This window comes from Actinoplanes hulinensis (assembly GCF_019429605.1).
GTDB classification, from domain to species: Bacteria; Actinomycetota; Actinomycetes; order Mycobacteriales; family Micromonosporaceae; genus Actinoplanes; species Actinoplanes campanulatus.
Map to the genome: position 1 here is coordinate 230,342 of NZ_JAHXZI010000011.1, position 101,108 is coordinate 331,449.

Annotated in this window: 92 protein-coding genes and 4 pseudogenes (1 of these 96 cut by a window edge); 51 read left to right on the plus strand and 45 right to left on the minus strand. The window is 72.4% G+C overall.

The features are described 5' to 3' along the window. Together pglX and KZ829_RS22130 are read right to left on the minus strand one after the other, a co-directional pair. Positions 1-2,042, minus strand: the 5' portion of a protein-coding gene (gene pglX, locus KZ829_RS22125) for a BREX-1 system adenine-specific DNA-methyltransferase PglX (RefSeq protein WP_220145833.1). Its footprint begins 850 nt before the window's first position; 2,042 of the gene's 2,892 nt are visible here — the first part of the coding sequence; it begins with the start codon at positions 2,040-2,042; the stop codon falls past the left edge of the window. Continuing rightward, the gene (locus tag KZ829_RS22130; RefSeq protein WP_220145834.1) at positions 2,039-2,392 is read right to left on the minus strand and encodes a winged helix-turn-helix transcriptional regulator; all 354 of its coding nucleotides are present in this window, start codon (positions 2,390-2,392) and stop codon (positions 2,039-2,041) included. Before KZ829_RS22130 ends, pglX begins: the two co-directional genes overlap by 4 nt. Before the next feature lie 56 nt (positions 2,393-2,448). On the opposite strand from KZ829_RS22130, the gene KZ829_RS22135 reads away from it, so the two are divergent. Both KZ829_RS22135 and KZ829_RS22140 read left to right on the plus strand, forming a co-directional pair. Next, positions 2,449-2,721, plus strand: a complete 273-nt coding sequence (locus KZ829_RS22135) for a hypothetical protein (protein WP_220145835.1) — start codon at positions 2,449-2,451, stop codon at positions 2,719-2,721. A gap of 23 nt (positions 2,722-2,744) precedes the next feature. Then, complete coding sequence (locus KZ829_RS22140) at positions 2,745-3,260, plus strand: vWA domain-containing protein (RefSeq protein WP_220145836.1); 516 nt, start codon at positions 2,745-2,747, stop codon at positions 3,258-3,260. Positions 3,261-3,495: 235 nt separating this feature from the next. Here KZ829_RS22140 and KZ829_RS22145 read toward each other — a convergent pair whose 3' ends face one another. Next, positions 3,496-4,638, minus strand: coding sequence for a hypothetical protein (locus KZ829_RS22145; protein WP_220145837.1), 1,143 nt, complete (start codon positions 4,636-4,638; stop codon positions 3,496-3,498). Positions 4,639-4,720: 82 nt separating this feature from the next. Between KZ829_RS22145 and KZ829_RS22150 the strand changes: the two genes are divergently transcribed. Genes KZ829_RS22150 through KZ829_RS22180 form a run of 7 tightly spaced genes read left to right on the plus strand, consistent with a single transcriptional unit; the run spans position 4,721 to position 12,716 of the window. Then, positions 4,721-5,458, plus strand: coding sequence for a vWA domain-containing protein (locus tag KZ829_RS22150; protein WP_183221877.1), 738 nt, complete (start codon positions 4,721-4,723; stop codon positions 5,456-5,458). After that, on the plus strand, positions 5,445-6,365 hold the full coding sequence (locus KZ829_RS22155) for a protein phosphatase 2C domain-containing protein (protein ID WP_220145838.1): 921 nt from the start codon (positions 5,445-5,447) through the stop codon (positions 6,363-6,365). Before KZ829_RS22150 ends, KZ829_RS22155 begins: the two co-directional genes overlap by 14 nt. Beyond that, complete coding sequence (locus tag KZ829_RS22160; RefSeq protein WP_220145839.1) at positions 6,362-7,498, plus strand: hypothetical protein; 1,137 nt, start codon at positions 6,362-6,364, stop codon at positions 7,496-7,498. The genes KZ829_RS22155 and KZ829_RS22160 overlap by 4 nt, the downstream gene beginning before the upstream one ends. Further along, positions 7,488-10,124, plus strand: a complete 2,637-nt coding sequence (locus KZ829_RS22165) for a hypothetical protein (RefSeq protein ID WP_220145840.1) — start codon at positions 7,488-7,490, stop codon at positions 10,122-10,124. The genes KZ829_RS22160 and KZ829_RS22165 overlap by 11 nt, the downstream gene beginning before the upstream one ends. Next, entirely contained in the window at positions 10,124-10,516 is a 393-nt protein-coding gene (locus tag KZ829_RS22170) for a hypothetical protein (protein ID WP_188126491.1), read from the plus strand. Before KZ829_RS22165 ends, KZ829_RS22170 begins: the two co-directional genes overlap by 1 nt. Beyond that, a complete protein-coding gene (locus KZ829_RS22175; protein WP_220145841.1) occupies positions 10,513-11,022 on the plus strand; it encodes a hypothetical protein in 510 nt (169 codons plus the stop codon). Before KZ829_RS22170 ends, KZ829_RS22175 begins: the two co-directional genes overlap by 4 nt. After that, positions 11,019-12,716, plus strand: coding sequence for an Hsp70 family protein (locus tag KZ829_RS22180; protein WP_220145842.1), 1,698 nt, complete (start codon positions 11,019-11,021; stop codon positions 12,714-12,716). The genes KZ829_RS22175 and KZ829_RS22180 overlap by 4 nt, the downstream gene beginning before the upstream one ends. Here the strand turns inward: KZ829_RS22180 and KZ829_RS22185 are convergent. Then, positions 12,701-14,137 (minus strand): vWA domain-containing protein, encoded by a 1,437-nt coding sequence (locus KZ829_RS22185; RefSeq protein WP_220145843.1) that lies wholly within the window; start codon positions 14,135-14,137, stop codon positions 12,701-12,703. The genes KZ829_RS22180 and KZ829_RS22185 overlap by 16 nt on opposite strands. A 43-nt stretch (positions 14,138-14,180) precedes the next feature. Between KZ829_RS22185 and KZ829_RS22190 the strand changes: the two genes are divergently transcribed. Genes KZ829_RS22190 through KZ829_RS22215 form a run of 6 tightly spaced genes read left to right on the plus strand, consistent with a single transcriptional unit; the run spans position 14,181 to position 22,290 of the window. Next, on the plus strand, positions 14,181-15,455 hold the full coding sequence (locus KZ829_RS22190; RefSeq protein ID WP_220145844.1) for a hypothetical protein: 1,275 nt from the start codon (positions 14,181-14,183) through the stop codon (positions 15,453-15,455). Between the two features lies 1 nt (position 15,456). Next, positions 15,457-16,632: a hypothetical protein gene (locus KZ829_RS22195; protein WP_220145845.1), complete on the plus strand. Its 1,176-nt coding sequence runs from the start codon at positions 15,457-15,459 to the stop codon at positions 16,630-16,632. Positions 16,633-16,634: 2 nt separating this feature from the next. Then, positions 16,635-19,028 carry a GTPase-associated protein 1-related protein gene (locus tag KZ829_RS22200; protein WP_220145846.1) on the plus strand — a complete coding sequence of 798 codons (2,394 nt, stop codon included), beginning with the start codon at positions 16,635-16,637 and terminating at the stop codon, positions 19,026-19,028. Continuing rightward, positions 19,028-20,587 carry a TRAFAC clade GTPase domain-containing protein gene (locus tag KZ829_RS22205; protein ID WP_220145847.1) on the plus strand — a complete coding sequence of 520 codons (1,560 nt, stop codon included), beginning with the start codon at positions 19,028-19,030 and terminating at the stop codon, positions 20,585-20,587. The genes KZ829_RS22200 and KZ829_RS22205 overlap by 1 nt, the downstream gene beginning before the upstream one ends. Next, a complete protein-coding gene (locus tag KZ829_RS22210; RefSeq protein WP_220145848.1) occupies positions 20,580-20,768 on the plus strand; it encodes a hypothetical protein in 189 nt (62 codons plus the stop codon). The genes KZ829_RS22205 and KZ829_RS22210 overlap by 8 nt, the downstream gene beginning before the upstream one ends. Positions 20,769-20,820: 52 nt before the next feature. Next, positions 20,821-22,290, plus strand: a complete 1,470-nt coding sequence (locus tag KZ829_RS22215; protein WP_220145849.1) for an AAA family ATPase — start codon at positions 20,821-20,823, stop codon at positions 22,288-22,290. Between the two features lie 70 nt (positions 22,291-22,360). On the opposite strand, the gene KZ829_RS22220 is transcribed toward KZ829_RS22215, so the two are convergent. The 5 genes from KZ829_RS22220 to KZ829_RS22240 form a co-directional block, all read right to left on the minus strand. Further along, a complete protein-coding gene (locus KZ829_RS22220; RefSeq protein ID WP_220145850.1) occupies positions 22,361-24,163 on the minus strand; it encodes a serine/threonine protein kinase in 1,803 nt (600 codons plus the stop codon). Between the two features lie 4 nt (positions 24,164-24,167). Next, the gene (locus KZ829_RS22225) at positions 24,168-24,473 is read right to left on the minus strand and encodes a hypothetical protein (RefSeq protein WP_220145851.1); all 306 of its coding nucleotides are present in this window, start codon (positions 24,471-24,473) and stop codon (positions 24,168-24,170) included. Beyond that, entirely contained in the window at positions 24,440-25,228 is a 789-nt protein-coding gene (locus KZ829_RS22230; protein ID WP_220145852.1) for a hypothetical protein, read from the minus strand. The genes KZ829_RS22225 and KZ829_RS22230 overlap by 34 nt, the downstream gene beginning before the upstream one ends. 1 nt (position 25,229) lies before the next feature. After that, positions 25,230-26,177 (minus strand): FHA domain-containing protein, encoded by a 948-nt coding sequence (locus tag KZ829_RS22235; RefSeq protein WP_220145853.1) that lies wholly within the window; start codon positions 26,175-26,177, stop codon positions 25,230-25,232. A gap of 257 nt (positions 26,178-26,434) precedes the next feature. Continuing rightward, positions 26,435-27,100, minus strand: coding sequence for a vWA domain-containing protein (locus KZ829_RS22240; RefSeq protein WP_220145854.1), 666 nt, complete (start codon positions 27,098-27,100; stop codon positions 26,435-26,437). Positions 27,101-27,189: 89 nt separating this feature from the next. On the opposite strand from KZ829_RS22240, the gene KZ829_RS22245 reads away from it, so the two are divergent. The 4 genes from KZ829_RS22245 to KZ829_RS22260 all read left to right on the plus strand — a co-directional run bounded on the left by KZ829_RS22245 (position 27,190) and on the right by KZ829_RS22260 (position 33,130). Then, positions 27,190-29,811, plus strand: coding sequence for a CHAT domain-containing protein (locus KZ829_RS22245; protein WP_220145855.1), 2,622 nt, complete (start codon positions 27,190-27,192; stop codon positions 29,809-29,811). A 14-nt stretch (positions 29,812-29,825) separates the two neighbouring features. Continuing rightward, the gene (locus KZ829_RS22250; protein ID WP_220145856.1) at positions 29,826-31,115 is read left to right on the plus strand and encodes a hypothetical protein; all 1,290 of its coding nucleotides are present in this window, start codon (positions 29,826-29,828) and stop codon (positions 31,113-31,115) included. A 160-nt stretch (positions 31,116-31,275) separates the two neighbouring features. After that, positions 31,276-32,319 (plus strand): hypothetical protein, encoded by a 1,044-nt coding sequence (locus KZ829_RS22255; protein ID WP_220145857.1) that lies wholly within the window; start codon positions 31,276-31,278, stop codon positions 32,317-32,319. Between the two features lie 112 nt (positions 32,320-32,431). Continuing rightward, complete coding sequence (locus KZ829_RS22260) at positions 32,432-33,130, plus strand: Crp/Fnr family transcriptional regulator (protein WP_220145858.1); 699 nt, start codon at positions 32,432-32,434, stop codon at positions 33,128-33,130. Here KZ829_RS22260 and KZ829_RS22265 read toward each other — a convergent pair. Genes KZ829_RS22265 through KZ829_RS22275 form a run of 3 tightly spaced genes read right to left on the minus strand, consistent with a single transcriptional unit; the run spans position 33,127 to position 37,212 of the window. After that, positions 33,127-35,001 carry a caspase family protein gene (locus KZ829_RS22265; RefSeq protein WP_220145859.1) on the minus strand — a complete coding sequence of 625 codons (1,875 nt, stop codon included), beginning with the start codon at positions 34,999-35,001 and terminating at the stop codon, positions 33,127-33,129. The genes KZ829_RS22260 and KZ829_RS22265 overlap by 4 nt on opposite strands. Beyond that, entirely contained in the window at positions 34,998-36,263 is a 1,266-nt protein-coding gene (locus tag KZ829_RS22270; RefSeq protein WP_220145860.1) for a hypothetical protein, read from the minus strand. The genes KZ829_RS22265 and KZ829_RS22270 overlap by 4 nt, the downstream gene beginning before the upstream one ends. A 4-nt stretch (positions 36,264-36,267) precedes the next feature. After that, entirely contained in the window at positions 36,268-37,212 is a 945-nt protein-coding gene (locus KZ829_RS22275) for a hypothetical protein (protein WP_220145861.1), read from the minus strand. Between the two features lie 229 nt (positions 37,213-37,441). On the opposite strand from KZ829_RS22275, the gene KZ829_RS22280 reads away from it, so the two are divergent. Further along, entirely contained in the window at positions 37,442-38,464 is a 1,023-nt protein-coding gene (locus tag KZ829_RS22280; protein ID WP_220145862.1) for a hypothetical protein, read from the plus strand. Here KZ829_RS22280 and KZ829_RS22285 read toward each other — a convergent pair. The 5 genes from KZ829_RS22285 to KZ829_RS22305 all read right to left on the minus strand — a co-directional run bounded on the left by KZ829_RS22285 (position 38,387) and on the right by KZ829_RS22305 (position 41,786). Further along, positions 38,387-38,611 (minus strand): hypothetical protein, encoded by a 225-nt coding sequence (locus tag KZ829_RS22285; protein WP_220145863.1) that lies wholly within the window; start codon positions 38,609-38,611, stop codon positions 38,387-38,389. The genes KZ829_RS22280 and KZ829_RS22285 overlap by 78 nt on opposite strands. Positions 38,612-38,732: 121 nt before the next feature. Next, positions 38,733-39,338 (minus strand): hypothetical protein, encoded by a 606-nt coding sequence (locus tag KZ829_RS22290; RefSeq protein ID WP_246636046.1) that lies wholly within the window; start codon positions 39,336-39,338, stop codon positions 38,733-38,735. Positions 39,339-39,617: 279 nt separating this feature from the next. Continuing rightward, a complete protein-coding gene (locus KZ829_RS22295; RefSeq protein WP_220145864.1) occupies positions 39,618-40,274 on the minus strand; it encodes a hypothetical protein in 657 nt (218 codons plus the stop codon). A 166-nt stretch (positions 40,275-40,440) separates the two neighbouring features. Then, positions 40,441-41,430: a permease prefix domain 1-containing protein gene (locus tag KZ829_RS22300; protein WP_220145865.1), complete on the minus strand. Its 990-nt coding sequence runs from the start codon at positions 41,428-41,430 to the stop codon at positions 40,441-40,443. Then, the gene (locus KZ829_RS22305; RefSeq protein WP_188126467.1) at positions 41,427-41,786 is read right to left on the minus strand and encodes a PadR family transcriptional regulator; all 360 of its coding nucleotides are present in this window, start codon (positions 41,784-41,786) and stop codon (positions 41,427-41,429) included. The genes KZ829_RS22300 and KZ829_RS22305 overlap by 4 nt, the downstream gene beginning before the upstream one ends. Positions 41,787-41,974: 188 nt before the next feature. On the opposite strand from KZ829_RS22305, the gene KZ829_RS22310 reads away from it, so the two are divergent. Then, positions 41,975-42,439: an Asp23/Gls24 family envelope stress response protein gene (locus KZ829_RS22310; RefSeq protein WP_220145866.1), complete on the plus strand. Its 465-nt coding sequence runs from the start codon at positions 41,975-41,977 to the stop codon at positions 42,437-42,439. A gap of 76 nt (positions 42,440-42,515) precedes the next feature. Next, complete coding sequence (locus tag KZ829_RS22315) at positions 42,516-43,106, plus strand: hypothetical protein (protein ID WP_220145867.1); 591 nt, start codon at positions 42,516-42,518, stop codon at positions 43,104-43,106. Position 43,107: 1 nt separating this feature from the next. Here the strand turns inward: KZ829_RS22315 and KZ829_RS22320 are convergent, their stop codons facing one another. The 6 genes from KZ829_RS22320 to KZ829_RS22345 form a co-directional block, all read right to left on the minus strand. Next, entirely contained in the window at positions 43,108-43,977 is an 870-nt protein-coding gene (locus KZ829_RS22320) for a hypothetical protein (protein ID WP_220145868.1), read from the minus strand. Further along, positions 43,974-44,444, minus strand: a complete 471-nt coding sequence (locus tag KZ829_RS22325) for a hypothetical protein (RefSeq protein WP_220145869.1) — start codon at positions 44,442-44,444, stop codon at positions 43,974-43,976. The genes KZ829_RS22320 and KZ829_RS22325 overlap by 4 nt, the downstream gene beginning before the upstream one ends. 10 nt (positions 44,445-44,454) lie before the next feature. After that, positions 44,455-45,414 carry a hypothetical protein gene (locus tag KZ829_RS22330; protein ID WP_220145870.1) on the minus strand — a complete coding sequence of 320 codons (960 nt, stop codon included), beginning with the start codon at positions 45,412-45,414 and terminating at the stop codon, positions 44,455-44,457. Between the two features lies 1 nt (position 45,415). Further along, positions 45,416-45,787, minus strand: coding sequence for a hypothetical protein (locus KZ829_RS22335; RefSeq protein ID WP_220145871.1), 372 nt, complete (start codon positions 45,785-45,787; stop codon positions 45,416-45,418). 227 nt (positions 45,788-46,014) lie between these two features. Continuing rightward, positions 46,015-46,536: an RDD family protein gene (locus KZ829_RS22340; RefSeq protein WP_220145872.1), complete on the minus strand. Its 522-nt coding sequence runs from the start codon at positions 46,534-46,536 to the stop codon at positions 46,015-46,017. A 26-nt stretch (positions 46,537-46,562) separates the two neighbouring features. Continuing rightward, positions 46,563-46,955 (minus strand): DUF2752 domain-containing protein, encoded by a 393-nt coding sequence (locus KZ829_RS22345; RefSeq protein WP_220145873.1) that lies wholly within the window; start codon positions 46,953-46,955, stop codon positions 46,563-46,565. A 243-nt stretch (positions 46,956-47,198) separates the two neighbouring features. On the opposite strand from KZ829_RS22345, the gene KZ829_RS22350 reads away from it, so the two are divergent. Beyond that, positions 47,199-48,551: a protein adenylyltransferase SelO gene (locus KZ829_RS22350; protein ID WP_308285614.1), complete on the plus strand. Its 1,353-nt coding sequence runs from the start codon at positions 47,199-47,201 to the stop codon at positions 48,549-48,551. 105 nt (positions 48,552-48,656) lie between these two features. On the opposite strand, the gene KZ829_RS22355 is transcribed toward KZ829_RS22350, so the two are convergent. Then, positions 48,657-50,045 carry an aminotransferase-like domain-containing protein gene (locus KZ829_RS22355; RefSeq protein WP_220145874.1) on the minus strand — a complete coding sequence of 463 codons (1,389 nt, stop codon included), beginning with the start codon at positions 50,043-50,045 and terminating at the stop codon, positions 48,657-48,659. Between KZ829_RS22355 and KZ829_RS22360 the strand changes: the two genes are divergently transcribed. The 3 genes from KZ829_RS22360 (at position 50,044) to KZ829_RS22370 (ending at position 53,046) form a co-directional block, all read left to right on the plus strand. After that, complete coding sequence (locus KZ829_RS22360; RefSeq protein WP_220145875.1) at positions 50,044-51,027, plus strand: DMT family transporter; 984 nt, start codon at positions 50,044-50,046, stop codon at positions 51,025-51,027. The two genes, KZ829_RS22355 and KZ829_RS22360, sit on opposite strands and share 2 nt — an antisense overlap. A 146-nt stretch (positions 51,028-51,173) precedes the next feature. Next, the gene (locus tag KZ829_RS22365; protein ID WP_220145876.1) at positions 51,174-51,431 is read left to right on the plus strand and encodes a restriction endonuclease subunit S domain-containing protein; all 258 of its coding nucleotides are present in this window, start codon (positions 51,174-51,176) and stop codon (positions 51,429-51,431) included. Position 51,432: 1 nt separating this feature from the next. Beyond that, a complete protein-coding gene (locus KZ829_RS22370) occupies positions 51,433-53,046 on the plus strand; it encodes a TM0106 family RecB-like putative nuclease (protein ID WP_220145877.1) in 1,614 nt (537 codons plus the stop codon). A gap of 69 nt (positions 53,047-53,115) precedes the next feature. On the opposite strand, the gene KZ829_RS22375 is transcribed toward KZ829_RS22370, so the two are convergent. Continuing rightward, a complete protein-coding gene (locus tag KZ829_RS22375; RefSeq protein WP_220145878.1) occupies positions 53,116-54,033 on the minus strand; it encodes a replication initiation protein in 918 nt (305 codons plus the stop codon). 94 nt (positions 54,034-54,127) lie between these two features. After that, complete coding sequence (locus tag KZ829_RS22380; RefSeq protein WP_220145879.1) at positions 54,128-55,504, minus strand: cellulase family glycosylhydrolase; 1,377 nt, start codon at positions 55,502-55,504, stop codon at positions 54,128-54,130. A 993-nt stretch (positions 55,505-56,497) separates the two neighbouring features. Between KZ829_RS22380 and KZ829_RS22385 the strand changes: the two genes are divergently transcribed. Then, the gene (locus KZ829_RS22385; RefSeq protein WP_183221910.1) at positions 56,498-56,791 is read left to right on the plus strand and encodes a hypothetical protein; all 294 of its coding nucleotides are present in this window, start codon (positions 56,498-56,500) and stop codon (positions 56,789-56,791) included. Positions 56,792-56,923: 132 nt separating this feature from the next. Here KZ829_RS22385 and KZ829_RS22390 read toward each other — a convergent pair whose 3' ends face one another. Then, positions 56,924-58,474 carry a serine hydrolase domain-containing protein gene (locus KZ829_RS22390; RefSeq protein ID WP_220145880.1) on the minus strand — a complete coding sequence of 517 codons (1,551 nt, stop codon included), beginning with the start codon at positions 58,472-58,474 and terminating at the stop codon, positions 56,924-56,926. A gap of 123 nt (positions 58,475-58,597) precedes the next feature. On the opposite strand from KZ829_RS22390, the gene KZ829_RS22395 reads away from it, so the two are divergent. Together KZ829_RS22395 and KZ829_RS22400 are read left to right on the plus strand one after the other, a co-directional pair. Further along, positions 58,598-59,650, plus strand: a complete 1,053-nt coding sequence (locus tag KZ829_RS22395; protein WP_220145881.1) for a pectinesterase family protein — start codon at positions 58,598-58,600, stop codon at positions 59,648-59,650. A 59-nt stretch (positions 59,651-59,709) separates the two neighbouring features. Continuing rightward, positions 59,710-60,927: a hypothetical protein gene (locus KZ829_RS22400; protein ID WP_220145882.1), complete on the plus strand. Its 1,218-nt coding sequence runs from the start codon at positions 59,710-59,712 to the stop codon at positions 60,925-60,927. A 76-nt stretch (positions 60,928-61,003) separates the two neighbouring features. On the opposite strand, the gene KZ829_RS22405 is transcribed toward KZ829_RS22400, so the two are convergent. Then, positions 61,004-61,696 carry a PaaI family thioesterase gene (locus KZ829_RS22405; protein ID WP_308285615.1) on the minus strand — a complete coding sequence of 231 codons (693 nt, stop codon included), beginning with the start codon at positions 61,694-61,696 and terminating at the stop codon, positions 61,004-61,006. Between the two features lie 111 nt (positions 61,697-61,807). On the opposite strand from KZ829_RS22405, the gene kstD reads away from it, so the two are divergent. Then, positions 61,808-63,451 carry a 3-oxosteroid 1-dehydrogenase gene (gene kstD, locus KZ829_RS22410; protein ID WP_220145884.1) on the plus strand — a complete coding sequence of 548 codons (1,644 nt, stop codon included), beginning with the start codon at positions 61,808-61,810 and terminating at the stop codon, positions 63,449-63,451. A gap of 37 nt (positions 63,452-63,488) precedes the next feature. Then, positions 63,489-63,920 carry a type II toxin-antitoxin system Rv0910 family toxin gene (locus KZ829_RS22415; protein WP_183221916.1) on the plus strand — a complete coding sequence of 144 codons (432 nt, stop codon included), beginning with the start codon at positions 63,489-63,491 and terminating at the stop codon, positions 63,918-63,920. Positions 63,921-63,923: 3 nt separating this feature from the next. Here KZ829_RS22415 and kstR read toward each other — a convergent pair whose 3' ends face one another. Continuing rightward, entirely contained in the window at positions 63,924-64,559 is a 636-nt protein-coding gene (gene kstR / locus KZ829_RS22420; protein ID WP_204298715.1) for a cholesterol catabolism transcriptional regulator KstR, read from the minus strand. A gap of 102 nt (positions 64,560-64,661) precedes the next feature. On the opposite strand from kstR, the gene KZ829_RS22425 reads away from it, so the two are divergent. From KZ829_RS22425 to KZ829_RS22445, 6 genes and pseudogenes are all read left to right on the plus strand, one after another. Then, entirely contained in the window at positions 64,662-65,618 is a 957-nt protein-coding gene (locus KZ829_RS22425; protein WP_220145885.1) for an acyl-CoA dehydrogenase family protein, read from the plus strand. Continuing rightward, positions 65,599-66,741, plus strand: a complete 1,143-nt coding sequence (locus tag KZ829_RS22430) for an acyl-CoA dehydrogenase family protein (RefSeq protein ID WP_220145886.1) — start codon at positions 65,599-65,601, stop codon at positions 66,739-66,741. The genes KZ829_RS22425 and KZ829_RS22430 overlap by 20 nt, the downstream gene beginning before the upstream one ends. 6 nt (positions 66,742-66,747) lie before the next feature. Next, positions 66,748-67,584 (plus strand): annotated as a pseudogene (locus KZ829_RS43210) (bifunctional MaoC family dehydratase N-terminal/OB-fold nucleic acid binding domain-containing protein); the annotation flags it as partial. Continuing rightward, complete coding sequence (locus tag KZ829_RS43215) at positions 67,576-67,944, plus strand: hotdog family protein (protein ID WP_308285621.1); 369 nt, start codon at positions 67,576-67,578, stop codon at positions 67,942-67,944. The pseudogene KZ829_RS43210 and the gene KZ829_RS43215, both read left to right, overlap by 9 nt. After that, positions 67,941-69,089 (plus strand): lipid-transfer protein, encoded by a 1,149-nt coding sequence (locus tag KZ829_RS22440; RefSeq protein ID WP_220145888.1) that lies wholly within the window; start codon positions 67,941-67,943, stop codon positions 69,087-69,089. Before KZ829_RS43215 ends, KZ829_RS22440 begins: the two co-directional genes overlap by 4 nt. A 42-nt stretch (positions 69,090-69,131) precedes the next feature. Continuing rightward, the gene (locus KZ829_RS22445) at positions 69,132-69,746 is read left to right on the plus strand and encodes a hypothetical protein (protein ID WP_220145889.1); all 615 of its coding nucleotides are present in this window, start codon (positions 69,132-69,134) and stop codon (positions 69,744-69,746) included. A gap of 16 nt (positions 69,747-69,762) precedes the next feature. Here KZ829_RS22445 and KZ829_RS22450 read toward each other — a convergent pair whose 3' ends face one another. From KZ829_RS22450 to KZ829_RS22470, 5 genes are all read right to left on the minus strand, one after another. Beyond that, on the minus strand, positions 69,763-71,265 hold the full coding sequence (locus KZ829_RS22450) for a flotillin family protein (protein ID WP_220145890.1): 1,503 nt from the start codon (positions 71,263-71,265) through the stop codon (positions 69,763-69,765). Beyond that, positions 71,266-71,739 carry an NfeD family protein gene (locus KZ829_RS22455; protein WP_246636107.1) on the minus strand — a complete coding sequence of 158 codons (474 nt, stop codon included), beginning with the start codon at positions 71,737-71,739 and terminating at the stop codon, positions 71,266-71,268. It lies immediately after the preceding gene. Positions 71,740-71,887: 148 nt separating this feature from the next. Next, positions 71,888-72,862, minus strand: coding sequence for a glutamate ABC transporter substrate-binding protein (locus KZ829_RS22460; protein WP_220145892.1), 975 nt, complete (start codon positions 72,860-72,862; stop codon positions 71,888-71,890). Positions 72,863-72,912: 50 nt separating this feature from the next. Next, positions 72,913-74,154: a GlnX family signal transduction membrane protein gene (locus KZ829_RS22465; RefSeq protein WP_220145893.1), complete on the minus strand. Its 1,242-nt coding sequence runs from the start codon at positions 74,152-74,154 to the stop codon at positions 72,913-72,915. Positions 74,155-74,306: 152 nt separating this feature from the next. Beyond that, positions 74,307-75,884: an FAD-dependent oxidoreductase gene (locus tag KZ829_RS22470; RefSeq protein ID WP_308285616.1), complete on the minus strand. Its 1,578-nt coding sequence runs from the start codon at positions 75,882-75,884 to the stop codon at positions 74,307-74,309. A gap of 37 nt (positions 75,885-75,921) precedes the next feature. On the opposite strand from KZ829_RS22470, the pseudogene KZ829_RS44610 reads away from it, so the two are divergent. From KZ829_RS44610 to dmpG, 5 genes and pseudogenes are all read left to right on the plus strand, one after another. Next, a pseudogene (locus KZ829_RS44610) lies at positions 75,922-76,485 on the plus strand (FAD-dependent oxidoreductase); the annotation flags it as partial. Positions 76,486-76,656: 171 nt separating this feature from the next. After that, positions 76,657-77,835: pseudogene (locus KZ829_RS44615) on the plus strand (FAD-binding protein); the annotation flags it as partial. A gap of 181 nt (positions 77,836-78,016) precedes the next feature. Next, positions 78,017-78,949, plus strand: a complete 933-nt coding sequence (locus KZ829_RS43220) for a 2-keto-4-pentenoate hydratase (protein WP_220145895.1) — start codon at positions 78,017-78,019, stop codon at positions 78,947-78,949. Next, positions 78,946-79,824 carry an acetaldehyde dehydrogenase (acetylating) gene (locus KZ829_RS22485; RefSeq protein ID WP_220145896.1) on the plus strand — a complete coding sequence of 293 codons (879 nt, stop codon included), beginning with the start codon at positions 78,946-78,948 and terminating at the stop codon, positions 79,822-79,824. Before KZ829_RS43220 ends, KZ829_RS22485 begins: the two co-directional genes overlap by 4 nt. Then, positions 79,793-80,806 (plus strand): 4-hydroxy-2-oxovalerate aldolase, encoded by a 1,014-nt coding sequence (dmpG, locus tag KZ829_RS22490; protein WP_308285617.1) that lies wholly within the window; start codon positions 79,793-79,795, stop codon positions 80,804-80,806. The genes KZ829_RS22485 and dmpG overlap by 32 nt, the downstream gene beginning before the upstream one ends. 195 nt (positions 80,807-81,001) lie before the next feature. Here dmpG and KZ829_RS22495 read toward each other — a convergent pair whose 3' ends face one another. The 3 genes from KZ829_RS22495 to KZ829_RS22505 are packed head-to-tail and all read right to left on the minus strand — an operon-like array spanning position 81,002 to position 83,362. Then, positions 81,002-81,955 (minus strand): ferredoxin--NADP reductase, encoded by a 954-nt coding sequence (locus KZ829_RS22495; RefSeq protein ID WP_220145897.1) that lies wholly within the window; start codon positions 81,953-81,955, stop codon positions 81,002-81,004. Beyond that, on the minus strand, positions 81,955-82,197 hold the full coding sequence (locus KZ829_RS22500; RefSeq protein ID WP_220145898.1) for a hypothetical protein: 243 nt from the start codon (positions 82,195-82,197) through the stop codon (positions 81,955-81,957). Before KZ829_RS22500 ends, KZ829_RS22495 begins: the two co-directional genes overlap by 1 nt. Positions 82,198-82,237: 40 nt before the next feature. Beyond that, positions 82,238-83,362, minus strand: a complete 1,125-nt coding sequence (locus KZ829_RS22505; protein WP_220145899.1) for a 3-ketosteroid-9-alpha-monooxygenase, oxygenase component — start codon at positions 83,360-83,362, stop codon at positions 82,238-82,240. A gap of 82 nt (positions 83,363-83,444) precedes the next feature. Here KZ829_RS22505 and hsaA point away from each other — a divergent pair, with 82 nt between their 5' ends. The 5 genes from hsaA to KZ829_RS22530 all read left to right on the plus strand — a co-directional run bounded on the left by hsaA (position 83,445) and on the right by KZ829_RS22530 (position 87,756). Next, on the plus strand, positions 83,445-84,611 hold the full coding sequence (hsaA, locus tag KZ829_RS22510; protein WP_220145900.1) for a 3-hydroxy-9,10-secoandrosta-1,3,5(10)-triene-9,17-dione monooxygenase oxygenase subunit: 1,167 nt from the start codon (positions 83,445-83,447) through the stop codon (positions 84,609-84,611). A 4-nt stretch (positions 84,612-84,615) separates the two neighbouring features. Then, the gene (hsaD, locus tag KZ829_RS22515; RefSeq protein ID WP_220145901.1) at positions 84,616-85,413 is read left to right on the plus strand and encodes a 4,5:9,10-diseco-3-hydroxy-5,9,17-trioxoandrosta-1(10),2-diene-4-oate hydrolase; all 798 of its coding nucleotides are present in this window, start codon (positions 84,616-84,618) and stop codon (positions 85,411-85,413) included. Positions 85,414-85,562: 149 nt separating this feature from the next. Next, the gene (gene hsaC, locus KZ829_RS22520) at positions 85,563-86,468 is read left to right on the plus strand and encodes an iron-dependent extradiol dioxygenase HsaC (RefSeq protein ID WP_220145902.1); all 906 of its coding nucleotides are present in this window, start codon (positions 85,563-85,565) and stop codon (positions 86,466-86,468) included. Between the two features lie 5 nt (positions 86,469-86,473). Next, positions 86,474-87,028 (plus strand): 3-hydroxy-9,10-secoandrosta-1,3,5(10)-triene-9,17-dione monooxygenase reductase subunit, encoded by a 555-nt coding sequence (gene hsaB / locus KZ829_RS22525; protein WP_220145934.1) that lies wholly within the window; start codon positions 86,474-86,476, stop codon positions 87,026-87,028. Positions 87,029-87,174: 146 nt separating this feature from the next. Then, positions 87,175-87,756 carry a Uma2 family endonuclease gene (locus KZ829_RS22530; RefSeq protein WP_220145903.1) on the plus strand — a complete coding sequence of 194 codons (582 nt, stop codon included), beginning with the start codon at positions 87,175-87,177 and terminating at the stop codon, positions 87,754-87,756. 3 nt (positions 87,757-87,759) lie between these two features. On the opposite strand, the gene KZ829_RS44620 is transcribed toward KZ829_RS22530, so the two are convergent. The 6 genes and pseudogenes from KZ829_RS44620 to KZ829_RS22560 form a co-directional block, all read right to left on the minus strand. Continuing rightward, on the minus strand, positions 87,760-89,592 hold the full coding sequence (locus KZ829_RS44620; RefSeq protein WP_308285618.1) for a serine/threonine-protein kinase: 1,833 nt from the start codon (positions 89,590-89,592) through the stop codon (positions 87,760-87,762). Positions 89,593-89,667: 75 nt separating this feature from the next. Further along, positions 89,668-90,630 (minus strand): acyl-CoA dehydrogenase family protein, encoded by a 963-nt coding sequence (locus KZ829_RS22540; RefSeq protein ID WP_220145904.1) that lies wholly within the window; start codon positions 90,628-90,630, stop codon positions 89,668-89,670. Continuing rightward, complete coding sequence (locus tag KZ829_RS22545; RefSeq protein ID WP_220145905.1) at positions 90,627-91,637, minus strand: acyl-CoA dehydrogenase family protein; 1,011 nt, start codon at positions 91,635-91,637, stop codon at positions 90,627-90,629. Before KZ829_RS22545 ends, KZ829_RS22540 begins: the two co-directional genes overlap by 4 nt. Next, positions 91,634-92,752, minus strand: coding sequence for an acyl-CoA dehydrogenase family protein (locus KZ829_RS22550; RefSeq protein WP_220145906.1), 1,119 nt, complete (start codon positions 92,750-92,752; stop codon positions 91,634-91,636). The genes KZ829_RS22545 and KZ829_RS22550 overlap by 4 nt, the downstream gene beginning before the upstream one ends. Positions 92,753-92,859: 107 nt before the next feature. Beyond that, positions 92,860-93,690, minus strand: a pseudogene (locus tag KZ829_RS22555) (enoyl-CoA hydratase); the annotation flags it as partial. Next, entirely contained in the window at positions 93,687-95,186 is a 1,500-nt protein-coding gene (locus tag KZ829_RS22560) for a FadD3 family acyl-CoA ligase (protein ID WP_220145908.1), read from the minus strand. The gene KZ829_RS22560 and the pseudogene KZ829_RS22555, both read right to left, overlap by 4 nt. 63 nt (positions 95,187-95,249) lie before the next feature. Between KZ829_RS22560 and KZ829_RS22565 the strand changes: the two genes are divergently transcribed. From KZ829_RS22565 to pgfA, 3 genes are all read left to right on the plus strand, one after another. After that, positions 95,250-96,425 (plus strand): acyl-CoA dehydrogenase family protein, encoded by a 1,176-nt coding sequence (locus KZ829_RS22565; RefSeq protein ID WP_220145909.1) that lies wholly within the window; start codon positions 95,250-95,252, stop codon positions 96,423-96,425. Next, positions 96,422-97,192 carry an SDR family oxidoreductase gene (locus tag KZ829_RS22570; RefSeq protein ID WP_220145910.1) on the plus strand — a complete coding sequence of 257 codons (771 nt, stop codon included), beginning with the start codon at positions 96,422-96,424 and terminating at the stop codon, positions 97,190-97,192. Before KZ829_RS22565 ends, KZ829_RS22570 begins: the two co-directional genes overlap by 4 nt. A gap of 75 nt (positions 97,193-97,267) precedes the next feature. After that, positions 97,268-98,320: a cell envelope lipid trafficking protein PgfA gene (gene pgfA / locus KZ829_RS22575; RefSeq protein WP_220145911.1), complete on the plus strand. Its 1,053-nt coding sequence runs from the start codon at positions 97,268-97,270 to the stop codon at positions 98,318-98,320. 49 nt (positions 98,321-98,369) lie between these two features. Here the strand turns inward: pgfA and KZ829_RS22580 are convergent, their stop codons facing one another. Then, entirely contained in the window at positions 98,370-98,537 is a 168-nt protein-coding gene (locus KZ829_RS22580; RefSeq protein WP_220145912.1) for a hypothetical protein, read from the minus strand. A gap of 12 nt (positions 98,538-98,549) precedes the next feature. Further along, positions 98,550-99,647, minus strand: coding sequence for a steroid 3-ketoacyl-CoA thiolase (locus KZ829_RS22585; protein ID WP_220145913.1), 1,098 nt, complete (start codon positions 99,645-99,647; stop codon positions 98,550-98,552). 95 nt (positions 99,648-99,742) lie between these two features. Here KZ829_RS22585 and KZ829_RS22590 point away from each other — a divergent pair, with 95 nt between their 5' ends. Further along, positions 99,743-100,969 carry a cytochrome P450 gene (locus KZ829_RS22590; RefSeq protein WP_308285619.1) on the plus strand — a complete coding sequence of 409 codons (1,227 nt, stop codon included), beginning with the start codon at positions 99,743-99,745 and terminating at the stop codon, positions 100,967-100,969. Positions 100,970-101,108: the final 139 nt, after the last annotated feature.

The window sequence follows — 101,108 nt, forward strand, 5'->3', positions numbered from 1 at the left end:
AGTTCCACCAGCTCCCGGACATCCGCCAGCACGCGGTCCGGCACGTCGGCGACCGGCAGCCGGGCCAGCGTGCCGACCTCGAAGTTCAGCGTCGGTGAGGTGGCTGCCAGCATGTCCCGGGCGACCGTGGAGTTGCAGACCGCCGCCAGCCGCAGCAGCTCCCGCTCGGCCGCGAAGATCGACGTGCCGGCCACGTCGAACACGAACCCGGGCGGATACCAGCGGAACGCCGGCGGCCCGGTGCCGACCTTCGACCAGGACAGCGACGGCCGGAAGTAGTAGGCCGTGTTCTGCGCCCGCGACCGGGGCCGCCCGTGCTCGGCGCCGAACGACCGGATCTCCGCGCCGTCGTCGCGCCAGTTGACCACGAACTCCTGGTTGCCGTACCAGCGCCGGAAGTCACCACCCTTGTTGTACGGAAACCAGGTGCGCCCCGACGCGGCCGCTTCCACACGCGACATCCCGAAACCGGTCCGGTCCGCGCTCACCTCGTGCCACAGCCGTACGAAACGGCCGTTGTCGGCGGTCGCCAACCCCTGCCGCGGTTCGCCCGTCGCGGACAGCGGCCGGCCCACCGCGAAGGCGCGCAGCATCGGCTCCGGAAGCCAGTACGCGATCGGTGCCCCCGGCACCCGCCCCAACCGCCCGGCCGTCGCCGCGAACACCGTCCGCCGACCGGCCACCGCCTCCCGGAACGCGGTACTCATCGCCGCCTCGCCGCGCTCCTCGACAAGCCGGACGAACCCACCCACGAGATCCGGCTGTGCCACATTGGCCAGCACGAACGCCGTCGTGGCGACCACCTCTCCGGGAATCGCGTCGAATGCCCGGGCACCCAGGTGCGCCATCGTCACGATCGCCCGGTCCCGCAGCAGATTCGTCCGCAGCGCCGCGTACGACCGCAGGAACATCCACGACTGCATGGTGATCATCGCGATGAACGCCCGGGGCACCGCCAGATCCACGCACCGTTCCACGAACATCGCGCACAGGCCGGTCTTCGAGTCCGGGTACTCCCGGCGGGCGAACGCCGACAGCACCCCGTCCATGTTGCCGTGACCCATGTACGGCGGGTTCGCCACCACCACGTGATAGCGCGACGACAGCACCTCCGCCTGCTCCCGCACCCGCTCCACCCGCCACCGTACGTCCGGATCCGGCACGGAACCCGGATCCGGCACGGAACCCGGCCGCACCAGCGATCCCAGCGTCCCGGCGTCCCGGAACGCGTTCCAGAACGCCGCGTTCCCGCCCAGCGACGCCACCTCGGCCGGCGTGAACGACACCGGCTCCAGCACGTGGATTCGCGGTGTGACCGGCCCGGCGAAGCCCCGCGCCCGCGCCTTCATGGTCAGCGCGAACACGGCCAGCGCACCGGCCGCCGGATCGATCTCCACGCCGACCAGGTTGTGCGCCAGGATCAGCCCGGGGATCTCCGCCGACGCATACCCCTCCTCCTCGTAGATCGCGTGCAGGAGATCGAACGCGTACGTCAGAAGGTGCCCCGAACCGCAGGCCGGATCGATCAGCCGGATCTCCTCCGGGCCGGTGACCTTGGCGTACGACGACGGCTCCCCGGCCGGGAGCGGCAGCAGGAACGGCATCCGCGCGGCCAGAGCCGACGACGGCCGATTCAGCAGCCACAACCGGCCCAACGAGTTCTCCACCAGGTACCGCGCGATCCAGTCCGGTGTGAACAGTTGGGTCGCCGCCGGGATCTCCGCGGCACCCGCCTTCCGGTTCCGGGTGAACCCCGCGAACACCTCGTCCTTCTGCCCGGCCGTGAAGAACTGGTAAAGCCAGCCGACCACCTCCACGTCCCGGCACACCTCGGCCGTGAGTACCTCAGCGACCCGCACCCGAACCAGGTCCGGCGCCTCGGCTCCGTCATCCGACGGGATGTCCACTCCGTTGACGTCGGCGAACCGCCGCGCCACGGCCCACATGAAACAGGCACGGGCCGCGGGCTCGGCCACACCCCCGTCCAGCAGGACACCACGCGCCCAGACCGCGAGACCCCGCAGCCGAACGACGTCGGTCACCGGGCCCCGTTCACTTCGCCCCAGGCCGGCATGGCGTGCAGGACACCGCTCAGACTGTGGCCGCGAGCGGTCAGCTCGTACACCACCCGGGGTGGCACCTCGGCGAACACCGTACGGGTGAGGACGCCCTGATGCTCCAGCGCCCGCAGGCGGTCGGTCAGCGTCTTGGCGCTCGGGGCGCCCAGGGCCGCCCGCAGCTCGGTGAACCGCTTCGGCCCGGCCAGCAGCTCCCGCACCACCAGGGTGGCCCACTTGCCGTCCAGCACCCGCAACGTCCGCTCCACCCCGCACCCCGGGCAGGCCGGCTCCTCCGTCAGCTGTTTCAGCTGCTCAGCGCCGATGGTTCCCATTCGGAAACGATATAACTTTCTGGGTACCGCTTCCGATCGGGACCTGGCGTCGTGGCATGACCGCGACCACCGTCGGCCTGCACGGCGCCACCGGAACCCAGGGCCGCGCCATCCACCGCCGGCTGCTCGCCGCCGGGGATCACCGCCGCCTGCGCCCACCCGGCCCCGCCGCCGGACCCGGCCCTGATCGTGTCCGGCGCCACCACGGCCCGCGCCTGGGCGGCCCGACAGTCCTGGGACGACTGACCGCCGCGCGCTGGGCGACCCAACGGTCCACAGAGCGACTGACCGCCGCGCGCCTGGGCGGCCCAAAGGCCTGGAGCGATTGACCGCCGGTCCGTCAGATTCTGATGTGGCTGTCGTATACCTGCTGCTGGACGTGTCCGGATCCACCGTGCGGCACGGCTTCCATCAACGGGCCGCCCAGGCGCTGCCGGCCGTCGTCGACCGCATCGAACGGGTCCGCGGCGACCAGGCCTGGCTCGGCATGGTGACCTACGCCGACCAGGCCGCCCTGCTGATCCCGCTGACCCGGGTCACCGGGCTGCACCACCTGCCGGTACCGCGCCCCGGCGGCTTCAGCTCGCTGGCCGCCGGGCTGCGGATGCTCGTCGGCTGTACCGCCCACGACACCGACCAGCTCGCCGCCGACGGCTTCGCCACGCCACGCCCGATCGTCGTGATCATCGCCGACGGGCTGCCCACCGACCGGGACACCGACGTCCTGGCCGCCCGCGCCGCTCTCGACGCCGACGTGCACGCCCTGCTCCCCGGCCACGTTCCGGCCCTCGCCGCCGCGGGTCTCCGCGCGACCGTCCACCACCACGGCCCCGAACACCTGCCCGACCTGGTCGAAACCCTTCTCTGACCCCCTTTCCGGTACGCCCACGCGCCCCGCCTCGCGCAGAAGCGAATCGACCACCGCGATCTTGGACGATTGACCACCGCGTCCGGTGGCAAGACGTCCAAGATCGCCAAGGTGCACAAGCGGGCGCGGAGCCGCGCGTCCGGCGTGCCTCTTCTGCCCGCGATCTTGGACGGTGGGCCACCGATTGCGGTAGTGAGACGTCCAAGATCGCCAAGGCGTACGAGGGGGCGAGGGGTCAAAGGTTCAGAAGGGTCGCGGGGCCCAGGCTGGGTACTTCGGTGAGGGAATCGAGGGGCGCCGTCCAGGTGCCGGACGGGCCGGCGACCAGGAGCAGGTCGCGGGTCGCGGCGATCGCGTGCGGAGCGCGGGCGAAGCGGGCCACCCCGGCCGGATGGTCGACGCTGCGCCACTGCCGGGCGCCGTCCAGGTCGTTGGCGAGAAGATGGCCCGTCACCGTGTACGCCAGCAGCCACCGGCCGGCCAGGGTGAGCGTCGCCAGGCGGGCCGGGGGATCGACCGGCGTCCAGTCGCCGATGCCGGCGGCCAGATCCCAGCGGGCGTACGCCGTCGTGCCGGCCTCGGTGAGCGCCGCGAGCCACACCGTCCGCGCCGAGCCGGTGGCCGCCGCCAGCGCGGTCAGCCGTTCACCCGATGGGGCGGGCGGCACTACGAGCGATGACGTGCCGCCCCAGTCACGCAGGGCCGCGTGCTCGATCCGCACCCGGTCCGGCGTCCAGAAGACGTCGACCGTGCTGCCGTCCGGGCAGACCGCGGCCAGCGGATAGCGCACCTGGTCGGCCGTCGCCACGATGCGCGGCTCGTCGCCGGTGTGGCCGTGGAGGCGCGGCTCGTTGCCGGGGTGGCGGTGAGGGTTCGGGCCGTCGGCGGTCAGGCGGCGGGCGAACACGCCGCCCGGGGCGGTCCACAGGACGTGGCCGCCGGCGACCGCCACGTCCCGCGAGGTCGCGCCGGGCGGGGACGCCGCCCGACGCCATGACCCGGCGGTCCCGGTGAAGACTCCGGAGCCGGTGACCAGTGCGAGCACCGGGCCGTCGCCGAGCGCCACGGCGGCCGGCGGGCCGGGTGACTCCGCGGGCGTGCCCGTCTCGTCGCCGGACCAGGCGGCCAGCAGCTGGGCGGCGATCTCCGGGCGCAACCCGGCGTACCCGGTCAGCCGTTCGCGGGCCTGCTCGGCGTGCCCACCGGTGAGCAGCTCCGGCACCCCGGCCCGGGCCGCGGCGACCAGCAGGGCGACGGTCCGCTCGTCGCCGGGCAGCAGGTCCTCCAGGGCACGGGCCAGCCGGTCCGGCTCGCCGGCCAGCGACGGGTCGTAGCGCAGAGCGGCTCCCAGGGCCGTGGTCGCGGCCGAGACATCCACCGATGTTCCTCCTGTCCGTCAGTTAACGGCGAGCGGAGATTACCGCCGCTTGATGGTTTTCCGGGAACGAGAGGAAAGTCCGATGACCACATCCGCGACGGACACCCACGGCGACGACCGGCTCCTGGTCCTGCCCTTCTACATCGTCGTGGACGTCTCGCTGTCGATGAGTGTTCCGCAGGGCGGCGACAAGTCGGCGATCCAGGCGGCCAACGAGATCCTGCCGACCGTGATCGACGGCATCGAGGCGTCGCCGACGCTGGGCGACGTGGTTCGCCTGGGCGCCGTCGACTTCTCCGACGACGCCCGGGTCGTGCTGCGGCTCGACGACGTGCGCAACGTCAACCCGATCCCGCAGTTCACGGTGCGTGGCGCCACGTCGTACGCGGCCGCGTTCCGCCTGCTGCGCCAGGAGATCGAGAAGGACTACGCGCAGCTGCGCGGCGACAACTACAAGGCGTACCGGCCGGCGGTCTTCTTCATCACCGACGGCGAGCCGACCGACGACCAGTCCGACATCGTCGCCGCCTACAACGACCTCACCGACCCGTCGTTCAAGCTGCGGCCCAACCTCATCCCGTTCGGCGTGGGCACCGCCACCAAGGACCAGCTCGACCAGTGGGTCTACCCGAAGGAGGGATCCAAGAAGCCGATGCGCAGCTACGTGATGCGCGACGGCGCCGACCCGGCCAAGGCGATCACCAAGGTCGCCGAGATCCTGCTGTCCAGCGTCATCGCCTCCGCCCAGTCGGTCAGCGAGCAGGGCAGCGCCGGCGGCTTCGTGCTGGACGACGAGGACCTCGACAGTGACTGGAACTGAGGTCGCCTGGGCACGGCACCCCAACGGGCGGTGGATCGTCGGCGACGCCGGCAACCAGCCGTCCGTGGTGGCCGTGCCCCCGGTCCTGGTCCGCCGCCGCCCGGACGTGACACTCGACGGCGGCCGCGTCGGCATGCTCGACTACCGGGCCGCGAGCCTGCGCGGCATCGGCCATCTGGAGACCGGCAAACCCCGGCAGGATTCGTACGTCGTGACCGTCACCCGCGACGACCACTGGCTGGTCGGCTGCGTCGCCGACGGGGTGTCCGACGGCCGGATGTCGCACCGGGCCGCCGATCTGGCCTGCGAGAAGATCGCCGCCGAACTGATCGACGGGCTGGCCGCCGGCCCGGACGCCGACCTCGAAGCGCTGGACTGGGCCGCCGGCGTGGCCGGGGTCAACGCGGCCATCCACCGGGAGTTCCTGCACACCGCCAAGGTCGAGGAGGCGGCCCTCGCCGACGTCCGTGCGCTCATGTCCACCACGGCGGTCGCCTTCGCGGTGGCCACCCAGGCGGACGCCGACGGCACCCACCGGGCGGTGATCGCGTCGCTGGCCGGCGACTCGGCCGCGCTGATCCTCGACGGCGACGGCTGGCGCCCGGTCACCGCCGTCAAGGGCGACGGCGAGGAGGTGGCCTCCAACGCGGTCCGGCCGCTGCCCCGCGAGGTGGAACCGGAGCCGGTGACGCTGACCCTGCGGCCCGGCGACGTGCTCGCGGTCATCACGGACGGCATCGGCGACCCGATGGGCAGCGGCGGCGGGGTGGTCGGCCGGTTCCTGGCCGAGCAGTGGGCGGAGCCGCCGGACACCATCGAGTTCGCCAACCAGGTCGGCTTCTACCGCAAGACCTTCATGGACGACCGCACCGTGATCGCCGTCTGGGTCGCCCCGGAGCCGACATGACCGAACCGGAGACTGTGGCCAAGGGGGTGCTCGGGCGGCTCGACCACCTGGGCAAGGGCGGCACCGCGGTGATCTACCGGCTGCCCGGCTTCCAGCTGCCCGGCCACCCACCGCTGGTCTACAAGGAGTACAAGGACCGGACCAGGACGATCGCCGGCCCCGCGCTCAAGCGGGGCCTGCTCGACCTGGTCCGGCGGCGGCTCGCCATGACCGACCAGCAGCGCGCCGCCTGGGACAGGCTGGTCACCTGGCCGTTGCGGGTCGTCGTCGACGGGGACGAGGCGTGCGGCATCCTCCTGCCGCTCATCCCGGCCGCCTACTTCCAGGATCTGCACACCCGCTCCGGGCAGCGGCGGCGGGTGCCCCGCGAGGTCGACATGCTGTTCGGCGACACCAAGGACATGGCCCGCATCGGCCTGCCCGCCACCAGTCCCGAGCAGCGCCGCGCGGTCGCCGTGCAGATCGCCCGGGTGTGCGCCCTCACCCACCACCGCAACGTGGTGCTCGGCGACATCTCCGGCCGCAACATGGTCTACGACGTGAGCGGCCCCCGGCCCCAGGTGATGATCATCGACGCGGACGCGGCCCGGGTCGAGGGCAGCCGCGGCGCCTTCGGGGGACAGCCGCAGACCCCGCACTGGGAGCCGCCCGAGGCGCTGCTCGCCGCCTCGCAGCTGCGCGCCGCCCGCAAACGCGGTGACCAGAAGTCGATCAACACGTTGCTGCCGCGGACCACCGTGCAGAACCGGGCCACCGACGTCTACAAGCTCTCCCTGATGCTGGTCCGGGTGGTCGACCACGGGCGCGGCAAGGCGGTCAACCGTCGGCCGGACGGCGCGCTGCGGATCTTCCGCCGCGCCTGGGGCAAGCCCGCCGCCGAACTGCTGGAGCGCGCGATGGGCGCCGTCCCGGACGACCGGCCCACCGCCCGCGAGCTGTACGAGTCGATGCGGCCCGGCGGACCGCCCGCGCCCAAACCACAGCCGAAGTCACAGCCGCAGCAACAGCCGTCGGTCCCGAAGCCACGTCCGCCGGACCCGCCGAAGACCGGCACCGGTCCGATCGAGAACGGCAAACGGGCCGGATCGTTCGTCTTCGTCGAGGGCCGGGGGTGGGTACGCGATGGCAGATGACCCGGGCAGGTGGTGCCGTGCCTGCGGGACGACCGCCGGCGACGGCGCCGGGAGCTGCGCCGAATGCGGCGCCGACCTGGCCGCCCCGGCAGCCGGGGACACCCGCATCGGACAGGTGGTGGTGCTCCCCGGACTCTTCCTCACCCGTACCGGGATCGTCGTGGCCGCGACCGGCGACACGCTGTCGTTGCTCGGCAAGGGCGACCAGCCGAACAGCGTCGGCGCCGCCGAGTTCGCCCGGATGCGCCAGGTCGACGTGCCCGGACCGCAGGTCATCGGCGAGGCCGGCCGGCTCTGGGCGGCGTCCCACGCGGCCGGGACCGGCGCCGTCAAGGCGTCCTGGAACGACGCCCGCCTCAAGACGTACGCCGACGACCTGGCCGGCCGCGACCTGGGCCGCCGCCGGGCCGCCGCGGCCGACACCATCGCTCTCGGCCGGCAGTTCTGGCTGCCGCAGGCAAAGCTCACCGAGACGGAGCTCTGCTGGTACCAGGCCCGCCAGGCGGCGCTCCGCGGCGACCTCGGCCAGATGATGGCCTGGCTCGCCAAACTGCCCACCGGCCGGTACGCCGTCCGGATCCCGCTGCTGCTGTCGCACACCGCCGGGCTGCTCGCCGACACCGGCCTCGCCGCGCAGGCCGCCGCCCAGCTCGCCCCGTTCGAGGACACCCACCCGGACGCCCGCGCCCTGCGCCACCTGCTCGACCCGGACGCCGGCGCCGACCTGATCCACCTCACCGTCGCCTACGCCGCCACCAGTGGAGTCCCGAAGGCGGTGGCCGCCGCCGAGCGGATCAGGGACCGCCGCCGCATCCCGATCGAGCCCTACGCCGGCCCGAACACCCGGGCACTCGACGCCTACTTCGCCGGCCTCAACGGAACCAACCTCGACCAGTACGCCGGACTGCTCACCGAACTACCCGAGGCGCTGCTCGACGACCTGGTCGACGCCCACGCCCTCACCAAGGTCGACGCCGACGGCACCGCCCGCGGCGCCTACCTGCGATGCCGGCTGCACCCGGGCCGGGTCACCCCGGACGAACTGGCCGCCGCCGGGTTCACCGCCGAACAGGCCCGCCGCCACTACCTCGCCCGCGACACCGACGCCCTCGACGCCCTCGACGGCACCGACCCCGCCGTCGGCCATTACCGGGCGCTGCTCGCCTTCGTCCGGGACCGCGACCGCGGCCGCGCCGGCGACCTGTGGCCGCAGACCCGCGCCCTGGTCGACCTGATCGACGGCGGCGGCGAGGTGCCGGAGCAGCTCGCCGCCGACCGGTCCGCCTGGCCCCTGCTGCGCGACGCCGCCCTCCAGGGCCGGATCACCGTCCCCGAGCACGTCAGCACCGCCCACCCCGACTTCGCCGCCTGGTACGGGCTGTGCCGCCTCACCCGGCTGGTCTACGACGGCGACTGGGAGGGAACCGTCCGGCTGGCCCGGGCGATCGGCCGGGCCACCCGCGGCGGGCCGCTCGCCGACGAGGTCGCGAGCCTCGTGGCGTACGCCAAATGGCAGCTCGGTGACCACGACGGCGCGCTCGCCGCTCTCGACACCGGACCGGCCGCCGGGTTCCGTGCCGGTCTCACCCTGAACGCCTCGGTGATCGCCGCCGAGAAGGGCTCCGCGGCCGCGGAGGCACCGCTCGTCCGGCTGGCCCGCGAGGCCCCCGACCAGCGGCTGCGCAACGGCGCACTGATCAAGGCGCTGGGGTTGTGGATCGCCGACGACGCGGTCACCGAGTACCCGCCGGAGCTGGCCGCCCTCGTGCACGGCCGGCTCGCCGGCCAGATCGACGACGACGACTTCTTTCTCGACCTGGTCAAGTTCAGCGCCAACAACGACGCGTCCTGGGTGGCCGCCACCCCCGCGATCCGCGCCACCGGCGGGAACCAGGCCGACATGGTGCGCTACTTCCAGACCCGCTGCCGGATCCTCGAGGAGCACCGGCCGGAGACGTTCTCCGACCTGGCCGAGGTGCTGTCGCAGATCTGGCGGCGCGACCCCCGCCCGGAGTGGCAGGCCCGCGAGCGGGACTGGTTCGCCGACCTGCTGCTCGACCTGGTGCACCGCGACTTCGGCGAGGCGGCCGGCCTGGCCGGGGTGATCGAGATCCTGCTCGACGGCGGCGTCCTGGAGCAACGCGAACGGCTGATCCTGTCCATGCAGGCCGGCGGCCATCTGGCCATGGGCCTCGGCGACGACCAGGATCTGCGGCCGGAGTCGGAGAAACGGTTCCTGTTCGACCCGGCGTACGAGTTCCTGCGCGTGCGCGACGAGTTCCCCGAACCGGTTCGCGAGGCCCTCGCCGAGGAACTCGGCCGCTGCCTGGGCGTCGCCGCGTTCGCCGTCGGCAACGCCATGTCCCGCGCCGTCGACAACCTCGGCGACCAGTACAACGAGATCGTCGAACGGCGCAGCTGGGACCGCAGCAACGACTATTCGCTGTCCCGGATCCAGTTGGAGCTGCTCGACCACATGCAGACGGTCGTCGACCGGATGCGCGCCTACCAGGTACTTCTCGTCCAGTTCCCGCTGGACGGCCCGATGAACGAGATCCCGGACATGCTGCGCGGCCAGGCGGACGCGCTCGCCGGACAGATCGACATGCTGCGGAGGGACTTCTGATGGCCGACCGCAACCCGTACGTCATCCTCGGCATCCCGTTCGGCGCCGGCCGGGAGGAGGCCAACCTCGCCTTCGCCCGCCGGGCCCGCCCCCTGCGCCGCCTCGGCGCCGAGGGCCGCGACCGGATGACCGAGCTGACCTGGGCGCTCAACCAGATCGACGAGGCCATCAAGGAACCGGACACGGTGCTGTGGCTCTACCGGATCCCGCACGATCCGGCGGTGCTCGCCCCGAGCGGACCGGGCGAGTTCGCGCCCAGGCCCCGGCCGATGGCCCGCCGCAGCGGCGACAGCGGCCCCGGCCTCGACGCAGTGCAGCGGGCCGCCGCCCGCGAGCACCTGCGCCACCTCGTCCTCGACCGGGCCGGCCGGACCGCGATCCCGGCACCGTGACCACCGCATCCGAAGGGAAGACCGTGTTCGGCAACAGACAGCAGTTCGAGGCCATCGAGAAGATAGCCAAGCTCATCGACCAGATCGACCGCCGGGTCGAGCGGATCGAGACCGTCACCCTGGTCCGGGAGCCGGGCACGGCCGCGGCCGCCGAGGCGTACGAGGGACTGCGCAAACAGGTCGTCGCCGCGGTACAGAACCGGACCAGCCACCTGGCGCAGCTCGCCCAGATCGACGCCGCCGTGGCACACGGCGCCGCCGCCGAGGACCTCGCCGAGCTGCTCGGCCGCTGTTTCGAACAGGCCGGCCTGGAGAAGGTTGACGACGCCGACGACCCTGAACACACCCGCTACTTCAAGTTCGTCGGCGACCGCGACAGCGGCCGTCCCGAGGTGATCGAGGCCGCCTACGTGGACCGGGCGACCGGCCGCGCGGTGCGGCTCGGCGTCGCCAAGTACGTGGGGCACCGGTCTCCACAGGACGAGGGGGAGGAAAAGACAGAATGAGCGACGCTTTCGGTATCGACTTCGGCACCACCAACAGCGTTCTCGCCCGTACGACGGCGAACGGGGTCGAGGCCGTGCCGCTCGACCCCGGCCTGCCGCTGGAGTGGGCGAACCTCGAATTCGACCGGGTGCTGCCATCGGTCATCGGCTTCGACGGCGGTGACCCGGTGTTCGGCTGGGCCGCCAAACGCCAGCGCACCGGCAAGCTGGAGGCGGTCAAGCGGCTGTTCGCCACCGAGGACTCGGTCACCATCGGCGACCAGGACCTCAAGGTCGAGGTGGCGGCCGCCATGTTCTTCCGGCACATCCAGCAGCAGGCCGCCGCGGCCGGCATCATCGCGAAACTCAACCGGGCCGTCGTCACCATCCCGGCGAACAGCCGCGGCCTGGCGCGCTTCCGCACCAAACTGTCCGCCGGGCTGGCCGGCATGGAGGTGCTCGCCCTCATCAACGAGCCCACCGCGGCCGCCATGGCGTACGCCCACGCGATCGGCCAGAACCAGCGGATCCTGGTCTTCGACTGGGGCGGCGGCACCCTCGACGTCACCGTCCTGCAGGCCTTCGACGGCGTCTTCATCGAGCAGGCGTCCAAGGGCGTGCAGCGGCTCGGCGGCCTCGACATCGACGACGCCTTCCGGGCCGCGGTCCTGCCGCAGATCCCCGGCTCGGCCGACTGGGACGACGAGAAGCAGGCCCTCTTCCGGCTCGATCTGGAACGCGCCAAGATCGAACTGTCGCAGCAGGACACCACCCGGATCCCGCTGCCCTCCGGCGGCTACCACCAGGTCAGCCGCGCCCTGCTGGAGGAGTCGGTCGCCGCCCTCGTCCAGCGCACCCGCGAACCCGTCGACATCTGCCTGCGCGACAGCCCCGGCCGCATCGACCACCTGGTCATGGTCGGCGGCAGCTCCAACATGCCGGTGATCCGCCGGTTCGTCTCCGACATCGTCGGCGTCGAACCGTCCACCGGCGTCAACCCGATGCTCGCCGTCGCCCAGGGCGCCGCCATCGCCTCCGGCATCCTCCAGGGCACCGTCACCGACCTCGACTTCCACGTCGGCACCGAACACGCCCTCGGCATCGTGGTGCACAACGACTCGTCACCGCCGGAGGGCTCCTTCTCGGTGCTGATCCGCCGCAACACGAAGTACCCGGCCCGGGCCACCGACTCGTACGTGCCGGCCATGGACTTCCAGGAGCAGGTCAACGTCCAGGTGATCGAGGGCGACCCGGACAAGCCGATCGGCCACGAGGACAACGTGGTCCTCAAGGACTGGGACATCGACCTGCCCGAGCAGCGGCTGCGCACCGACGCCTCGTTCACCGTCACCTACGAGTACGACCTGGACGGCATCCTGCACGTCCTGGTCCGCGACCAGCGCACCGGCAACGTGCTCTCCGAACAGGAGGTCGCGGTCGGCGCCGCCGAGGACCGCACCCAGCTGCCCCTGATGCGCCGCAACGTGGACAACCTGATGACGGTCGGCGCGACACCGAAACCGCGGATCTCCGCCGAGGCGCAGGCGGTCATCCGCAAGGCCCGCGACAAGGTGCTGCCGTTCGTCGCCGACGACGACCGCGACACCCTGGCGAAACTGGTCACCGACCTGGAGTCGGCCACCCCGGAGACCGAGAAGGACCGCACCGAGGCCCTCGAGGCGGAACTGCGCAATCACGCCTACCTGTTGTGGTGATCCCAGCTGAACGACGTGCCGGCCACCGAGACGGTGCCACCCGGCGGGCAGGCCGCCGAACCGCGACTGCCCGCCGACCCGTCCGGTGAATAGCTGATCATCAACTGCACGTCGGACGAACCCACGCCGGACCGGGCCGCGGTGATCTCACCGCTGCCCGGCAGGCCGGTCGCGTCCGCGCTGAGCACCACCCGGCGCCCGGACAGCGGCAGGACGCGCTGCTCGCCGCCGCCCCGCCGGATCGTCACGGCCCCGGTCAGCGGCGGGCTCAACCGGCTCCGCCGCCAGCGGACGAGAACCACCGTGAGCGCGGCCAGCAGCACCGCCGTGGTCACCCACCACCACAGGCTGCCGCGCTGGGCGGAGAACTCCCGGGTGCCGGGCGCGGCCGCCGGCGCCCCGGCCAGGGTCAGCCCCAGTTCCCCGGTCAGCACCGCCGACCAGGGCGAGTCCACCCGGGCGGTGAGCTGGAGATCCCGCTGAGCGGTCACCGTCCTCAACGGGGCCAGCGACCGCGGGCCGGGATCCCAGTCGACGGTCACCGGCACCGTCACGCCTCCGCCGGGCGGCAGCTCGACCGGACCGGGAGCGACCTCGGCACCCGCCACCGCGAGGTCGTTCAGCACCAGTGGCACGTGCGGCATCGGATTCTCCACCCGTACCTCGACGGTGGTCCGGCCCGCGCCGATCGGCTCGGCCGGCCACGTCACCCGCACCGGCTCGGTCACCTCGGCGGCCAGCAGGCTGCGCGCCTTCGCGGCGCGGGCCTCGGCCTTCGGCCGGGCCAGCCGCGCGGTCAGCCGGTCCACCGACGTCGGCGCCAGCACGCTGGCGCCCGGGAACACCTTCCGCAGCAGGGTCGCGCCGGTCGCGCCGGAGAGCGGGATCGCGTACGCCTGAAGCGACACCTTGTTCAACTTCGCGGCCCGGTCGGCGAGCTGGTTCCAGTTGTGCCCCTGGGTGAGCGGGTAGGCGCTGCGTGGCCCCGGGTCGTGCCGCCCGTCGGTCAGCAGCACCACCGTGGCCAGCGGCGGAGCGTCCGGCCGGGCCAGCGCCGTCACCCCCGCCTCCAGGGCCGCGCCGATGTCGGTGTACGCCCCCACCGCGTCCCGTGGCAGCCCGGCCGCCAGCTGACCCGGCTCCCGCCCCACCTGCCGGGTGACCGCCTTCGCCCGCTCGTCGAACGGCACCAGCGTCACCCGGTCCTCCGGGGCCAGCGCCGCGAAGAAGCCGATCAGACTCCGCCGCAACTGCTGGTACCGGGCGCCGCGCATCGACCCGGACACGTCCACCATCACCACGTAGTCGGACGCCACACGGTCCACACCGAGAGCCGCGTACACCTCGTCGGGCCCGGCCGGTGGCGCCTGCACAGGCGTCGCGGCCAGCAGCATCGCCGCCACAGCCGATCGGATCCACATCACATTCCTCTCTGACGGACAGCGCTGTCCGTCAGATACCGGCGTGACCTTCGATTCCAGGGCCTACCTGCGGGACGTCGTCAACCCGCTGCGCGACCAGGTCGGCGCCCTCCCCGGTGACCTGGCCCGCCACTACGGCGTGGAACCCGGGATGACCAGCGCCGAGATCGCCGACCGGCTGGGCAGGGTGCGCGAGTTCTGGGAGCAGCGGCAGGGCGGTTCCGGCGCGGCGGCCCGGGTCTGCGCCCGGATGCTGGACCGCGACGAGATCCTGCGCCGCGACCACGGCGACCGGATGCACTCCCCGGACTGGTGGACCTCTCTGCCCTTCGACCAGCCCGCCGAGATCGAATTCGAAGAAGAAGAGGAGGAAGAACCGCCCGCGCCTCCCGTCGTCCGGACCACGGCCCACGTCGAACGGCTCAGGGTCACCGTCACCGCCGAGGACCAGGACACCGCCATCGCGCACATCGCCTGGCGCACCCCGCCCTCCGGCCGGGTGTCGATCCGCCGCTCCCCGGTCCCGCCCGTCTGGCCGCCCGGCACCCCGGTCCGGGCCGCCGACCTGCGCGGATTCGGGGAACCACTGGCCGGCGACCGCCTCACCGTCGGGCCGGAGTCGCAGATCGCGGTCCGGGTCCCCGGCGGCCCGCACGTCTACACCCCGTTCACCCTCGACGACCAGGGCGGCGGGGTGGTCGGCGAACCGGTCAGCGCCGGCGTCGCCGACTCGGTGCAGCAACTGCGCGCCCGGCGTACCGGATCCGAAGTGGTCCTGTCGTGGATCTGGCCGCCCTCGATCAACCTGGTCGACATCACCTTCACCCCCGCCGACGGGCCGGTCCAGCGACGGCGGATGACCCGCGGGGAGGTCGCCGAACAGGGCTGCCGGATCCCGGCCGGGACCGGTGGGGGCCGGATCACGGTCTGCGCGGTGACCCGCACCCGCGACGGCGACCTGCTGTCCGCGCCACGGTCGGTGACCGTCGAGGGGGTGGGCGGCACGCTGACGTACCGGCTGCCCAAGGTGGGCGGGCCGCTCAGCCGCGGCCGCCGGATGCTGCGCGTCACCGTCGACCGCACCTGCGAGGGCGTCGAGCTGCGGCTGGTCGTCGTACCGGGCAACGCCCTGCCGGCCCGGCCGGACGCCGGCGAGACGCTGCTGCACTTCACCGGCCTCAGGTTCGAGGCCGGCACACCGTGGGAGGTCCCGTTCACCGTGCCTCGGCGCTCCCACCCCGGCCGGCTGCGCTGCTTCGTGGTGTCACCGCGCGGCATCCGGGTCGTGGACCCGATCGACGAGATGAAGGTTTCCTGACATGAACGTCGCCTGCCCCTACTGCTACGAGCGGATCAACACCCGCCGGCTCTGGTTCCGCTGCACCGGGCGCAAAGCCCCCGGCCGGCCGGCGTGCGTCCCGCAGAAGGACCCGGCCCGCAAGGAACTGACCGGCATCGACGAGCTGGTCCTGCCGTCCTTCCCGGCGCCCGGCCGCGGCCTGCTGCCGGTCAACTCGGCGGTGCACGACGTCTGCAACGCCGTCTCCGGGGTCAAGGTGTGCCCGCACTGCCACAGCCGGATGCCGCCGTCGTTCGGCGAGGGCCGCAGCCCGCTCATCGCCATGGCCGGCGCCCCGCACACCGGCAAGAGCGTCTATCTGCGCATCCTCGCCGACCAACTGCGTCACGGCATGGGCCTGCGCTTCGGCGCCGACGTCAAGCTGATCGGCGACGAGCAGTTCAGCAACACCACCGGCCGCGCCGACTACCTCGACCCGGCCGGCGAGCTGTTCCCCGGCGGGCAGCTCTACGCCAAGACCCAGCAGGCGTCCGAGGGCCGCCGCGACCCGATCGTCTTCGGCTGGCGGCAGCGGCGCATGGGCCGGTACGACACCACGCTGCTGTCCTTCTTCGACACCGCGGGCGAGGACCTGTCGTCCATGTCGACCGTCGACAACCTGCGCTACCTGGGCGCCGCCGACGCGCTCATCCTGCTGCTCGACCCGTTCCTCATCCCGCGCGCCCGCGACCAGATCAACCTGCCCAAGTCGGCGTACACCACCAACCAGTCCACCGTGGACGTGCTCAACCGGGTCACCGACAACCTGCGCGAGAGCCGTCACCTGGGCGGCCGGAAGAACATCCCGATCCCGGTCGCCGTGGTCTTCGCCAAGATCGACGCGTTCTTCGACGTCTGGGGCGAGGACCACCCACTGGTCCAGCGGCCGGAACCGGGCCCCTACTACGACGAGACCGCCGGCCGGGCCACCCACGAGTACGTGCGGGGCCAGCTCGCCGACTGGGGCGCCCACGACGTCGACAACCACCTGACCCACAACTACAAGAACTACCGCTACTTCGCCGTCTCCGCGCTGGGCGCCGAACCCGACTACGACAACGACATCATCGACCCGAACGGCGTACACCCGTTCCGGGTCGACGAACCGCTGCTGTGGCTGCTCAGCCAGTTCGGCGTGGTGCCGGACAGGGGCTGAGCATGGACCGACGATTCGAGACGCTCGTCTACACCGACTGCCGCCCCGGCGAAGGCCTCGGCGGCGGCGCCGGCCTCCAGTTCCAGGCTCGCTCCAGCGACGCCGCCGTGGCCGCGCAGACCCTGGTCAAGGACCGCCTGCTGTACGAGCCGCCGGCCCGCTGGATGGCCGACCGCCGCCCGGCGGGGGAGTACCCGCCCTCCTTCGGGCACCTCAGCGCCTCCGGCTACCTGGCCACCGCGGCCGGCGTCTACCTGGGGCGGGAGGCCAACGGGGTGCGCGAGGGCAACCAGCTCACCCACGCCATCGTCACCACCGGGCCGGAGGCGTACCGCGGCCTGCGCCCGGCCCAGCTGTACGGCGCCGGGTTCTGGACCACCACCCCGGCGCCCGGCTGCCGGTCCGTGCCGGTCACCGTGAGCCCGGAGGACGTGCCGTACACCCCGGCCCGCGCCCGCAAGTTCGTGCTCGCCCGTCCGAACGGCGCCGCCATGCTGTTCGCGCTGGTCTCCGCCCTGGAACGGGCCGGCCGCGACGGCCGCGTGCTGTTCCTCGGCGACGACGTCGGCGACATCGTGGAATGGCTGGTCGCCGGCACCCTGCTGGTGCCCCGCCGGCGTGCCCTGGAACTCGGCTTCAAAATCTACTCCAACGACCCGGCCCGGTCACCGGCCCCCGTCGTCGCCGTGCACCCCGACTTCGCCGGGCCCGCCACCCGCGTCGACAACCAGCTCGGCTACCTCGTCTTCGACCTCACCACCCACCGGCACAGCCCGGTCGCCGTCACCGACAGCGCCGACCGCTGGGTGCGGCTGTTCCTCGACGGCGACCCGCGCGACGCCGTCGACGCCCTCGACGTGGCCGGCGAGTCCGGCATCGACGACGGCGCGGCCGCCGCGGCCCTCGGGCTCGCCGCCATCCTGCACGCCGAACCACCCCCCGAACACGCCGAGGCGGTCGTCGGCTGGCTGCGGCGCGGGCCACCGCGACTGCGTGACGCGTACGGCGCCGACCTCACCGACCTCTTCGCCGAGATGCCCGAACGCTGGTCCCGCGAGGTGCTGCGACTGCTCGACGAGGTCGGCAGCGACGGCCTGCTGCCCGGCAAGGCCGCCGAGGTGCGCATCGCCCTGCTCATCAAGGACATCGAGGAGGCGGTCACCGGCGGCCCGGTCACCTCCGAGCCACCCGCCCCGCTGCCCGCCGGCGAATGGGGACCGGACCGCGACGACCAGGCGCTCGCCCTGCTCCTGGAGGCGCTGCGGGCCCCCGGCCGGTCCGGGCACGCCATCGAGGCGCTGCTGCGGGTCGCCCACCGCTACCGCGCCGACGTGCACCCGGCCGGTCTCGGCGACGCCTCCGCCGAACTCGCCCGGCACCTGTCCCGCGACCCCCGGCTGCTGCGCCCCGCCGAATGGCCGCACGCCGCCGAGACCGAGGACCTGGTCATCGCCGCGCTGCGGGGCCGGGCCGCACGCGGCGGCGCCGAACCGGCCCTCATCGGCGACGTGTGGGGGGACTGGCTGCTGCGCCGCCGCCCCCGGCTGCCACGCGAGCTGCGCGCCGCCGCGCTGGGCGCCGCGATCCGCGACGGCGCCGACCGGTCCGGGCTGCTGCGCGACGAGCTCTCCGCGGTTCTCCAAGACCCCGACCGGTACGCGCGACGCGTCACCGACCTGTTCAGTCAGACCCCCGCCCGCCCCGACGAGATGCAGCTGATCGCCGAGAACGCCCCACCCGGCACGCCCCCGCTCGACCGGGTGTTCCGCCCCGTCACCGAGCCGGTCGCCGGCCAGGGCCCGGTCACCACCCGCCAGCTCAAGCTCTGCCACGACCTGCGGCACCGTGGCCTGATCCGGCCGGACCGGGCCCTCGAGGTCACCCTGGCCGCCGACGAGATCCTCGCCGGCGCCGTCGCCCGGCTGCTCGGCGACCCACCCGACGACCGGGTCACCGGGCTGCTCACCGACATCGCCGACGCCCCGCCCCGCCTGGTCCGCGCCCGTACGCCCCGGATCCTCGCCGCCCTGCTCGACCTGCCCGTCTTCCGGACCGGCGACAAGGTGTTCGACCGCCATCCGGACCTGCTCGACCCGTACCTCAACGAACTCGCCGCCACGCTGCGGACCAGCACCCGGGCCGCGCTCGCGGTGATGGCCTTCCAGCTGGAGGGCAACCGGCTGCGCGACGACAGGACCCGCAAGACGGCGCTCGGCAAAGCCCTCGACCACTGGCTGACCTGGGTCCCCGACCGGCATCTGGCACAGGCCGCCCACCAGGTCGCCGACGTGCTCGGCCGCAAATGGGCGGAGGCCTGGGACGACCGGGTGGACCGGCTCGCCGGCCGCCGCAAGCGGTACCGCATCACCCACCCGTTCGGCGGGGGACGCTCCTGATGCGCGTGATCGGATTCGCCGTCTACTACGCCGGCGCCCTGGCCTGCCTGCTCTTCGTCACCGTGCCGGTCAGCCTGGTGCTGGCCGGGGTGAGCCTGGTGACCGGCGCCGTGGCCGTCATCGTGGCCGCCGGCCTGGTCCTCGCCGGCCCCGGAGCGGGCCTGCTCACCCCGGACGGCGCCCGGACCGGCCTGCCCGGCCGGGTCGCCCGTGAGTTCGTCCGCCGCGACCCGGCCTGGCCGCAGTACTTCGCGGCGCAGGCGATCCTCGACGCCGGCGCCACCACCGGCCGGGCCTGGGCCTGGACCGCCGGCGCGTGGCGCACCGGCGTCGGCTGGCTGGCCGACAACAACTGCGGCGGATTCTGGTGGCCGATCGTGGTGCTGCCGGTGCTCACCGTCCTGGCCGCCGGTTCCCTCGGCGCGGCCGTCGTGCTGCCCGCCTGCCTGCTCGTGATCGCCGCGCTGACCCTGGCCGCCTGGATCACCGGGCCGCCGCTGGTCTACCTGCTGCGCGGCGTGGACGCCGGCTGGCGGCGGATGCTGCGGTCCCGGGCCAGCTGCACCGCCTGCTTCGCCACCGCCGCGGTGCCCGCCTACCGCTGCCGGGGCGCGCACGGCCCGGCCCAGCGGTCCTCCGGCGACGACCTGCACCGCGACCTGCGGCCCGGACGGCTCGGCGTGCTGTGGCGGCGCTGCTCGTGCGGACTGCGGCTGCCCACCATGGTGCTGCGGGCCGCGCACAGCCGGCACCTGGAGGCCTGCTGCCCGAGCTGCGGTGAGGCGCTCTTCGCCGGCGCCGGCCGGGTCCGTGACGTCCGTGCGCCGGTCTTCGGCGCGGCGTCGGCCGGCAAGACCCAGTTCATCATGGCCGCGCTGGTCGGGCTGCACCGCGCCGCCGACAAGGCCGGCATCGCCGTCACCATGCCGGACAACCGCGGCCGGATCGCCTACGAGGTCTACGCCGACCTGATCTCCCGCGCCGCCCCGGCCCCGAAGACCGACACCACCGCGCCGGTCGCCGTCACCGTACGCCTCGAACAGGGCCTGAACACCACCCTGCTGCACCTGTTCGACGCGGCCGGCGAGACGCTGACCGACCGCGAGCAGAACGCCTCGCTGTCCTACCTGGACACCGCCGAGACGCTCACCTTCGTCCTCGACCCGTTCTCGATCCGGCGGATCCGCGACGAACACGGCGCCGCGTCGGCGACCGTCTTCACCGACGCCAACGCGGCCCTGCACGACCCGGAGGACGCCTACAGCGCCACCGCCCAGCGGCTCCAGGAATACGGGGTACGCACCGACCGCAACCGGCTGGCCTTCGTGGTCACCAAGGCCGACCTGCTACGCCGCCTGCCCTTGAGCATGCCCGGGGACGACAGCGCCGCGGTCCGTGACTGGCTCCGCTCGTACGGCCTGGAGAACCTGGTGGTGACCGCCGAGCGCGACTTCCGGCAGGTCCGCTTCTTCCTCGTCTCCGGCCGCGACACCGACCCGGACGGCCCCGTCTCGGTGCTGCGCTGGGTCCTCATGAAGGGATGGGGAGGCATTGGCTGACCCGCGCACCCGGCCACCGGTCGTCCACCGGCTGTCCCGGCTCACGATCCTGCTCGTCATCGTGGCGCTGGCCGTCTGGTTCGGCACCTCGGCCCTCGCCCTGACCGCCGTCGACTGGGCCACCACCGTCGTCTCCGACATCACCGCCACGATCTGGCGCCCCCTCACCGAGACGTCCTGACCGGCAAGTCATGTAAGTATAGTTACAGTAACTACGCTTACATGGGGGTGTCGTGGAGAAGCCGGAAGAGATCTTCGACCGAGAGAGCGAATGGGCCGAGCTTGTCCGTTTCGCTCGCCTACCGCAGCGTGGTGCGACCCTCGGCGTGGTCTCCGGCCGCCGCCGCCAGGGCAAGACGTTCCTGCTCGACGCGCTGGTGCGGGCGGCCGGTGGTTTCATGTTCACCGCCACCGAGTCCTCCGAGGCCGACGCGCTCCGGCAGTACGGCGAGGCACTCGGCGATCACCTGGGTGAGGCGACGCCACTGCGGTTCGTCAACTGGGACGAGGCGATCACGCGGACGATGACTCTGGCGCGGCAAGGCCCGCTGCCGGTGGTGATCGACGAGTTCCCGTTCCTGGCCCGGGCGAGCCCGGCGCTGCCCTCGATCATCCAGCGCGCGCTCGATCCGGCGGGGCAGCGGTCGAACACCCAGGTGCGGCTGCTGTTGTGCGGTTCGGCGCTGTCGTTCATGGGGGGCCTGCTGTCCGGAACAGCGCCACTGCGGGGCCGGGCGGGCCTGGAGCTGGTGGTCCGGACGCTGGACTACCGGGCGGCCGCCAGGTTCTGGGACATCGGCGACCCGCGCACCGCCCTGCTCGTCAACGCGATCGTCGGTGGTACACCCGCCTACCGGCACGAGTTCACCCAGGACGACACGCCGGACGGTCCGGACGACTTCGACGACTGGGTCGTCCGCGCGGTACTGAACCCGGCCCGCCCCCTGTTCCGGGAGGCGCGCTACCTGCTCGCCGAGGAACCCGACATCCGCGATCCCGCCCTGTACCACTCGGTTCTGGCCGCCATCGCCGACGGGCGCACCCGCCGCGGTGAGATCGCCAACTTCCTGGGCCGGCAACCGTCCGACCTGGCTCATCCACTGGGCGTCCTGGAAGACGTCGGCCTGGTCGTGCGGGAGGAAGACGCGTTCAAGAGCAACCGCGGCGTCTACCGCACCGCCGAGCCCCTGCTGAACTTCTATCACGCCGTCATGCGGCCGGCGTGGGGTGACCTGGAACGTTCCGGTCGTGCCCGCCAGGTCTGGCCCCGGCTCCAGCGCACCTTCCTCAGCAAGGTCGTCGGCCCGCACTTCGAGACGATCTGCCGCAACTGGACCCGCTGGGAGGCCGATTTGGCCGTTCTCGGTGGCTACCCGAGCAGGGTCGCGGCCGGTGTCGTCAACGACCCCGCCGCCCGCACTCGGCACGAGGTGGACGTGGCCGCCTTCAACCGCGACGAGCAGGACCGGGAGGAACTTCTCGCCATCGGTGAGGCCAAGTGGAACGAGACGGTCGGAACCGCCCACCTCCAGCGCTTGGTGCACATCCGTACCCTGCTCGACAGCCGGGACGGCGTCCGCACGGATCGATGCCGGCTCCTGCTGTTCAGCGGCAACGGCTTCACCGAAGACCTTCGGGCGATGGCCGCAGCCGACCCCGGCATTCAGCTCATCGACCCCCGCCGGTTGTACGCGCTCGACTGACCCCGGTGTCAGGGCCGGGCGGCCGGCCAGGAACAACGTGCTGGTCCACACAGGGGGTCGAGTGCGCCGGTCAGCCCTTGACCAGGGTCGCGGTGGCGGGCCATCCGCCGCCCGCGTTCTCCTCGCACATGACGATCTGCTGGTCCGCCACCGCCGCCAGCACCGTGCGCCAGCCGCCGTGTGTCATGACGACCCGCGTGACGCGCCCGTTCCACAGCGGACGCCAGTCGGCCTCGGTCCAGGTGTCCCGCAACCACAGGCCGCCCGCCGTCGCGATCGCCACGCTGACGCCCTGCCGGTGCCCGGCGCAGGCGACGTCGAGGGGCTCGTCGGGCGCGTCGAGCCACAGCGGCTCCTCCCAGTCGCCGAGGAGCGTCTCGGCGATCGCGACCCGCCGTTGCGCGGTACGGATCGCCGCGCAGACGAGCTCGCCCCACGTGTTCGGGGTCAGCGCGGCGGCGTCCGCGCCGGCCAGCCCGACGGCGTCCAGGCGCGCCGGCGGCCCGCACAGCACACCGCCGTCCGACGCCTCGACGACGACCTGCGGCCGGCCGTCCACCCCGGTCGCGGCGGCGAGCACCCGGCGCGCGACCCCGGACCTGGCGACCTCGGCACGGCCGTCCAGCGAGACCGTCACCGTCGCGAGGACACCCTGCCGGTCGATCGCGAACCCGGCCACCGAGCCGTCGCCGCCGGCCGCCACCCGTACCGGCCCGGACACCTGAAGGTCCTCGACGTGGTGCCAGCGCGCACCGCTGCGGTGCCAGACGCCTCCGTCGGCGGCCGTCGCCATGAGGATCACCTCGCCGCTGCCGTGCCGTGCCGCCGCGACCGACAGCGGGTTCCCCGGCCCGGCGTCGTCGCCGAGCAGCGCCGGATGGCGGACCGGCGAGACGGTCACCGCGCCGATCCGGTCGATACCGGCGGCGGCGAGACGGCTCGCTCCGGCGCCGGTCGCCGCGATCGCGACATCCCGGTACGCCCCGGCGGGAACACCCTCGGCGAACAGCGCCCGGAACTCCTCCGCCCAGTCCGTCAGCCGGGCGGGACGCTGCCGCGGGTCGTACGCGAGCAGCGACCCGACGTGCTCGGCGAGCCGGGCCGGATACCCGAAGCCGGCCAGGTCCCGCGCCGCCTGCTCCCGGGCGTGCGCCATCGGCGGGTGGACGCCGGTCAGCAGGTGGTAGACGATCGCGCCGAACGAGTACCTGTCACACGCCGGGGTGATCTCGTGCTCCGGCGCGGCATAGCCCGCCGTGACGTACCGCCGCGTGGTCGCCGATCCCGTCGCACGCATGAACGCGAAGTCGATGAGCAGGACCTGACCGTCACTTTTGACCATGACGTTGCCCGGCGAGATGTCGCGGTGCACCTGCCCGTGGTCGGCGAGCGCGTCGAGCTGGCGGGCGAACCGGGCCACCACGTCGGCGACGGCGCCCGGCGCCGGGCGTTCCTCCTGCTGCCAGGTCCCCAGATTCCGCCCGTCGACCCAGGGGGTGACCAGGAACAGCGAGCGTACGGCGGACTCCGGCGGCTGCGGGTCGGGGTGGGGCGCCGGTCCGGTGAACGCCCGAGCCGTCGGCACCACCCCCGGAATGTCCCGCAACTCGATGGTGCGGTCGATCGTGTCCTGCCACATCCGCCGCCACCGGTCCAGGGCCTGGTTCGGGGTCTCGTCGTTGTCCTGATCGACGTGCCGCGGGAGCAGGATCTTGATCGCCCAGGTGCCGCCCAGCCGGCCGAGAACACGCTCGGCCTGCCAGAGCTCGCCCTCGCCGCCGGTATGGACTCGCCGGACCAGCCGGTACATCGCCGCGTCCTCGTCGCTGCTGACGTACCAGCCTTCCTGCTCGACGGCGTCCGTTCCTCGCATCCGGTCAGTCCTTCATCATCACGAAACGGGCTTCGACGGAACTCGTGGCGCTCGTCGCCGGCTCCGTCTCCGGCGCCCGCTGGGCGGGCCGCATCGGGGTCTGAACCGGCGCCGGTGTGTGGTCGGGCAGCGTGGCCGCCTCCGCCTCGACGTCACGCAGCGCTTCGGTGAGCCGCTGGATGACCGCGACCACCAGCGCATCCGGGCCGGTGCCGTCGGGGCGGCAGACGGCGGCGAGCCCGCTCAGGTCGGGCGGCCGCGCCTCGACCCGTGCCTTCAACCGGTCCAGCAGCGCGACGTATCCGGCCACGGCGGGCGGCCGCACCGCAGCCGCCGCCCGTCCCGTACGAGCCGGCGGGCCCGCAATCCGAACGCGGCGACCAGCAGCGCCCACGTCGCCGTCGTCGAGACGCTGGCGGCGGCGTCGATGCAGCGCAGCACCACGGCCGGCGTCCCGTCGGGCAGCGTCGCCGGGTGGACGTCCATCCGCTCCAGTTGCGCCACGCCGTCGGTACGCCGCAGCTCCGCCTCGACACGCGCCAGGTGTGTTGTCGAGGCCGAGGCGAGGTAGCGGGTCGCCACGTGCTGCCGTGACGTGCCGAGCCGGTGCGAGCCCCCGGTGCCGGAACCCTCCGGATCGGCCCGCCCGGTCAGCGCGATCAGCAGCGGCACATGCTCCCGCAGCAGGTTGCACAGCACCTCCTGCTCCACCGCCGAGGCGACCTCGAGGACGTGCCGATCGTCGCCGGGCGGTCCGACGGCGCGCCGTCCGTCGAACTCGGCGGCGACCGAGGCCGGCAGCAGCGACACGTGGGCCGCCGCCACGGTTTCGGCCAGATCGGCCGCGACGGCGCCGGCCCACTCGGCACGGGCGGCCGGGCTCCCGAGCCAGCACGGCGCCGGCTCGGCGTACCACAGCGCGGGCTTGCCGGCGACGCGTTCGCCGCCACCCCGGTTGAACACGGTCCCGCGCCGGCCGGTGGTGGGCAGGTGACCGTCGACGACGACGAAGCCCTTGGCCACATGCTGGCGCAACGCGCCGATCCGGGTCACACCTACGAGCACGTCAGGTCGTTCCTTCGCTCTCGATCTCGGTCCTGGGCGGCTCGGATCGGCCGGACCAGGTTCGGCCGTCGCCGACGGGAAACCTCTGGCCGGACACGTAGACACTGACGGACCGCGCCAGCGAGAGCAGGTCGTGCCCGCCGAGCGTGACGGCCGTGTGCGGTTCGAGCCGGACGCCGTCGCCCGCCGGGGCGCCGGCACGGTGGATCCGCGTGCCGTTGGCCGAGCCGAGGTCGACAGCCATGACGGAGCCGTCCGGCCGCAACCGCAGGAGCAGGTGCTGGCGGCTGATCCGGCCATGGCGCTCCGGAGGCGCGGGCAGCGAGTCGACGCCGACACCGTAGATGGCGCGTCCCCGGCCGATGACCACGTCCACGCCCGCCTCGATGGGGAATCGCAGCAGCTCGGCGCCGGCCATGTCGCACAACACGAGCTGTTTCGTCTGCCGCCGCGGCCCGATCGCGGCCAGCGGGCCCTCGCAGAACGGGCAGCGAACCCGTCCTTCGGCGTCGGCGACCGGCCACAGCAGCAGCTCGCCCTCCCGGGTCATGGCCGCCGTGCAGTACGGGTCGCCGCAGGACCATCTGGTCCGCAGCACCGCCGTGGCCAGCCCGGCCGCGTGGACGAGCTTGGCCTCCTTCTCCCGGGAGACCAGCGGGCGCGGCTCGGGCTTGACGCCGGACGGCACGAATGCGATCGAGTCGCCGTTCATCCGCCACGCGAGAAAGCGTTCCGGGTGATCTTCGATCCACGGGTGCTCGCGCCGATGATCGATGAATTTGTCGCGGCTGAGAACCATCATTTCCGCATTGTCGCGAGCCATCGGAAGAATGACCTCGTCGGCCACCGCGGCCTCGACGACACCCCACTCCTCCACCAGGGCGGGCCAGCGTTCCCGGTCGGCATCCGGAAGGCGATCGCGTAACGAGGTGTCGGCCACGAAAGTCATTTCCGCGTCCGCACCATAGCGCTCACGCCATGCGCTCGCCAGGCGTATCACCCGATCGAGATCCGGGTGGCCGTTTTTCGACGGCAATTCCTCTGACCAGCAGACATTGGACACGTCGACCGCCACGGCATTGGAGGGCATCGCCGTAACGTACTCGGTGACGGCGAATTCCGGATGACACGTTCGGCCGGGAACCTGAGCCCGCATCGGCTACCCCGTTTCGGTTTCCGCGAATTTCGACACCAACGCTCCGATGATCAGAACCGGGCGGAGAGGAAGCGGCGCACCTCGCTGAAATCGGTCTCCTCGGCGCTCGCCGCGAGCACCGCGCCGAGCAGGCCGGGCAGGTCCAGGCCGGGCAGCTCGAAACAGCCGTCGTCGGTGGCCAGCGCCCGCATCACCGTGTCGTCCGCGCCGGGCAGGCCGAACGCGAAGATCTGGGTACGCCGGTGCTCGCGGGCCCGCGCGAGCCGCCGCGCCAGCGGCTGCCACCCGTCGCTCGGGTTGCCCTCGAAATCGGTGGGCGCGCCGTCACCGACCAGGATGATCCGGGACGCGGCCGGGCCCGGCTCCAGCGCCCGCCGCTCCTCCAGCAGGTGCAGCGCCAGGTCGATGGCGGCCACCATGGGGCTGGCGCCGCCCGCCGTCAGCTCCGGGATCTCCAGCCGGGCCGCCGGCACGAACGCGCCACCGTCGGCGGCCGACGGCGTGCCGTCGCCGGAGACCACCAGGACACCGCCCAGCCCGTACGTCAGGACCGCGAACTCGACGCCCCGCAGCGCACCGGCGCCCGCCGCCCGCACGGCCGGCAGCCAGGCGGCGAGCTGCCGGTTCAGCGCCACGATGGCCGGCACCCCACCGGTCTCGGTGGTGCGCATCGAATCCGACGTGTCCAGCAGCAACGTGACGAACCGGGGCTCCATTGTCACCTTTCCGGGTGGGTGATCTCACCCGGTATCTGACGGACAGGCGGGCGCTGTCCGTCAGATACCGATGCGAGGGGAGACAAGGGATGGACGAGGACGCCGAACGGTACGCCGTGATCGCCGCCGCGCTGGCCGGGCACGCCCCGATCGCCGACGCGGTGGGCGCCCTGCGATCGGTGCCGGCCGGCGGACCGTACCGCGGTGCTCTCGCCGCCGGGCTGATCGACCGGTTCGTGGCCGACGAACAGAGCCAGCTCTTCGGCGACCGGGAGCCGCTGGAGGCCCTGATCGCGATCGGCGACGGCGACCCGCCGGCCGGGCCGTCCTGGCCGCGGACCCGGGCGCTGGGCCGGTCCGCGGCCCTCGCCATGGCCGCCCTGCGCTACGACCTGCCGAACACCGCGGACGCACTGGAGGAACTCGACGAACTGGCCGCCACGATCACCGACGGCGACCGGGCCGGCCGGATCCACCTGGAACGCGCCCGCCTCGCCGTCTCCATGTACCACGCCGTGATCGACGGCGACGACCCGTTCCAGAGCGAGGCGTGGCAACGGTTCCGCAAGCTCGCCGACGACGGCCCGCCCGAGGCCGTCGCGCTCGGCGAGGCCATCGACATCTCCCAGGCGCTGATGAACGACCCGCACACCGACCTCGACGCCCGGCTCGAACGGCTGCGCGAGGTCGCCGCCCGGCTGCCGGACACGGCGGCCCGCTCGTTGATCGAATCGACCGCCGACCAGATCCGGCAGGTCATCGGCGGCGACCTGGACGCGATCCCCTCGACCAGCGGCCGCGGTGCGGAGGCGCTCCACATGGCCGCTTCGGTCATCGGCCCGCTCTCCGCGGAGGACGCCACCGAGGAGGACCTGGACCGGGCGGTGGACCGGATGCGGGCCGCCCTCGCCGCCAGCCCGGACGACCCGCACCAGCGGATCGTGCACCTGACCGGGCTGGCCGTGGTCCTCGCCCGGCGGGCCGAGGCCATCAACGACATCGGTGACCTGCCGGAGGCGGAGCGGCTGCTGGTGGAGGCGCAGGGGCTGCTCAGCGGCCCGCAGGACCGGGGCTGGGAGATCGTCCACGAGGGCCTGTCCCAGGTACGCCAGCGGATGGGCGTCGAGCAGGACTCCTACCTGGACGCGGTGGTCTCCCTGCGTACCCATGTCTGGCGGGTCCTGATGCAGCCGGACGCGGCCGGAGCCGCCGCCGTCGCGCGGGAGGCCGGGGACGCGGCCGTCTCCGCCGCCCGCGGCTGCCTGCGCGTCCACGACGTCGCCGGAGCGGTCCGCGCCCTGGACGCGGGCCGTGGCCTGGCCCTGTACGCGGCCACCGAGATGCGCTCGGTGCCGGACCTGCTGCGGGACGCCGGCCGGGACGACCTGGCCGCCGGCTGGCAGCGGGCGATCGACGCGGACGGGCCGGCGCCGGGCCTGCGCCGCCGGGTGTTCGGCGTGCTGGCCGACATCGCCCCGGGCGGCGCCCTGTTCGACCCGCCGGAGATCGACGAGATCCGCGACGCGCTGTCCGAGCTGGACCTGGACGGCCTGGTCTACCTGGTCCCGTCGTCCGACGTGTGGCCGGGCCTGGCCGTCGCGGTGCCCGCCGAGGGTGAGCTGTCCTATCTCGGCCTGCCCGCACTGAAGCCGGCCGACAGCCCCGAGGTGGACGACTACCTGGCCACCATGAGCAGCCGGGACAGCGCCGCCGTGGGCCGCGGCGGCAACCGCGACCTGGTGCCGGACGACGATCTGACCGACCGGCTCGACATCGTCCGCGACTGGGCCTGGCGGGCCGCCATGGGCCCGATCATCGACAGCGTGCTCCCGACCTGGACGCACGTACCCGGCCACCGGGTGCCCCGGATGGCGCTCGTGCCGATGGGGGAACTGGCCCTCATCCCGTGGCAGGCGGCCTGCCGCGCGGGTGGTGAACCGGCCATCCGTACGGTGGCGTTCTCCCAGGCCGCGTCCGCGCGGATGCTGCTGCGCAGCGCCGCCCTGCCGCCGGTCGCGCCGTCCCGGCTCGGCCTGATCGTCGCCGACCCGGCCACCGGAGCCCCCGCCGTGGACCTGCACGGCGCCCGTGACGAGGCGTCCGCGATCCACGACGTCCTCTACCGCGGCGCCCGCTACCTGGGCCGGATGCCCGGAGACGGTGCCGTCAGCCCCTCCGGCGAGGGCACCCCGGAGCAGGTACGCGCCTGGCTGACCAGCACCGGCCGCGCCGCCGGGACCATGCTGCACCTGGCCTGCCACGGCGTCGCCGACCCGGACGGCGGGTCCTACCTGATGCTGGCCGGTCAGCGGCTGGCCGCCGAGGAACTGGTGAAGCTGATGACCGCGGTGCCGGAACGCGCGGTCGGCCTGGTCGTGCTGGCCGCGTGCAGCTCCGGGATGGCCGCCCGCGACTACGACGAGGCGTACAGCCTGGGCACCGCCTTCCTGGCCGGCGGCGCCCGCTCGGTGCTGTCCACCCAGTGGACGATTCCGGACAGCAGCACCTCGCTGCTGATGTTCATGTTCCACCACCACCTGATGACCGAACGGCTGCCGGTCTGGGAGGCGCTGCACCGCGCCCAGCTGTGGATGCTCGACCCGGACCGCGAGGTGCCCGGGTCCATGCCCGCCCGGCTGAGCGCGCAGCTCGACGACGGCGATCCGGCCGACGTCACCGGCTGGGCCGGCTTCCTGCACGGCGGTCGTTGAGAGGAGACCGGAGTTTGTCCAAGATCGACGCCCTGCGGGCCCGGCTGAGCAAGCTCAGGGGCACCACCCGCGCCCGGCCGCTGCTGGACCTGACACAGCTGCTCAGTGACGCGTACTGGCAGGCCGGGCCGGGCAAACCCGAGTCACGGCCGCTGCTCGACCAGGCCATCGCGGCGGTCGACGAGGCGTACGGCTACTTCGGCGACGCCGACCCGATGCGCCGCAACGTGGCCGGGATGCGCGGCTGGCTGCACGGCTCCCGCCACCTGGCGCACGCCAGCCCCGCCGAGGACCGCGACATCGGGCTCCAGCAGATCGAGGAGGGCCTGCGGGCGTCCGGCCTGTCGCCGGTGCTCAGCAGCTCGATGCGGCTCACCCAGGGGCAGCTGTACATGAGCCGGGTGACCGAGATCCTGCAACAGCCGGGCGCCGTCAACATGATCACCGAAGGCCGTCTGCCGGCGAGCGCGACCACCGACGTGGACCGGGCGGTCGCCTGTTTCGAGCGGGTACGCGACGAGACCGGCGCGCCCCAGCAGGCTCGCGACATCACCGGGCCCCTGCTCCGGATGGCCGGCGCGCTGCGGATCTTCGTCACCACGCCGAAGGTCACCTCCAGTGTGGAGATCATGAACCGGTGGATGGAGGCCATGAAGGTCATCCAGCAGATCCACCAGGAACAGTCGGCCATGCACATGGTCGTGCCGATCGGCACCAACGGCGCGTTCTACGGCGCGGACCGGATCGCCGACCAGGATCCGCTGGACCGTCCGGTGCCGCTCGTGCAGTCGGCCGCCCCGGCCGTGCCCCGGCCGCGCCGCCCCCCGCGCCCGGCCCGGACCACTCCCCGGGCCCCGGCCCGGACCCCGGCCCCCGTGCCGGCGCCGGACGACGCCACGGCCCTGCGCCGCGAGCTGCGGGAGCTGATCACCGGCGGCGGTGACCTGTTCCCGGCGCTGGACCGGCTGCTGCGGGCTCCCGCCCCGGCGCCCGGCCTGGTCGACGACATGGTCGCGCTGGCCACCGCGGTCGTCGACGCGGGCGCCGCGAACCGCACCGACCAGTTGCTGCTCGCCGCCGGGCTGAGCCTGCGGGCCCGCGCGGCCGGTGGCCGCCGGGCCCGCCGCGACCTCACCGAGGCCGCGGACGCGCTGGTCGAGGCCGCCGGCTCGGCACGCACCCCACCCCCCGAGGCGGTCCGCGTGATGCGCCGGGTGGCCGACCTGGTGGACCGGGCCGACCCGGCGGTACGCGCCGGCCACCGCCTGACCGCGATCCTCCGCGAACGTGAAGGAGGCCGCTGAGGTAGCCGGAATGAATCGACTGTCCACCCGATGGCGGCCTCTGAACGTGCGGAATCGGGGCAGCGGACGGTCCGACCGCCCCGATGGGACTCCCCGTAGGACGGTGATTAGAGCAAGCTTCAACCACCGATCCCGGCCCCACCGTCGGAAGGAGTCCTCGGTGGTCATCTCGCACGGCTCGATCACCCGATCAGAACCGGACACCCTGTGCCGGCTCCGGGAGCTGGCCGCGGCCGGCTCCCTGGCCGCGGCGGCATCCGGGGACGGCGCTGAGCGGACCGTGCTGGCGGGCGCCGCGTACGAACTGGTGTGGCCGATCGTGTTCGCCCGGGTGACCCGCCGGTTCGAGCGGCAGCGCGGCCACGCCGTCTGTGCCTCGGGGCTGACCAAACTGGCCGACGAGTGTCTCGACCGGTTCCACGACGACGTCGAGGCGGTGGTCGACGATCTGCTGACCCACGCCCGTCAGCCGATCCGGCACCTGGAGGCGTGGGTGACCGCCCGGCTCGGCGCGGCCACCGTGAACGCGCACCGCCGCCGCCGGGGCGAACGCGGCGCGCTGCAACGGCCACGGCTGCCCGGCTGGCTGGCCGACGGCCTGGGCCGGGACCGGTGGCTGATGGCGCTGGCCGTCGACATGCTGGTCTGGGTGGGAGTGAGCGGCACGGCCGGTGACCAGCTGTGGCCGGTCGAGTCGTGGGCACAGTCCCGGGGCGCGTGCACCGGCGACTGGCAGGGCAGCGACCCGGCCACGGTACGGCGGGAGATCGAATCGGTGCTGGTCGCGATGCGGGCCCGCCCCACGTGGTACCGGTCCTTCGTGGAACGACCGATCGGAGCCAAACGGCCACCAGTGGTCACGATGGCCGTCGACCCGTACGGTGAACCAGTGCTACCGCTGGTCCCCGGTGACCCCGACGCGCGGGTCGAGTCCGAGCTCCGCCACCTCGCCGGTGACGCCGTCCGGGTCATAGTCGCCCGTCTCGGCCGTGGCGAACCGGCCGAGACGGTGGTCGTCGAGGTGCTTCACACGATCTTCGGTGGCGCCTTCACCGGCACGCTCGACCAGATGCCGCACAGCATGGCCGACCCGCTCGGCGGGATCGTCGGCGGGCTGACCGACCGGTCCCGGGTGGACCGGATCGTCACGGAGATCCTGGCGATCGTCGATGAGGGCGATGACGGTGACGCGTTATCGGTGTGATTCCATGCCGTGATCCGACCCCATTCGATGGGCCGAGATTCCGGAAATTGCCGGACTTCGTGCTGTCATTCCAGCGATTGCGAGGTCACCGTCCGTAAGGTCCAATGAGGACATGACGCGTGAGGGTGAACCGGCCTGGGCACCGGGATCCTTTCTGACCCTGCTCACCGTCGCCGAACGCGACGAGCTGCTGTCGCTCGGCACCACCCGCCGGCTGCCAGGGGGCCGGCACCTGCTCGTCGAGGGCCGCCAGGACACCCAGGTCGAGGTGATCCGGCAGGGCCACGTGAAGATCACCACCACGGTCGGCGGGATACCCCGGCTGCTCGCCATCCGGCTGCCCGGCGACCTGGTCGGCGAACTCGCCGCGATCACCGGCAGCGGCCGCATCGCCACCGTCACCACCTGCGGCGACGTCGTCTCCACGGTGATCCGGCAGGCCGAGTTCCTGCACTTCGTCAACCGCCATCCACACGTCGCCGCACAGGTCACCGCGGCGGTCGGCCGCAAGCTGCGGTGGGCCAACGACCGGCGGTCCGAGTTCTCCGCCTTCCCGGTGCACGTCCGCCTCGGCCGGGTGCTGCTGGAGATCGCCACCAGCTGCGGCGAGGCCGTCGGGGACACGTGGCTGATCCGGGTCGAGCTGAGCCAGACCGAACTGGCGTCGCTGGTCGGCGCCCGCGAGGACACCGTCCAGCGGGCGCTGCGCGACCTGCGCCGCGAGGGCCTGGTCCGGACCGGCTACCGCCGGATCACCGTGCTCGACGCGGCCGCCCTGCGCGCCCTCACCGAGAAGGCCGAGTGGCTCTAGGGAACGACGGTCTTGATCACCGCCTCGGTGGTGGTCCAGTCGTAGGCCACGCCCAGTTCGGCGTCGACCAGGTCACGGTGGTGCAGGCCCCCGCCGAGCCGGTCGAGCAGGTTCAGGGCGGTGAGGACCTTGCGGTTGTGGACGGGAAGGCGTCTGCCCAGCACCGGCAGTTCGTACGGCCGGCTCGAGAACCACTGCTCGGCGGCGAACAGCTTCAGCCGATCCCGGGCGTATGCTCCGGGCTGAACCGGCACGTCCTTGGGCAGTTCCACCGAGATGCGCCGTCGATCCCGGCAGTAGACGGTGACGCCCGGCTCGATGATGTCGCCCCGGAACAGCCACGAGCTCGACGCGAACCGCGGGGTCAGGTCGAGCAGCACGCAGAAGAGCGGGACGGGCCCGGTGTTGTGCAGCCGGATCCGGATCCACGGCGGCTCCCAGTCCCGGTCGCCCGGGGTGTAGGAGAGCACATGCTCACCGAGCCCGCCCGGGGCCAGCGGCTCGTCGGTCTCCGCGTCGACGAGCTCGATACGGACCGGCGAGGTGATCCTGGGCGCCGGGTTCTCCAGGCCCCAGATCAGCAGCCACCGGGCGATGTGATCCAGCGCCTTGACCACCCGGGCGACCCGGTCGCTGCCCTCGTACGCCCATTCGGCGTACCGCTCCGCGCGCCGATCGGTGATCACCAGGTTGCCGTCGGCGGCCAGCGTGACCAGCACGTCCACGATCTCGCCCGGCGCGGCCACCCGCAGCTGCGGCGACCGGCCGATCGCCGCGGTCAGTTCGGTGACCTCGGCCGGGTCCACCCCGGCGACCGCCACCGCCGTACGCGGCAGCGGCACCGACGTCGTGACGACCAGGAACTGCCGCTCCCGGTCCGGTTCCCAGCCATCGGCCGGTTTGACGAGACTGTCCGTCGAGCGCACCTCGACGATCTCGGCCTCCTGCCCGGTCTCGTCGTGCACGCCGATCCGCAGCCCGTCGCCGACCGGCAGGCCGTGCACCGTCCCGGCGTCGATCGCCCACTCGTCGTGGGTGTACCGCATCCAGATGCCGCTCTCCGGCACCACCACGATCCCGCCCAGGAACGGCTGGTCGAGCTGCTCGGGGATGGCGCACCGGGCCGACGATTCCTGGTACGCCTGCCGGATCGCCAGCCGAGCCCGCACGGCCTGCATCAGCTCGTAGTAGGTCGCCCCGGAGCCGAGCTGTTTACGGGCCCTCAGCAGCGCCCAGCTGAAGACGCCCTGCATCGCACCGTCCAGGGGCCTCTCCTCCGCGGCCTCGCCGGACTCACAGGCGGCCAGTTCGATGTGCCGCATCGGCGGGACGGCGGCGGCCCGTTCGATGGTGCCGGGCAGGAACGACTCGACCGGACGAGATCCTGCCGAGCGCGGGACCGCCCGGATCGGGAAGAACGGGTCCCGGGAAGCCCCGGCCGAGTGGCAGCTGTCCAGCACCACGGTGATGTGCCCGGCGGTCAGCTCGTCGATGAGCAGCGCCAGCTCCTTGTCCCACAGGTCCGGCACGCCGTCGCTGCGGCTGTCCGCGCAGACCAGCGTCTGCACCCGGCCCGAGGCCTCCAGCCCCTCCGCCCAGTCCGGGGCCTCGGCGTCCGAGCCGTGCCCGCTGAACCAGAACAGCGCCACGTCGTCCGGCCCGGCCTGACCCAGATGGGACCGGAACGCGGCGATCACCGCCTCCCGGGTGGCCTCGCCGTTACGCAGGATCAGCGACTCCATCCGGGTGCCGGGCGCGAGGGTGGCCCGCAGGTGCGCCTCGGCCGTCTCCACGTCGCGGACACAGCCGGACAGGTCACCGACGGCCCGGTACTCGTTGATGCCGACGAGCAGCGCGTACAGCACCTTCACGCGGTCACCTCCGGTCCGACGTGGATCCAGCCACGTTCGAGGAAGCCCTTCTCCGGCAGCTCGACGGTCATCGCCCGGAAGTCGGCGGCCACCGGCGGCTGTACGGCGTGCACGATCACGTCCCGGTAGAGCACGTCCGGTACGCCCAGCGCGTACACGGCCGAGGGGTTGGTCTTGATCGCCTCGCGCAGCGGCGCGCTGTCCAGCAGCCGGTGCACGGCGATCGCCGACGTGCCGACCCACCCGTTCTCACCCTGTTTGACCAGCCCTCGGTGCAGGGCGACGCGCAGCCGCATCGTCTGGTCGGCGGCCCGGCCCCGATCCCGTTCGGCGAGCCGTTCGCCGAGCTCGCGCAGCAGCGCCGGGATCACCCGCGACTCGTCGATGCCGTACGGCAGGACGGTGAACTGCCCGTCCCCCTGCGGCTGCGGATCCACCTGCCGCTCCGCGATGCCGGCCGCCTGCCGGGCCCGCCCCAGCACCTCGACCAGGTCGTGTTGCAGCAGCTCGGTCTCGGCGTTGCCGCGGCGGCTGTACCCGACCACGTCGGCGGCCATGCACAGCCGCACCGAGGCGCCGTCCGGCCCGGCGGCCGGGGTCAGCGGCTCGGTGAACGGGACGGCGTCGGACAGCACCGCGGTCTCCCGGCCGCCCGGCCCGGTCGTCTCCACCTGCACCGACAGCAGCCCGGCGACCTCGGGCGCGCCGGCCGGGATCTCCAGCAGGGCGTGCATGCCGTACGTGCGGGGCAGCACGAACCGCCCCCGGGGATCCTCCCAGGACCACCCGAACGAGCCCGTCTGCACCCCGTTCGCCCAGGCGCGCGGCACCCCGCGACGGCCGAGCAGCCGGCGCAGCAGCCCGCCGCGCTCCCCGGCGGCGGCCGTGGCCAGGGCCGCCACGCCCGACGCGGGACTGCCGGTGACCAGCCCGAACTCGTCGCCGTCGAGATCCAGCCGGAGGGCCCGGGAACCGCCGCCGGCGAGCGTCACGTCGAAGCGGGCGGCGGTGTAGCGGCGGCCCGGCTCGAGGGCGTCCAGGTCGAAGGCGAACAGTGCTCCGGCGTACCGATGATGTCCGAGAGCGGCGCGACCGCGCAGGGTGACCGGTAGATCCTCGGCCGGCACCGGATAGATCAGCGGGTGTCCGCACCGCACCCCGCCTCGCCATCCGTCCGGCCCGGACAGGCCCTTGCCGCCGGCCGGGCCGAGCGTGTGGTGGCCCAGGATCTCGGCGCCGGTCAGCTCTTCGTCATCCCACATGCCCCTAGCTGACGGACAGCGGCGTCCAGGCCAGGCCGTACCCGTGGCCCTCGCGCAGATTGTGGAAGTCGCGGACCACCTCGCCCAGCGGGGACGGCTCGATCACGGTCCGCCCGGGCGGCCGGTTGCGCAGATCGGTGTACGGCACCTCGTCGAGCAGCCACACCTCGGCCGGCCGCCGCGCCCCGAACCGGACCCGCACCGTCCCGGACTCGCAAGGGTCGAGCGGCACGATCGCGTAGTAGGGCCAGATCGGCTGCCCGGGCGCCAGCGTGACCCGCAGCCAGAACTCGTGTATGTCGCCCGGCTGCATCTTGTCCGGCAGTTCGAGGACGGCCCGCTGGCCGCTGCCGTTCGGCTCCATGGTCCGCACCCGGGCGCCGAACAGCGCGTCCACCCCCGGCGGGCCGACCTCGGCGGGGGACTCCGGCAGGCCGATCCGGATCACGATCTCGTCTATCTCGCGGGTGGCCACGATGGTGCGCATCTCATACAGCTCAGGTGTCGCGGTGTCCAGCCGGAACAGGGCCCGCAGCGACGACACCCGCCAGCCGGAGCCGTTCGCCGGGTCGGCGGGCGGCTCCGGGGTCTTCTCGCCGGCCTGGGCCATCAGCGCGACCGCGTCGTCGATCCGCCGCCGGGCCGTGCGCACCGACACGTTCTGGAGGTCGGCCAGGCGCTGCTCGCGGTCGAGGAGGGTGGGGAAGCGGGAGTCGCGGTCCAGCGCGAACGCGAGCATGGCGGCCTGCCGCATGTCCGGCGCCAGGTCGGCGGCCAGCTCCCGCAGCAGCGTCCCGACCGCCGCGTGCACCCGGTTCTCGCGTTCGTGCGTGCCGAGCCGGCAGCGGCGGCGGATCTCCGGCCCGAGGAATCCGCCCAGCCCGAGGCGTTCCACGCCCCGGCCCCGGCGGAGTCTCTTCAGCTCGTGGTACAGATCGGAGTCGGCCATGGTCGTCCTTCGGCTATACAACAGACTGACCGTAGTGCATATTTGTGTCGGCTAGCACACCGCCGGTGACCGAGATCCCGGAAAACTACGGATTGTCATCGAGTTGAGAACGTCCTCGATGGCCAGTGCGACGGCCAGAAATATGGCCACTGAGTTGCCGCGATCCGGATTTCACACGGTCCAGTATGGGCCGATGATCTGGGGGGATAGGGTCACAGAGAGTTACAGTATGAATGCTGGGCCGGGCCGGACACGGATCCCGCGCCAGCGGCGCAGCACGGCCGCCGACCGGGCCCGCCTGCGCCGCCTCGCCGAGACGGGCCTGCTGGGCGCCCTGTCCCAGGAGGAACGACGGCGCCTGCTTCCGGCCGCCTACGAGGTGGCCTATCCGATCGTCTATGACGTGATCACCCGTCGCATCGCCCGCAACCGGGGGCACAACGCCTGTAGTCACGGGCTGCGGCACATGGAGGAGTCCTGTCTGGACGGCTTCCACGATGATCTTGAAGCGGTGGCCGAGCACCTGCTCGCCGTCACCCAGCCGATCGCCGACCTGGAGGGCTGGCTGGCCCGCCGCGCACAGAACGCCGCCATCGACGGCCACCGGCGACGGCGTGGCGAGCAGGGCGCCCTCCAGCGCCCGCGGATGACCAAGGCGCTGTCCGATGGGCTCGGCGATTCGTGGCTGTGCGAGCTGGCCCTCAAGATCCTTACCTGGGTGGGCCTGCCGGGGGGCGTCGGCGTCACCGTGTGGCCACTGGACAGCTGGGCCCGTGACCGCGCCGACCACACCGGCGATCACCGGGGCAGCACCCCGGCCCGGGTGCAGGCCGACATCGACCGGGTCCTCGAGGTGATGCGCCGCCGCCCCGACTGGTACGAGCGCAACGTCGAACGCCCCCTCGGCCGCAAGACCACCCCGGTCGGCGGCTCGCCGGGGGAGCGGATCGGCGAACCCCGCCCGCTGCTGGTGCTCGACGCGGCCGAGGCCGGCGAGGCCCGGTTCGCGGACCTGGCCGCCCTCGCCGTCGAGGCGATCCGGGCCGGGCTGAGCCGCGACGAGGACCCGACCGTCACCGTGGTCACCGTCCTCACCACCCTGTTCCTCAACGGCAGCGGCGCCGACGAGATCGACCGCGCCCCGGGCGACGGCTCACTCGCCGAGGACCGGCTGTCATCCGTGCTCGGCGATCCCGCCGCCGTCTCCGCCCTGGTCCAGCGGGTCCTGCGGATCGTGCGCGGGCCCGGATAGCAACCGTTCGAGAGCGCGGCGGCGGTCGGCGGCGAACTCCCCGACCTCCGCCGCGTCGTGCTGTTCGAGGGCGACATGGGCGGCCTCCGCCAGCGCCTCCTCGAGAAGACGCCGGATCCGCTCCTCCTGCCCCGGGGTGAGTTCCATGAGAGGGCTACCGGTCGCGATCTTCGATCATGAACAAATGATGACTGATCATCCCGGCCTCTTCTCATACCGTCTGCGGCGCACACCTAGAACTGGCGGACGGGACGGCGGGCGAGCCGGATCAGGCCGCGCGGACCACCTCGGTGAGCCGCGCGAGCGCCTCCGTGCCGGACAGATGCCCCCGGTGCAGCACGGTCAGATCCTCCACGGCACACGCGGGCGGCGTGCACCCGCCCGCCCGCGCCAGCGCCGGCCGCAGCCTGGCCCACCCGGCCACCGCGGCGGTCAGCGCCCGCTCCATCTCACCCACCGGCATCCGGTCGCTGAGCTGCCGCATCGCCTCCTGGCGGCTGTCCCAGAACGACCACACCTTGGTCTCGTCGAGCAGCTGCGCCACCGGATCGGTCCGCAGGTACCGCAGCGCGATCTCGATCACCCCGGGCCGCCCGTCCCCGATCAGGTCGTCGACCATCCGGTGCCGCGCGTGCCCGCCCGCCACCTCGTAGAACGTGCTCCGCGACCCACGCGGCCCGGCCTGCTCCACGATGCTCTTCCAGGTCAGCTCGGCCGGCGCGTCCAGCAGCGCCTCCGCCGCCCGGTAGTAGATCTGCCGGGTGTGCCAATGATTTCGCCGCGGGGCGGTGTTGCCGGCCAACCGCCGGACCCAGCCGCCGACGGCCGTCCCGTCCAGCTCCGCGACCGTCTCGGTCCGGGCACCCATCGTCATCGGTCGCTCCGATCGGCTCGGCGAGGCGTTCCTGAGGCCGATTCTGTCCGCCCGGGAAGATCAACTTAAGCCCCTGATGGACCGTTTCCGCCCCGCTGTCCGGTTGCGCCCGGCGCGCGTCACCCTTCAGAGCATTTCCGGTACGCCTACCCGTACCCGATCGTGCAGACCCGCGAGGCGCTGCCGGGTCCGGCCCGCGGCGCGCCCGCCGGGCGTTGCTGCCGGGAGACCTCAGGGAACGACAGGGCGCCCCCGGCGATGCCGGAGGCGCCCTGTCGTTCACAACAATCTCTTCTTCTTCTTGGCCTTCTTGCCGCTGGCCAGCGCCGAAACCCGCCGAACGTGCTCCTCGACGTCCTGGGCGGCGACCGCCAGGATCTCCGCCTCCCGGCCCGCCTCGGTGAAGTCATGGCCGGGTTTGTTCTCGGCGACGAACCACTCGGCCCGCTCGACCATTCTCAGCAGGTCGACGACCGCGCCCGGATGCGTGCGGCACAGCTCGACCGCGATCCGCATCCGCCGCTCCGGTACCCGGGCCACCTCGGCCAGGTACTCCGGCATCCCGGCCCGCCAGGCCAGCGGGTGCACCAGGTACCCGGCCGGCAGGTTGCCCGGACCACCCAGCGGCCTCAGGATCCGTAACTGATCCACCTCCAGCGGCGGCGATCTCAGCCCGGTGTAGGCCATCCCGCCCAGCGCCAGCACCACCGCGAGAGCGATCGCCAGCACCGGATTGCCGGTGCCGATGGCCAGAACCAGCCCGAGCCCCACCAGGACCAGCGCACCGCCGGTGAGCGTCGCGGAGTTGCCGGTGGTGTCGGACACGGTGCGCCGCGCCTCGTCGATGTACTTGCGGATGACACTGTCCAGCAGCGGGTTCACCGGTTTCCAGTGGTCGTGGCGGACCGGCACGCCACCTTCGGCAATCTTCGTCATAGGGGGGTCGCTTCCTTCCCGAACATCCGTGTCTGGGACCGGCGGAGCGATTGCCCTGGCCACGATGCGGACCGTTTCTCTCTCCGGCAGTGCCGCGAAGATCGGCACGGCGCCGGCCGACCTGAGGGCAATCTCCCCACCTTCTTGCCACGACCCCCGCCAACCGTCAGGACAGCGGGGCGCTGAACTCCCGCCCGGTGCCGGGCACCGGCGTCGGCAGCCCCCGGCGGGCCCGCTCGGCGCGCACCGCCACCTCGACGACGTCGTAGAGCGCGCCGCCCACCGCGATGCAGATCGTGGCGCCGGTCAGCCAGGACAGCGGATCCGTGGCGCCCCAGTCCAGGGTGGCGATCCACTCCGGGTTGAAGAACCGCTCGTTCACGGCCAGCCACGTCACCGGGATCGCGAACATCGCCGCGAGCACCGCGTTCACCACCGCCACCGTGCGGGACCAGGCGCCGCGACGGAACAGCCAGACGGCGTAGACACCCTCCAGGATCAACACCCCGATCAGGTACGGCCACCAGAACGACCAGTTCGCCGGGTCCAGCACGGGCACCTCGGTGAACGCGAACTGTTGCAGGACGATGACGGCGATCAGCAGCACCGCCCACCCGAGAGTGGCGACCAGCTGCACCGGTGTCGGAGCGCCCGGCTCGTAGCGCGGCAGATCGGCCGGCGACCAGGCCCGGCCGCGCACCTCGCTCCGGGCCACCCCGGTGCGCTCCAGGATCGCGAAGGTCAGCGTCACCCAGAACACCATGTGCGCGCCGGCCGTCAGCGCCGTGCCGACCGCGGTCCCGATCACCTCGCCGATCGAGGCGTCCTCCAGGATCCGGATGACCACCATGACGGCGACCACGATCGGCAGGACGACGGAGAGCAGCATGACCAGGATCCGTTGCCAGACCGGGTAGAAGACCGGGCCGATCAGGTAGCGGGGGCGGTCCGCGTAACCGTCGGCCAGCCGGTCCGGGTCGCCCAGCTCCAGCAGGGTCTGCTCGACCGCGGCCGCCCGGTCCTGGCCGCCGTCGGTCCGGGCGTCCACCGCGTCCTCGATGGACGTGCGCAACTCACGCTCGATGTCGGAGCGCTGCCCCTCCGGAACCCGGCGCAGCACGGTGAAGACGTAACGGTCGATGAGGCTGGTGGTCACTTCTCACTCCTCGAGTCGGTGCCGGCGGGGTGGTCCAGGTCTCCGATCGCCTTGTCCAGCCGCACCCACTCGTCGCGCAGCGCGGCCGCGATGGCGTCGCCCTGCTCGGTGGTGCGGTAGAACTTGCGCGGCCGTGCCTCGTCGGTGTTCCACGAACTGGTCAGCAGGCCCTGCGCCTCCAGTCGCCGCAGCAGCGGGTAGAGCGTGTTCGCCTCCACCTCGAACCCGGCCGTGCTCAGCGTTTCGAGCAGCGAGTACCCATACCCCGGCTCGCGGAGAACGGTGAGGCTCGCGACGACGACCGTGCCGCGGCGCAGCTCCTGCAGATGACCGGAGAGCGTCGCATCCATTGTCATGCCAGCCACGATACTGTGTCTCACACACTATCGCAACAGACGCTCTATCGTGTCGGCGGCGACACGCGCTGGCGGCCTGCTGAAGTCGGCGGTCCGACACACGTCTGGCACGACTCCGTGAGAGGCGTGAGCCAGACTCACTAGTAGGCTCTCGCCTGGTTTCCGAAAGGCACAGCAGAGGGACGGATATGAGTGACGAGGCCGAATTCCACGCGGACCGGACGCAGGAGTTCTACCTGCCGGCCGTGGTAGCGGCCGTGCCACCGCAGCACGGCGGGGCCGAGGTCATCGAGGTGGCGGCCTACCGCGGCGACACCAAGTTCGAGCGCGAGGTGATCGAGAAGATCGCCGCCTCCGCGGCCAAATCCGTTCCCGGCGTCGCCGAACTCGGCGGCGACGTGGCCCGCTTCCTCAACTCGGTGCTCGACAAGATCGGCCTGGACAAGGTCGGCGACGCCACCCGCGGCGTCTGGGCCAAGGTGGACGGCAGCGACGTGGAGATCACCGTCATCCTGGTGATCAACGCGGGCGAGGTGGTCTCCGACGTGACCGCCAACGTCCGCCACGAGGTCATCGAGGCCGTCGAACGGTACGGTCTGCACGTCAGCGACTGCACCGTCAAGGTCGACGACATCCGCCTGCCGGAGGCCTGACCCGCCGAATCGCCCGGTGAGGGCCCCCGGCGGCCGGTACTGTCGGTTCGTCGGCGGCCTTTCACCGGGAGGGGCGATGATCACCGTTCCGGCGGGCAGCAGCCTCACCATGCGCTGCCCCGACACCCAGCCCATCGTCCTCGTCTCGCTGGCCGAGGTGAGCGCCCCGTTCCTCGCCGAACTCCCGCCCATCCCGGTGCTCAGCCTGGACGGCCCCGGCGTCCGCCGCATCGGCGTCCTCGAACTCGTCACCGCCTCCGGCGTCACCTGGGTCGAGGCCGAACTGCGCAACGACCAGCTCACCGTCATCGGCGACGCCCCCACCGACGTGGTCCAGCGCCGGGCCGCCACCCGCCGCCCCGGCAACTACCCGGCCATCGGCACCGCCGAGATCGAGACCATCGACGGCCGCCAGCGGATACCGATCACCGGCCGGGTCGAGGACATCTCCACCGACGGCCTCCTGCTGAGAGCCACGACCGACGACAACCTGCCGGCCCTGCCGTACGGCATCGAGCGCATCCTCCTGCACGTCACCATGCCGTGGGGTGAGATGACCGCCACCATCACCACCGTCGACCAGCGAGCCGACCTGCTACGGGGCACCTTCGAGTGGATAGACCCCAGCGGAGCCACCGAACTGGCCCGCTTCTGCCTGGGCCGCTGACTCAGTTGGCCGGCGGACTCGGATCGGTCACCTTCGGCCCCGCCCCCGGCACATCACACAGCACGGCCGCCTCACTTTTGCCCATATCGGCCTTGGCGGGTTCGTCATAGAACGGCCCGATGCTGGTCTTCTCGTTGCCGGCGGCGCACCGTTCAGACGGTTGTTGTCCGTCGAACACGCCGCCCACGATTCTGTTTGCCGCGTCCCGGTAGATCAGAGTGGCACCGCGCCGGGTGAGATTCCCGCAGGCGTTCGATTCCGTCCGCAGCCGGTAGATCACCGCGTTCCGTGTGGGCGGGTAGATCGGATCGAGCGCCGTGGTGACGACCGGATAGGAAGCGGTGGTCTCCACCGGAACCCATCTGGTCTGCACGAGATCGATGGCGGCCTCGGCAACAACGGGGTTGGATCCTCCGGGCCGTAGTCTCGGCCTGGGACCGAGGCCGAGCACGTTGCCGATCACCATGCGCTGCCCTGGATGAATGATGGGGATCTCGACGGTATAGGCCTGATTCACAGCGAGGGCCGACTTGCCCTTGTCCGTGCGCGCCCGGAAACCCACCCGGGTGTGAAAGGCGACCCGGTCGCTGCTGTTCTCGACGACAGCACCCACGCTGACGTAGTTGCCGTCCTGGATCTGACTGAATCCGGTCTCGACGATCTTCAGTTCGCCGCCGCCCGGCGCCTGGATGAGTGTTCGGCCGGCGTCCGCGGAGGTCACCGGTGCCTGCTGCTCAGTCGGTGCGACCGGATTCGCGCACGACGACGCCACTACCGGAGGCTCCGCTTTCGAGCGCTGCGCGAACCAGATTCCCGCGCCGGCCAGGAGCACGGCGACGATGCCCGCTGCCAGCAGGTACCAGCGTCTCATCGGTAAATCCGTCCCCTCAGTTGGATGGCCTGGGCCAAGCGGTCGTTGATCAGCCGTGCGGCGGCAGTCTGAATCCCTGCGCAGAATTCCGGCTCGCGCAACGCGCGCACGGTGCCGTCGGTTATGTGGACCCTCCACGGCTGCAAACCCTGCGCGGTGATGGTGATTCGCGCGTCATCGGACCCGCCTTCCGCGACCAGCGCGTCCCGCTCCTTGAAGAAGCGGCGGTCGGCGTCGGTGACCTCGCTGTTGTCGGCATACACCTGCTGGCCCCGTTGCCGTGCCTTTTCAAATTCAACCCACAGCAACCGAAAGAGGGCCTCCAGCCGTTGCTCCAGCTCAGCTTCGGATGCCTCGCCGTAGAAGCCGGACGAGAAATAGATCTCGACGTCGTCGCGGCCACGGATCTCGCCGTGCACGCCACCTCCCGGAGCCGAGGCATGGGCATGAATCTCCGGTTCAACCATCATGCGCTCCTCATCCGTTGATGCCCAGGTAGCGCTGATCGGCGACGGACATGCCGGCCGTGGTCGCCAGCAGTGGACGCTTCGGTACGTAGATCTCCCGGTTCTCGATGATGTATCCGGCTGCCTTGTAGAGGACCTGGGCGATCGTCTGCTCCGCCTCGTAGATCTGAGTGATCAGGGCGGTGACCGCCCGATTCAACTCCACGATCACCTCCGATGCCGACGCGGCATGAAGTGTCATCTGCAGCTTCTCCTCCTCCGGCACCGTCTCCCCGCCGATCCCGGCGGCGGCGTCCGCGCCGGCCAGAACCAGCCGCAGAGCGATGCTGGCGCCCGGGCCCGTCGCCGCCGCGGCGATGGTGGCGATCCCGGCGACCACGGTGAGAGTGATCGGGAGAACCGCCTTGTGCATCTCGGACATCAGGAAGTCAACCGCGTCAATTCCCCGGTTGACGATCTCGGCGACGCTGTTGGCGGTCTCCTCCCAAATGGCTCTCTCCCGTGCGACCAGCTCAGCGCAGAGAAGCACCATCTCCTGTTGGGCGGTCAACCGGATCGGCATCGGGTTGAGATAGTCGCGCTTGAACTCCCGGGCAGCGTCACCGGTCCAAGCGAGAAGGCTGTCGCCGGCGGATTCGATAGCCGAGAGCGCCAGGTTCGCTGGCTCGGACAGTTTGCCGGGATTCCCTGACCGCTGCACCGTTCGAATGAGATTGGCGGAGTCAACCAGTGCCTTCTGGCTGGGTTCGAGGTCCGAGGCACTCGGGATGTCCAGGAATGGGGCGAAGAGGCGCGGGATGATCGCGATCTGATCATGGACGATCGCGACGTACTCCTCCTCGTTCGCGGACAGTTTCACGTTCTCCAGGCTGTCTGGCAGGGCCAGCTCCCGGTAGCTCAGCACGAGCGCCTTCCGCTCCAGCGTCGCCACACCGTCGGTCAGGGTCTCGTAGGTGAAGGTCGCGCCCATGTCAGGCTCGATTGACGCGGAAAGTGGCGGGATCGGGCTTGTTGCCACGCCGGATCAGTTCGGCGTTGAGCACGTCGATGTCGCCGTAGACCTCCGCGGCCCGCACCAGCGCCCGCCCGGTCTCCTCCACGTTCGCCTCACTGTCGAGGAAGACCGACGCCATGGCGTCCCGTACGTGCACGAGCGCCTCCCGGACCGGACCGTATCCGCCGCCCATGAAGTCCGCCGGCCGCCAGAAGTAGCCGTCCTGCGCCTCGTTGACCGCCAGCCGCTCCCGCGCGGCCGCGTACTGCTGCGCGATCGCCGGAAGATGGAGCGCTCCGGCCTCCCACAGGTTGGCCAGGTCGACGGTCAGAGTCTGCTCGTTGGCCACGGTGATCCCTCCCCGCTCGTGGCGCCTCCTGTCTTTCGTGTACGCCGAGTGAAGAGGGTTCGTTCGAAGATAGCTGTCGTCGATGCGTCATCTGCGCGCAGGCGACGTAACAGCCAAGATCATGGCAGGGGTACGCGCAGGCCGTACCCCGGGAAAATGACGCGAACAGCGAGACGGCCCGCCCAGCGCAACCGGGCGCCGGGCGGGCCGTCAGGCCATCAGCTGAATCAGCGGGTGACGACCGTGCTGACGATCTTGTCAGCGAGGGTCTGGCGCTTCGCGTCCCACAGCGGGAACAGGAAGCCGATGTAGCAGATGATGGCGTCGATGAAGTGCGCGAGGTCACGCAGGAACGCCTTGCCGGCGCCGATCGGCTGACCCGTGTTGGCGTCCACCAGCGTGATGCCCAGCGCCTTCTTGCCCCAGCTCTGCCCGGTCTTGCCGGCCTGGAACCAGCGGTTGTAACCCTGCACGACGAACGCCAGCAGCAGGAAGATCCAGTAGAAGGCGTTGACCGTGGGCAGGCCGTTCTCGTCGGTGCCCTGGCCCAGCACGGAGGCGAGGATGCTGAACGGCGCCACGATGATGCCGTCGATCAGGTAGGCGCCGACGCGCTGGCCCCAGTTGGCGTAGTTGACGGCCGGGGCGCCGTAGGCACCGGCGCCACCGTAGGGCGCGCCACCGTAGGGCGGGGGCGGCGGAGTCTGGTTGCCGTACGGGTCGTTGGGGGGCGGAGGCGGGTAGCTCATATTCGTTTCCTTCGTAGGGGGTCGGCTCATCCGAGCCGGTGCAGTTGAAATATCCAGCTCACCAGGGCGGTCAGCCCGGCGAGCCAGCCCACCTGTCGCCGTCGCGCGGACGACCACGAGCGTGGCGGCTTGAGCACGCCCGCGGCACGCAGCGCCACGAGCGGCCCGGCGACGGCGGTGAACGCCGCCAGACCGAAGATCAGAGGGTTGGCCTGGAAAGCCGTCTCGACCTGGCCGCGCACCAGCGCCACGGCGGCGGTCGTCAGACCACACGCCGGGCACGGCACATCGGTCAGCGTCCGCAACGGACACGGCAGACCCGCTCCGGTACGGGCGGTGACCGTCGGCCAGACCGCCGCCCCCACCGCGACGAGCACGCCGAGGCCGCCCAGTCGCTCGGGAACGGAGAACTCACGCATGCACACACCTCTAGATCTCAAAGCTGGAGGATCATACGGGTGTTCGGGCCGGTTCGGCGACCCCGTATCCGCAGCGTGGAACCACTAAACGCCCGTTCGAGTGACCGATTTGGCGGTCATTCCGCCACGGTAGGGCTCAATGCGTACCCCGGCGGTGTCCGGCTCACGACAGTCCGGCGCTTCCGGCTCGGTGGCTGAGCCGCGGCCGGGCGACCCGCGGTTCGGCGACGTAACCTCGATCGGGTGAGCGCCGCCCCCGCCATTCCGCTGACCTCCGTCTTCGCCGACACCTTCCCGGAGATGGCGACCCCCTGGCGGGCCGCCGACCCGCCCGATCCGCGCCTGCTGATCCTCAACCGCCCCCTCGCCGAGGAGCTCGGCCTCGACCCGGACTGGCTGGAGACCCCGGACGGCATCCGCTTCCTGACCGGCACCAACCTCCCGGAGCAGGCGAAACCGGTGGCCCAGGGCTACGCCGGCCACCAGTTCGGCGGCTACTCTCCACGCCTCGGCGACGGCCGCGCCCTGCTGCTCGGCGAGTTGCACGGGCGCGACATCCATCTCAAGGGTTCCGGCCGCACCCCGTGGGCGCGTGGCGGCGACGGCCTGGCCGCGGTCGGCCCGATGCTCCGCGAGTACGTGATCAGCGAAGCCATGCACGCCCTCGGCATCCCGACCACCCGCTCCCTGGCGGTCGTCGCCACCGGGAAGAGCATCGTCCGGGAGAATCTGGCCCCGGGCGCCGTCCTCACCCGGGTCGCGGCGAGCCACCTGCGGGTCGGCAGCTTCCAGTACGCCCGCGCCACCGGTGACGAGGCTCTGCTGCGCCGCCTCGCCGAGCATGCGATCGCCCGTCACCACCCCGCCGCCGGGAACGCGCTGGAGCTGTTCCAGGCGGTGGTGGGCGCGCAGGCCGAACTGATCGCGAAGTGGATGCTCACCGGGTTCGTCCACGGGGTGATGAACACCGACAACATGACCATTTCCGGCGAGACCATCGACTACGGGCCGTGCGCCTTCATGGACGCCTTCGACCCGGCCACCGTGTTCAGCTCGATCGACGAGACGGGCCGTTACGCCTACGGCAACCAGCCGGCGATCGCCCAGTGGAATCTGGCCCGCCTCGCCGAGTCGCTGCTGCCGCTCTTCGACGACGACCAGGAGAAGGCGATCGTCCTGGCCACCGAGGCGCTGGGGACGTTCCGCACCCGCTACGCGCGGGCCACCGTCGCCGGCATGAGCGCCAAGCTGGGCCTCAAGGCCGACAATGCGCCCCTGGCCGAGGACCTTCTCGCCCACCTGGCCGCCGAGAAGGCCGACTTCACCTCGTTCTTCCGCAGGCTGGCCACGGGCGACGAGACCGGCGACTGGGTCGACCGCTGGCGGGCCGAGAACCCCGACACCGCGGCGATGAACCGGGTCAATCCCGTCTACGTCCCCCGGAATCACCTGGTCGAGGAGGCGCTGGCCGACGCCGAGGTCCACCATCTCCTCGAGGCGGTCACGTCACCCTTCGACGAGCGCCCCGAACTGGCCCGCTACGCGGCCCCGGCTCCGCCGGACTTCGGCACCTACCGCACCTTCTGCGGAACCTGACAAAACCCATTTATCGTACGCGTTAGGCACAGTACCGCCCTGCCCCGCGAGCCGCTGCGACGAGAGCGTCTGCCGCGCCCGCCGGGCTTACCTGCCCACTCCGGCTCAGAGCAACACCCGGCGGAGGCGCTGGACGGCCTCGTCCATCGTCTCCGCCCCGGTGGCCGCATAGGTGAGCCGCAGGAACGGCCCGGGCGGCTCGGCCGCGTGCCAGGCCCGCCCGGGGAAGACGATCACCCCGGCGGCAGCGGCGGCCGAGGCCACCGCCACGTCGTCGGCGCCGTCCGGCAGCCGCACCCACAGATGCAGGCCCCCACGCGGGATCACCGGCGGCACCAGGCCGGGCAGATGCCGCCGCAGCGCGCCGAGCAGCGCCGCCCGCCGGTTCCCCAGCTCGGCCCGCAGCCCACGGCGATGCCGTCCCCACGCCGGGCTGGTCACGAACTCCACGGTGGCCTGTTGCAGCGGCCCGGACACGAAGAAGTCGTCGAGCAGCCGGGCGGCCCGCAGCCGGGCGCCCGCCGGACCACGTGCGCCGAGCCCGGCGACCCGCAGCCCGGGCGCCGCCGACTTGGTCAGCGACCGCAGGTGGATGACGTGACCGTGCGGGTCGGCCGACGCCAGCGGAGCGGGCGGATCGCCGTCGATGGCCAGATCACGGGCGTAGTCGTCCTCGATCAGGAACGCCCCGGCGTCCTGGACGGCGGCGAGCACCTCCGGCCGCCGGGCGGGGGAGAGGGTCGCGCCGGTCGGGTTCGCGAACAGCGGCTGGCAGTAGAACAACCGCGCCCCGGTGCGGGCGAACGCGGCCGCCAGCTGGTCGGGCCGCACCCCGTCGTGGTCGGCCGGCACCGGCACCGCGCGCAGCCCGGCGGCGTGGGCGGCGGCCAGCGCCCCGAGATAGGTGGGCGACTCGACGAGCAGGGTGTCGCCCGGCCCGGTCAGCGCCCGCAACGTCGACGACAGCGCCGCCTGACCGCCCGGGCAGATCACCATGTCGTCGGCGCGCAGCCCGCCACCGGCCTCCCGCGCGAACCAGGCCCGCAGATCCTCCCGGCCCTCGGCCGGCCCCCGCTGCCACGCGGCCGGCTGACGGGCGGCCCGGGCCAGCGCCGCCCCGAGCGCGGCGGCCGGTTGCAGATCGGCGTCCAGGTAACCACCGGACAGCGGGATCGCACCGGAGGGCGGTAACGCCAGTAACGCCTGCATCTCCTCCTCACCGAACCGCCGGGGGCCCAGCGCCACCGTCTGCCAGGACAGGTCGGGCGCCGCGGCCGGGCCGGGGCGGGCCGCCACGAAGGTGCCCCGCCCGGACCGGGTCTCCACCAGTCCTTCCACCACGAGCTGCCGAATCGCCGCGGCGACGGTGACCGGGGACGCCTGATGCCGGACGGTCAGCTCACGCACCGACGGCAGTCGCGTCCCGGGTGCGGCGGTGCCCGCCAGCACTCGTAGATCTTGGACGACCCGGTCGGCTGCGTTACTGTTACCCATGACGGACAAGAGTAACGCTACTGTCGCCGGGGCGATAACGGCCGGAGCCCTGGGAGTGCTCGGTTTCAGCCTGTCCCTGCCGGCCACCCGGGTGGCGGTGCAGGAGCTGGACCCGTGGTTCGTGGCGTTCGGCCGGGCGGTCGGCGCGGCCGTTCTCGCCGCGGCCTACCTGTGGCTCACCCGGGCGCCCCGGCCCACCGCGGCCCAGTGGCGGCGGCTCACCGTCGTGGCGGCCGGGGTCGTGGCCGGGTTCCCGCTGTTCACCTCGCTGGCGCTGACGAGCGAGACCGCCTCGCACGGCGCCGTGGTCGTCACCCTGCTTCCTGCCACCACCGCGGTGCTGGCCGTCCTGCGGGCCGGCGAGCGCCCACCACCCGCGTTCTGGCTGGCCGGCGGCGCCGGGCTGCTGGCCGTCCTGACCTTCCTGGCCGTCAGCGGAACCGTCCACGGCACACTGTCCACCCCCGACCTGTACCTGCTGGCGGCCATCGCCCTGTGCGGTCTCGGTTACGCCGAGGGCGGCGCCCTCTCCCGGGAGCTGGGCGGCGCCCGCACCATCTGCTGGGCCCTGCTCGTGGCCCTGCCGGTGACCGTCCCGCTCACCCTGGCCGCCGTGTGGCGTCATCCACCGCAGGCCGGTCCCACGGCGTGGACGGCTTTCACGTACCTCACGGTGATCTCGATGTTCCTGGCGTTCTTCGCCTGGTACGCGGGCCTGGCCCGGGGCGGCATCGCCCGGGTCGGCCAGATCCAGCTGGCCCAGCCGATCCTGACCCTGCTCTGGTCCGCCCTGCTGCTCGGCGAGCACCTGGCGCCGTCGGCCGTGGTCGCGGCCCTGGCCGTACTGGTCTGTGTGGTCCTGACCCAGCGGACCCGCGGCCAGGACCGGCCGGGATGTGTTGACACCGTTATGCGCCGTCGCCATGAGAACACTGGTCAACGTGTAGGGTCGGCCCGTGACGGGTCCCACCTCAGGCGCTGACGGCCGGCTCATCTCCGCCGCGGAGGTGGCACGCCTGGCCGGCGTGACCCGCGCCGCGGTCTCCAACTGACGGCGACGGCATGCCGACTTCCCCGAACCGGTCGGCGGCGGCCGCAACGCCCTCTTCGCCCTCTCCGAGATCACCGTTGGACACCGACTATCTGCGCGGCTTCGCCAATTCCGCGCGCAACACCAGCGGCAGCGGAACGTTCCGGACGGACATCCGCGGTTCCCGCGTTCCGCAGATGGACCTCGAGGAACAGCGCCGTTACGGCGCCGCCTTCCGTGCCCTGGACGACGCGGAGAAGGCCCCGCGTGAACTGAGCACGCTCGGCCTCGACGCCGTCGCCCGCGCCCGCGACGGCCTCACCGGCGGCACCCTGCGCCCCGAAGAGCGGCCCTGACTTGCGGCCGGTCCTGCTCGGCGGCTACGCGGCCAAGTCCTGCCCGCGCGCCGTACACAACGACTACGACCCGACCGTCCCCCGCCCCGCGCTGCCGGTCGCACCCGAGTTGCAGGCCCTCTACGACACCGGCGTCGACTTCGAGACCGAGGTCCTCACCGCCTGGCCGGCACTGAACCTGCCCGGCTACGTCGACCTGCGCGACCTCGACGGCGACAAACGCGTCCACATCGGCGCCACCATCGGCGCCATGCGGGCCGGCGCGGCCGTCATCGTCGGTGGCCGGCTCCCCGACGACGTCGCCGGCGGCCGCACCGGCAAGCCCGACATCCTGCTCCGCGACACCGGCGGCGGCTACCACCCGGCCGACATCAAGGCCCACCACGTCCTCGACCGCAAGTACGACAACGCCCTGGCCAGCACCCTCAAGGCGCCGTCCTTCGAGGACGCCGTGGCGCTGCCGGACGGCGGCGCGCGACAGCGCGAGGAGGACCTGCTCCAGCTGGCCCACTACTGGCGGATGCTGGAGGCGTGCGGCCACCAGGCCACCCACCCGCGCGGCGCGATCTGCGGCGACGACCGCCCCGGCGACCCGCTTCTCGTCTGGTACGACCTGACGGCCCCCGCCTTCCGTACCTTCTCCCGGACCACCGGCGTCGCCACCCGCAGCGCCCTGGAACGCTACGACCACGAACACGGGTTCCGCCGCCGGGTCGCCGACGTGGCACGTCACCGCACCGGCGCCGCCGGCGACCCGCTTCCGCTGGTCGATCCGATCGGTCAGGCCGAGTGCGCCACCTGCCGCTGGTCGCCGGTCTGTGTCGACACCCTTCCCGGTACGGACGTGAGCGCCGTCCTCCGCGGCGCCCTCAGCGCCCGCGAATACCTGGCCCTGCGCGCGGCCGGCGTGCACACCGTGGCAGACCTGGCCGCCGGCGACCCGGAGACCCTGCTCACCGGCATGTACGGCACCGAGGTCCCGCACCTGCGCACCCGCGCCTTCCGCCTCCGCAAGGCGGTGACCGCCGCCCGCCTGGCCGCCGACGGCCTGATCGTGCGCCGCCGCGAACGGGCCGACGTCCCCCGGGCCGCCGTCGAGGTCGACATCGACATCGAATGGGGCGCCGACGACCGCGTCTACCTGTGGGGCCTGTTGATCACGTCGAACGGCGCGAGCCGCTACGAGGCGTTCTTCGACCCGCGGGTGACCACCGACCGGGACGAGGAACTCCTCGCCCGCCGCTGTCTCGACCGTCTCACCGCCCTGGCCGCCGGCACACCCGACCTGCTGGTCTTCCACTACGGCACCCCCGAGCCCCGCCAGGCCCGCCGCTTCCCGCCCCTGCCGTCCGGCCCCGCCGGCCCGGACCGCTGGATCGACCTGCTGCCACTGGTCCGCGCCACCGTGGACTCCCGCGCCGGCCACGGCCTCAAGGCGATGGCCACCCACGGCCCCGGCCACACCTGGCGCGACCCCGACCCGGGCGGCCTCCAGTCCCAGTCCTGGCACGCCGCCGCCCGCCGGGGCGACCCGTCGGCCGCCGCCCGCCTCCTGACCTACAACGAGGACGACGTCCGGGCCACCCTCGCCGTCCGCACCTGGTTGCGCTCTTGACCCCTTCGGCTGGCTGTGGGCGCTGTTCGAACGCGTTTCAAACAGCCCCCACGGCCGGCCGGACGCGGATCATGCCTGGACCGGGCGGGGGAGGGGCCACGCGCGGTGGAAGGAGCCGACGCACGACGACGCCGGGCGGATCTCGATGCCCGGGGTGTCGGCGGTGACCGGCGGCAGGGGAGTGACCCTGCGGATGTCGTTGAGGCAGTCCTCGAAGCGGGAGCGGAAGGCGGCCTGGTCCTCACCCGCCGCGCCGAACCGGGCGAGCAGCGACGGCCAGGGGAACTGGCGGGCGTCGTCGAGGTACGTGCCGACCAGGGTGAGCCAGATGTAGACGTCCAGGGCGAGGCACGAGTGGCGGCCCAGCGTGCGTACGGTGTCGGCGTCGAGCGGGATCCAGCGCAGCGCCGACTTGGCGAACTCGGCCTCCAGGGTGATCACCGGCGGGCATTCCGACGCCGAGTCGAGGAAGCCGTGGGTCTGCCGGCTGCGGCCGCTGACCAGGAACCCCGAGCCGCCGGTCCCCTCGTTGACCCAGCCGTGCCGCAGCGTGCGGTGCAGCTGATCCTCCAGTTCGGTGAACCAGCCGCCGCGGACGGTCGACTCGGAGAGCGAGCCGAGGCCGGCCAGGAACGCGTAGAGCCGGTGCGGCTGGAACGTGATGGTGCGGCTGCGGCAGCGGAACGCCTCGGTGCACAGGAACATCACCAGGTGGCGGCCGAGCAGCCCGTACGGGACGCCGGCGTAACGCGCGAACTCGCCCTCGCTGAGGCCGGACCGCCAGCTGCCGAGGCCGGGCCGGTAGTGCAGCTCGCTGTCGCCGGGGTCGGTGTCGGGCAGCACCAGGTCGGCGTGCAGCGGTGGGTAGAGGATCGTCTCGCCGGACGATCCGGCGGAGCCGGGCAGGCGGCATCCGCTGTGCGCGCCGGTCTCCGGCTCGACGGTGATGTGGACGGCGACGTCGCCGTGCCGGAACGAGAAACTCACATCGTCCTCCCGAGGGGAAGTTCCTCTGCGGTGAACGAGTGATCTTCGAGAATGGGTGCCGCCCACCGTTCAGGTCGATGAGCGGCACCCGGGTTCAGGAGGCGGTGCAGGTCACCGTCGCCGGGGCGGTGTTGGCGCCGGTGAAGGTGCCGGTGAATCCCCAGTTCGTGGTGGCCGCGGCGGCCAGGCGGCCGTTCCAGGCGGCGTTCTTCGCGGTGACCGTCTCACCGGAGGTGGTCACCGTCGCGCTCCACGTGTTGGTGAACCGCTGCCCGTTCGGCCAGGTCCAGCTCACCGTCCACGCGGTGATCGCGGCGCTGCCCGCCTTGACCGTGACGTCGCCCTGGAACCCGCCCGGCCACGCATTGGTCACCCGGTAGGTGGCGGTGCAGGCGCCGGTGGGCGCGGACGACGACGGGGAGGACGGCGGCGGGTCCGACGGCGGCCAGTTCGACGGCGAGGTCGACGGCTGCGCACCGAAGATCGTCGCCTGCTTGGCAGTGGCCTTGATCCCGTTCGCCCCGTTGAACAGCCGCTGGCCCCACGAGGTGAGCTGATTGGGGTCGAAGCCGGTGACCATGTCGAGGTACTCGACGCCGCCCCCGTTGCCGCTCCACGACCAGCCCAGATAGCCGACGCCGAGCTGCTGCGCGGTGGCCAGGATGGTGTCCTCGTCCGGGTCGCCGTCCGAGTGGTTGTGCCCGAACTCGCCGATCACCAGCGGCAGCCCGGCGGTCCGGAACCGGTTGAGGTAGTCGGTGATCTCGGCGGCCGTGTCGAACACGCCGTACATGTGCACCGAGAAGACGGTGTTGCGGTTCGGGTCGGCGGCGAACACCGACGCCGCGTTGTCCCGCATGGTGAACGACCAGTCCTGGCCCCAGTTCGGTGCGTCGACCATGATCTGGTGCGCGAACCCGGCCGCCCGCAGCCGCGTGATCGCGTTCTTGGTGTCGGCCACCCAGCCCGCGGGGTTGGTGTTGCCGTAGGGCTCGTTGCCGATGTTCAGGATGACGTAGTTCTCCTGGCCGTCCAGCGCGCTCTTGATCGAGACCCAGTAGTCGGCGGCCTGCGCCAGCGTCGCGGCGGCGCCCTCGTCGCCGTACCCGGTCGTGTCGTGCACCTCCAGCACACAGATCAACCTGTTGGCCTTGCACTGGGCGATGACGTTGCCGACGTCCGCCGCGTCATTCCTGGTCCACCGGTTGCCGCTGCTCAGCACCACCCGGACGGTGTTCGCGCCGAGCGCCTTGATGTTCGCCAGCGAGCCGAGCTGACTCGTGTACCAGGTGTGCGCGTGGTTGACGCCACGCATCACGAACGGCGTGCCGTTGCCCTCCAGGATCTGCGTGCCGGACACGGTGAACCCGGTGGCCGCCTGCGCCGGCTGGGCCACGGCCACCGCCGCGAAGCCGGCACAGAGCGCCGCCACGACGCTGGCCCACCAGGTGACTCGGGGGATGCGTTTCATGCTTGGTCTCCAGGGGACGGAGGATTGGGAGCGCTCCCAATCTGTCTCCCGGAATTCACACTTGTCAACGCCTGGCCGTTCCCGCTCACCCTTTCCTTTCCGGTACGGGCATTCCCGCCCCCGCCGAATCCCGGCCGTCCCGCCGGCTCACGCGATCCGCTGCCCACTCGCGCCCGTGCCGCCCGCGCCGGGCGTGGCTGCCCGCTCACTCTCGCGATCCCGCGGCCACTCGCGCCTGTGCCGCGGCCGCCGGGTATGGCTGCCCGCTCACTCTCGCGATCCCGCTACCCACTCGCGCCTGTGTCGCGGTCGCCGGGTGTGGCTGCCCGCTCACTTTCGCGATCCCGTGGCCACGCGCGCTTGTGCCGCGGCCGCCGGGTCGAGTCGTGGTCTCGGCTGGTTGTAGGGGCTGTTTTAAACGCGTTCAAACAGCCCCCACGGCCGGCCGGGCCACCTCCTCGCCTGCGCTGAGCGGGTCCGGTTGGCTCCCGAGTACGCACACCGCCGGCCCGCGGCCGTAACGCCCGTCGTGGTTAGCGGGCGGGTTACGGTCCTCCGCTCCGGGTGGGCGCACATGATCGATCGCCAAGTGCGGGCAGGCGCACACGGCGGGAGCGGCGGGAACGGGCAGGCGCACACGGCGGGAGCGGCGGGAACGGGCGGGCGCACACGGAAGGCACTGCGTGAGCACCCGCCGAGGTCATAGGCCATGTAGGTGCCCGCAGGTCCAGGATGGTGTGCGCCTGCCTCGCCGGAATCCATGACCGCCCACCCGGCGTGACGGGCCGCGCGGCCGTGAGCAGGCTATGCGGGGCTGGGAAGCCGGCCGCGACCCAACGGCCCGGCGTGGCTTTCGGCGGAGTGACCGATATGCCCCAGTATTGGCGTGATCTTCGTCCGAGCGGCCTTGACAGGATCGTCGGCAGCGCACCAGAGTGACGCATTCACCCCCGCTGACCTGCGAAGACGCAGCTATGAAGGACGAACGCGCACATGGATCTCCATCCGGACGACCACGACGAGCTGACGCACGGCAGCTCCAGCCTCGAGATGTGGCGTCGCAGTGATCACGCGGTTCAGGTGGCGGAGGAGCTGATGCGGATGAACGGCGGCACGGTTCCGATGAGCGACCTGCTGTGGCTGGGCGCCGAGTCGTTCCTGCCGCGGCAGTGGGAGGCCGGTTGCGCGCCGGAGCCGGTCGAGGCCGCGGTCCTGGTCTACAACCGCTGGCGCAAGCTGGAGGAACGCCGCCTCCAGCGCCGGCAGCAGACCGGCGAGAACTACTGACCGCAGGCCGTGCGGGATGAGCCGACCGTGGCGCCGCCGCTGAGCAGTCCCCATCTTTGGACCGCGCCAGCCCACCGGCCGCACCGCTTCGGCCGTGCCGGGCCGCGCCGGGGCGGGGCGGGTAGGGGCGTGTCAGCGGTGGGACGGGTGGGGCAGGGTGACGGGTAGCAGCGCCGGCGTGTGGCCGGTGGCGTGGAAGCCGGCCGTGCCGGGCGGGGTGCGCCGGAAGAGGCGGCCGCTGAAGCGGAGCCAGCCGACCGAGCCGTCCGGGTCGCGGACGAAGTCGGCCCGGGTGTGCGCGTCGGTGCCGTCGGGGGCCCACACCAGCACGTGGTCGCGGCGGTAGAACGGCAGCACCATCGCCTCGGCGCCGTCGGCGCGGCCGCTCAGTCGGCCGTCCGCGGCGACCAGGTCGAGTGCGATGGACGCGTGCTCGCCGGCGAAGCCGATCTGCTCGGCCACGTAACGGCCCTCGTACTCGGCCAGTTGGGCGGGGGTCAGCGAGCGCGGGGTGGCCGGCAGGTTGTGCAGGCCGGCCAGGCGGGTCAGCGCCCAGTCGTCGGCGAACAGTTCGGCGAGCAGGGCCGGGCCGCTCTCCGAGTTGGTGAGGACGGTGAGGGCGAGGCCGCGTTCCGGTACGAGCAGGAAGCCGGAGTGCTGGCCGGGCAGGTCGCCGCCGTGCTGGACGACGCGCGGGCCCTCGGCGGTGGGGCGCAGCATCCAGGTGACGCCGAAGCCGTCGACCTCGACGAACAGGGTGCCGCCGGGGCCGGGCCGCCACCGCATGGCCCGCAGTGAGCGCCGGGTGAGCAGCGGGTCGCCGTCGCCGAGGTGGAGGCGTGCCCAGCGCAGCTGGTCGCGGGCCGTGGAGTAGAGGCCGCCGGCCGCGTGCAGGCTGCGCGGGATGGCCAGCGCCTCCGGCACCGGCACCGGGTCGCCGGACGCGTCGGCGCCGTGTGGCACGGCCACCGCGGCGCCTGCCAGTTCGTCCGGTGTGAACGCGGTGCCCCGCAGCCGGAGCGGGTCGAGGACCAGGGACCGCAGGGCGCGTTCGTAGACGGCGCCGGTGGTCACTTCGATGAGCCGGCCGGCGAGGCCGATGGCGGCGTTGTTGTACGCCATCACGGCACCGGGCGGGGTGAGCTGCGGCACCGTCTCCAGGGCCGCCACGTACTTCTCGAGGGTGTCGTCGCCGCTGCCGGTGTCGGTGAAGACGTCGCCGAGCCAGCCGGCGCTGTGGTTGAGGACCTGCCGCACGGTGACCCCGGGGGAGGTGGTGGTCCGGAAGCCGGGCAGGTAGGCGCGGACGGCGCGATCGAGGTCGAGCCGCCCGCGTTCGGCCAGCCGCATCACGGCCGTACCGGTGAAGGTCTTGGTGGTGGACGCGATCCGGAAGACGGTGTCGCCGTCGACCGGCGCGGGCGCGGCCACGTCGGTCACGCCGAAGCCGCCGACGTATTCGCGGCCCTGGTGGTAGAGGCCGTAGGCGACGCCGGGAATCCGGTACGCCGCCATGCCGGCCCGGATCTTCTCCAGGAGTTCACGGACCGCGGCGGGAACCCGGGTCCCGGGGGCGGCCGGCGCGGCGGCGATCGCGGGCGAGGCGGCGGCTCCGGTGGTGACCGCCGCGGCGCCGGCCGCCGCGGTGCGCAGCAGGGACCGGCGGGAGATCGGTTCGACCATCACGCCACTGTATCCACGCCTGTCACTCACAGGAAGATTTCGTTGACGTCACCCGGCGACCCGTCTACGGTGTCCAGGAAAGCGCTTTCCCCCAGCGCAATCCCCTCATCAAGGAGTTGTGGTATGCGTCGGCGTACCTTCCTCGGCATGTCCTCCGGCCTCGGCATCGTGGCGACCGGCCTGACCACCACCCCGGCCCTCGCGGGCGGCCGTCGACCGGACCTGACAGTCGCCGTCGACGGCAGCGGCGACCACACCGGCATCCAGGCCGCGATCGACGCGGCCCCGGCCGGGGCGACCGAGCCGTTCGTCATCGGCGTGCGCCCCGGCACCTACCTCGGCCAGGTCGTCGTCCCCGCCACGAAGCCGTTCCTGGAGCTGCGCGGCCTCGGCCGCCGCCCGGACGACGTCGTGATCGCCGACGACCGCGCCAACGGCACCCTCAAGCCGGACGGCACGCCCTGGGGCACCTCCGGCAGCGCCTCGGTCACCGTCAGCGGCGCCGACTTCCGGGCCGTGAACCTGACCTTCGCGAACCTCTTCGACGAGGCCGCCCACCCGGAGATCACCAACCGGCAGGCGGTGGCGGTGCTGACCCGCGCCGACCGGCTGATCTTCGACCGGGTGCGGTTCCTGGCCAACCAGGACACCCTGTACGTGAACAGCAGCGCGGCCGGTGTGGTCGCCCGGGCCTACCTGCGCGACTGCTATGTGGAGGGCGATGTCGACTTCATCTTCGGCCGGGCCACCGCCGTCTTCGACCGCTGCCGGATCCACTCGCTGAACCGCGGCAGCACCCCGAACGGATACGTCACCGCGCCGAGCACCGACATCACCAACCCGTACGGGCTGCTCTTCCAGCGCAGCCGGTTCACCTCGGACGCCCCGGCCGGGACCGTCCTGCTGGGCCGTCCGTGGCATCCCGGCAACGACCCGAACGCGATCGGCCAGACGATCATCCGGGAGTCCTGGATCGGCGCGCACATCCCCGACGTCGCCTGGAGCGACTTCGGCGCCTGGCCGTGGGAAGAGGCGCGGTTCTTCGAGCACCGCAACGCCGGGCCGGGCGCGATCGTCTCGGCGAACCGGCCGCAGCTGACCGCCGAGCAGGCCGGGGAGTACACCGCCGCGGCGTTCCTGCGGGGCGGTGACGACTGGGCCCCGGAGCGGTGCTGAACCGCCCGTGCGGGTGACGACGGCGGGCCGGGACAGAGACGGCCACATATTCTCGGCCCGTGCCGGTCTCTCGTAAGCGCAAGAAGTCCCAGAAATCGGCGGCGGCAGCCAGGGCGAGCCGTCGGCGCGACCACACCCGGAGGGTGTCCCTGTCCAACATGGTCTCCGGTTGGACGGAGGCGTTCACCCGCCGGGTGGAGGCGGCCCGGCCACACGCCCGGGCCCTGGCCGAGTCGTTGCGGGAGTCACCGGCCACCGGCACCGCCCTGGAGGACGAGCTGTGTCTCCGGCTCGGCCCGCTGCTCACGGAGCTCGCGGACCGCACCCCGGCCGATACCGCCGAGCTGCTCGCGGCCGCCGGGAGCGGGCACCTGGACGAGCTGCTCGCCAAGAGCGACGACCACATCGGGCCGGAGCACTTCGCCGAGGCGCTGGCCGACGCGGTCGCCGACACGGGCGCCGACCGGGTGCGCGCCGCCGTCACCGCGATCCTGCCGTCGCCGCTGCGTGAGCGGACCGGCCTTGCGGCACCCGGCCCGGCGCTAGGCGGCCCGGTGCTGTGGACCCCCGACCGGTACGGCACCCGCTTCGCCGTGGTGGCGCCGTTCGCCGTGCCGGACGCACCGGTGCGCTGGTACCTCTGGGACGTCGACACGTGCACGATCACCCCGCTCCCGGTGCACGCCGGCTTCTACGCCTCACCCGAGGAGGCCCTGGCCGCGTGGCAGGTCGGCGTCGGCCCGGTCGCGGCGGGCGGCACGTCGTGGCGCGCGGCCGGCGACCCCGAACTGCTCAAGGACGTGCTGCCCGCACTGTCCGGGCTGACCGCGCCGGGCGGCGAGTCGGTCGAGCAGCACGCCGAGTACCTGCGCTGCCGCCGCCTGGCCGAGACGGTCGTCGCGTCGCTGCCGCGGCACCCGGTCCCGCGCGACCGGGCGGATCTGCCGGAGCTGGCCGCCGAGTGGATGCGCCGGTGGCCGGACGCCCAGGACGAGGCCGGCGCGGTGCTCGACGCCTGGCCGCTGGACGTTCCCGCGCTGGCGCTCGGCTGCTCACCGCACCGGGTCGCCTACGTGGCCCAGCAGATCGGCGAGGAGTACGGCGACGAGGCCGGCCCGATTCTCGCGCTGCTGCCGGGCTGGGTGGACCTGCTCGCGACCCGTAACGGGCTCGCCCCGGAGCTGGTGGCGCGCGCCCGCCCGTACGCCGAGGGTCTGATCCATCCGGATGTCGCCCCCGGCGACCGTGACGCCCACCAGGCCCGCGTCATCGAGTAGGAGGTTCTGTCTCGCGGTTCCCGCGGGGCTGCCACCTGGACCTCGCCTCGCTCCCACGCGAACCGCGAGACAGAACCTATCCGGCCCGTGACTCCTCGCCGCGCCCGGCGACCGCGCCGAACAGCCTCCGCGCCTGCTCGGCACGCAGACCGACGAACACGCCGGTCGCCGCGACCAGGATCTCGCCGGGCTCGGCCGCCGTGGCGATCGACCCGGCCACGGTGACCCGGCGCCCGTCCACGTCGACCACCTCGGCGGTGAGCCGCAGCGGGGTGAGCAGCGGGACCGGTCTGCGGTAGCCGGTGTCGAGCCGGACCGTCATGCCCGGATTGCCGGAGGCGCCGGCCGCGTAGCCCAGCATCTGGTCGAGCAGCATGGCGCTGACCCCGCCGTGCGCATAGCTGGGCGGCCCCTCGAAGGCCAGCCCGAGCGTGCAGGCGCCGACCGTGATCTCACCCTCCTGGTGGATCTCCAGTGGCGGGGCGAAGGCGCTGCCCGCGCCGGTCACCGGGTTGTAGAGGCGCACTCCGGCGCGCATGTCGTCGGCGGACGGCGGTTCGTGCCGGCCGCGGGCCCGCTCGCCCAGCGGCGCGGCCGCCTGCCGGATCCGCTCGGCGGCCCGGCGCAGCTCCTCGGTGGGCGCCTCGGTGGCGGTGGCGTGCTCGATGAGCAGTCGCAGCGCGTCGCCCAGGTCGCTGATCGCCTCGCGGCGGCGCAGCAGCGCGTCGTCGACGGCGTGCAGCCGGCGGCCGTTCTCACTGTCGGTCACCCTGTCAGGCTCCCTCACGCCAGCCCCATCGGACCTAGTGAATCTCATCACACTGCTATAACCTGTTCTAGTTGTTGCGGAGCGGTAAACGGCTCGGCGGATGGGGAGGCCATGACGGTCACCGTGGAATACGACGTGGTCGTGGTGGGTGCCGGCGCAGCCGGGATGACAGCCGCCCTCACGACGGCCCGCAACGGACTGAACACGGTTCTCATCGAGAAGGCGCCCGTCTACGGTGGATCGGCGGCCCGGTCCGGCGCCGGGATCTGGGTGCCGAACAACGACGTCCTGCTCGCCGCCGGGGTGCCGGACACGTTCAGCAAGGCCGACACCTACCTGGCGGCCGTGGCCGGGCCCGAGGTGCCGGCCGCCCGCCGGCAGGCCTTCCTCACCAACGGGCCGCGCACCATCGCCTTCCTGCAACGCTGGACACCGCTGCGGTTCGCCTGGATGAAGGACTACCCGGACTACTATCCCGAGCTGCCCGGTGGCATGCCGAACGGCCGCTCGATCGAGCCGCGGGCCCTCGACGCCAACGTCCTCGGCGACGAACTGGCCCACCTCAACGGGCCGTACCAGGCCAGTCCCGCCGGAACCGTGGTCTACACGATCGACTACAGGTGGCTGTCGCTGGTCGCCCGCCACCCGCGCGGCGTCGCCACGGCCAGCGAGATCCTCTGGCGCTATCTCCAGCTCGCGGCCCAGGGACAGAAGCCGGTCACCATGGGCCAGGCGCTGGCCGGTGGGCTGCGGGCCGGGCTGATCGCCGCCGGTGTGCCGGTCTGGCTGAACACCCCGCTGCTCGACCTGCACGTCGAGAACGGCCGGGTGGCCGGGGTGCTGGCCCGGCGTGACGGCGCCGAGACGCTGATCCGGGCCCGGCGCGGCGTGGTGATGGCCAGCGGCGGGTTCGAGCACAACGAGCGGATGCGCAAGCAGTACCAGGCCGCGCCGATCGGCACCGACTGGACGATCGGGGCGGACTCCAACACCGGCGACGGCATCGAGGCCGGCGAGCGGGCCGGGGCCGCCCTCGCGCTGATGGACGACGCCTGGTGGGGGCCGATGATCCCGCTGCCGGGCGAGCCGTGGTTCTGCCTCTCCGAGCGGACCCTGCCCGGCACCATCTTCGTCAACCGGGCCGGGCGGCGGTTCGTCAACGAGGCCGCACCGTACAGCGACGTCGTGCACGTGATGTACGAGAAGGGCCACATCCCCTGCTGGATGATCACCGACCAGGACTACCGGAACCGCTACCTGTTCAAGGACCTCGCCCCGCTGCTGCCCTACCCGGACGAGTGGTACGAGAGCGGCGCCCTGGTCAAGGACTGGACCCTGGCCGGGCTGGCCGCGAAGATCGGCGTGCCGGCCGGTGCGCTGCGGGCCACCGTCGACCGGTTCAACGCGCAGGCCCGCGCCGGCCGGGACACCGACTGGCACCGGGGCGACAGCGCGTACGACGCCTACTTCGCCGACCCCACCAACACGCCCAGCCCCTGCCTCGCGCCGATCTGGCTGCCGCCGTTCTACGCCTTCACGATCGTGCCCGGCGACCTCGGCACCAAGGGCGGCCTGCTCACCGACGCCCGGGCCCGGGTGGTGCGCCCGGACGGCTCGGCGATCCCCGGCCTGTACGCCGCCGGAAACGCCAGCGCCGCCGTGATGGGCCACAGCTACGCCGGCGCCGGCTCGACCCTCGGACCCGCGATGACCTTCGGACACGTGGCCGGTCTGGACCTGGTCACCACACCGTGACGAGGACCGGGCGGCCACCCCGTGATGAGGAGGAAACATGCCCAAGGTGAGCGTCTCGGCCACCACCACCGCCGAGCCGGACAAGGTGTGGCAGGTCATCACCGATCTGCCCCGCACGCCCGAGTGGAACGCCATGCACCAGGGCTTCACCGGTGAGGTGCCGGCGACCGTGGCGGAGGGGACCACGTACAAGCAGAAGGTGAAGTTGATGGGCATGCCCGCCGAGATGGCCTGGAAGGTCGTCGCCGCGGACGCCCCGAACCGCCTGGAGATGGCCGGCGACGGCCCGATGGGCGTCAAGGCGAAGAACCGCTTCGTCATCGAACCCGAGGGCGCCGGTTCCCGGGTCACCTACGAGATGGAGTTCGCCGGGCCGGCGCTCAACGGGCCGATGGCCGCCATGCTGGAGAAGCAGGCCGGGCCCGCCGCGCAGCAGGCCCTGGAGAAGCTGACCGCCCTGGCCGGGTGACGCTCAGCGGACCAGCAGCCGGGTGGCCAGCTCGAGGTGGTTGACGACATCGTTCGCCGACGCCCGGCGGGTCACCCAGGCCACCAGGTTGGACAGCCACACGTCACCGATCACCCGCGCCTTGGCCCGGTCGTCGGCGGTCGGCTCACCGTCGTCGCCGGCGTGCATGGCCCGGGTCAGCATGTCCTCCATGAGGCCGGCCACCGCGTTGACCTCGGCGCTCGCCGACGGGTCGGCGAACATGAAGGCCCGGGTCATCGCCTCGGCGAGCAGCGGCTCGCGCTGCATGGTCCGGGTCATCCGGCCGAGGACGTAGAGCGTCCGGTCATACGGCGTATCACCCGGAACGGGCTTCTTGCCGATCTTGTCCTGGATCGTCTCGAACTCGCCGGCCAGAGCCGACACCAGCAGGTGGATCTTCGAGGGGAAGTAGCGGTAGAGCGTGCCCAGGGCGACCCCGGCCCGCTCGGCGACCGTGCGCATCTGCACCGCGTCGTAGCCGCCCTTGGACGCCAGCGCCAGCGTGGCCTCCAGAATCCGGCGGCGCCGGTCGCGCTGTGCGGCCGAACCCGCGATGTCGGCGCCGGTGAGCGCGCCGCGCGCGGTGCCCGTGGTGGTACTCGTTCTCGTGACTGCCATGGTCGCCCTTTCGCCTCTGAATCAAGCCTAGCAACGGCGCGTTGCGTCCCTGTGTCACCCGACCGTGGTGCGCCCAAACTGAAACGTGTTCTAATCAGTGTCATGGATTTTCGGCCGGACGGGTCACACCAGGCGATCAGCCGGCTCGCCGGTGAGGTGCTCGACGGGAGCGCCGGCGATCCGGACAAGGCATGGGCCGCCCTCGGCCAGGCCGGACTGCTCACCCTCGCGGTCCCGGAACGCCTCAACGGCGCCGGCCTCGGCGTCCTGGAAACCACCCTCGTGCTCACCGAGATCGGGCGGCGCGCCCTCGACCTGCCCGCCCTCGGGCACCTCGTCGCGATCCTCACCGGCGCCCACGAGCCCGGGCGGACCTTCGGCATCGCCGTCGCCGAACCGGGTGACCCGCTGCCGGCCGCGCCGCGGACGACCTTCGCGGACGGGACGGTCACCGGGGTCAAGACCGGGGTCACCGCCGCCGACCGGCTGCTCGTCACGGTCGCCGGCCCGGCCGTCGTGACGATCGACCCGGCCGGGCCCGGCGCCACCCTCGACCGCGGCATCCTGCGCCTCGACCGGGCTGCCGCGCATCCGCTGGGCGACGACAAGACCCATCAAGACCTTCACCGGTACGCCGTGAGCTGCGCCTGCGCACTCGGTGACGGCGCGCTGGCCGGGGCACTGGCGCTCACCGCCGAGCACGTGCGGACCAGGCGGCAGTTCGGGCGGCCGCTCGCCACCTTCCAGGCGGTCGCACAGCAGATCGCCGACGTCTACATCGCGAGCCACACCCTGCACCTGGCGACCCTCGCCGCGGCCTGGCGGCTCGGCACCGGCCGGGACGCCGACGACGACCTGCACGTCGCCGCCCAGTGGCTCACCGCCGAGGCGCCGCCCGCCGCCCGGACCTGCCATCACCTGCACGGCGGGCTCGGGCTGGCGATCGACTACCCGCTGCACCGGCACACCACGCTGATCCGGGACCTGGTCCGCTTCCTGGGCGGCGCCGAACACCGGCTGACCACACTGGGGGAGCGGCTTGTTCATCGACCTGACTGACGAGCAGCGTGCGTTCCGGGACGAGCTCCGGTCGTACCTCGCCGGGGTCCTGACGCCCGCGCAGCGTGGCGAGCTGGCGCGGGAACGGCTCGGACCCGCCTACCGCGACGTGGTGGCCCGCCTCGGCCGCGACGGCCGGCTCGGGCTGGGCTTCCCGGTCGAGTACGGCGGGAGCGGCCCCGGCCCCGTCGAGCAGCAGATCCTCGTCAACGAGGCGGCCCGCGCGGACGTGCCGCTGCCCGCCGTCACGCTCCAGACGGTCGCGCCCACCCTGCTGGCGCACGGCACCGAGGAGCAGAAACAATTCTTCCTGCCGCGGATCCTGGCGGGGGAGCTGCACTTCGCGATCGGCTACACCGAACCGGAGGCCGGCACCGATCTGGCCGCGCTGCGGACCCGGGCGGTGCGCGACGGCGACGAGTACGTGGTGGACGGCCAGAAGACCTTCACCACCGGGGCACACGACGCCGACTACCTGTGGCTGGCCTGCCGCACCGACCCGTCCGCCGAACGTCACCGCGGGCTGTCGATCCTGATCGTCGACACCGGCGACCCCGGCTACGCGTGGACGCCGATCATCACGAGCGACGGATCGCACCACGTCAACGCCACCTACCTCACCGGTGTCCGTGTGCCGGTCAGCCGCCGGGTCGGGCCGGAGAACGGCGGCTGGCGGCTGCTCACCGCACAGCTCAACCACGAGCGCGTCATGCTCGGCCCGGCCGGGCGGATCGGTGCCCTGCACGATCGGGTGCGCGATTGGGCGTACGCCCATGGGGTCATGGGAATCGCGGAGGTCCGCCGCGCGCTGGCCCGGACCCACGCGGCGCTGCGTGTCAACGAACTGCTCAACTGGCAGATCGCCGGCGGCGAACCGGCCCCGGCCGACGCCTCCGCCACCAAGGTCTTCTCCTCCGAACGCCTGCTGCGGCTCGGCCAGGAGCTGGAGGAACTGGTGGCCCGCCACGGTGACCCGGCCGATCCGGGCACCGCGGACCTGCTCGACTGGCTCGGCCTGCACGCCCGGCGCGACCTGGTGCTGACCTTCGGCGGCGGCGTCAACGAGATCCAGCGCGAGATCATCGCCAGCGCGGGCCTCGGCCTGCCCCGAGTGCCCAGGTAGGTCGTGATGATCGAAGAGGTGGTGGAGCGGTTGACCGCGGCGGGGGAGACGCCGGCGCGGGCCGGGCGGGATCCGGTGAACCTGCCGATGATCCGCACGTGGCTGGAAGCGATGGGGGACGGGAATCCGGCCTATGAGCGGTCGGGCATCGCGCCGCCCGCGATGATCCAGGTGTGGACGATGCGGGGTCTCGCGCCGTCTCCGGTCGACGACCCCTTGCAGGTGATGTCCGAACTGCTCGACGAATCCGGATACAGCGCCGTCGTCGCCACCGACTCCGAGCAGGTCTACCATCGGCCCCTGCGCCTTGGCGAGACGGTCTCGGTCCGCAGTCAGCTGGAGGCTGTCGTCGGGCCCAAGAGGACCTCGCTCGGCGAAGGGTGGTTCGTCACCACGCTCAGTACCTGGCTTGTGGGGGACGAGCCGGTCGGGGAGATGCGTTTCCGGATTTTGCGGTACAAGCCAGGGCCTAAACCGGACAGATCAATTGCTTTACGGCCGATGATCACCGCTGACAACGCCGCCTTCTGGGAGGGCGCCGCGGCGGGTGAACTGCGCATCCAGCGGTGCGGCGAGTGCGGAACGATGCGCCACCCACCCGGCCCGTCCTGCCCGCACTGCGGCTCGCTGAAACCGGAGTACACGACAGCCGAGGGAACCGGGCGGATCCACAGCTACGTGGTGCACCACCACCCACCCGTCCCCGGCAGGCGCGCCCCCTACACGGTCGCCCTCGTCGACCTCACCGAAGGCGTCCGGGTGGTCGCCGAATACCGCGGGCCCCGCCCCGAGATCGGCGACCCGGTCCGGGTCCACTTCGACGACGGGCTGCCGGTGTGGCGGCCCGACGTCCCGGTGCTCGGCCCGTGGGCGCTGGAGGTCACCCCCACCCTGATCGTCAGCACGGCACTGGCCACCCGCGACTTCCAGAACGTGCACCACGACCGGGACGCCGCGGTCCGGCTCGGCGGCCGGGACATCTTCCTCAACATCCTCACCACGACCGGCCTGGTGCAGCGGTTCGTCACCGACGCGCTCGGCCCGGACACCCGGGTACGGGGCATCCGGATCCGTCTCGGGACACCGTGCCACGCGTACGACACGCTCACCTTCACCGGGCAGGTCCTCCCGCACGGCATCGAGGTCGTCGGGCGTACCGCCGCCGGGGTGCACGTCAGCGGAACCGTCGAGGTGGCGTCATGATCAGCCGAACCGCCGCGATCGCCGGCATCGGGGCCACCGAGTTCAGCAAGGACTCCGGCCGCAGCGAGCTGCGCCTCGCCGTCGAGGCGATCCGGGCCGCCCTCGACGACGCCGGTCTCCGGCCCGCCGACGTCTCCGGCCTGGTCACCTTCACCATGGACAACAACAGCGAGATCGCCGTCGCCCGGGAACTCGGCATCGGCGAGCTGACCTTCCTGACCCGGATCGGGTACGGCGGGGGCGCCGCCTGCGCGATCGTGCAGCAGGCCGTCCTCGCGGTCACCGCCGGGCTCGCCGACGTCGTCGTCTGCTACCGCGCGCTCAACGAGCGGTCCGGCCGCCGGTTCGGCCAGGCCTACGCGTCCCCGGACACCGACGCCGGCTGGCACGTGCCGACCGGACTCGCCACCCCGGCCGCGCAGGTCGCCATGGTGGCCCGCCGCTACCTGCACGACCACGGCGCGAGCACCGACGACTTCGGGAGGGTCACGGTCGCGGCCCGCCGGCACGCCGCCACCAACCCGCACGCGTGGTTCCACGGCCGCCCGATCACCCTCGACGACCATCGGGCCTCCCGGTGGATCGCCGAACCGTTGCGGCTGCTCGACTGCTGCCAGGAGAGCGACGGGGCGGTGGCCGTGGTGGTGACGACCGTGGACCGGGCCCGTGACCTGCCCCGGCCGCCGGCGGTGATCGCGGCCGCCGCCCAGGGCAGCGGACCCGGGCAGTTCGTGATGACCAGCTACTACCGGCCGACCGTGGCGGGGCTGCCGGAGATCGCGGTGACCGGGCGGCAGATCTGGGAGCAGTCCGGATACCGGCCCGCCGACGTACGGACCGCCATGCTCTACGACCACTTCACCCCGTACGTCCTGATGCAGTTGGAGGAATTGGGTTTCTGCGCATCCGGCGAGGCCCGGCACCTGATCGCCGACGGCGGCATCGAGCTGGACGGGCGGCTGCCGGTGAACCCGCACGGTGGACAACTGGGGGAGGCGTACATCCACGGCATGAACGGCATCGCCGAGGCGGTCCGGCAGGTCCGCGGCACCGCCGTCAACCAGGTCCCCGGCGGCGGACCGGTCCTCGTGACGGCCGGCACCGGCGTTCCGACCAGCGCACTTCTGCTGGAGGCGACCCCCTAGGCTGTGGCGCGACAGATCACGTCACGCACGGGGGAGACCGAGTTGTCCAAGAGAGCCGCGGCCGTTTCACTGGTGGCGCTGGCCCTGCTCGCCGGCTGCACACCGGACGAGAAGGGCGCCACGGAAACGCCGATCGGTCCCGCGCCGAACGCCACGGCCAGCCCGGTCGCGCCGGAGAACCTGCCGGAGGCCGAGGACCCCACCGGCACCCTGGCCGCGGTCGGCGACGGCGGTGACTGGGACAACTACGTCGCCGCGTGCGCCGATGCCGAACAGGAGCCGATCGTCCAGCACGTGACGATCGGCGACGTGAACGGCGACGGCACCGCCGACGCGCTGGTCGCCCGCACCTGCGACGCCTCCACCTCCTACTTCCCGTCGACGGTCGAGGTCTTCGACGGCAAGTCGCCGGTGGAGGAGCCGACCCGGATCGGCAAACCGATCCTCACCGACGTCGGCCCCACCGACCAGCCGTGGGTGATCGGCCTGTCGGTCAAGGGCGGCGCCGTGACGATCCAGGCCTACGGGACCGGTGGCACCGACAGCAACGCCTGCCCGAAGCTCAAGCTCACCTACCGCTACGAACTCAAGGGCGCCGACTTCACCCAGACCGACCGGGCCGCCACCCGATCCCCCTCGTGCTTGAAGATCGAGTGAGCGGCCCGGTGACGGTTCAGTCCTGAGGCTTCGCCTCGACGGCCCGGTCGCCGTTGGCGTTCGGGCCCAGCCGCGACAGCAGCCCGGCCAGGTCGATCCCGGTCAGGTCGGTGCCCAGTTGCAGGCCCTGCGCCACGTTGCTGGCCACCGACTTGGTCAGCGACGACGCGCCGTCGGTGGAGATGACGGTCAGCTTCTCGATACCCGCGATCGGGGCGCTGGCCGCCTCGACCACCTGCGGCAGCACCTTGACCAGCAGGTCCATCACCGCGGCGTCGCCGTACTGGGCGTACGCCTCGGCCTTGCGGGCCATCGCCTCGGCCTCCGCCTGACCCTTGGCCAGGATGGCCGCGGCCTCGGCCGCACCCTCCCGCTCGATCGCCTCGGCGATCGCGGAACGCCGCCGCTGCTCCGCCTCACCCTCCTTGGCGCCCTCGATCGCGTTCGCCTCGGCCAGCGCCGCACGACGGGCCCGCTCACCCTCACCGACCAGGCGGGCCTGCTCGGCCTGCGCCTGCGCGGCCGCGATGGTGGCCTGCCGCTGCGCGTCCGCATGGAGCACCGCGGCACTGCGGGACGCCTCGGCCTCCTGCTCCACCCGGTAGCGCTCGGCGTCCGCCGGCTTGCGCACCTCGGTGTCCAGCTGACGCTGCTTGAGCTCGGCGTTCTGCTCGGCCACCTTCTGCTGCTCGGCCAGGATCTTCTGGTCCCGCTCGGCCTGCGCCAGCGGACCGGCCGCCGCCGACTGCGCCTTCGCGGCGTCGATCTCGGCCTGGATGGCGGCCTGCTTCAGCGACAGGTTCCGGTTCGCCTCGGCGATCGCCTCCTCGGCGAGCAGCCGCTCCTGCTCGGCCGCCTGCCGGGCCCGGGCCTCGGCGATGGCCGCGTCCTTGAGCACGCGCGCCGCCTCCGGACGACCCAGATCCTGCAGGTACGACCCCTCGGCCAGGATGTCCTGCAACTGGAACGTGTCGAGCACCAGACCCTGGTTGGTCATCGAGTGCTCGGCCTCCTCGGCGACCGCGCTGGCGAACGCCGCCCGGTCCCGGATGATCTCCTCGACGGTGAGCCGGCCCACGATCGACCGCAGCGCACCGGCCAGCACCTCACGGGTGAAGTCCTCGATCTCGGACTGCTGGTGCAGGAACCGCTGCGCGGCCGCGCGGATCGCGCCCTCGGTGCCGCCGACCTTGACGATCGCCACACCGTGCAGCTCGGCCCGGATGCCCTGCTTGGACACCGCGCCCTTGATGCTCACGTCGATGCGGCGGCTGGACAGGTCCAGCGACTGCAACTTCTGCACGATCGGCAGCACGAACACCGACGCGCCCATCACGACCTTCTGCCCGGACATGTCGGTGCTGCTGGTGCCGTCCAGGCCCTGGGTCGTCTTGCCCTTGCGGCCGGTGATGATGAACGCCTCGTTCGGCCCGGCCACCTTGATCCGGGAGAGCACGAACACCACGAGAAGCACGACAAGCAGCACGGCGCCGCCGATCGCGTACAACAATCCAGACATCTATGCCTTCCCACTGTGAGGGGTTTCCTCGACAACGACACTCGTCTCGCTCGGCGCCTCGATCACGAAGATCTGGGCGCCCGCCGGAATCGCCCGCTCGGCGCGGGCGTAGAGCTTCACCGGCTGACCGCCGAGCCGGACCCGGACCTCGCCGTACCCCGTCCCGGCCGGCACCGGGGTGACCACCACCCCGAGCGAGCCGACCAGGTGGGCCCGCTGCGGGGTGGCGTCGGTGCGCATGTTCCGCGCGGCCCGCGACAGGCGCCACGCGAGCCAGGCGGCGGGCACGGCCGCGAGCGCGCCGACCAGCATCGACACGGCGATCACCGCGGGGGTACGGGCGCCGAGCAGCTCGGAGGCGGCGGCGCCGGCGAACCCGAACGCCCCCACGAAACCGGCCACCACCTCGAGTGACACCGGCCCGGCCGCCTCCGGATGACCGAAGTGAAGCACCTCGCCGCCGAGCAGCGCCATCGCCAGGACCGCCACGGCGACGCCGCCGATCACCAGAAACACCACGGTCGCCGTCAGCACCGGCCATCCTCCCAGTTCAGCCCGGTCATCGACCGGCTGCGCCAGGGTAGTCCAGCCGGGCCACCCGCGCCGTCGGCCGAACGCCCGGTCAGCGGTAGACCGCCGACGGAGGACTGGCCGGACCGAGCCGCGGGGCCAGCCACTTGCCATAGATGCGCGTCCACGTGCCGTCGGCGCGCATCTTCTCCAGCACCCCGTTGACGAACCGGACCATGTCCTCGTTCTCCTTCGGGATGCCGATGCCGGCCGGCTCGTCGGACACGGGCGCCCCGATCACCTCGGTGGTGGGATCCTGCGCGGCCAGGCCGGCCAGGAGGATGTCGATGGTCGAGACGGCGTCCACCTGATGCTGCTGGAGCAGCACCAGACAGTCCAGGGTGCTGTCGGTGCTCACCGCGATCGGCCTGGACGGCTGCGCCGCGATGGTCCGGATGCTGGTGCTGCCCCGGGTGGCGCAAACCTTCCTGTTCGCCAGGTCGGCGAAGTCCTCGATGCCTTCGCCCTTGCGCACCAGCAGCCGCTGCCGGGAGGCGATGTACTCCGTCGAGAACGACACCTTCTGCCAGCGCTCGCAGGTCATCGTCATGGTCCGGATCACCATGTCGACCTGCTTGTTCTCCAGCACCGGGATGCGGTCGGCCGTGGTGATGGCCCGGAACTGCACCCGGTTCGGATCGCCGAGGATCGCCCGGGCCATCTCCCGGGCCATGTCGATCTCGAAGCCGACCAGCTCACCGCTCTCCGGGTCGCGGAAGCCGAACAGGTACGCGTTCTGGTCGATGCCGACCACCAGGCGGCCGTTCGCGGCGATCGTCGCCATCGTGCTGCGGGCCGGCATGGCGCCCGCTTTCGGCAGCGTCCCCTGCGGGCGCAGGCTGGCCCGGGGGTTGCAGTCCGGAGCCGCCGCGGCCGACGGCACCTCGGCCGGGTCCTGCACGTTCACCGGGCGCGGCACCACCGCGGTCGCGTCGGCGGCCACCGGGCGGACCGTTTCGCCGGCCCCGCCGCACCCGGCGGCGAGGGTGATCAGCAGCAGCGAGGCGACGACCTTCGTAGTTCTCACCGGTACTCCCCGATCCGTGGCCTTCACCGGTACTCCCCGATCCGTGGCCTTCACCGGTACTCCCCGATTCGTGGCCGGAAACCCAGCACGACCCCGGCCACCAGCCCGAGGGTCAGCAGCAGCAGGCCGGCGGCCAGGCCGCGCAGCGCACCGGCCGCCGCGTCCGCCTGCCGGTCCACCCGCTCGTTCGCGGTGTCGAGCGCGCCGATGATCGCGGCGTCCAGCCGGCCGAACACCGACGAGAGGTCGTCGGTGCCGTCGGCGGTGGCCAGCTCGACGGCCTTCTCCCAGTCGCCGCCGTCGTCCAGTTCACGAACCTGTCCGTGCAGCTCCTGCCAGCGGGCCGCCTCGTCCCGGGCCTGCTGGATGAGCTTCCGGTCGCTCTCCGGGGCCTGCGCCAGCGCGCTCGCGAGCCACCCGTTCGTGCCGGTCAGCTCCGCGATCTGCCTGCCGAACGTCTTCTCGAAGTCGGCGCCACCGCCCCGCGCGACAAGCGTCAGCGACTCGTTGGCCCGCGCCTGGAGGCTGGCCCGCCCGGCGTTGGCGAGCGTCGACACCAGGTCGGTGCCGTCCCGCTGCCCGGCCTCCAGCCGGTTCGCCGACACCGTCAGCGCGGCCGCCGACCAGAGCAGGGCCAGCACCAGCACCAGGCTCGCCACGACCAGCCCCGGATTGAGGACGCGCCGGCTGCGGCGGGCCACCAGCACCTGCGCGGCCCCCAGCGCACCGGCCGTGACCAGCGCGAGCAGCGCCACCAGCCACGGGAAGCCGGACGCGTCCCGCTGCTCGGCCGCCACCCGCCGTTGCGTGCTGTCGAACACCTGGGCCGACGCCGGCAGCAGCGTCTGCTGCATCAGCGCCGACGCCTCCCGCAGGTACGCCCCACCGAGCGGCACCCCCAACCGCTGGTACGACCGGGCCGTCTCCACCAGCCCGGTGTAGACCGGCAGCTGATCGGCGACCACCCGCAGCCGGGCCGCGTCGTCGTCACCGGCGTCCCGCAGCGCCACGGTCAGCGCCGCGGTCGCCTTGGCCAGGTCGTCCAGATAGCGCTGCCGCAGCCCGGCCGGCTCGGCGCCACCGGCCAGGAAGGCGGTCGCGGCCGTCGCGTCGGCGTCCGCCAGCGCCCGGTAGAGGGTCTGCGCGTCCACGCTCACCGGGCCGCTCGCCGAGGCCACGTCCTCGATCAGGGCGGACCGCTCCCGGACGGCGGCGACCGTCGCCGTGCCGGCCAGCAGGCCCAGCACCACCAGACCGGCCGCGACCAGCCAGTAGAGCCTCGGGGTGTTCATCCGCCCGCGAACCCGGGCCAGCGGACCCGCGCTCGTGGGCGGTGGTGTCTCGGTGGTTCTGACCTCGGCAGGCGCGAGTTGGGCCGGCACGCTCACCCCTTCGATCCACTTGGAACGGCGACACCGCCAAGGTACGTGCCGCCGTCCAGGATTCACCCGGTCAGGTCGAGGGCCGCCAGATAGCCGAACGTCATCGCCGGGCCCAGGGTGGCGCCCGCGCCGGCGTACCCGCGGCCCATCACCGAGGCGGACGTGTTGCCGGCCGCGTACAGGCCCGGAACGTGGGTGCCGTCCGGGCGCAGCACCCGGGCCCGCTCGTCGGTGCGCAGCCCACCCTTCGTTCCCAGGTCACCGGGGACCAGGGCGAACGCGTGGAACGGCGGCTTCAGCAGCGGGCCCAGGCACGGGTTCGGCCGCTGCCGCGGGTCGCCGTAGTAGCGGTCGTACGCCGAATCACCCCGCCCGAAGTCGTCGTCCCGGCCACTCGCGGCGAAGCCGTTGAACCTCCCGACCGTACGGCGCAGCTCCTCCGCCGGCACCCCGATGCTCGCCGCCAGCCCCTCCACGGTGTCCGCCCGGTGCGCCACACCCGCGTCGAACCACCGGCGCGGCAGCGGGGTGCGCGGCGCCCGGCCGGCGAACAGGTACCGGTCCCGGTAGGTGCGGTCGGTGATCAGCCAGGACGGCAGGTGTGGTGTCCCGGTGCGGCGGCCCAGCATGACGTGCACGACGTCGACGTACGGGGCGGACTCGTTCACGAACCGGCGACCGGAGCCGTCCACCATGAGGCTGCCCGGCAGGTTCCGCTCGGCCAGGCAGAAGTAGGGGCCACCGGTGAGCGGCAGCGACGGTCCCCACCACGCCTCGTCCATCAGATCCAGGGCGGCGCCCAGCTCATCGCCCATCACGATGCCGTCGCCGGTGTTGCCGGGCGCGCCGACCGTCCACTCCGTACCCAGGTCCTGATGCTCGCGGCGCATCCGCTCGTTGCGCTCGAAGCCGCCGCTGGCCAGGATCACCCCGCGGCGGGCCCGCCATGTCCGCGCGCCGGACCGGACCGCCACGACCCGGCCCTCTTCGACGTCCAGGCCGGTCATCGGGGTGTCCATGAGCACCGGCACCCCGGCCCGGCGCAGCCCGGCCCGCAACCCGGCGGCCAGCGCCTGGCCCATGGTGAGCCGGTGGCCACGGAACCGGCTCACCGCCAACCGCACCGCGGTCAGCGCCGACCGCGGGTGGCGCATCCCCAGCGACAGCCAGCGGTAGTCGACCGCGGTCACCGCCATCCCGTTCGGGGCGGCCCGGTACGGCGGGGCGAGCGTCTCCAGGTCCGCACCGATCCGGCGTACGTCCAGCGGTCGCGGCTCGACGGTCCGCCCCTCGGCCAGCCCGCCGGGCGCCTCCGGGTGGTAGTCCGGATAGCCCGGAACCCGGACGAACTCCAGCGGCGTGTGCTTCTCGACGAACGCCAGAACCTCGGGGCCGTACGCCAGCAGCGCGTCCCGCCGGGCCGGTGCCACCTCATCACCTGCAACGTGTTTCAGGTAGGTGGACGCTTCCGGGCCGGGCAGCCACAATCCACCGCCGGAGCGGGCGGTGGAGCCGCCGTAAACCTTCTCCCGCTCGATCACCACTGCGCTGAGCCCGTGGTGGGCCGCGGCGAGGGCGGCGGTCATCCCGGCCGCGCCGCTGCCGACCACGACGACGTCGTACTCCTCCTCGGTCTTCACTAGAACAGGTTATAGTTATCCGGCTGGATCCGGGGAGGTGCATGTGGACGAATCGGCCACGGTCGTGGTGGTGGGCTTCGGCGCGGCCGGGGCGTGCGCCGCCATCGAGGCCGCCGAGGCGGGCGCCGACGTGCTGGTCATCGACCGGTTCACCGGCGGCGGCGCCACCGCGATCTCCGGCGGCGTCGTCTACGCGGGCGGCGGGACCCGCCAGCAGCGTGCGGCGGGCGTCACCGACACCCCGTCGGCGATGTACGCCTATTTGCGCCACGAGGCCGGCGACGCGGTGTCACCGGCCACCCTGCGCCGGTTCTGCGACGAGTCCGCCGACATGCTCGCCTGGCTGGAGGGCCACGGGGTTCCGTTCGACGCGCGGTTGTGCCCATACAAGACGTCCTACCCGACGAACCGCCACTACCTGTACCAGTCCGGCAGCGAACACGCCCACCCCGACCCGGCGCCGCGCGGCCACCGCGTCCACGCCCCCGGCACGTCGGGCGGCACCCTCCACAACCGGCTGGCCACGGCGGCCCGCACCCTCGGCGTCCGCTTCCTCCCGCAGACCCAGGCCATCTCCCTGATCCTCGAGCCTCCCTCCGTGTCGCCTCCCTCCGTGGCGCCCCCGTCAGGGTCGTCGTCTCCGTCTGGGCTGCCGCCCTCGGGATCGGTTTCGTCTGGTTTGCCGCTGTTCGAAACTTCCGCAACCGACCCGTCCTCGACGGCCGAGTTCTCACCGGATCCGCAGAGCGCGACCGCCAGGGCCGATCACGCGGAAAGGCGGGTAGTGGGCGTGGAGTGCCGGACCTTGCGGGATGCGCCCGCCTGGGCGCGGTTCGCGCACCGGCGACTGCACCGCTGGTCGGTGAAACCCGGGCTCTACCTGCCCGGATTCGGCCGCGCGATGCACCGGCTGGCCGCCCGGATCGAGAACCGCCACGGCCGCGCACTGCGCATCCACGCGGGCGCGGTGGTGCTTGCGGCGGGCGGATTCGTCTTCAACCGGGACATGATGCGCGAGCACGCCCCCGACTACCGCGGGTTGCGCCTGGGCACGCCCGGTGACGACGGTTCCGGCATCCGGCTCGGGACGGAGGCCGGGGCGGGGGCCCGGCAGCTCGGCCGGGTCAGCCTATGGCGTTTCCTGACCCCGCCTTCGGCGCTGCTCGGCGGGGTCCTGGTCGACCGGGACGGTCACCGTTTCTGCGATGAGTCCCGGTACGGAGCCGCGCTCGGCGACGCCATCCGGCACCGCCCCGGCGGCCGTGCCTGGCTGCTCATCGATGCGACCGTGCTCGCCGAGGCGCGCCGCCAGTTGCGTTCGCAGACCCTGTGGTTCCAGCGCCTCCCCACGTGGTGGCTGCTGACCGTCAAGCGCCTCCGCGGCTCCACCCTCGACCGGTTGGCCAACCGGGCGGGCATCGACCCGTCCACCCTGGCAGCGACCGTCACCGCCAACAACACGGCCGCCCTCCGGATCGGACCGCCGAGCCCCACCGCGTCCGCGGACGTGGTCGCCATAGCGTCCGGTTCGGAGGCGGGGGATGTGGTTGTTGCGGCGTCCGGTTCGGAGCCGGGGGATGTGGCTGCCGCGGCGACCGGCTCCGAGGCCGATTCGCCGATTCCCGGAACGCGCGACGGCGACGCCGCGGTGAGCGGCGCGGTCGAGTGCGACGAGTTCGGGAAGCCGCCGGCCATGGTGCGGCCACTGATCCGGCCACCGTTCTCGCTGCTGGACGTATCGCTCCGGGCGTCTCCCGCGCCGATGCTGACGCTCGGCGGCCTCACCGTCGACGAGGAGACCGGCCGGGTGCTGCGACCGGACTCGACCGAGATCCCGGGAGTCTACGCGGCCGGGCGCACCGCGGTCGGCATCTGCTCCGGCTCCTACGTCAGCGGACTGTCGCTGGCCGACTGTGTCTTCTCCGGTCGCCGAGCCGGTCGCGACGCCGCCGCGTCGCCGCTGACGCGGACTCCCCGGCGATCTTGGGTGCCTGTTCACCGCGGGCGGTGGTCGATCGCCCAAGATCGGCAGGAGATTCCGGAGCCCGCGCCGGAACCGGAAACGCACACCACCGCCGACTCGAGTGATCCCACCCGGCCGGCGTCTCGGGGCAGTGGGGGAGGACCGGGGGATGAGCGTGCTCGCCGTCACTGAGCTGCGGGGGATCGCGGACCGGCTACGGGACGCCGAGCGGGACCGGGCGCCGGTTCCGCCGCTCACGCTGGAACGGCCGTGGTTGAGTGCGGCGGACGCCTACGAGATCCAGCTGCACAACATCCGGCGCAGGACGGCCGCGGTCGTGGGGCACAAGGTGGGGCTCTCGTCCAAGGCCATGCAGGAGATGATGGGCGTCGACGAACCCGACTACGGGCATCTGCTCGCGGACATGCGGCTGTCCGAGGACGAACCCGCCGACGCGGGGCGGTACTGCTATCCGCGGGTCGAGATCGAGGTGGCGTTCCTGCTCGGGGACGATCTGCCGGGCGAGGACTGCACCGAGGCGGACGTGCTCGCGGCGACCGAGGCGTTCGCCCCGTCGATCGAGCTGATCGACAGCCGGATCGTGGACTGGCGGATCAGGCTCGCGGACACGATCGCCGACAACGCGTCGTCGGCGGGATTCGTGGTGGGCGCGTCGCGCGTACCCCCGAATGATCTTGATCCTCGCGGTATCGCCGCGGTGTTGCGCCGGGGAGCGGACGTGGTGGCAGCGGGCCGGTCCGACGCGGTGCTCGGCAATCCGGTGACAGCGGTCGCCTGGCTGGCGCGGACGGTGGCGGGATTCGGGGTACGGCTGCGGGCCGGCCATCTGATCCTGCCGGGCGCGTGTGCGCGGGCCGTCGATGCGCGGCCGGGCGACGAGTTCCGGGCCGAGTTCAGCGGGCTCGGCGAGGTGCGGCTGACCTTCGCCGGCGGCCCCGGCGGGCGGGCCGGGCCCGGAAGCGGGCGTGGCGCGACGGGCCAGAGCGGCCCGACCGGCGAGCGTGGCCCGACCGGCGAGCGTGGCCCGACCGGCGAGAGCGGCGCGACGGGCGGGAACAGCGAGAAGGAGGGCTTGCCGTGACGGTTACCGCGGCGATCGTGGGGTCGGGGAACATCGGCACCGATCTGCTGTACAAGCTGCTCCGATCGCCGGTGATCGAGCCACGGTGGATGGCCGGGATCGACCCGGAGAGCCCGGGGCTGCGGCTGGCCGCGTCGCACGGGCTGGTCACCGGGACCGGCGGCGCGGATTGGCTGCTGAGTCAGGAGCCGCGGCCGGACCTGGTGTTCGAGGCCACGTCGGCGGCCGTGCACCGGGCCGGCGCGCCACGCTACGCGGAGGCCGGAATCCGGGCGGTCGACCTGACTCCGGCCGCCGTGGGACCGGCCGTGGTGCCGGAGGTCAACCTCACAGAACACCGGGACGCGGTCAACGTCAACCTGATCACCTGTGGCGGGCAGGCGACGATCCCCATCGTGCACGCCGTGTCGCGGGTGACGCCGGTCAGCTACGCGGAGATCGTGGCGAGCGTGGCGTCCCGCTCGGCCGGGCCGGGGACCAGGGCGAACATCGACGAGTTCACCCGGACGACGAGCCGTGGGCTGGAGACCATCGGGGGAGCGGACCGCGGTAAGGCGATCATCGTGCTCAATCCGGCCGAGCCGCCGTTGATCATGCGGGACACCGTCTTCTGCGCGGTGTCCCCGGACGCGGATCAGGCTGCCGTCACCAGGTCCATCGTCGACCGTGTCTCCGAGATCTCGGCATATGTGCCGGGGTATCGGCTGCTCGACGAGCCCCAGTACGACCCGGTGGGCGATCGGCTTCGGGTCGGGATCTTCGTCGAGATCGAGGGCGCCGGAGACTATCTACCGAAATATGCGGGGAACCTGGACATCATGACGGCGGCGGCGACCAGGGTGGGTGAGGAACTTGCTGGATCTCCGGATCACTGACTCGTCGTTGCGGGACGGGTCGCACGCGAAACGGCACCGGTTCACCGTGGACGAGGTCACCGCGATCGTCCGGGCCCTGGACGACGCCGGAGTCCCGGTGATCGAGGTGACCCACGGTGACGGACTCGGCGGATCGACGTTCACGTACGGGTTCAGCCGTACCCCGGAACAGGAGCTGATCACGGCCGCGGTGCGGACGGCCACCCGCGCGAAGATCGCCTTCCTGATGCTGCCCGGCGTCGGCGTCCTCGACGACATCCGCGCGGCGGCCGGAAACGGTGCGAGCGTCTGCCGGATCGCCACCCACTGCACCGAGGCCGACATCGCGATCCAGCATTTCGGCATCGCCCGCGACCTGGGGCTGGAGACCGTCGGCTTCCTGATGATGGCCCACTCCCGGCCGCCGGAGGCGCTCGCGAAACAGGCCCGGATCATGGCGGACGCCGGATGTCAGTGCGTCTACGTGGTCGACTCGGCCGGCGCGCTGGTCATGGACCAGGTCGGCGACCGGGTGGCGGCGCTGGTCGCCGAACTGGGCGGCGACGCGCAGGTGGGTTTCCACGGCCACGAGAACCTGGGGCTCGGCGTGGCCAACTCGATCCTCGCCTACCGGGCCGGCGCGAAGCAGATCGACGGCAGCACCCGCCGGTTCGGGGCGGGCGCCGGGAACACCCCGGTGGAGGCGTTCGTGGGAGTCTGCGACAAGCTGGGCATCCGTACCGGTGTGGACTTCTTCAAGATCGTCGACGCGGCCGAGGACGTGGTCCGCCCGGCCATGCCCGGCGAGTGCAAGCTCGACCGGATGGCCCTGATCATGGGGTACGCCGGGGTCTACTCCAGCTTCCTGACGCACGCCTACGCGCTGGCCGAGCGCTACGGCGTCTCCGGCGCCGAGATCCTGGTCCGGGCCGGCGAGCGCCGCCTGGTCGGCGGCCAGGAGGACCAGCTGATCACGATCGCCCGCGAACTGGCCGCCCGCTGAACGATCTCCCCGGCCGGCCCTCAGTGCCGTCTCACCGGGCTTGGGACACCCTGGGGGCCAGCTGGATCTTCCCGGCTGGTTCTGGGGGGCTGTTCGAACTGGGTCGAGACAGCTCTGGGGGCCAGCTGGATCGACTGGGCTGTCGAGGCCGGACATCCGGCCAACCCCGGCGGCGCGCGATCCCCCGTACCGGATCTATTGGTAGGTGACGGTGACCGAATCGGTCAGCGGGACCGCCTGGCAGGCCAGGATGTAGCCCTCGGCGAAGTCCTCCTCCTCGAGGATCTCGTTGTTGACCAGGGTGACCTCGCCGCTGAGCAGGCGGCAGGCGCACGCGCCGCACTGGCCCTGCCGGCAGGAGTAGGGCGGGTTCAGCCCGGCGTCGATGATCACGTCGAGCAGGCGTTTGCCGGGTGCCCAGGGCAGCACGTGGGTCTGCCCGTCGAGTTCCACCTCGGCGACCGCGGCCCGCGAGCCGGCCGGATCGACCATGGAGCGTGAGCCGGCTGATTCGAGCTCGAAGCGCTCCACCCGGATCCGCGACGCGGGGACGCCGGCCAGCTGCAACGCCTTCTCGGCGACCGCGACGAACGCTTCCGGGCCGCAGACGAAGGCCAATCGATCGGGGTACGCCGTGAGCAGTTCCCGCAGAGCGTCGGCCGTCGGCACGCCGCGTTCGCTGTCGAGCCAGTGCGTGACCGGGAGCAGCCTGTCCAGCTCGTCCCGGAAGATGATGGAATCAGCGTCCCGGTTCGCGTAGATCAGCGACCGGGCGCCGCCGCGCATCGACTTGATGATCCCCATGATCGGGGTGATGCCGGAGCCGCCGGCGAGCAGGAGCAGGTCGTCGTCGGGGGAGTCCGGGGTGAACGTGCCGGCCGGGCCCGACATGTCCAGGGTGTCCCCGGCGCAGACGTGGTCGCAGATCCAGTTCGACACCTGGCCGCCGGGCACCCGCTTGACCGTCACTTTCGGCGCGGCGTCGACTCCCGGTGCGCTGGACAGCGAGTAGCAGCGCGCCCCGGCCGGTGTCCGGACCGTGAGGTACTGGCCGGGGCGGTAGTCGAAGCCGGCGTCGAGCACCAGGGAGCTGGCATCCGAGGTCTCCGGGATCACGTCCATGATCCGAATCGGTCGGAACGTCGGCATCAACTCACCTCCAGACGGCCCTCACGAATCGCGCGGTCGATGCTCTCCCGCAGTTTCGGGCAGGTCGGGACCAGTGCGGTCGGCCGGCCGCCCGCCTCCGCGGCGATCAGTTCACAGGCCCGGCCCCGCCACTGCACGCTGGTCTGCATGGCGCTGCGCTTGCCGGCCCGGACCGGGATCCCGCAGCCGTCACAGCCGATGTCGACGAGGCCACCTTCCAGATAGTCGCGGCGCTCGTTCACGTCGCCGCCTCCGCTGTGCCTGACTCGTTCGCCGGCTCGGTCATGTCGCCGCCCGGGCCTGGTTGGCGGCGACCTCGGCCTCCCAGGTCTGCACCGCCCGGGTGGTGTCGACCTCGAACTCGTAGCGCGCCACCATGTCGTCGGTGACGTCCTCCACGTCGACGTAGAACTGCTCGTACCACCTGCGCAGCTGGTAGACCGGACCGTCCTCGGCGCAGAGCAACGGGTTGTCGATGCGGCTCTTGTTCTGCCAGATCTCCACGTCCTGGAGGAACCCGACGCCGATGCTCTTGGCGAACCTGGCCGCCGCCTTCGCCGCCTGCTCGGTGGTGAGGCCGGGCAGGCGCTTCATGATCAGGCCCCACTGGAGAACGAACGAGTCGGGCGACACCGGATAGTGGCAGTTGATCAGCACCGACTCGATGCCGATGCCGTTCCAGTCGTTGTGCAGGTAGTCGATCATGTAGGACGGCCCGTAGTACGCCGCCTCGCTCCGCAGCGTCGACTCGCCGGACTGGCTGGCCGTGCTCGGGACGTCCGGACGTGGCCGGGTGTGCAGGAACTGCGCCGCCACATGCCCCTCCATCACGTTCTTGAAGAACGTCGGGAAGGCGAAGTGGATGTAGAAGAAGTGGGCCATGTCGACCACGTTGTCGATGATCTCCCGGCAGTTGGCGCCGTCGATCCGGACCGAGTCCCACGTCCAGTCGCTCCACTCGTCGGAGAAGGCGCCCTCGATGCGGGGGATGGCCACCTCGGGTGGCGGCGGCTTGCCCTGCGGATCGTTCCAGACGAACAGTTGACGGTTCTGCTCGCAGGTCGTCCAGGAGCGGGTGCGGGCGCGCATCGGGATGCGGTGTGCGTACGGCACCTCGACACAGCGACCGTCCCCACCCCAGCGCCAGTCGTGGAAGGGGCAGGCGATGGTGTCGCCCTTGATCGTGCCCATGGTGAGGTCGCCGCCCATGTGCCGGCAGTAGCCGTCGAGCACCTTGATCGCCCCGCCGGAGTCCGCGAAGACCACGAGTTTCGTGCCGAACGCCTCGATCGCGTGCGGCCGCCCGTCGCGGAACGTGTCGGCCAGCCCCAGGCAGTGCCACCCCCGGGCGAACCTCGCCGGCGGCTTCCCGGCGTCGATGGTGCGCGGTTGCTGGCTGATGCTCATGCGCCGCTCCTGGTCCGCTAGCTAGAACGTGTTCTAGTATAGGGGTCGCTCGACACACGGCCAACCAGCCTGGAGGGATCTCATGGAAGCGGTCCTCGCCGGAGTTCGGGAACTGTTACCGGTTCTGCGGGAGCACGCACAGGAGACCGAGGATCGCCGGGCCCTCGACCCGGAGACCGTCAAAGCGCTCGCCGAGACCGGCTTCTTCCGCCTGCTGCAACCCGCCCGGTTCGGCGGCTACGAGGCGCACCCACTCGACTTCCTCACCGGGGTCCGGGAGATCGCCTCAGCCTGCGGCTCCACCGGCTGGGTCGCCTCGGTCATCGGCGTGCACAACTGGCAGCTCGCCCTCTTCCCCGACCGGGCGCAGCAGGACGTGTGGGGAGCCGACACCGGCACCCGCATGTCCTCGTCCTACGCGCCGACCGGCAGGATCACCCGGGTCGACGGCGGCTTCCGGGTCAACGGCCGCTGGAGTTTCTCCTCCGGCTGCGACCACGCCACCTGGGTGCTGCTCGGCGGCATCGTTCCGCCCGGCGAGGACGGGACACCCGCCGACTTCCGCACCTTCCTGCTGCCCGCCGCCGACTACACCATCGAGGACGTCTGGCACACCGTCGGGCTGCGCGGCACCGGCTCCAACGACATCGTCGTCTCCGACGCCTTCGTCCCGGAACACCGGACGCTGAGCTTCAACGACACCGCCCGCTGTGTCTGCCCCGGGCAGGAGCAGAATCCGGGGCCGCTCTACCGGATCCCCTACGCCTCGATCTTCTCCTACGCGATCACCACGCCGATCATCGGCATGGCCACCGGCGCCTACCGGGCCCACGTCGACCACACCCGTGGCCGGGTCCGTGCGTCCTACGTGGGCGTGAAAGCCGCCGAGGACCCGCACTCGCAGGTGCGCGTCGCCGAGGCGGCCGGCGACATCGACTCCGCCTGGTTCGCGCTCCAGGCCAACATGCGCGAGCTGATGGACCTGGCCACCGCGGGCGCGAAGCTGCCGATGCCGTTGCGCCTGCGGATCCGCCGCGACCAGGTCCGCGGGACCGAGCTGTCCATCCGCGCCGTCGACCGCCTCTTCGAGAACTCCGGGGGCCGGGCCCTCGCGATCGGCACCCCGATCCAGCGGTTCTGGCGCGACGCCCACTCCGGCCGGGTCCACGCGATCAACGACCCGGAACGGGCACTGTCCATGTTCGGCCGCGGCGAGTTCGGGCTCCCGCTCAACGACGCGATGGTGTGATCCCATGACACTGGCCTTTCACCGCGACGGCGCGGGCTCCCCGGTGGTCCTTCTTCACGGCGGCGGTCCGGGTGCGTCCGCCAAGAGCAACTTCGGGCGTACGATCCCCGCGCTCGCCCCGCACTTCGACGTCATCGCGGTCGACCAGCCCGGGTACGGTGGCTCGCTCGGCGACCCGATCGTGGGGCAGTACTTCACCCACGCCGCCGGTGAGCTGACCGCGCTGCTGGACAAACTCGGCATCGAACGGGTCGACCTGATCGGCAACTCGCTCGGCGGTGGAACCGCCGTGCGCTTCGCCCTCCAGCACCCGGCACGGGCCCGCAGGCTGCTCCTCATGGGACCCGGTGGCCTCTCCCTCAACGTCCTCGCCGCCGACCCGACCGAAGGGGTCAAACGACTAGGGGCCTTCGGCCGTGACCCCAGCCGGGAGAGACTGGCGGCCTTCCTGCGGACCCTCGTCTTCGACCCCTCCCTGATCACCGGGGAACTGATCGAGGAACGTTTCCAGGCCGCGATCGACCCGGCCGCCATGCGGGCCATGCGCGAGATGGGCGCCTCCTTCACCGACCCGCGAACATACGAGGAAGGGATGCTCTGGCGCGACGCCCACCGCCTGCGGCACGAGACCCTGCTCGTCTGGGGCCGGGAGGACCGGGTCAACCCGCTCGACGGCGCGCTGGTCGCCCTCAAACTGCTGCGCAACGCCCGCCTGCACGTCTTCGGCGGCTGTGGCCACTGGGCCCACCTGGAGAAATTCGACGAGTTCAACCGCCTGACCATCGACTTCCTCACCTCCTGAACGCCCCTTCGCTCTCCCTGTCGCGCCCACCCCGACTTTCGGTTCACGCCTTCTTCGAGAGGGGATTGCTCCATGAGCGAGCCTGCGAGCGAATCATTCAGCTCCGTCATGTACTCATTGCGATGCCGGAGCGCAGCGGAGGTAGCGCGATGAGCCTCATCCGCTCCCTCGGCTACCTGCGCGTCGAGTCCACCGATCCGCCCGCCTGGCGCGAATTCGGCGTCAAGGTCCTCGGCATGGCCGAGGGCCGCGGCCCCGACCAGCAGGCCGTCTACCTGCGCATGGACGACCTGCCGGCCCGCATCGTGGTGGTGCCCGGCGAGAAGGACCGGCTGGCCGCCTCCGGCTGGGAACTCACCGACCCGGCCGCCATGACCCGGCTCGCCGCGGTGCTCGAGGAGGCGGGGTACGCGGTCAAACCGGCCGGCGCCGACGAACTCGCCGACCGCCGCGTCTCCCACCTGATCAGCGTCGACGACCCGGCCGGCAACCGCCTCGAGTTCTTCTGCGGCGCGGCCCTCGACACCCGGCCCTTCCTGAGCGCCACCGGCACCCGGTTCGTCACCGGCGGCCAGGGCATGGGACACGCCGTCCTGCCGGCCCGCGACGACGCCGCCTCGCTGCGGTTCTACACCGAGGTGCTGGGCTTCCGGCTGCGCGACTCGATGCGGCTCGTCCCCGAGCATCTCGGCCTGCCGCCCGCCGACCGGCCACTGTGGATGAGGTTCCTCGGCTGCGGGCCCCGGCACCACAGCGTCGCGCTCGCGCCCATCCCGGCGCCGACCGGGCTGATCCACCTGATGATCGAGACGTCGTCGTTGGATGACGTGGGCCGCGCCATCGACCGGTGCGGCCGTCACAAAGCTCCGATGATCTCCACACTCGGCCGGCACGCCAACGACGAGATGGTCTCCTTCTACGTGCGTACGCCCAGCGGCTTCGACATCGAGTACGGGTACGGCGGGCTCACCGTCGACGACAGCACCTGGGTCGCCCGGCAGACCACCGCGCACAGCGTGTGGGGCCACCGCTTCTCCGGCGGGGGTGGTCATTGACCGAGGTGACGGCGGCGGGCCTGGAGCCCGCGCGGTTCCGGCGGGTGTTCGGGCACTTCGGGACCGGGGTCACGGTCATCACCACGGCCGACGCCGACGGTCCCGCCGGATTCGCCTGCCAGTCCTTCGCGCCGCTGTCGCTGGACCCGCCGCTCGTGCTGTTCTGCGCGCGGAACGAGTCGGAGACCTGGCGGCGGATCCGGGCGGCCGGGGTCTTCGGCGTCAACGTGCTCGCCTCCGACCAGCGCGACGTCTCCCGGCTCTTCGGCGCCCGGGGCGCCGACCGGTTCGCGGCCCTCGACTGGGCGCCCGCGCCGTCCGGCGCACCCGTCCTCGCCGACGTGCTGACCTGGGCGGACTGCGCGGTCGAGGCGGTCCACCCGGGCGGCGACCACGTCATCGTCATCGGCCGGGTGACGGCGCTGGGGCCGTGCCGCGACATCCCGCCTCTGCTCTTCTACCGCGGCCGCTACACCTCCACGGCGCCGAGCTCCCCCTACGAGCCCCCCGAGGTCGTCGACACCCTGCTCTCCTGGCCCCGTCACACCGACTGGATCTGAGATCACCCGGCCGAGTGGAATCCGGTCCGGGATCCTGGTCGCTGATGTGCCTGGAGCAGGGCCGCCGAGCAGCGGTGAGGTCTGCTCGCTCGGCCGGATGGGTAGGCTACGGGGTGAGCCGGCATTCCCTGGAGGGGGTAGGTTTCATGAGCGCCGAACCCGCGGCCGAGTGGCACATTCCGCCAGCGGAGGGGTACGCCGCGGATGACCTGGATCGCATCCCCGATCTACCGCCGCACGCGGAGCTCATCGACGGAAGCATCATCGTCGTGAGTCCGCAGAAGCGCTTCCACATGAAGATGCTGCGCCTGCTGGAGAACGCGCTCGCCCGGTCGGCACCCCGGGACTCGTTTCATGTGAGCCGGGAGATGTCCGTGGTGCTGGGCCCCCGGCAGCGGCCGGAGCCGGACCTCATCGTGGTGCATGCGGCCGCGGAGATCGACGATGACGCGAGCTGGTATCCGGCGGAGGCGGTCGTGCTCGCCGTGGAGGTCGTCTCACCTGAGTCGCAGGAGCGCGACCGTGTGCGCAAGCCGCTGCTCTACGCCGGCGCCGGGATCCCGCATTTCTGGCGGGTCGAGGAGAACGACGGAAGCCCGGTCGTCTACGCCTTCGAGATCGAGCCGGCAACGCGTCAGTACGTGCCGACCGGGATCTTCCACGGTCGCGTGGACCTCAAGGTCCCGTTCCCGATCGACATCGACCTCACCGAGATCGACCGGATGTGACGGTCAGCCGCAGTGCTCGAAGGGGCTCTGGTAGGTCAGACCGCCGATGGTGCCGCCCCACTTGACGCAGATCCCGTCGGCCGCGGCGCGTACCGGGCCGGCGTAATACTGGAACGAGCCCTTGTCGGCCTGCTGGGCGCCGCCCTTCACCTCCAGGGAGGCGGACATCGCCGTCTTCTGGTCGAGGGTGTTGCTCTTGACGGTGACCACACAGTTCGAGCCGCCCGCGGCGTAGAGCAGGTAGACGACACCCCGTTTGACACCGGCGGCCGTGGTCAGCGGCTGCTTGTCGATCACCGAGTAGCCGCTGCCGCAGATGTCCGCCGGCTTGTGCGGGTTCGTCTCGGTCGTCGTGGTCGGCGTCGGTGAAGTGGACACGGCCGGATCGGTGCTCGTCGTGGCGGTCGGTTCGCCGGCCGGGGCCGAGACGGCCGGCGACGACTCGTTCACCGGCGCGGTGGGCTTGGCCGGCTCGTCGCCGTTCGCCGTGGGCTTGCGCTGCTCGATCGGCTTGTCGGTCACCTGGTCACGGGCGCGGAGGCTCTCCCCGCCACCGGCCGGTGGCCGGCCGCCGCTGACGAACTCGCTGGTCTCCTCGGGGTCGGACCGCCACTGGTTGCCCAGCGCGATGCCGCCACCCGCCAGCATGAGACCGACCGCCACAGCGGCCAGCGCCACCGTCAGCCGGCGGCTCCTGCCGGGATGTGCCCCGGTCGCGCCCGCGTTCGTCCCGGTCTCGTGCCGCAGCGAACCGAGCGAGACCGCCCCGGACACGGCCGAACCGCCCGGCCGCTCCGGTGCGCCGCCCGGCGGCATCCCAGGAGCCCCGCCCGGCGGGATCGGGGCGGCGCCAGAGGATGGGGCGGCAGCGGCGCCGGACGAACGGGCGGCAGCGGCGCCGGACGACGGGGCGGGTGCGGCGCCGGACGGTGGCGCGGTGGGGCCTGCCGGGAACCGGTTCGGTGGGGCCGGGTTCGGGGGAATCGGGGCGCTCACCGCGTACCCCGAACGGTTTGAGGCGGCCCGCGCGGCCGCGGCCAGACCGGCGGCATGAGGGAAACGCTGAGCCGGATCGCGCGCGAGCGCGCGCATCACCACCGACGCCGTGGCGGGCGGCACATCCGGCGGCAGGACCGGCGGATTGCCGTGCACCAGTTGGGCCAGGACGGCGAGCGGGTTGTCACCGACGTAGGGCGGGCGGCCGGTGAGGCAGCAGAATGCCACCGCGCCGAGCGCGTACATGTCGGTGGCGGCCGTCACCGGACGGCCCTCCGCCTGCTCCGGCGCCATGTAGTGCGCGCTGCCGAGGACCACGTTCGTGCTGGTGATGCCGGTGATCCCGGCCGACCGGGCGACCCCGAAGTCGACCAGCACGATCGCGCCGGCGGGACGTACCAGCAGATTGCTCGGCTTGACGTCGCGGTGGATGATGCCGGCCTCGTGCGCGGTCTGGAGCGCCTCGGCGACCTGCGCCACGATCGTCATCGTCTCGGCCGGACCGAGCCGTCCCGCCTGCTGGATCCGCTTCGACAGCGGGGTGCCGTCGATGTACTCCATCACCAGGTAGTCGAGCCGGTGCGCGCCGACCGCCGCGTTCTCGCCGTAGTCGTAGACCTGCACGATCCCCGGATGCCGCAGCGCCGCCATCATCCGCGCCTCGGACCGGAACCGGGTGATGAAGTCCGCGTCGGACATCAGCGCCGGGAGCAGCACCTTGACCGCGATCTCCCGGTGCAGCAGCAGGTCGTTGCCGCGCCACACCTCACCCATGCCGCCCGCGGCGATGCGCTGGGTCAGCTGGTAGCGGCCATTGAGCACGACACCCGGTGAAAGCACCGGATCATGCTAGTCGCCGCGCGCCCGCCGCACCGTCCGCCGATTCACCTGTCCCGATCCTCGGGCCGGATCGGGTCAACCGTCCAACAGGGACGGAGCCAGCCGGGTGACGTGTTCGGACGGCTGCCCGAACAGCCGGGCCGACGCCCAGGCCCGCCGCAGGTAGAGGTGCGCGCCGTGTTCCCAGGTGATCGCCAGGCCGCCGTGCATCTGCACCATCTCGGCGGCCACCGCCCGCAGCGTCTCCGAGCAGTGGATCTTCGCGATCGTGGCCTCGGCGCCACCGGCCGTGAGCGCCGCGTTCACCGCCGACCGGGCCGCCTGCACCCGGATGTACGCCTCGGCCAGCCGGTGCTGCAGCACCTGGAACGACCCGATCGGCCGCCCGAACTGATGCCGCACCCGCACGTACTCGACCGTCAGCTCGAGTGCCCGTTCCGCCGTGCCGGTCTGCTCGGCGGCCAGCGCCACCATGGCCAGATCCCGGATCGGCGCCGCCTCCCCGAGACGCCGCCCGGGCACCCGGTCGAGCCGGATCGCGCTCAACGGCCGCGTCGGATCGAACGTGTCCACCGTCAGCGGTTCGGCGCTCCTGGGATCGACCTCGTACAGCCCGGCCGGCAACGCCACCAGCATCGTGTCCGCGATCGCCAGGTCCAGGACGTCGGAGAACGAGCCGCTGATCAGCCCGTCCGCGGCGGTCCCGGACCCCTCCCAGGCCACCGCCACGATCCGTTCCCCGGCGCAGATCCCGGGAAGGAGCCGGACGTCACCGGACCGCAGCAGCAGATGCGTGGCCAGCACCCCGCACCCCAGCATCGGACCGGGAGTCAGCTGCCGCCCCAGCTCCTCCAGCACCACGGCCGCCTCGGTCAGGGTGGCGCCGGAACCGCCGTACCGCTCCGGAACCGTCAGCCCCGCCACGCCGATCTCCTTGCAGAGCCGCCCCCACAACCCCGCGTCGAACCCGTCCCGCGCCGCATGGCCACCGGCCAGGTCCCGCACCGCCGCGCGCAGAGCCGCACGCTCCTCGATCATTCAAACCCTCCTTCCGGTACGGATGTGCCGTCGCCCGCCAGACCGGTGAGGATCCGGGCCCGGTGCCAGGACGGCGTGCCCCAGGCGAGATCCAGCACCCGTACCAGGCCGAGCCAGCGCCAGAGCCCGTGTTCCCGCGTGTACCCGACCGCCCCGTGGACCTGTAGCGCCACTCGGGCGGCCAGCCGTGCGGCCTCCCCGCAGGCCACCTTCGCCGCCGACACGTCCAGAGGGCCGGGCCCGGATCTCAGGGCGACCGCGGCGGCGTACAGGAGGGGTTGTGCGAATTCGATCGCCACCGCGACGTCGGCCAGTTGATGGCGCACCGCCTGGAACGAGCCGATCGGCCGGCCGAACTGCGTCCGCTGTTTCGCGTAGTCGACCGAACTCTCCAGCAGCGCCCGAGCCGCGCCGAGCAGCTGCGCCGAGCAGGCCAGGGCGCCGAGTTCCATCGCCCGGCGCGAGTCCTGCCCGGAAGCGATCAGCTCGCCGGGCGTCACTTCGGACAGCCGCCGGGCGGGATTCAGCGAGGGGAGCACCGATCGGGCGTGGCCCTGCCGGATCTCGGCGCCGTCGGCCACCAGGATCAGATCCGCGCCGTCCCCGTCGGCCGCGAACGGCAGCCACGGCGGAGCCACCAGCGAGGCCATCAGCCTGCCCTGGGCCAGTGCGGCGAGCCATTCCCGCGGGCCGGGCCGGGTCGCCGCGGCGGTCAGCAGGGCCGGGACGGCGGCGATCGACTCGGCGAGCGGGCCGGGGACGGCGTGGTGGCCCAGTTCCTCGCAAGCGACGACCAGATCGTCCGGGCCGGCGTCCTGTCCGCCGAAGCGTTCCGGTACGAGGAGCCCGGTCACCCCGGCCCCGGCCAGCGCCGACCACAGCGCCCGCCCCGCTCCCGGGTCGCCGTCCGCCCATGCCGTCGACACCTTCGGCAGGTCGGCGGCCGCCAGCAGGCCGTGCAGGGCCGCGGCGAACGCGAGCTGTTCCGTCGAGGGCGCCAGTCTCATCGCGGTTCCCGGGGGAGTCCCAGGACCCGCTGGGCGAGGGCGTCCCGCTGGATCTCGTTCGTGCCCGCGTAGATCGGCCCGGCCAGCGAGAACAGGTAGCCACCGGTCCATTCCGGATCCGTCTCGGCGAGCGGGCCGAGCATGTCCAGCGCGGTCTCGTGAAGGAGGACATCCAGTTCGGACCAGAAGAGTTTGGTCGCGCTCGGCGGCACCGGCCGCTCGAGCGAGGCATACGCCGCCATCCGGTACGCGCGTGCTCTGATCCACGCGCCCGCCACCCGATCCCCGTGCCGATCCTGCCCGGCCGGCCGGGGCTGAAGCCAGAGCCGGACCAGGCGGTCGGCGGCGGCGGTGAACCGGCCCGGTCCGCGCAGGGAGAGGCCACGCTCGTGGGCGGCGGTGCTCATCGCGACCCGCCAGCCGTCGCCCGGTTCGCCGATCACGTCGGCGTCCGGCACGAAGACGTCGTCCAGGAAGATCTCGGCGAACCCGGCCGCGCCGTCGAGCTGCCGGACCGGCCGGACCGTCACACCCGGCGCCCGCAGGTCGAACATCAGATACGTCAGGCCCCGATGCCGCCGCTCCTCCGGTGCCGACCGGAACAGCCCGAACGCCCGGTCCGCCACCACCGCCCGGGAGCTCCACGTCTTCTGGCCGGACAGCGACCAGCCGCCGTCGATCCGCCGGGCCCGGGAACGGAGGGACGCCAGATCGCTGCCCGCGTCCGGTTCTGACCATGCCTGCGCCCACACCTGCTCGGCGCGGGCCATCGGCGGGAGGATCCGGGCGCACTGTTCGGCCGTGCCGTGCGAAAGCAGCGTCGGAGCCAGCAGGAACAGGCCGTTCTGCCCGATGCGCACCGGTGCTCCGGCGGCGTGGTACTCCTCGTCGAACAGCAGCGTGTGCAGGGGTGGCGCCGCCCGCCCGCCGTATTCGACCGGCCATCCCACCGCCGCCAGCCCGGCGGCCGCGAGCCGCCGCTCCCAGGACCGGTGCGCGAGATCCCCGTCAGCGGTGTCGACTCCCGGCAGGGGGCCGGCCGGGACGTTGGCCGCCAGCCAGTCCCGCACCTCGCCCCGGAAACGGACCGCCGCCTCGTCGAGGTCGAGATTCACTCCGCCACCCCACCCGTGTCGGCGCCGGGTGGACGGTGAGGTGTCGCGGGGCCGGGCGCGGCCAGGTGGGGTGGGACGCGACCGGGTGCCGCCGGAGAGGTGGGGGAGGCGGCGGCCTTCATGGTCGCGGGGGTCAGGCCGGCCAGCGGGTCGGCGGTGGTCTCCGCGTTGTGGGAGTGGGCGACATGATGCAGCCCGAAAACCGTGTCCATGCCGGCGCGCATGCCCATCTGGTCCTCGCACAGGTTGACCGCCCGCTTGGCCAGCGCCAGCCCGAACGACGGCATCGCGGCGACCTTCGCGGCCAGCGTGAACGTCTCCGGCTCGAGAGCGTCCCGGGGCACGACCCGGTTGACCATGCCCACCTCGTACGCCCGCCGTGCCCCGAAACGATCGCCGGTGAACAGCACCTCCCGGGCGAAGCGCGGCCCGAGCGCCCACGGGTGGGCGAAGTACTCGACGCCGGGGATGCCCATGCGCAGCACCGGGTCGGCGAAGAACGCGTCCTCGGCGGCCACGATCAGGTCGCACACCCAGGCCAGCATGAGCCCGCCGGCCACACAGGCGCCCTGCACCATGGCGATGGACGGTTTCGGGATCTCCCGCCACCGCCGGCACATGCCCAGGTAGACCTCCATCTCGCGGGCGTACCTGCGGTCGGCGCCGTCCCGTCCGGTGTGGTCCCACCAGGTCACCGCCCGGCGCGGGAAGGGCGTGTCGGCGTCCCGTTCGGGGGTGCCGATGTCGTGCCCGGCGGAGAAGTGGTCGCCCGCCCCGGCCAGCACGATGACGGCCACCTCCGGGTCGTCGACCGCCGTCGTGAACGCGTCGTCGAGGGCGTACGTCATCGCCGAGTTCTGCGCGTTCCGGTAGCGCGGCCGGTTCATCGTGACCAGGCCGACCGGCCCACGCCGCTCGTAGAGCACGACCTCGCTCATGTGGGCTCCCGCAGCCGGTACTTGAGCACCTTGCCGCTCGCGTTGTGCGGCAACCCGTCCGGGAAGAGGACCGACCGGGGCACCTTGTAGCCGGCCAGCCGCTCCCGGCAGAAGCCGATCACCTGCTCGGCGGTCAGCTCGTATCCGGGGCGGGCCACCACGTACGCGCGCCCGACCTCGCCGAGCCGTGGATCCGGCACCCCGACGACGGCCGCCTCGGACACCCCGGGCAGGGCGGCCAGGGCCCGTTCCACCTCGGCCGGGTAGACGTTGAAGCCGCCGCACACGTACATGTCCTTGAGCCGGTCGGTGATGGTCAGATTCCCGGCGGCGTCGAGGGTCCCCACGTCGCCGGTGTGCAGCCACCCGTCCGGGTCGATCGTCTCGGCGGTGGCGGCCGGGTCGTCGAGGTAGCCGAGCATCACGTTGGGCCCGCGCAGCAGCACCTCGCCGTCCTTCTCGGCGATCCGCACCTCGAAGCCGGCGGCGGCCCGTCCGCTGGTGAACGCCACGGTCCGGGTGTCGTCGCCGGGCCGGCACATGGTCGCCACCACGGCCTCGGTCAGCCCGTACGCCGTGAGCACGGTGGCGAACCCCAGCTCGTCGCGGATCCGCTCGACCAGCACGGGCGGGACGGTGGCCGCCCCGGTCACGGCCAGCCGCAGGGACCGCAGGTCACGCCCACCCCGGACGGGATGGTCGAGCAGCCCGATGTAGAGGGTCGGCGGCCCGGGCAGCACGCTGATCCGCTCGGTCTCGATCAGGTCGAGGGTCCGGGGCACGTCGAACACCGCCTGCGGCACCACGGTGGCCCCGCTGACCAGGCAGGCGAGGATGCCGGCCTTGAGCCCGAAGCTGTTGAAGAACGGGTTGACCACCAGGTACCGGTCGCGGATGTCGAGCCCGCCGATCCGCGCCCACGCCCGGGCCACGCCGAGCGACTGCCGGTGCGCGCTCATCGCCCCCCTGCTGCGGCCGGTCGTCCCGGAGGTGTAGAGGATGTCGCTGACGTCGTCCGGCCGTACCGCTGAGGCCCGCTCCTCGGCCGCGTCGCGCGGCACCTCGCCCGAGCGCTCCCGGAAGGTGTCCCACTCGGGCAGCGCGAGCACGAACGGCGGCAGTTCGGCACCGCTCTCGCGCAGTGAGGCGAGCCGGTCGGTGCCGAGGAACGGGCCGGTGACGATGAGGCCGCGCGCCCCGCTGCGGCCGATCACGTCGGCCGCCTCGACCGCGGTGAAGCGGGTGTTGACCGGCACCAGCGTGCCGCCCGCGTAGAGCACGCCGAGCGCCGACAGCATCCACCGGGCGCTGTTGGGAGCCCAGATCGCGACCCGGTCGCCCGGCTCGATCCCGGACGCGATCAGCGCGCGCGCCACCGTGACGACCTCGTCGTGCAGCCCGGCGAAATCCCATCGGCGCACGTGCGGATCGACCAGGGCCGGGTGCCTGCCGAATTCGAGCGCCGCCCGTGCCAGCGCCGCCGGGACGGTCTCCATGGGACCCCCAAAGAGGCTTTACCGAATAGAGGAGCTTTACCAAGCAAGTGCTTGGTCGGTAGCGTGAGCCTACGCGTGATCCCGGAGGTGGCGCCAGTGACCGACGACGATGCGTTCCGGCGTGAGATCCGGGACTGGCTGGCCACGAATCTGACCGATGAGCTGCGCGGCGCCGGTGGCCCGGGCCGGGAGAACGAGGCCTTCCCGCAGCGCCTGGCCTTCGCCCGGCGGCTCGCCGAGGGCGGGTGGACCACGCTGGCCTGGCCGGTGGCGCACGGTGGGCGCGGCGCGCCGCTCCAGCGGCAGGTGATCTTCCATGAGGAGTACGCGAGAGCCGGCGCCCCGAGTCGCGTCGACCACATCGGCACCACCATGGTCGGCCCGACCCTGATCGCCCTCGGCACACCCCGGCAACGCGACCGGTTCCTGCCCGCGATCGCCGCCGTCGATCAGCTGTGGTGCCAGGGCTACTCGGAACCGGGCGCCGGTTCCGACCTGGCCGGCGTCACCACCCGGGCCCGGCTCGACGGCGGCCGCTGGGTGCTGACCGGCCAGAAGGTGTGGACCTCGCTGGCGCATGTGGCCGACTGGTGTTTCGTGCTGGCCCGCACCGAGCCGGCGCCGCCCGGCGGCCCGCGTCACGCCGGCCTGTCCTACCTGCTCGTGCCGATGCGGCAGCCCGGCATAACGGTCCGGCCGATCCGGCAGCTCACCGGGGACAGCGAGTTCAACGAGGTGTTCTTCGACGACGCCACCACCGAGGCGGGCCTGGTCGTCGGCGAACCGGGTCAGGGCTGGCGGGTCGCGATGGCCACTCTCGCCTTCGAGCGGGGCGCGGCCACCGTCGGCCAGCAGGTCGGCTTCCAGCGGGATCTGGACGACCTGGTCGCGGTGGCCCGGCGGACCGGCGCCACCACCGACCCGGCCCTGCGTGACCGGCTCACCCGCGCCTGGATCGACCTGTCGGTGCTGCGCGCGCACACGCTGCGCAGCCTCACCGAGGACCTGCCGGCCGGCTCCTCGGTGATCAAACTGCTCTGGACCCGGTGGCGGCAGGGCCTCGGCGACCTGGCCATGGACGTGCTGGCCGCCGGTGACGCGGGACCGGAGGCGACCGAGCGCTGGCAGCGGTACTTCCTGTTCACCCGGGCCGACACCATCTACGGCGGGTCCAACGAGATCCAGCGCGGCATCGTGGCCGAGCGGGTGCTCGGGCTGCCCCGTCAGGCCCGGGGATGACCGGGCCGACCGGGCGCGGCCTGTTGTTGGGCAAGGTCGTGGTGGTGACCGCGGCGGCCGGCGCCGGCATCGGCTCGGCGGTGGCCCGGCGCTGCCTGGACGAGGGGGCCCGGGTGGTGCTCGGCGACAGCCACGAGCGCCGCCTCGGCGAGACCCGCGACAAGCTCTCCGACCTGCATCCGGGCCGGGTGTGGGCGATCCCCTGCGACGTCACCGACGAGGCCGGGGTGGGGCGGCTGATCGGCGGCGCGGTGTCCCGGTACGGCCGGATCGACGTGCTGGTCAACAACGCCGGGCTGGGTGGGAACCGGCCGGTTCCCCAGATGTCCGACGAGGAGTGGCACCGGGTTCTGGACGTCACCCTGACCGGCACGTTCCGCTGCACCCGGGCGGCGCTGCGCCAGATGATCGCGCAGGGCGGCGGCGGTGCGGTCGTCAACAACGCGTCGGTGCTCGGCTGGCGGGCCCAGGCCGGGCAGGCGCACTACGCCGCCGCGAAGGCCGGGGTGATGGCGTTCACCCGGTGTACGGCCCTGGACGTGGCCGGGCACGGCATCCGGGTCAACGCGGTCGCGCCGAGCCTGGCCGCCCACCCGTACCTGAGCCGGGTGATCAGCGAGACCGAGCTGGCCGAACTGGCCGGGCGGGAGGCCTTCGGACGGGCCGCGCAGCCGTGGGAGGTGGCCACCGTGATCGCCTTTCTCGCCAGCGACTACGCCTCCTATCTGACCGGCGAGGTCATCTCGGTGAGCAGTCAGCACGCCTGAGACCCCAGGGGTTTCCATCGATGTTACGGAGCAGTAGATTGTAACGCGTTCTATTTTTTGCGAAGGGAGACCGCGATGCGGCGGATCACCGGCGCGGCCCTGTTCGGACTCGGCATCCTCAGTCTCCTGCTCGCGATGGCCCTGGTCTGGATCATCGTGCCCTCGCAGGAGAAGGTGCCGCTCGACCTGGAGCCGCCGGACGTGGTGGTGGAGGCGGCCAATGCGTCTTTCGTGCAGGTCAAGACGTTGCCGGACGGGTCGCCGCGGGTGGCCGTGGAGCAGGCCGGCCTGCGCTCCACCACCGGCATCAAACCCGACTTCGAGGCGGCCGCCGAGATCCCCGGCGAGCGGGCCGGTGAGACCCTGGTCTGGAACGTGTACCACTCCACCCGGCGGGCCGACACCGACGAGATGATCAACAGTTCGGAGAGCCGGGTCGCACTCGACCGCACCACCGGCGAGGCGGTGCCCTGGGCCGGGCAGTGCCACCTCGAGGAGAAGGCCGACCCGGCCACCGGCGTCGGCTGCACCCCCGGCAACGTGCAGTTCGAGGGCCAGCTCTACCTCTTCCCGTTCGGCACCGAGAAGCGCACGTACCAGTACTGGGACTCCACCCTGGGTGAGGCGCTGCCGATCGACTACCAGGCCGAGGAGGAGTTCAACGGGCTGCCCACCTACCGCTTCCAGCAGCAGGTGCCCGAACAGGAGGCCGAGATGGACCCGCAGACCCTGGCCGGGCTGCTCGGGTTCCTGGCTCCCGGCGCCACCACCGGCACCATCTCCTACCGGGCCACCCGCACCCTGTGGGTCGAGCCGATGACCGGCGCCATCGTCGGGTACCGCGAACAGCAGCACCGGGAACTCGTGCCGGACGCCGGCGCCGCGGTCGTCATCTTCGACGCCGACCTGCAGTACGACCAGGCCACCATGGAGGCCGTCGGGGCCGAGGCCGAACACGGGCGCGACCTGCTGCTCATGCTCGGCCGGTACGTCCCGATCGGGCTCGCCGTCCTCGGACTGCTGCTGATCGTCGCCGGTGTGCTGCTGTCCCGGGGCGCCGGACCGCGCGGCGGGCACCGGGCGCCGGACAACAGCCGGCCGCTGCCGACGCCGGTTCCGCAGGGCTGAGCGCTCTCCCCGTACCCCGCCCGGTTCTGATCTTGCAAAAGCGCCCAGCTCAGCGGGTGCCGTAGAAATCGGGCGGGGTGGCCGGGTCGTTGTCCGAGACGTTCGAGGCAACCTCGGTCGCGCTGGGGTTGATGGCGGCCATCACCGCGGTGACGCCGATGGCGGCGAGCACGGCCGCGACCACCGCGCTCAGCAGCATGTACCCGAACCGAACCATGACAGTGCTCCTCTACAGCCGTTCGATGACGCTTGCGGTCGACATCGCCCCGCCGGCGCACATGGTCACCAGCGCGGTCGTGCCGTCGATACGTTCCAGCTCGTGCAGCGCGGTGGTCAGCAGCCGGGCGCCGGTGCTGCCGACCGGATGACCCAGCGCGAGCGCCCCGCCGTTGACGTTCACCCGGTCCGGATCGGCGCGGTGCACCGCGAGCCAGGACAGCACCACGCTGGCGAACGCCTCGTTCACCTCGCACCGGTCCAGGTCGTCGATCTTCATCCCGGCCGCGGCCAGAACCCGGCCGGTGGCCGCGATCGGGCCGTCCAGGTGGTAGTACGGCTCCGCGCCGACCAGGCACTGCGCCACGATCCGGGCCCGCGGCCGCAGACCCAGCGCCCGCGCCCGGTCGGCGTCCATGATCAGTAGCGCGGCCGCACCGTCGGAGATCTGCGACGAGGTGCCCGCCGTGTGCCGCCCGTCCGGCAGCACCGGCCGCAACCCGGCCAGCCCCTCGACGGTGGTGTCACGCAGGCCCTGGTCACGGGTGACGTCACCGACCGCGATCACCTCCCGGTCGAACCGGCCCTCCGCCCAGGCCCGTGCCGCGTTCGCCTGCGAGCGCACGCCGAACCGGTCCAGGTCCTCGCGGGTCAGGCCGCGGCGGTCGGCGATCCGTTCGGCGGCCACGTACTGATTGGGCAGGTCGATGTCCCACGACTCGGGGCGGGGCAGGCCGGCGTCGCCCAGGTTGGCGCGCAACGGCACCCGGCTCATCGACTCCACCCCGCAGGCCACGCCCGCATCGATCGCGCCGGCCGCGATCAGGCCGGCGATCAGGTGCGCCGCCTGCTGCGCCGAACCGCACTGCGCGTCGATCGTGGTGCAGCCGGTCGCGTGCGGCAGTCCCGCGTGCAACCAGGCCGTACGGGTGATGTTGTTCGACTGCTCACCGCCCTGGGTGACGCAGCCGCCGATGGCCTGCTCCACATCGGCCGCCGGCAGCGCGCGCAGCGCGGCACCGAGCAGTTCGGCCGGATGCAGGCCGGACAGCCACCCGCCACGCTTGCCGATCGGAGTGCGAACCGCATCGACGATGACCGGTGACCCCACCGCGACCTCCAACTAGAACCTGTTCTCGATTGAACCTACCAAATCTCTCTGATGCCATGTTTGAATCGGTAGAACTTGTTGCCGTAGGAGGAGCCGTGGCCGAGCCGCGCACCCGCATCGACCCCACCGATCCGGACATCTACCTGCACGGCATCCCGCACACCGAGTTCGCCGAGCTACGCCGCACCGAACCGGTCTGCTGGATCCCGCAGCCGCGCGGCAGCGCCGGATTCGACGACGAGGGGTACTGGGCGGTCACCCGGCACGCCGACGTGATGACCGTGTCCCGCGACAGCGACACCTACTCCAGCCGGGAGAACACCGCGATCGTCCGCTTCCAGCCGGACATGACCCGCGACCGGATCGAGATGCAGCAGGCCGTCCTGCTCAACATGGACCCGCCGCAGCACACCAAACAGCGCGCGATCGTCTCCCGCGGCTTCACCCCGCGCGCCGTCAACAGCCTGCGCGCCGCACTCCAGGCCCGCGCCGAACGGATCCTCCGCACCGCGCTCGCCACCGGCGACGCCGGCGACTTCGTCACCGAGATCGCCTGCGAACTGCCGTTGCAGGCCATCGCCGAACTGCTCGGCGTCCCGCAGGAGGACCGCGGCAACGTCTTCGAATGGTCCAACTCGATGATCGGCTACGACGACCCCGAGTTCAGCGGCGCCGACCCGATGGAATCGGCGATGGGCCTGCTCGGCTACGCCATGCAGATGGCCGACGAACGCCAGTCCTGCCCCCGCGACGACATCGTCACCACCCTGGTCAAGGCCGAGATCGACGGCTCACACCTGTCCGTCGACGAATTCGGCTTCTTCGTGCTGATGCTCGCCGTCGCCGGCAACGAGACCACCCGCAACGCCATCTCCCACGGCATGCTCGCGCTGCTGTCCAACCCCGCACAGTGGGATCTCTACAAGGAGACCCGCCCGCGTACCGCCGTCGACGAGTTCGTCCGCTGGGGCAGCCCGATCAACGCCTTCCAGCGCACCGCCCTGCACGACACGGTCCTCTCCGGGGTCCCGATCCGCACCGGCCAGCGGGTCGCCATGTTCTACGGCTCCGCCAACTACGACGACGACGTCTTCGCCGCGCCGCACACCTTCGACATCACCCGCAGCCCCAACCCGCACCTGGGCTTCGGCGGCAGCGGCGCCCACTTCTGCCTGGGCGCCAACCTCGCCCGCCTGGAGATCGACCTCATCTTCAACGCTCTCGCCGACCACATGCCCGGCATCACCCTCGCCGGTCCCGCTCAGCGCCTCCGCTCCGGCTGGATCAACGGCATCAAACACCTTCCGGTCCGGTATCGCTGATCTTGTACGCGGTGCGCCGCCACCCAACCGCATCGACCCCGTCACGCCGAGCCTCGCGAGCCGGCTGCCGGGTCAAGCCTGTGCCGCGCCCGCCGGGCTGAGATCGCTCGTCCGGCGGGCGCGGCACAGGCCAGACCCG

Coding starts and splice junctions, on each gene's coding strand:
- KZ829_RS22130 (WP_220145834.1), bottom strand. CDS start 2,392: ATGGGAACCATCGGCGCTGAGCAGCTGAAACAGCTGACGGAGGAGCCG.
- KZ829_RS22135 (WP_220145835.1), top strand. CDS start 2,449: ATGACCGCGACCACCGTCGGCCTGCACGGCGCCACCGGAACCCAGGGC.
- KZ829_RS22150 (WP_183221877.1), top strand. CDS start 4,721: ATGACCACATCCGCGACGGACACCCACGGCGACGACCGGCTCCTGGTC.
- KZ829_RS22160 (WP_220145839.1), top strand. CDS start 6,362: ATGACCGAACCGGAGACTGTGGCCAAGGGGGTGCTCGGGCGGCTCGAC.
- KZ829_RS22165 (WP_220145840.1), top strand. CDS start 7,488: ATGGCAGATGACCCGGGCAGGTGGTGCCGTGCCTGCGGGACGACCGCC.
- KZ829_RS22170 (WP_188126491.1), top strand. CDS start 10,124: ATGGCCGACCGCAACCCGTACGTCATCCTCGGCATCCCGTTCGGCGCC.
- KZ829_RS22180 (WP_220145842.1), top strand. CDS start 11,019: ATGAGCGACGCTTTCGGTATCGACTTCGGCACCACCAACAGCGTTCTC.
- KZ829_RS22185 (WP_220145843.1), bottom strand. CDS start 14,137: ATGTGGATCCGATCGGCTGTGGCGGCGATGCTGCTGGCCGCGACGCCT.
- KZ829_RS22195 (WP_220145845.1), top strand. CDS start 15,457: ATGAACGTCGCCTGCCCCTACTGCTACGAGCGGATCAACACCCGCCGG.
- KZ829_RS22200 (WP_220145846.1), top strand. CDS start 16,635: ATGGACCGACGATTCGAGACGCTCGTCTACACCGACTGCCGCCCCGGC.
- KZ829_RS22205 (WP_220145847.1), top strand. CDS start 19,028: ATGCGCGTGATCGGATTCGCCGTCTACTACGCCGGCGCCCTGGCCTGC.
- KZ829_RS22220 (WP_220145850.1), bottom strand. CDS start 24,163: ATGCGAGGAACGGACGCCGTCGAGCAGGAAGGCTGGTACGTCAGCAGC.
- KZ829_RS22235 (WP_220145853.1), bottom strand. CDS start 26,177: ATGACTTTCGTGGCCGACACCTCGTTACGCGATCGCCTTCCGGATGCC.
- KZ829_RS22240 (WP_220145854.1), bottom strand. CDS start 27,100: ATGGAGCCCCGGTTCGTCACGTTGCTGCTGGACACGTCGGATTCGATG.
- KZ829_RS22245 (WP_220145855.1), top strand. CDS start 27,190: ATGGACGAGGACGCCGAACGGTACGCCGTGATCGCCGCCGCGCTGGCC.
- KZ829_RS22260 (WP_220145858.1), top strand. CDS start 32,432: ATGACGCGTGAGGGTGAACCGGCCTGGGCACCGGGATCCTTTCTGACC.
- KZ829_RS22270 (WP_220145860.1), bottom strand. CDS start 36,263: ATGTGGGATGACGAAGAGCTGACCGGCGCCGAGATCCTGGGCCACCAC.
- KZ829_RS22275 (WP_220145861.1), bottom strand. CDS start 37,212: ATGGCCGACTCCGATCTGTACCACGAGCTGAAGAGACTCCGCCGGGGC.
- KZ829_RS22280 (WP_220145862.1), top strand. CDS start 37,442: ATGAATGCTGGGCCGGGCCGGACACGGATCCCGCGCCAGCGGCGCAGC.
- KZ829_RS22285 (WP_220145863.1), bottom strand. CDS start 38,611: ATGGAACTCACCCCGGGGCAGGAGGAGCGGATCCGGCGTCTTCTCGAG.
- KZ829_RS22290 (WP_246636046.1), bottom strand. CDS start 39,338: ATGACGATGGGTGCCCGGACCGAGACGGTCGCGGAGCTGGACGGGACG.
- KZ829_RS22295 (WP_220145864.1), bottom strand. CDS start 40,274: ATGACGAAGATTGCCGAAGGTGGCGTGCCGGTCCGCCACGACCACTGG.
- KZ829_RS22305 (WP_188126467.1), bottom strand. CDS start 41,786: ATGACAATGGATGCGACGCTCTCCGGTCATCTGCAGGAGCTGCGCCGC.
- KZ829_RS22310 (WP_220145866.1), top strand. CDS start 41,975: ATGAGTGACGAGGCCGAATTCCACGCGGACCGGACGCAGGAGTTCTAC.
- KZ829_RS22315 (WP_220145867.1), top strand. CDS start 42,516: ATGATCACCGTTCCGGCGGGCAGCAGCCTCACCATGCGCTGCCCCGAC.
- KZ829_RS22320 (WP_220145868.1), bottom strand. CDS start 43,977: ATGAGACGCTGGTACCTGCTGGCAGCGGGCATCGTCGCCGTGCTCCTG.
- KZ829_RS22325 (WP_220145869.1), bottom strand. CDS start 44,444: ATGGTTGAACCGGAGATTCATGCCCATGCCTCGGCTCCGGGAGGTGGC.
- KZ829_RS22330 (WP_220145870.1), bottom strand. CDS start 45,414: ATGGGCGCGACCTTCACCTACGAGACCCTGACCGACGGTGTGGCGACG.
- KZ829_RS22340 (WP_220145872.1), bottom strand. CDS start 46,536: ATGAGCTACCCGCCTCCGCCCCCCAACGACCCGTACGGCAACCAGACT.
- KZ829_RS22345 (WP_220145873.1), bottom strand. CDS start 46,955: ATGCGTGAGTTCTCCGTTCCCGAGCGACTGGGCGGCCTCGGCGTGCTC.
- KZ829_RS22360 (WP_220145875.1), top strand. CDS start 50,044: ATGACGGACAAGAGTAACGCTACTGTCGCCGGGGCGATAACGGCCGGA.
- KZ829_RS22355 (WP_220145874.1), bottom strand. CDS start 50,045: ATGGGTAACAGTAACGCAGCCGACCGGGTCGTCCAAGATCTACGAGTG.
- KZ829_RS22380 (WP_220145879.1), bottom strand. CDS start 55,504: ATGAAACGCATCCCCCGAGTCACCTGGTGGGCCAGCGTCGTGGCGGCG.
- KZ829_RS22385 (WP_183221910.1), top strand. CDS start 56,498: ATGGATCTCCATCCGGACGACCACGACGAGCTGACGCACGGCAGCTCC.
- KZ829_RS22390 (WP_220145880.1), bottom strand. CDS start 58,474: ATGGTCGAACCGATCTCCCGCCGGTCCCTGCTGCGCACCGCGGCGGCC.
- KZ829_RS22395 (WP_220145881.1), top strand. CDS start 58,598: ATGCGTCGGCGTACCTTCCTCGGCATGTCCTCCGGCCTCGGCATCGTG.
- kstD (WP_220145884.1), top strand. CDS start 61,808: ATGACGGTCACCGTGGAATACGACGTGGTCGTGGTGGGTGCCGGCGCA.
- KZ829_RS22415 (WP_183221916.1), top strand. CDS start 63,489: ATGCCCAAGGTGAGCGTCTCGGCCACCACCACCGCCGAGCCGGACAAG.
- kstR (WP_204298715.1), bottom strand. CDS start 64,559: ATGGCAGTCACGAGAACGAGTACCACCACGGGCACCGCGCGCGGCGCG.
- KZ829_RS22425 (WP_220145885.1), top strand. CDS start 64,662: ATGGATTTTCGGCCGGACGGGTCACACCAGGCGATCAGCCGGCTCGCC.
- KZ829_RS22440 (WP_220145888.1), top strand. CDS start 67,941: ATGATCAGCCGAACCGCCGCGATCGCCGGCATCGGGGCCACCGAGTTC.
- KZ829_RS22450 (WP_220145890.1), bottom strand. CDS start 71,265: ATGTCTGGATTGTTGTACGCGATCGGCGGCGCCGTGCTGCTTGTCGTG.
- KZ829_RS22455 (WP_246636107.1), bottom strand. CDS start 71,739: ATGGCGCTGCTCGGCGGCGAGGTGCTTCACTTCGGTCATCCGGAGGCG.
- KZ829_RS22465 (WP_220145893.1), bottom strand. CDS start 74,154: ATGAACACCCCGAGGCTCTACTGGCTGGTCGCGGCCGGTCTGGTGGTG.
- KZ829_RS43220 (WP_220145895.1), top strand. CDS start 78,017: ATGAGCGTGCTCGCCGTCACTGAGCTGCGGGGGATCGCGGACCGGCTA.
- KZ829_RS22495 (WP_220145897.1), bottom strand. CDS start 81,955: ATGCCGACGTTCCGACCGATTCGGATCATGGACGTGATCCCGGAGACC.
- KZ829_RS22505 (WP_220145899.1), bottom strand. CDS start 83,362: ATGAGCATCAGCCAGCAACCGCGCACCATCGACGCCGGGAAGCCGCCG.
- hsaA (WP_220145900.1), top strand. CDS start 83,445: ATGGAAGCGGTCCTCGCCGGAGTTCGGGAACTGTTACCGGTTCTGCGG.
- hsaD (WP_220145901.1), top strand. CDS start 84,616: ATGACACTGGCCTTTCACCGCGACGGCGCGGGCTCCCCGGTGGTCCTT.
- hsaC (WP_220145902.1), top strand. CDS start 85,563: ATGAGCCTCATCCGCTCCCTCGGCTACCTGCGCGTCGAGTCCACCGAT.
- KZ829_RS22530 (WP_220145903.1), top strand. CDS start 87,175: ATGAGCGCCGAACCCGCGGCCGAGTGGCACATTCCGCCAGCGGAGGGG.
- KZ829_RS22540 (WP_220145904.1), bottom strand. CDS start 90,630: ATGATCGAGGAGCGTGCGGCTCTGCGCGCGGCGGTGCGGGACCTGGCC.
- KZ829_RS22545 (WP_220145905.1), bottom strand. CDS start 91,637: ATGAGACTGGCGCCCTCGACGGAACAGCTCGCGTTCGCCGCGGCCCTG.
- KZ829_RS22560 (WP_220145908.1), bottom strand. CDS start 95,186: ATGGAGACCGTCCCGGCGGCGCTGGCACGGGCGGCGCTCGAATTCGGC.
- KZ829_RS22570 (WP_220145910.1), top strand. CDS start 96,422: ATGACCGGGCCGACCGGGCGCGGCCTGTTGTTGGGCAAGGTCGTGGTG.
- pgfA (WP_220145911.1), top strand. CDS start 97,268: ATGCGGCGGATCACCGGCGCGGCCCTGTTCGGACTCGGCATCCTCAGT.
- KZ829_RS22580 (WP_220145912.1), bottom strand. CDS start 98,537: ATGGTTCGGTTCGGGTACATGCTGCTGAGCGCGGTGGTCGCGGCCGTG.